The organism is Micromonospora sp. CA-248260 (assembly GCF_050942205.1).
Taxonomy (GTDB): domain Bacteria; phylum Actinomycetota; class Actinomycetes; order Mycobacteriales; family Micromonosporaceae; genus Micromonospora; species Micromonospora antibiotica.
On record NZ_CP192021.1, the window covers coordinates 3657501 to 3772247 of the forward strand.

Below are 114747 nucleotides of genomic sequence, written 5' to 3' on the forward strand. Positions count from 1 at the left end.
CAGATCCAGCAGGAGATCCAGGCGGCCCGGACCCAGAGCCAGCAGGAGCTGGCGCAGTGGCAGGCCACCGTGGAGCGGGAGGTCGGCGAGCGACGCGCCGCCGTCGAGCAGGAACTGGGCGAGCAGCGGGCGGCGGCGGAGCGGGAGCTGACCAACCAGCACAGCGCCGCCGAGCAGCAGATCGCCGCGCTGATCGCCGAGGCGCAGCAGTACGCCACGGAGGTCCGGCAGCGGGCCGACGAGCAGGCCAGCAGCCACCAGGAGCAACTGACCACGGTGCAGCGGGAGATCGCCGAGCGGCAGAAGGCCCTCACCGAGGTACAAGGTGAGCTGGACACGGCCCGTGCGCAATTGGCTGAGATCCAGCAGGAGGGCGACACCGTCGAGCGGGAGTTGGTGCGTACCCGACAGCTGTTGGAGGAGGTCCGACGCGACCTGACCACGGAGAACCGACGGTTGGACGAGGCCCGGCAGGCCGCCGAGAGTGTGGAGCGGCACGCCAAGGACGTGCGGGCCCGGGTGCAGCGGGAGGCCAAGCGGGTCGCCGACCTGGCTGCCGCCGCCGTGATGGCGGCTGCCGCCGGGGGCGGTGAGACCGCCGAGTATCCGACGGTGGCGGCCCGGCCGGCTGCGGAGCCAGCTGCCGACGCAGCGGTCAGCGAGCCGCCGGCCGACCGGGTGCCGACCAACGTCTGAGAGGTGGCGGGCGACCCGGGATGACATCGCTGGGCTCCGGTGGTGTCCCGCAGGCAGCCATGGCCCTGGAACTGCCCGGTGGCGGGCCGCCCGGGGCGAAATCACTGGGCTCCGGGCCGGTCGGGACGTAGCCTGACGGCCCGTCACCACGTCCCCCGATCGAGGTGTTTTCCGTGCCCGTGCTCCGCGTGCCGACCGTCCGCTCCCCGCGCCCGTTGCCGCACCCCTGGAGTCACCGACATGGACCTCGATCGTAGTTTCGTCATCCGCGAAGGCGACCTTCGCATCCTCAACCCGTTCGACGACGACAAGCTCGCCGCCCTGGGCCGGGCGATCCGGCTCCGCCCCGACGACACCCTGCTCGACCTGTGCAGCGGCAAGGGTGAACTGCTGTGCACCTGGTCCCGTACACACGGGGTCCGGGGCACCGGTGTCGACCTCAGCACCGTGTTCACGGCCGCCGCCCGGCGCCGTGCGGTCGAACTCGCCGTGGCCGACCGGGTCCGTTTCGTGCACGACGACGCCGCCGGGTACGTCCATCCCGAGAAGGTGGACGTGGCCGCCTGCGTCGGTGCCACCTGGATCGGTGGGGGCGTCGTCGGCACCATCGACATCCTGGCCAGGGCGCTGCGGCCCGGTGGGATGCTGCTGGTCGGGGAGCCGTACTGGCGGCGGGAACCGCCGGACCAGGAGACCGTCGCCGCGTGTCACGCCACCGCCCGGGACGACTTCGACGACCTGCCCGGGTTGATTCGCCGGGTCCAGGCGCACGGGTGGGACGTGGTCGAGATGGTCCTCGCCGACCAGGACAGCTGGGACCGGTACGCCGCGGCGCACTGGCTCACCCTGCGCCGCTGGCTGGACGCCCATCCGGACGACGACCTCGCCGAGGGGTTCCGGCAGGAGTTGACCGAGGACCCGGTCCGGCACGTGCGGTACCGGCGGGAGTACCTGGGGTGGGGAGTCTTCGCCCTGCTGCGGCGGTGACCACGGCGGTGGCGGCCCGACGTCGAGCGTCGGGCCGCGACCGGTGCCGCGGTGACCGGTCAGCCGGCGGTGATATCGGCCAGGATCTGCTGCTGGAAGGCGCGGGCTTCGGCGGCGGTCGGCGGTGGGCCGCCGTCGCGGGCGCGGACACAGCGGCGTAGCAGCTCCGGTTCGCGGCCGAGGGCGATCACCCGGTGGCCGGCGGCGGCCTTCGACAGCCAGGCGCCGTCACGGATCCGGACCAGGGCGCGGCAGGCGGCCAGGACCGCGTCCTCGACGCCGGGGGTGGGGCCGTCGCCGGGCGGGGCGGGCCGGGCCAGCCACCACCGCAGCGCCGCCACCAGCAACTGTCGCAGGTCACCCGGAGCCAGCTCGGCGAAGACCTCACCGGCTGGCGGCCCGGCCAACGGCAACCCCCGCTGGTGCAGGATGCTGCGGTCCAGGCCGTACCAGAAGTGGCCGTCGGCGGCGGGCCGGTCGGCCGGCGTGAAGGTGACCCGCGACGACATCCGCGCCCCGGTGTTGAGTTCCACCTCGAAACCGGGCTCCGGGGTGCCCGAGGCGGCCACCTCCCGCGAGTAGGTCACCAGTTCCAGGCCGCGCGCCGGGCAGGGCAGCGTCTCGTGCCGCAGCCGGTCCACCAGGGCCTGGCTGGTCCGTCGGGGCAGGGGGCCCCGGCAGACCAGCGCCACGTCGACGTCGCTGCGGCCGGGCCGGTAGGCGCCCAGCGCCACCGAACCGGCCGCGTAGGCACCGACCAGCTCCGGCCCGAGCACGTCCCGCGCACTGGTGACCAGGTCGGCGAGGTAGCGGCGTACGGCGGGATCCATGGTGGTCATCCTGCCCACTGCCGGGGGGCCGGCGGCGGCGGAGTCGGTCGGCGGGCACCCCTGGCGCGGATGCCGTCGGTGGGACAGACTTGAGGCCCGACACCGAGGACGGGGGCATGGGCGGTTCCACACAGGACGATGCGGCGGCGGAATTCGTGCGGGAACTGGCCCACTGGCGACGCCAGCGGGGATTGTCCAAGAAGGAGCTGGCCGAGCGCACCGGCTTCGACCCGTCGTACGTCAGTCACATCGAGAACGGGCGGCACCAGCCCACCGAGGAGTTCGCCCGTCGGGTCGAGCTGGTGCTGGACAGCGGCAACCGGATCTGGCAGCAGTACGTCGCCTTCGCCGACGCCCGGGGGTCGGGGGGACGCCGCTCGGCACTCGGCCCGACCGCGGTGCCGCCGCCGGCCGGCTCGCACCTGGTGATCGAGGACGAGCAGGCCATGCTCTCCCTGGTGGACGGGGTGTACGAGTGCCGGTTCCGCCGGGTGCTGCACAGCGTGGGCACCGAGCCGATCACCCGGCACACCGTGCAGATCGACATCGACCGGTTCCCCGAGGATCCGGCCCGGTCCGCTCTTTTCCACAGCCACCACCCGCTCACCATCGACGAGGTGGCTTTCCGGGCGACCATCGGCACCGAGCAGGCCGAACCGATGCGGTGGCGGGTGAGTCGCAGCCGGGACGCCTTTCTCAAGATCGTGTTGTTGCTGGACGGTGGGGGCACCCCGATGCCGCTCTATCCCGGGCAGCGCACCGTCGTCGACTACGCCTACCGGGTGCCGGCGTGGAAGTTCGGTGACTGGTTGCAGCGTGACATCCGGCTGCCCACCCGCAACCTGGTGATCCGGCTCGACTTTCCGGTCGAGACCGGCCCGACGGTCTGGGGCTCCGAGACCTCGTTCACCTCGGAGTCGACCGTCGAGGTGCACCCGGACCGCCGGGAGGGGCAGGGGCGGGTCGCGTACCGGTGGGTGGTGTCCCGGCCCCGGCTGCGCGCGCAGTACCGGGTCGACTGGCGTTACGCCGACCCGCGTGCCGCGCTGGTCGACGCGCCGACGGATATCCGACCGTTGGCCTGCTGAGCACCGCCGCCGGGGCGCCCCGGCGGCGCGGGCGGGCGGAGGCCGCCCGCAAGGCCGGCCCGTCCTGGCCGACAGGTGTCGCTTCCGACAGATCCGGCCTGTTGTCGGGCTCGGCATAGCGGTGCGGCGGGCTCGACCGTTAGGCTCGAAGGCTGAGCGGAGCCGACGGAAACCATCGTAGCTGCTCGATGCAAATCGCGAGTAACGGCTGGTAGTGGCACTGGAAGGCAGGCTGCAGTGACCCGAGAAGGTGAGCCTGGGCCGCGATACGCCCACCGTGCGGACAACAAGCGGGTGGCGTACGAGGAGTCCGGTGCTCCCGACGGGTTCCCCGTCTTCCTGATGCACGGCACACCCGGCAGCCGGCGGGGGCCGAAGCCCCGGGGCATCGTGCTCTATCGGATGGGGATCCGGTTGATCGCCTACGACCGCCCCGGATACGGCGACTCCGACCGGTTCGAGGGTCGGGACGTGGCCGACGCCGCGCGGGACGTGGAAGCCATCGCCGACCAGCTCCGGCTCGGCCGGTTCGCGGTGGCCGGCCGCTCCGGGGGCGGGCCGCACGCGCTGGCCTGTGCCGCCGACGAGCGCCTACGCGGCCGGGTGAGCCGGGTGGCGGTGCTGGTCAGTTTCGCGCCGTCGGAGGCCATCGGGCTGGACTGGTTCGACGGCATGAACCGCGACAACCAGCGCGGCTTCGGTGACGGTCGGCACGACACCGAGATCGTGGTCGAGGAGATCCGCCAGCGCGCCGCCCGGGCCGCCGAGGACCCCCGGTTCCTGCTGCGGGAGCTGATGACCCAGATGGGGCCACCGGACCGCCGGGCGATCAACGACGCGGCACTGCGCGGGATCATCTTCGACACCTACCAGGAGGCGTTGCGGGCCGGCCCGTACGGCTGGATCGACGACGTGCTGGCGCTGCGCCGCGACTGGAAGTTCGACCTCGACGCGATCGACACCACGGTCACCCCGGTACGCCTGTGGCACGGCGAGGAGGACACCTTCGCGCCGGCCAGCCACGGCCGGTGGCTGGCCGCCCGGATCCCCGGGGCCGAGATCGAGGTGCAGCCCGGCGCGGCCCACTTCGACGCCATGCAGCAGCTCCCGCGCATGCTGCGCTGGCTCGTCGACGGGCAGGCCCCGACGGGCACCGACGTGCTCATCGGGGCCCGACCCGGTCAGTAGGGGTGCGGGTCGAGGACCCGACGCACGTACCGTCCGGCGCGCAGCACCACCACACTCGGGTGTTCCTGCCCGATCCGGTCGGCGAGCCGGTCGGCCAGTCGCATCCGTCCGATGCTGACCGTCCCGCCGGTAGCCGCCTGTCGGGCCGTCTCCAGGTTGCCCAGGCTGCGCAGGGTGTCCGGGTGGTCGACGCCCAACGCCGCCGTCAACCGGTCCACCACCGCCTGCAACCGGGCGAAGCCCTCCTCGTCCTGGCCGGTGAGGATGGCGAAGACGGCGAGGTTGTTGTCCGCGCCCATGCTGAACGGATGCTCGGGCCCCAGCACCTCCCGTAGCCCGTCCGCCGCGGACACGGTGAGCGCGTACGCCTCGTCCTGCTCACCGATGTCCCACAGCGCCACCCCCCGGTTCAGTTCACACACCAGCGTGTAGGGGTGCCGCGCCCCGAACACCTCAGCGAGCGTCTGCTGCACCTCCTCCAGCTCCGCGCGGGCCTGCGCCCCGTCCCCCTCGAGCATCAGGTTGGCCGTCCGGCTCAACCGGCTGAGCAGGGTGTCCGGGTTGGTCGCCCCCAGGGTGGCCCGCAGCCGCGTGTAGGCGTCGTCGAGCAGCCGGCCGGCTTCGGCGATCCGGCCGGTGCTGCGCAGCGACGTGGCGAGGTTGGCCTGGCTGATCAGCAGCTCCCGGAACTGGTCGCCGAACAGCCGCCGGTAGCCCTCGATCACGTCCTGCAGCAGGGTCACCGAACCCTGGTAGTCGCCGGTCTCCCGCAGGTCGCGCGCGTAGTTGCCAGCTGAGAGCAGGGTGCGTGGGTGGTCGGGGCCGAGCACCACCCGCAGCCGACGGTAGGTGGCCTCGTCGAGGTCCAGGGCCCGGGTGAAGTCGCCGGCCAACCGGTGGGAGGCGGCCAGGTTGTTGGCCGCGTTGAGGGTCCGCCGGTGGTCCTCGCCGAACACCTCCACGCAGGCCCCGTGGGTACGCAGGTCGCGCTCCAGGGCCGGCCGGTAACGGCCGAGGGCCCGAAGGTCCGCCGCGTACCCCCCGGCGGTCATCAGGGTGTAGGGGTGGCTCTGGCCGATCAGCTCCTCCTGCTGGTGCAGGGTGTCCTCGTCGAGCGCCAGGGCCTGCTCGAAGCGGCCGAGGCTGCGCAGCAGGTTGGCCCGGTTGAAGCGCAGGTTGAGCAGTTGCACGCGCAGCGCCCGGTGCGCGCCGGTATCCGGGGAGAGCCCATCGAGCATCGTCGTCCAGGTCGTGTCCACCTCCCGGGCGTACTGCGCGCCCTGCGCGAAACCGCCGTTGAGGAAGATGTACCGGACCCGGTCGATGACCAACTGCCGGACGGTGTCGTCGTGACAGGAGACCGCGTCCGAGCCGTCCAGGTGCGGCCACAGGTGCCGGTACCGGACCTGGAAGACCGGGTCGTCCACCTCACCCGAGGGGCGGGAACCGGCGAGGATGCGGTGCACGTCGTGTTTGACCTCGGCCAGTTCCCGCTCGGACATCCGGGCCCGCAGCGCCGCCTGGAGCAGTCGGTGGATCTGCACCCGCTGGGCGTGCAGGTCCACCTTGATCAGGGCGAGCCGGTTGATCCGTTGGACCAGCGCCGCGGCGATGTCGCGTTCCGAGACCCGGTCGGTGACCTGCGCGGCGACCGACGGGTCGTGCGGGGCGATGACCTTCGCCACCTGGTCGCTGAAGAGCAGGTCGAGGGCGATGTCGGGGGCCAGCACCGAACCGAGTTGCAGCAGCCGGTAGGCGCCCGGGGACTGCTCCCGCAGGCCCTCCAACGACCGGCCCCACACGTCGCTGTCCGGGCCGGTACGCGCCAGGCCCGCCAGGTAGGTGGCGACCGAGTCGGGGCTCTCCGCGAGCCATGCCCCGGCCAGCGCCACCAGGATCGGGACGTCCTCCACCGCCTCGGCGACCTGCTGCGCCTCGGCGGCCGTCATGCCGCGACGGCCGGTACGACCGATCAGGTGGTTGACGCTCTCGCCCCGTTGGAAGGCTTCCACGTCGACCGCCCGCGCCAGGTCGCCCCAGTCCGGGTTACGGGTGGTCACCAGCACGTGCCCCTCGCCCTGGGGGAGGAAGTCCTTGACGTGGTCGTACTGGTCGACGTTGTCGAAGACGACCAGCCAGCGCAGCGGCGGCTCGTCGGCACCCCGGCCGCCGCCGTGGCTGAGCCAGTCCCGGACCGCCCGGGTGTTGTCCGGCACGTGCTGCAGGTCCGGCAGGTTGAGCCGCCGCCCCAGGTCGGCGAAGCGGACGTCGATGAACTGCGCCGGGTCCGCGTCCACCCACCACACGACGTCGTACGCGCCGTGGAAGCGGTAGGCGTACTCGGTGGCGACCTGGGTCTTGCCGATGCCCGCGCCACCGCGCAGCGCCACCGGGACGCGTTCGCGCGCCGCCGTCTTCAGCTCCTCCCTCAGGGCCAGCAGCAGGCCCTCCCGGCCGGTGAAGCGGACGTTGCGCGCCGGGGCGTAGAAGACCATCGGCTCGACGGCCGGGTAGCGGGTCGCCGGCACCGGCCGGTTCCGCCCGTCGACGGACCGCCCGACCAGTTCCCACACCTGCTCGGCGGCGGCCGAGACGCCGCGCTCGTGCACGGTGGCCCAGCTTCCCGGCGGGGTGTCCACCGACGGGGTGGTGTCGTCCAGATGCAACGCGAGCACGGGAGAACCCGCCTGCCGGGCGGCCCCGCCGAACGCCCGGCGGGCGGCGAGGTAGGACCGGGAGACCAGGTGCAGCTCACGCGAGGGCGTGCCGGCCGGCACCGACGCCGGGACACCCAGCGGGGTGGCCAACACCCGCAGGTCGACCGCGTGCAACGTGGACTGCACCCACTCCGCCCACGCCTGGTCCTCCGGCACGTACCGCAGCACGATCAACTCGTCGACGATCACCGGTTTGCGTTCGAAACGCTGGATCGTCTGCCGGCGCAGCCCGTCGTCCATCCGGGGCAGCCCGGTGACCGCACCACCGGTGATGTGCCGGGTCAACGCCTCGTACGCCGACAGCAGGCCCCGGCTGCCCGGCACGTCGCCGAAGGTCGCCAGGGTCTCCTCGTACGCGTAGTAGGCCCGGTAGGGCACCTCGACGGAGAGCCAGTAGTCCTGCCGTTCCAGGTCGGTCATGCCGCTGGGCAACCCGACGAACCGCTGCATGGCCAGCGCCCGGCCGGCGTCGGTCTTGGTCTTCTCCCCCTCGTCGACGCGCATCGGCACCGGCAGCACCCGGCGGGCCCGTCGCCCCTCGTAGCTGCGGACCCGGGCGGCGACCGTGGCGGCGCCGTCGATGCCCTGGTCGCTGAGGGTGAAGCAGTCGACCAGCAGGTCCGGCAGGTGGATGGTGCAGATCTCGGCGACGTCGCTGATGCCGGTGCGGCTGTCGATCAGGGCGTAGTCGTAGTGCCGCTTCATGTCCGCGCGCAGCGCGTCGAAGAACTGCGCCCCGCCGAGCCGGTTGTAGAAGTTCTCCCAGTTGAGTCCGGTGACGCTGGTCGCGTAGTCGGGGTTGTGCCGGCCGGCGAGCAGCAGGTCCAGGGTGCCGCCGCCGGGGAACTCCCAGCCCACCGAGAAGGCGTACTTGTGGACCCGGGCGTACTGCCGGTGCCAGTCGCCGGGGCGGGTGTCGACGCCCTCCTGCCGGCGGCGGGCGTTCTCCCACTCGTACTCCAGGATCAGGTCCATCACCCCGCCGGTGGAGGCGACCTGCTCCGGGTCGAGGAACGGTGCGAAGAACCGGTGCAGGCCGGGGGATTCCAGGTCCCAGTCGGCGACGAGCACCCGGTGGCCGTTCGCGGCGAGGATCCAGGCGGTGTTCGCCAACGCCATCGTGCGCCCGGTGCCGCCCTTGTACGAGTAGAAGGTGACGACCTGGCCGTCGTGGGGTGGAGTCATCGTCATGCCTTCCCTCGCCGTACGTCGAACGGTCCGGTCGCCCCCAGGGTCGGCTTCGGGTCGTGCGGGCCCTGCGGCGGATCGACCGGACCGTGCCGGAGGAACTGTTTACGCGCCTCGGTGACCAGCAGCGGGGCGCAGCGCTCAAACTCGTCGATGGTGCGCACCGGCAGCACCCAGGGGAACCGGGCGTCCTGCAAACTACCGGCGATCGCCTCGGGCGTCGGCTCGCCACGCGCGTGGTCGGCGGCGATGACGAGCGGGACCGCCCACCGCGGCAACCCGTCGAGTGCGGACCGGGCGGCGGCCACCCCGACGCCGGCGTCGACCAGCACCACCGCCGGGCTGCTGGCGGCCCGGTCCCGGGCCTCGGCCAGCTCGACGACCCGGGTGGGCAGGCCCAGCCGTTCCGCGGTCGCGGCCACGTAGTCGGCGACGGCCAGTTGGTGCTGGTCGCCGTAGGGCCGCCAGCGCGCCCGGTCGGCGGTGAGGGTGGTGACCACGAGCGCGGCGCCCGGCCCGTCGGGGACCGGGCTGCTGGTCAGCGTCGTCGCCCGGGACGGGGCCAGCGGCTCGTTCTCGGTCACCGTGACGATCCGGTCGGCCAACGCACCGAGCAGGGTGCGGTACTGGGTGCGGTAGGCGCTCAGCTTGCACAGCGCCCGCAGCCCGTTGTCGGCGTAGTCGGCGCGGTCGCCGGGGTCGCCCACCAGGTCCAACGCCTGGACGGTCTCGGGGCGGTCCCCCCAGGACGGCAGCGGCATCCAGAGCACCGGCAGCACGTGCCGCTCGGCCCGGCCGGCCGCCAGCCGGACCAGCCGGCTGCGGAAGGAGTCGCGTTCACCGAGCGCCCAGGCGTTGCGGAAGTAGTTCGGTGAGTAGAGGGGCACGAAGACGTGGGCGAGGCTCAACGCGTTGGTCAGCGTCCGCCTCAGGTCGACGCCGGGGCTGACCTGGCCGTCGAAGAATCCCGCGTCGAGCGGGCCGAGCCGGGTGGCGCGTTCCCGCACCGCGTCGGCGAGTTGGTGGAAGAACTGGCTGACCCAGTAGTCGGTGTCCGGCCGGGCGGCGTCGGACAGCGGGACGGAGTGCGCATAGCTGAGGAAGAAGTAGGTCTCCTGCCCGACGACGCCCGCCGGGGAGGAGGGGTCAGGCCAGGTCATGCCCGTCCTCCTCGAACTGGTCGGGCAGCTGCCGCAGGTCGGTCGGCACCGCCGCCTCGACCCAGTGCGTGCGGTACGCGCGGGCGACCCGCTGGGCCAGTCGCCAGACCACCGCGTCGTAGGCGTCCTTGCCGTTGCTGCCGAGGCTGAGCAGTCCGTAGATGCCCTCCTCGTGATATTGCGGGGCGATGTCCGAGGGTAACCGGGTGGGGGTGAACATCTGCCGCTGCGACACGGGTGGGGGCATCCGCCGACGTTCCACCACCGACCAGTTGACGGGGATGACCGGGGTCTCCCCCGCCGACGGTTCGGCGTCCGGGCGGGGTACGACCCGCCGCCGGGTGAAGGCGTTCCACTCCCGGGCGCACCACGCGCTGCGCAGGTACTGCGGTGAGATCAGCGGGATGAACACCTGGCAGTGCCCGGCGGCGAAGGCCAGGTCGTCGGTCCACAGCTGTCCCCCGTCGAGCATCCGGTCCATGAAACCCGCCGTTCGTCCGGGGCCCAGGCCGAGCAGCTCGACGACGTGGTCGGAGAGGTCGACGAAGAGCTGGAAGACCTTCTGGTTGGTGTCCCGTGGGGGTGCCGCCACCCGGTTGCCGGTACGGGCGTAGCTGAGGAAGAACACGGGGGCGCTCTCGTCCTCCCGGAACTGTTCCTCCGCCACCTACCGCTCCCGCCCGGCGCCGCCACTCCCGACCGACCACAGTATCGATCGCCGCCAACTCCGCGCTGTCCCGTTCCTGCCGGTCGGGGTCCGGCGGCGTCGGCGACGGGCATCCGGGCCGGGGTCGGCCGGCACCCGGGACGGTCCGTGGCCGGCGCACCGGGTCGCGACGCTGCACACCACGACGATCCCCGCCGGCCGCTCCGGCGGGGGTCACCGCCAGTCGTCCAGGGTGGCACGCATCCGCTGGACGAAGCGCTGGCCGTCGGCGGTGAGGCTGCCCAGGTCGAGCAGCGCGTCGACCGTGCCGTCGGTCCATTCCCGGTAGCGCCGGTGGTGCGCCACCGCCTCGGCCCCGGGGCGGTGCCGCCACACGTCGGCGACGGCGAGGTGGGCGTAGACGCCGTGCAACGCGCCCTCCACCGGGCGCGGGTCGTCGCGCCAGGGCACCCGCAGCCGCCGGGCGTCGGCGGGGTCGAACAGGTCGCAGACGTCGAGGATCGCGTCGAGCTTGAGGTGCTGCACCTCGTGGACGAGCAGCACCGCCAGTGCGGCGGCGTCGACCGTCGGGGTGACGGCGACCGCGCCGAACGCGGACCGGGCGGCGGCGCTGCGGGACCGGCCGGACGGGTCGGGTCGCAGCGGCACCACGGCGCGCAGCAGGGCACGGACGCCGGTGGCGTAGCCGACGGCCTCGGCGTCGAGGCGGTGCACCGCCTGCCGGACCTGCGTCGTCCACCGGTCGGCGACCGCCGGGGTGAGCCGGGCCGCCACCGACAGGTCGAAGCAGTCCCGGTACGGGTCGGTGTCCTCCAGGAGGATGGTCCCGTCGCCGGTGTACGCCGTCCGGGTCGGCTGCCACCGGTCCGGGTTCGGCCCCCGCAGTGGGCGGACCCGGATCCGACGCCGGCCGGCCCGCAGCTCGACCGATCCGGCGCAGATGGCGACGGCGATGGTGTCGACGGGGGTGTCCACGACGAGCGTGCCGAGCGTCGGCAGGTGCACCGTGCCGGCCCGTACCGGCAGCACGAGGTCGGTGTCGACGCCGGCACGGACCGCTGCTGCGGCGGCGACGGCGGCGAGGTGGGGCAGCTCACCGGTCTCCCCGGCCCGGCACCGCTGGGCCCACCGCCGCACGAAGGGGTGGGTCAGCACGGTCTGGACGGCGTCGGGCGCGGCCACGTCCAGGTCCACCAGGAGCCGCCACCCGGCTGCCGCGACCGGGTCGGCGGTGGCGGCGGGGCTGAGCGCGACCGTCAGGGCGCGGGCGATGCCGTGGTGCACGGCGGCGAGCTGACCCATCGACTCCGCACCGCCCCGCCCGGAGCCGAGGTCGTCCAGGACGGCGGACGGCAGCGCGTCGGCCGACCGGTCCGGCACCGGGCCGGCGGGCGTCGTGGTCGCGCGGACCAGCGCGGCCAGGTCGGCACAGTAGACGGACGGGTTGTCGAAGCCGCTGCCGGAGCGGTACCGGTGGGCGAAGAGGCCACCGCCGCACCGGCGTACCAACGGGCAGGACCGGCAGGTGGCGCAGAGGCCGGCCAGGCCGGTCTGCCGCACCGCGATGCCGGGATGGGCGGCCGCCTCGTCGACCGGGTGGCGGAACACGTCCAGGCCGGTGGCGGCCGCGCCGTGGAAGGCGGACTTGAGCGAGTCGACCTGTTCGAAGGTGCCGTCGGTCTCCACCACCACCAGATCGGCCGGGGCGAGCCCGACGGCCTCGGTGCTGGTGCTGCCCCCGGCGGCGGTGGCCAGCAGGGACTCCAGCAACCGGATCGGCACCGGTCGCCCGTCGGCCAGCCAACGCCGGTGGATCGTCAGCAGCCAGTCCGCGTAGGGGGTGGCCGCGCCGTCGGGGCGGGTGGGCGGCCGGTCCCAGTTGGCGTGCGGCAGCAGGAAGTCGATCCGGGGTGGTTGCTCGGCGAGCAGCGCCTGGTAGACCCGGAGCGGATCGTTGGCCAGGTCGACGGTGCACAGCAGGCCGGCGTAGGCGCTGCGGTAGTCGGGGCGGCGCAGCAGGGCCAGCCCCCGGCGCACCTGGTCGTAACTGCTCGCACCCGTGGCGTAGCGGCGGTGCCGGTCGTTGGCCGAACGGTCGCCGTCCAGGGAGACGCCGACCCGGATCTCGTGGGCGACGAGGACGTCGGCGATCTCGGGGGTGAGCAGCACCCCGTTGGACTGCATCCGCAGGTCGAGCCGGGCCACCGGGGTGATGGTCCGGCGCAGGGTGTCGGCGGTGGCGGCGAGCCGGGCCGCGCCGGCGAGTAGCGGCTCTCCGCCGTGCAGGACCACCCGTACGGTGCCGAGCCGGTGGTCGGCGGCGTGTTCGGCGATCCGCCGCGCGGTGGCCTCGACCGTGTCGGGCGTCATCAACCGGGGCTGACGACGCCACGACTGGTCGGGGTGTTCGTAGACGTAGCAGTGGTCACAGGACAGGTCGCATCGGCTGGTCAGCTTGAGGACGTACTGGCTGAGCGGGGCGACCGGAGGCACGGGCGGGTCGACCAGGTCAGACCGTCGAGCCGAAGGAGGCGACGTCGACCCGGGTCGGGTGGGCCGCCCGGCGGTCGTCGATGCGGGCCACGGCGACGGCCCGGTCGACCGGGATCTGGCCGAGTGGCGTACGCCGCACGTCGCTCATCGGCGCCGGGAACGGATCGGGCAGGCGTTGGGTGCGGTCCACGTGGGGCCCCATTTCGTGTCGGGAGTGGACGGAGGTCCGTCCACGTCGACGGCCAATCACAGATATCGATGATGCTATCCGCCACAGCGCGTCATGTCACTGCTGCGCAGCGCCATCTTCCTCGATCATCTTGGCCATCCAGGCGGCGTTGGACTGGGCGATGATCCGCTCGGCCTCGGCCACGAGCGCGTCGTCGTCGGTCCAGCCCAGGCCGGCCGCGCGGGTCGTCCGCAACCGGGTCAACTGGTCGGCTGTCCGGGCGTACTCCAGGTGCTGCTGCTCGAAACGCTGGGCCGCCCCGTAGCCGACCAGCGCCGTGGTGACCACCGCGGCCACCCCCACCCAGGCGGTCAGGCCCCACCCGTCACCCAGCACCCCGGCGGCGGCGGAGAGCAGTGCGGCCAGCACGGTCAGCCCGGTCGCGGCCCGGCCGATGCGCGCGGCGGACCGGCCGGCCCGCCGGGCGGCCGGCAGGTAGTAGCCCTCGACCTGCCGCTGCACCCGTTCGACGAGGTAGCTCGGCACGTCGGAGACGGGCGGTAGCGGACGCCGCCTGGCCGCGACGTCGAGGGTGTGCCCGACCAGGTCGCCGCCGTCGGCCAGGAGCAGGTCGTGGCGGCGCAGCAGGACGGCGTCGGCATCGGCGTCGGCGTACGGGGCGACGCGGGCGAGGTAGCGGTGCAGTTCCGCCTTCATCGCCTCGGAGGTCGCGCGGAACCGGGTCCAGGCCGCCACCGCGTCCCGGGAGGCCGCGCGGCCGGCCACCGGCACCAGCAGCAGCGACGTGGCGGCGACGAGTGCCAGCACCCGCCCGGCGGTGGGCGCGGGCTCGGCCAGTCGGGCCGCCGCGGTGCCGGCGACGGCGGCGGTGACGGTGAACGCGGCGACCAGCCGTCGTCCCCTGGTGATCCGTCGCTTGGCCCGTTGGGCGGCCTGCGACCAGATGCCCTGTCCCCGCCACACCTCGGCGGCGGCGAGAGTTCCGTCGATGTCCGGCACGCCCCGAATGGTAGGTGACCCGCGCATCCGACTCGTGCCCGCTGGGCCGAGCACGACGGACATGACGACGTTGTCGTACTGCTGGTCGACCGGGTGTATGCGCATCGGCCGCGCGTTCCGGCGAAAACGATCAACTGGGGCGGCCGACCGGACAGGATCCGGAGAGGACGACCTGTTCAGGGCGGGGTGCATGACGGTCGTTCATCGAGCGGCAACAGTCGTACCGACGACAGTGTCCGATGGTTGCCCCGGTCAACCCATTGATATGGGTGCCTACCCGTGTGATCGTGCCTCCAGTGGTCGCCAACCCCCGGCGACCTGCGACGGACAGTCACCCCCACCGGGCCGCCGGCAGCCCGGAGACCGCCCGACGCAACCACGCCTCAGCGCAGCATCGGCGCGCGACCCCACCGGGTCTCGCAGCGCCGCCCGAGAACAGGAGCACCCCCCTTGAAGCTCTCACCCCGCCTCGTCGCGCTCTCCGGCGCGGTCGCGGCCGGCCTGATCGCCGCGGGCACCACCGCAGCGGTACAGGCCGCGCCCTCCCACCCCGCCCCCGACCCCGCCCAGGCCCGCGCCGCCGCCGTCGGCGCAGCCGGCTCGCTGGTCGCCAGCCGCCCCGGTTACCTGCACGCCAGCGCCGACGACGCGTTCGTGCAGCGGCCGGTCATCTCCTCCGAGGGCATGCAGTACGTGCCGTACGAACGCACCTACCGGGGCCTGCCCGTGGTCGGCGGCGACTTCGTCCTGGCGACCACCGCCACCGGGGAGGTCACCTACGCCTCCGTCGCCCAGCAGCAGAGCATCGGCGACCTGTCGACCACACCGAAGCTCACCACCACGGCGGCCGAGCGGATCGCCCGCGCCCAACTGCGCAAGGTCACCGGTGTCGAGGGCACCACGCTGGTCGTGCACACCCTCGGCGCCCGGCCCGCGCTGGCCTGGGAGACCACCGTCACCGGCACCGGCACGGACGGCCCCAGCCGGCTGACCGTCGACGTGGACGCCGTCACCGGCGCGGTGCTGGGCACCCAGGAACACGTCGTCCGGGGCACCGGCACCGGGGCGTGGAACGGCCCGGTCACCCTGACCACCACCCAGTCCGGCAGCACCTACTCGCTGAAGGACCCGGGCACCACCAACCTGAGCTGCCAGGACGCCGCGAACAACACCACCTTCTCCGGCCCGGACGACGTCTGGGGCAACGGCACCGGCACCAGCAAGGAGACCGGCTGCGTCGACGCGCTGTTCTCGGCGCAGACCGAGCACAAGATGCTGTCGCAGTGGCTGGGGCGCAACGGCGCGAACGGCAGCGGCGGCGCGTGGCCCATCCGGGTCGGCCTCAACGACCAGAACGCCTACTACGACGGCAGCCAGGTGCAGATCGGCAAGAACACCGCCGGGCAGTGGATCGGCTCGCTCGACGTGGTGGCCCACGAGATCGGCCACGGCATCGACGACACCACCCCCGGCGGCATCTCCCGGGGCAACACCCAGGAGTTCGTCGCCGACACCTTCGGCGCGGCCACCGAGTGGTTCGCCAACGAGCCGGCCAGCTACGACGCGCCGGACTTCCTCGTCGGCGAGAAGATCAACCTGGTCGGCAGCGGGCCGATCCGCAACATGTACAACCCGTCCGCGCTCGGCGACGCCAACTGCTACTCCAGCAGCATCCCGAGCCAGGAGGTGCACGCGGCGGCCGGTCCGGGCAACCACTGGTTCTACCTGCTGGCCATGGGCAGCAACCCGACCAACGGGCAGCCGACCAGCCCGACCTGCAACAGCAGCACGGTGACCGGTCTGGGCATCCAGAAGGCCATCAAGATCATGTACAACGCGATGCTGCTCAAGACGACCACCTCGTCGTACCTGAAGTACCGCACCTGGACGTTGCAGGCCGCCAAGACCCTCTACCCGGGCAGCTGCACCGAGTTCAACACGGTCAAGGCCGCCTGGGACGCGGTGAGCGTGCCCGCCCAGTCCGCCGACCCGACCTGCACCGGCGGCACCCCGACGCCCACCCCGACGGCGACCTCCACCCCGACGCCGACCCCGACCTCGGGCGGCTGCTCGGGCCAGAAACTGACCAACCCCGGCTTCGAGTCCGGCGGCACCGGCTGGACCGCCACCTCGGGCGTGATCACCTCGTCGGCCAGCCAGGCCGCGCACGGTGGCTCGTACAAGGCGTGGCTCAACGGGTACGGCTCGACCCACACCGACACCGTCACCCAGTCGGTGAGCATCCCGGCCGGTTGCCGGGCCACCCTGTCCTTCTGGCTGCACATCGACACGGCCGAGTCGGGCAGCACGGCGTACGACAAGCTGACCGTCAAGGCCGGCAGCACCACCCTGGCGACGTACTCCAACGTCAACGCCGCCAGCGGCTACGTGCAGCGCAGCTTCGACGTGTCGGCGTCGGCCGGCAGCACCGTCACCATCTCGTTCAGCGGGGTGGAGGACAGCAGCCTCCAGACGTCCTTCGTGGTGGACGACACCGCGCTCACCCTGAGCTGACCCCACACTGCCGGCAGCGGCCGGTCGTCGCACCCGCGACGGCCGGCCGTCGGCGTGTCGGCCCCCACCCGGCAGTCCGCGACGTGTCTGCCCGGTCGCGGCGACACCTGCGGCGGCCCACGATCCGGCTCGCTGATCTCCGATCGCCTCGTTCGCCCGACCCCGCCCGACCCCGCCCGGCCCGGCACGGCGAACCGCTCTCCGGCCTCCGGGGCGGAGCCCACCGAGTTCGAGCTGGCCGCCGCCGTCACGGCCGCCTGCCACAGCCGGCCGCACATGCGACGATAGGACGGCATCGCACTTGGCTTCTACTAGTGATACGACCGCCTTCCGCCGGTAACTGCGAGTGGCTAGGGTGACCGGGTGAGCGTGTTTCGGATCAGTGAGGCCGCCGAGCTGCTCGGCGTCAGCGCCGACACCGTGCGGCGCTGGGTCGACGCCGGCCGGCTCCCCGCCCACCGGGACGCCCACGGGCACCGGCTCGTCGACGGCGTGGAGCTGGCCGCCTTCGTCCGCACCCAGTCCGCCGGCCCGGACGAGGGGGCCGAGTTCTCCTCGGCCCGCAACCGGCTGCGCGGGATCGTCACCGCCGTCGTCCGGGACACCGTGATGGCCCAGGTCGACATCCAGGCCGGGCCGTTCCGGATCGTCTCGCTGATGAGCCGCGAGGCGGTCGACGAGCTGGGACTCCAGGTCGGCTCGGTGGCCGTCGCGGTGATCAAGTCGACCACCGTCGTGGTGGAGCGACCCGCGCCCACCGGTCCGGCCAGGGGAAGGATCCAGCCGTGACCCACCCCGCCGCCGGCCCGGCCCCCCGCCACGCCACCGACGGCACCGCCACCGCCGGCCCTGCCAACGCCGGTCCCGCCGACGGCACTGCCGGGACCGGCCCGGCCGTTTGCTTGCACCGGCTCGGCGGCGGCGCGGTCGGCCGGCGGGTCCGCGCCGTCGTCGGCCTGCTCGCCACGGCCACCCTCGCCCTGGCCGGATGTGGCGTGGACCGCACCGGTCCGGCTGACGACGGCGGCCCGACCGGCACGGTGACCGTCTTCGCCGCCGCGTCGCTGACCGAGTCGTTCACCGCCCTCGGCCGACGGTTCGAGGCGGACCACCCGGGCAGCACGGTCACCTTCAACTTCGCCGGCAGCTCCGCGCTGGCCACCCAGATCACCCAGGGTGCGCCCGCCGACGTCTTCGCCTCCGCCGCCCCGAGGAACATGGCCACCGTCACCGACGCCGGCCACGCCGCCGGCACCCCCACCGTCTTCGCCCGTAACCAGCTGGTCATCGCCGTACCCGAGGGCAACCCGCAGCGGCTCGCCGGGCTGGCCGACCTCACCCGGCCCGGGCTGAAGGTCGCCCTCTGCGCCACCCAGGTGCCATGCGGGGCGGCGGCGACCACCGCCCTGGACCGGGCCGGCGTCCGGGTCACCCCGGTCACCCTCGAACAGGACGTCAAGGGCGCGCTGGCCAAGGTGAAGCTCGGCGAGGTCGACGCCGCCCTGGTCTACCGCACCGACGCCCGCGCGGCCGACCGGGAGATCGACGGTATCGATTTCCCCGAGGCCACGCGGGCCGTCAACGACTACCCGATCGTGGTGCTGGCCGACGCGCCGAACCCGACGGCCGCCCGCGCCTTCGTCGCGCTGGTCCGTTCCGCGGCCGGCCGGACGGTCCTCACCGACGCCGGGTTCCAGCCCCCGTCGGGCCCGTGACCGCCCCCGCCCGCCGACGCGGCACCGGTCAACGGGTGCCGGTCGCGCTGCTCGTACCAGCTGCGCTCGGGTTGCTGTTCCTGGTGCTGCCGCTGGGCGGCCTGCTGCTGCGCACCCCGTGGACGTCGCTGGGACCGCGCCTCACCGCGCCCGGCGTGCTCACCGCGCTGCGGTTGTCCGTCCAGTGCGCCACCCTCGCCACGCTGCTCTGCCTCGCGCTGGGCGTACCCCTGGCCTGGTTGTTGGCCCGGGTCGAGTTCCCCGGGCGGCGGTGGGTCCGGGCGCTGGTCACCGTGCCGCTGGTGCTGCCGCCGGTGGTCGGCGGGGTGGCCCTCCTGCTGGTCTTCGGCCGGCGTGGACCGGTCGGCGGCTGGATCGACACCACCTTCGGCGTCACCCTGCCGTTCACCACCACCGGTGTGGTGCTCGCCGAGGCGTTCGTGGCGATGCCGTTCCTGATCATCGCGGTGGAGGGGGCGCTGCGCGGCGCCGACCACCGCTACGAGGAGGCCGCCGCCACCCTCGGCGCGGGCCGGTGGACCACCTTCACCCGGGTCACCCTGCCGTTGGTCGCCCCCGGCGTCGCCGCCGGGGCGGTGCTGTGCTGGGCCCGCGCGCTCGGCGAGTTCGGCGCGACCATCACCTTCGCCGGCAACTATCCGGGCCGCACCCAGACCATGCCGCTCGCGGTCTATCTGGCCCTGGAGACCGACGTGGAAGCCGCCGTCGTGCTCAGCCTGGTGCTGCTGACCGTCTCGGTGCTGATCCTCGCCGGGCTGCGCGACCGCTGGATCACCGGCCCGTGACCGGCCCGCTGCTGGACGGGCACCTGGTCGTCGACCGGGCCGACTTCCGGCTGGACGTCCGGCTGCGCGTCGCCGCCGGTGAGGTGGTCGCGCTGCTCGGCCCGAACGGCGCCGGCAAGACCACCGCGCTGCGTACCCTCGCCGGGTTGCACCCGCTCAGCGCCGGGTGGCTGCGCCTGGACGGGATGGAACTGGACCGCCCGGACGCGCGGCGGTTCGTGCGGCCCGAGCATCGACCGGTCGGCGTGGTGTTCCAGGACTACCTGCTCTTCCCGCACCTGACCGCCCGGGACAACGTCGCCTTCGGTCCCCGCCGGCAGGGGCTGCCCCGGCGGGCCGCCCGGGAGCGGGCCACCGACTGGCTGGACCGGGTCGGCCTGGCCGCGCACGCCGGACGCCGACCCCGGCAGCTCTCCGGCGGGCAGGCCCAGCGGGTCGCCCTGGCCCGGGCGCTCGCCGTGCAACCGACCCTGCTGCTGCTCGACGAGCCGCTGGCCGCGCTCGACGCGCGCACCCGGCTGGACACCCGGGCCCACCTGCACCGCCACCTCACCGACCACGCCGGGGCGGCCGTGCTGGTCACCCACGATCCACTGGACGCGCTGGCACTGGCCGACCGGCTGGTCATCGTCGAGGACGGCCGGGTGGTCCAGGAGGGCGACGCCGGCACGGTCACCACCCGGCCGCGCACCGACTACGTGGCCCGGCTGGTCGGGCTCAACCTGCACCGGGGCCGGGCCGAGGGCCGGCTCGTCCACCTCGCCGACGGGTGCGCCGTGCCGACCACCGACCGGCTCGACGGCGACGCCTTCGTGGTCTTCCCGCCCACCGCCGTCACCCTGCACCCGGAGCGGCCCGAGGGCGACGCCCCGCACACCTGGCCGGCCACCGTCGCCGGGGTGCACCGGCACGGGGACCACCTGCGGGTGCAGCTCACCGGGACGGTCAGCACCGTCGCCGACGTCACCCCGGTCGTCGCCGCCGGGCTGCGGCTGCTCCCCGGGCAGCAGGTCTGGGCGAGCGTCCAGACCGCCGCGACGCGCGTCTACCCGGTCTGAGCGCCATCCCGGTCGGCGACCGTGCCCCTCTCCCGCCGGGGCGTGCGACAGCGGGCCGGCACGGCGACGGGCGGTGCCCGGGAGAAGACCGGGCTTCGGCTTCTCGGGCGACATGCCGACTCCTGTCCACCGACGGATCTCGTACTAGGGTGACGGCAGGTGTGCCGGGAAGACTGGTCGGCGTGCGGTAGCCCATGCCCGAAACACCTTCGAGGAGTCGCCGTGCGCGCCAAGGACCTGGCGGTGCCGTTTCCCACGATCACCCTCGACGCCCCGGTGCTGGAGGCTGCCCGGCTGCTCGCCGGGCACAACCTACCCGGGCTGATCGTCGTCGACGCCGCCGGTCGTCCCGTCGCGGTGCTGCCCGGCACCCAGGTGCTGCGTCTGGTCATCCCCGGCTACTGCCGGGAGGATCCGACGCTGGCCCGGATGATCGACGAGCCGTCGGCGGATGTCTTCCTGCGTGGGGCGGAGGGTCGTTCCGTGGCTGAGCTGCTGCCCCATGAGCAGCCCGGACCGCCCGTGGTCGAACCGCAGGCCACCGTCCTGGAGGTCGCTGCGGTGATGGCCCAGAAACGCAGCCCACTGGTCGCGGTCGCGGCCCGGGGCGCGGCGGTGACGGGCGGCATCACCCTGGACGCCCTGCTCGACCGGATGCTGGGTACGGCGTGAGCGGCCTGGCCTGGACGGCGGTGGCCGTCTTCACCGTCGCGTACATGCTGATCGCCACCGAGAAGATCCACCGGGTGGCCGCCGCCCTCGGCGGCGCGGCGGTGATGTTCCTGATCGGGGCAACCGACACCGAACACGCCTTCTTCTCCGAGCGGTCCGGCATCGACTGGAACGTCATCTTCCTGCTCATCGGCATGATGCTCATCGTCGCGGTGCTCAAACGCACCGGTGCTTTCGAGTACGTCGCCGTGTGGGCGGCCAAGCGCGCCCAGGGGCGACCGTTTCGGGTGATGGTGATCCTGGTGCTGATCACCGCCGTCGCCTCGGCGGCCCTGGACAACGTCACCACCGTGCTGCTCATCGCCCCGGTGACTTTCCTGGTGTGTGAACGCCTGGACGTGCCGGCGGTGCCGTTCCTCATCGCCGAGGCGATGGCATCGAACATCGGCGGCACCTCCACCCTGGTCGGCGACCCGCCGAACATCATCATCGGCAGCCGGGGCGGGCTGAGCTACAACGACTTCCTGATCCACCTCGCCCCGCTGGTGGTGCTGCTGCTGGTGGTCTTCCTGGGCCTGTGCCGGGTGCTGTTCCGGCGGGCTTTCCGCTACGACCCGACCCGTGCCGCGCAGATCGCCTCGCTGCGGGAGAAGGACGCGATCCGGGACCCTCGCCTGCTCATCCTCGGGCTGGCGGTACTCGGCGCGGTGACCGCCGCATTCGTCCTGCACACCACCATGCACCTCGAACCAGCGGTGGTCGCCCTGCTCGGCGGGCTGCTGCTGCTCGCGTTGTCCCGCCTCGACGCCGGGGAGGTCAGCCGGGACGTGGAGTGGCCCACCCTGGTCTTCTTCGCCGGCCTGTTCATCATGGTCGGCGCGCTGGTCAACACCGGGGTGGTCGAGCAGATCTCCCGGGCCGCGATCGACGCCACCGCCGACCGGCTGCTGCCCGCCACGATGGTGCTGCTGTGGGGATCGGCCGCGTTGTCGGCGATCGTCGACAACATCCCCTACGTCGCCACCATGAGCCCGGTCGTCGCCGACATGGTCAACGCCAACGGCGACACCGCCCAGTCCCGGGTGCTCTGGTGGGCGTTGGCCCTCGGTGCCGACCTGGGTGGCAACGCCACCGCCGTCGGCGCCTCCGCCAACGTCGTGGTGCTGGGACTGGCCGAACGCGCCGGGCAGCGGATCACCTTCTGGCAGTTCACCCGGTACGGGCTGATCGTGACCCTGGTCACGGTGGGGCTGGCCGTGCCGTACCTGTGGCTGCGTTACTTCGTGCTGGCCTGAGCGTCGTCGGTGTCGCCGGTCCGGTCGGGCCCGTCTCCCGGTCCCGGCCGGGAGACGGGCGCGGGGCGGGCGGCCCGCCGCCACCGGTGCACCACCCCGTGCCACGCCGGTGCCTCCCGGGCCTCGTCGAAGGCGCGCGCCACCACCACGTCGGTGGAGGAGTGCGCCAGGATCGAGATGACGATGGTCAGCGCGACCAGGTGGAACACCTCGTCACCGGCGGCGATACCGGACTCCAGGACCAGCAGTCCGTAGACGACCGAGGCGAACCCCTTGGGCCCGAACCACATCGCGGCGGCCTGCTCGCGCAGGCTCAGCCCCGAGCGCAGGAAGGAGATCCACAACGCGAGCGGGCGGGCCACCACGATCGCCAGCACCGCGAAGAGCCAGCCGGCCCACGAGATCTCGCCGAGGAACTCCACCGAGATCAACGCGCCGAACACCAGCAGCGCGGCCAGCTTCAGCAACTCGGCGACGTTCTCCCCGAAGTGCTCGAACGCGGCCCGTTCCCGGGGCCCGAACGTGGCCACCGTGATGCCGGCGGCGAAAGCGGCCAGGAACAGGTTGCCGTGGGTGGCCTTGCCCAGCGCCAGCACGAGCAGACCGATGGCGACCCCGTTGAGCGGCGCGTACGCCGCCGAAGCGGCGAACCACCGGGTCCGCTCCAACGCGATCGCCGCCAGCGGCACCAGCACCCCGATCAGCAACCCCACCGCCAACTCGGTGCCCAACTCCCCCAGGTGCAGGTCGTCCGAGCCGGCCGCGACCGCGAGCAGCACCACCACGAACGGCAGCGCCAGGCCGTCGTTGACACCGGACTCGACGTTGAGCAGGTGCCGCAGCCGGGACGGTACCTTGTCGTTGCCGACCAGCGCGGCGGCGAACACCGGGTCGGTGGGGGCCAGGATCGCGCCGATCAGCAACGCCTCCGGCCAGTCCAGCCCGGCCACGTAGTGCGCCAGCACCGCCGTCACCAGCAGGGTCAGTGGCAGGCCCCAGCCCAGCGCGCGGCCCGGCAGCCGCCAGGCCGCGCGCAGGTCGGCCCAGCCGACCCGCATCCCGTCGGTGAACAGCACCGCGAACAACGCCAGCTCGGCCAGTTGCGCCACGATCGGCGAGTCGGCCCGTAGGTGCAGCACCCCGCCGGTGTTCTCACCGAGCAGGAACCCGGCGACCAGGAACAGCGCCGCGGTGGACAGGATCGTCCGGTGGGCCAACGCGGAAACCAGCACTGCGGCGAGCAGGACGGCGGCGAAGCAGAGCAGCAGCACGGCGAGACCTTCCAGGGGCACGGACCAGCACGGTGCCGACCAGACTTCCCGGCGCTCCTCGGATCGCCGTGATCATAGCGACCGGGTGGGGGCACCGCTGCGATGGCCGGGTCACCGCCCGGTGGGCCGCTCCGACTCCGGTTCGAAGACGTCCGGTACGCCGTCGCGGTCCAGGTCGATGCTCTCCGCGTCGTGCACCCGCCGGTAGACGCGTCCCCGGGCGCGCAGGATGACGCTGGCCAGCAGCGCAGACAGCAGTGAGCCGGCGAGTACGGCGATCTTGGCGTGGTCGTCCCGCTCACTGCCGAGGCCGAAGGCGAGTTCCCCGATCAGCAGCGAGACGGTGAAACCGATCCCGCCGAGCAGTGCGAGACCGAGCACGTCGAGCCAGTTGAGGCCCTCGTCGAGGTCGGCGCGGGTGAACCGGGACACCAGCCAGGTCGCGATCAGGATGCCGACCGGCTTGCCGATGATCAGGCCGACGACGATGCCGATCGCGACCCGGTCGGTCAACGCGGTGGCCAGGCCGGCGAGGCCGCCGACGGTGACGCCAGCGGAGAGGAACGCGAAGATCGGAACGGCGATCCCGGCGGAGATGGGCCGGACCCGGTGCTCGAAGTGTTCGGCCAGGCCGGGGCCGGCGTCCGGGCCACCGGCCGCCGCGCTGCGGACCACCGGGACGGTGAAGGCGAGCATGACGCCGGCCACCGTGGCGTGCACGCCCGACTCGTGCACCAGCACCCAGGTGAGGGCCGCCAGGGGCAGCAGCAGCCACCAGGACCGGACGCGGCGCTGCACCAGGAACGCGAAGGCGGCGAGCGGCAGCAGCGCGCCCAGCAGCGGGCCGACGGAAAGGTCCGAGGTGTAGAAGACCGCGATGATCATGATGGCGAGCAGGTCGTCGACCACCGCCAGGGTGAGCAGGAAGGTCCGCAGCGCCGACGGCAGGAACCGGCCCACCACGGCGAGCACCGCCAGGGCGAAGGCGATGTCGGTGGCGGTCGGAATGGCCCAGCCCCGGCCGGCGTCGGTACCCGCGCCGGCGGCGATCACGTAGTAGAGGACGGCGGGCACGACCACCCCGCCGACGGCCGCCGCCACCGGCACCGCAGCCCGGCGGGGATCCCGCAGGTCACCGGCGACGAACTCGCGCTTGAGTTCCAGACCGGCCACGAAGAAGAAAACGGCCAGCAGACCGTCGGCGGCCCAGGTGGCGAGGCTGAGATCCAGGTGCAGCGCCGCCGGGCCGACGGTGAGGTCCCGTAGCGCCTGGTACTGCTCCGACCAGGGAGTGTTGGACCAGACGAGGGCGATCAACGCCCCGACGAGCAGGAGTGCCCCGCCGACGGTCTCCTTGCGGAGAATGGTGGAGATGCGGCTGGTCTCGCCCCACGAGCGGCGGGCGAACAGGCTGGTACGGCGCCGGTCGGCGTCGGTCACGGAAACTCCTCGTCGGCAGGGGTCGCGTCATCCATCGCCGACCAGACTTCCCGGCACACCAGGACCCAGCCTATCCGCCGACGCGGCGAGCACATCGACGTTCGCGACCTGGGCACGAGGCCCGGACGCGGCCAGCACCCGCGGCGGCCCGCACAAGCTCCCGCGCGCCGGGGAATTCCCGTACCGCTTCCCCGACCGGGTGGCCCGGTCACCCGGTCGGAGGGGCGCTCGGCACGGTCCGACGAGACGCGGTGCGCTGGTCCCGGCCGGGCACCTCCCGGCCGGGACCGTGCCGGATCAGAGGGTACGGGCCAACCGGTCGGCGAGCAGCCGGGCGAACCGGGCCGGGTCGGCCAGGTCGCCCCCCTCGGCGAGCAGCGCCGTGCCGTAGACCAACTCGGCGGTCTCGGTCAGCCCCGACGTGTCGTCGCCCCGCTGGTGGGCGACGCGCAGGGCGCTGACCAGCGGGTGGGTCGGGTTGAGCTCGAGGATGCGCTTGACCGGGGGCAACTCCTGCCCCATCGCCCGGTACATCTTCTCCAGGGTCGGGGTGATGTCGTGGGCGTCGCCGACGATGCACGCCGGCGAGGTGGTCAGCCGGGACGAGAGCCGAACCTCCTTGACCGTGTCGGCGAGCGCCCCGCCGAGGAAGGTGAGCAGCTCGGCGTACTCCTTGTTCTGCTGTTCCCGGGCGACCTCGGTGTCCTTGCGTTCCTCCTCGGTCTCCAGGTCGACCTCGCCCTTGGCGATGGAGCGCAGCGGCTTGCCGTCGAACTGGCCGACCCGCTCCACCCACACCTCGTCGACCGGGTCGGTGAGCAGCAGCACCTCGAAGCCCTTGGCCCGGAACGCCTCCAGGTGCGGCGAGTTCTCCAGCATGGTGCGGCTCTCGCCGGTGGCGTAGTAGATCTCGCCCTGGCCGTCCTTCATCCGCGCCACGTACTCGCCCAGGGTGGTGGGGTCGCTGTCGTGGTGGGTGGAGGCCACCGAGACCAGCTCCAGGATCGTCTCGGTGTTGTCCGCGTCCTCCAGCAGGCCCTCCTTGACCACCCGGCCGAACTCACCCCAGAAGGTGGCGAAACGCTCCGGGTTGCCGGTGCGCATGTCCTTGACCGTGGCGAGCACCTTGCGGACCAGCCGGCGACGGACGATCTGGATCTGCCGGTCCTGCTGGAGGATCTCCCGGGAGATGTTGAGCGACAGATCGTGCGCGTCCACCACGCCCTTGACGAAGCGCAGGTAGTTCGGCATCAGCGCGGCGCAGTCGTCCATCACGAAGACCCGCTTGACGTAGAGCTGCACCCCGCGCCGGCCGTCGGCCTGGTACAGGTCGTACGGTGCGTGCGCGGGCAGGAACAGCAGCGCCTCGTACTCGAAGGTGCCCTCCCCCCGCATGTGGATGGTCTCCAGCGGGTCGGTCCAGTCGTGGCTGACGTGCCGGTAGAAGTCCCGGTACTCCTCCTCGGCGACCTCGTCGCGCGGACGCGCCCAGAGCGCCTTGCGGGAGTTGAGGGTCTCCTCGGTGGGTTCGCCGCCGTCGACGCCCGGCACGGTGGTGCGGATCGGCCAGGCGATGAAGTCCGAGTACCGCTTGACGATCTGCCGGACCGTGGCGAGATCGGCGTAGTCGTGCAGGTTGTCCTCGTCGTCGGCGGGCTTGAGGTGCACGGTGACCGAGGTGCCCTGCGGGGCGTCGTCGACCGTCTCCACCACGTACGTGCCCTCGCCGCTGGACTCCCACCGGGTGCCCTCGGTCTGCCCGGCCCGCCGGGTGAGCAGGGTGACCCGGTCGGCGACCATGAACGTCGAGTAGAACCCGACGCCGAACTGGCCGATCAGCTCGTTGCCCGCGTTGTCCTTGGACTCCTTGAGCTTGCGCAGCAACTCGGCGGTGCCGGAACGGGCGATGGTGCCGATCAGCGACACGACATCCTCGCGGGACATCCCGACGCCGTTGTCCCGGACGGTCAGGGTCCGGGCGTCCGGGTCGATCACCAGCTCGATGTGCAGGTCGGTGGTGTCCACGTCGAGGTCGGAGTCGACAAGCGACTCCAGCCGGAGCTTGTCCAACGCGTCGGAGGCGTTGGAGATCAACTCGCGCAGGAAGATGTCCTTGTGCGAATAGATGGAGTGCACCATCAGTTGCAACAGCTGGCGTGTCTCCGCCTGGAATTCCAGCGTCTCGGTCCGACTGCTCACACCAACCTCCTCGTACGGTGGGCCAGATCCGCGCAACAGGATACGAGGTATCGTGGCGGCCCGGTCACGCCCGGTCGTCGTCCCGACGAACGAGCAGGCTGGCCTGCGGGGTGCGTTCCATGGCACCGGCGAACTCCTGCGGCGCCCGGCACATCCGGGCCTGCTCCGGCAGTCCGGCGGCGCTCAGCAGCGCGGCCACGTGGTCCGGGCGGCGGCGACGGAAGGCCAGCGCCACCGGGTGGCCCCACGCCTCGGTGTAGCGGACCGTCTCGTCGCCGACCTGGAAGGCGAGCAGGGCGTGCCCACCGGGGGCGAGGACCCGGCGGAATTCGGCGAACACCCGGGGCAGCCACTCGTCGGGCACGTGGATGACGCTGTACCAGGCGACCAGCCCGGCCAGCACCCCGTCGGCGACCGGCAGGTCCAGCATGGACCCCTCGACGAAGGTCAGGTCGGGGTGGGCGAGCCGGGCCTGCGCCAGCATGCCCGGGGACAGATCGAGCCCGGTGACGGCCAACCCGAGGTCGCGCAGGTGACCGGTGATCCGGCCAGGGCCGCAGCCGACCTCCAGCACCGGGCCGCCCCCGCCGGTCAGCACGGTCTCGGCGAACGCGGCGAGCATGGCCCGTTCGAGCGGCCGGGCGGCCAACTCACCACGGTTGCGGGTGGTGTACTCGGCGGCCATCGTGTCGTAGGAGGCGCGGGTCTCGGCGAGGAAGTCGGTCACGGCCGCGGACCCTACCGCCGGGCGGCTGCGCCGGGGGCTGCGCCACACCGCCCCTCGACGTCGGCCCCGGGCGGCCCCCGCCCGCGACGTCGCCCCGGGGGGTCAGCGGGTGGTCGTCGGGCGGGTGACGTCGTGTACGTGGTGCACCACGTCGTGCAGGAAGTAGACGGCGAAGCGGCGCACGGTGAACACCGAGCCGTTGCTGCGCCGGCCCGGCCGGTCCCACTGCACGGGCGTGACGGCGTCGAAGGCGGCGGCGGTCGACTCGGCCTGCGCGGCGAGTTCCCCGGCCACCCGGGCCGGTGACTGGTGGAAGTAGTCGTCCTCGACGGCGGTGGCGTCCTGGTCCCAGTTGGGGAAGACCGGATCGTCCTCGTCGAGCATCAGCGCCAGCCGACCCCGGAAGATCCGGCAGGTGTCCCGCACGTGGCAGGCGTACTCCACCGGCGACCAGACGGTCGGCGCGGGCCGCCGGGTCGCGTCGGGCCGGGACAGCACGTCCCGCCAGACCGGGACGGTGGCGCGCAGCCGGCCCCCGGTGGCGTCGGCCCGCTGCGGCACGAAGCCGCACTCGGCGCAGCCGTCGTCGATGACGCCGGTCCAGTCCCGGTCCTCCGGTGTGATCGCCGCCCATTCCGACATGCGGCGATCCTGCCACGCGGGGGCCGGGCCGCAACCGACGGTAGGGTGTACGCCGCTGGCAGATCCGAGCGGAGGTGGTCGTCGTGTCGCGGGACGCGGAGCGCAAGCTCATCGCCGCCAACAAGAAGGCCCGCCACGACTACACCGTGCTGAAGACCTACGAGGCGGGCATCGTGCTGGCCGGCACCGAGGTCAAGTCGCTGCGCGAGGGGCGGGTGTCGCTGGTCGACGCGTTCGCCCAGGAGAGCGACGGCGAACTGCTGCTGCACGGCCTGCACATCGCCGAGTACGGCTACGGCACCTGGACCAACCACCAGCCCCGGCGGACCCGCAAGCTGCTGCTGCGTCGGGTGGAGATCGACCGGATCCTGGAGAAGCTGCGCGACGGCGGGGTGACCCTGGTGCCCCTGTCGATGTACTTCAGCAACGGCTGGGCCAAGGTGGAGATCGCGCTCGCCCGGGGCCGCCGCTCGTACGACAAGCGCCAGGTCCTCGCCGAACGCGACGCCAACCGGGAGATCGCCCGGGAGCTGGGTCGTCGGCTCAAGGGTCGCCGCCCGGCTGGCGGGGGCCGCCGGCAGGGCTGACCTTCTCCCGGAGTGCCCTGCGGGCTCAGCCGGGGGCGCGGTCGTCGGCTGCGGCGGTGTCGGCGGTGCCCGGGGCACCGGCCAGCACGATCGCGGCGGCCACCGTGGTCAGGGTGGCCAGGACCGCCCAGGGCAGCCAACCGGGCCGGACCCCGTCACCGAGCAGCAGCACCCCGGCGACCGACGGGACGACGATCTCGACCGCCCAGAGTACGGCGGTGACCGGCCCGACCGACCCGTGCCGCAGCGCGTGCGCGTAGAGGATCGTCCCGGCCACCCCGGAGACGACGAGTCCCCAGCTGACCGGCTCCCGCAGCAGATCCCAGGCCGCCGCGCCGGGGTGGCCCAGCGGGTCGGGGGGCGGGGTGAGCGCCCGCGCGCACAGCGCGGTGATCCCCCAGGCGAGGCCGGCCAGGGTGGCGGCGACGACCGGTCGGGCCACCCGCAGGGCGGCGGCCCCGGCGGCGGCGGTCAGCACCGCCGTACCGGCCAGGCCGACCCGGAGCGCCGTCGACGCGGTGACCGGCGGTTCGGGGCCGGCGGCCAGCGAGATGACGGTCAGGGCGGCGACGGTGAGCAGGATCGCCGCGGTGTCGCGGCGGCGCAGTCGCGCGCCGAGCACGATCCGGGCGATGACCACGGTGACGGCGAGGGAGCCGGCGGTCACCGACTGGACCGCGTACACGGGCAGTTTCTGGAGGGCGACCAGGGAGGCGAGCCAGGCCAGCGTGTCGCAGGCCAGGCCGGCGAGGTAGAGCGGGTGCCCGAGGGCACGCAGGGTGCTGGCGCCGCGCCGCGCCCCGACGGCCTGGAGGACCGAGCCGACGCCGTAGGCGAATGCCGCGCCGAGCGCGAAGGTCAGCGCGAGCCCGGACGTCACCGCCCGCTCCCGGCCCGGTCGGATCCGGCCGCCACCGCCGATCCGCTCATCGACACCGCCTCCGGCTCGCGGGCCGGCCGGTCCCCCGGCCGATGCTCCCGTCGGATTGTCCCCGCCCCGCGTGCGGTCCGCAGCGCGTCGACCGGCGGCCCACTGGACCAGCTATACAAGAACTCTTGTACTTCATGTCTTGTTCTTTTACCGTGGCGGCATGACGGAGGAACACCCCCGGCACCTGACCGACCCCCGGGCGATGCGGGCGCTGGCCCACCCGACCCGGTTGCGGCTGCTCGGCGAGCTGCGCGTGCGGGGTCCGCAGAGCGTCGGCATGCTCAGCGACGCCATCGACGAGGCGGTCGGTTCGGTCAGTTACCACCTGGGCAAGCTGGCCGAGCACGGCTTCGTCGAGGAGGCCCCCGAGCACGCCCGCGACCGCCGCGAACGCTGGTGGCGGGCGACGCACACCCGGACCTCCTGGGAGCCGGTCGAGCTGCTCGCCGACCCGGAACGCCGGGCCGCCTCCGACCTGCTCCGCCGCGCGGTCCTCGACCGGTACACCGAACGGCTCGGCCACTACCTCGACGTCGAGGCGACCCTCGACCCGCAGTGGGTACGCGGCACCGCCAGCAGCGACTCATGGCTGCACCTGACCAGCGACGAGCTGATCGAGCTGCGGGCCGACCTGGAGGCGCTGGCCGCCCGCTGGCAGGCCCGCAGCGACCCGGCCCGGCCGGGAGCCGAGACCGTGTCGCTGATGTACCACGCCTTCCGGGACCAGCGGTGACGCCGCGCCACCGTGGGCCGTTGGTCGGCCTGCTGGTCGGTCACACGGTCTCGCTCACCGGCAACATGCTCACCCTGATCGCGCTGCCGCTCTACGTGCTCGCCGAGACCGGCTCGCCCGCCGCCACCGGCCTCACCGGTGCGGTCGCCGCCGTGCCGGTGGTGCTCGGCGGGGCGCTCGGCGGGGTGCTGGTGGACCGGATCGGCTACCGCCGGGCCAGCGTCCTGGCCGACGTGGTGTCAGGGCTGACGGTCGCCGCCGTGCCGCTGCTCGACGCCACCGTCGGCCTGCCGTTCTGGGCGCTGCTCGGGCTGGTCTTCGCCAGCGGCCTGCTCGACACCCCCGGGCAGACCGCCCGCAACGCCCTGCTGCCCGAGGCGGCCACCGCCGCCGGGGTGCCGCTGGAACGGGCCGTCGGCTGGTACGAGGCCAGCGAGCGGGGCGCCCGGCTGATCGGCGCCCCGATTGCCGGCCTGCTCGTCGCCACCCTCGGTGCGCTCCCCGTGCTGGCCCTGGACGCCGTCACCTTCGCGGTCTCCGCGCTGGTCGTGACGGTGCTGGTGCCCCGGTCGCTGCGTCCGGCCACGCCGACCGATCCGGCCGGCGGCGGCTACTGGCGGGAATTCGCCGCCGGGGTGCGGTTCCTGAGCCGGGAGCCGCTGCTGCGCGCGGTGGTGCTGCTGGTGCTGGTGACCAACTTCTTCGACGCGACCAAGAGCAACGTGCTGCTGCCGGTGGTGGCCGACCGGGAACTCGGCGGGCCCACCGCGTTCGGCCTGCTGGTCGGCGCGATGGGTGGCGGCGCGCTGGCCGGGTCGCTGCTGTTCAGCGGGGTCGGCCACCGGCTGCCCCGCCGGGCCACCCTCGTCACCGCGTTCGCCCTGGCCGGTGCGCCGCCCTTCTGGGCGCTGGCCGCCGCGCCGCCGCTGCCCTGGATCGTCGCGGTCTTCGCCCTGTCCGGCTTCGCCGCCGGTGCGATCAACCCGCTGCTCGGCGCGGTGGAGCTGGAACGGGTGCCGGCCCACCTGCGCGCCCGGGTCTTCGGGGTGATCGGGGCCGGCTGCTGGGCCGGCATCCCGCTGGGCGCGCTCGCCGCCGGGGTGGCCGTCGACGGCTTCGGCACCACGCCCGTCCTGCTCACCGTGGGCGGCTGCTACCTGCTGGTGGTGCTCACCCCACTGCTGGGCGGCCCCTGGCGCACGATGGACCACCCGACCACCCCCACCCGCCCAACACGAGCCCCCACACCGGTCAACTGAACCCCACCCACCCAGGCCCCGTGCCCCTTCCCGTTCTCGGTGATCAAGAGGTTTGCGTCAGCTTCGATCTTCAGATTGACGCAAACCTCTTGATCACTTGACGCAAACTTCTTGATCACCGGGGTGGGGTGGGGCGAGCGGGGCGGGAAGTGGAGTCGGGTGGGCATGACGCGTCTACCGGCGGGCGTGCCGGTCGTGGCACGGGTCGGGAGCGGCCCGGGCGTCGGGGTTGACGCGGTGGCCTTGGGTGTCGGGTGTGCCCGGGTCAGTCGCGGCGCAGGTCGGCCTGGGCGGCGCGGAGCCGGTCGACGGCGGGGTCGGTGCCGGGTGGGACGTGCCGGTCCAGCTCGGCCCAGACCTCGGCGAGGGCGTCGGTCATGGCCCGCAGCTCGGCGGCGTGCCGGCGGGCGCCCTGCCGGTGTGACTCCTCCAGCCGGCGGGCCCAACCCGCGGTCACCGTCCCCAGGCGTTCGTCGTCGGCGCGGGCCTGGGCGGCGCTGCGGGCGGCGGAGGCCGGCACGATCGCGGCGACCGGCCGGGGGTCGCCGTCGCGGGTGACCAGGGTGACCGTGTCGGTCAGCTCGGCCATCGCGATCAGCTGGGTCAGCCGGGTACGCAGCTCGCGCAGCGGCACGGATCGGGGTTGACCACTGTGGTGGGACAGCGCGGGGGCAGCCATGTCCCCATGGTCCGACCGGGGTATGACATTTATCGCCATGACGGTCCGGGTGGGGTGGACCAGGCGTCCACCCCACCCGGGTCGGTCAGCTCACCTGCAACGTCACGTCGTCGATGACGAAGCTGGTCTGCAACGAGGAGTCCTCGGTGCCGGTGAACTTCAGGGTCACCGTCTGGCCGGCGTACGCGCCGAGGTCGAACGAGCGCAGCGTGTAGCCGCTGGCCTTGTTGAGGTTGGAGTACGTCGCCAGCGTGGTGCTGCCGACCTGCACCACCAGCTTGTCGTACGCGACGGTGGTGGTCCGCTCGGCGGTGTCGATGTGCAGGTAGAAGGCGAGGGCGTAGGAGGAGCAGCCGGCCGGCACGGTCACCGACTGGGACAGGGTGTCGGTGCTGGTGCTGCCGTTGCCGTTGAGCCATGCCTTGTAGGAGCCGGTGCGGGCCGGCTGGCTGGACGAGTTGGTGATGACGCCGGAGGTGGCCGTCCACGGCGTGGTGCCGGACTCGAAGCTGCCGTTGCCGACGACCTGCCCGCCGGTGCAGCTACCGGTGCCGGTGACGGTGACGGTGTAGCTGGCCGTGCGGGTGGCCGAGCCGGTGCCGGTCACGGTGAGGGTGAAGCTGCCGAGGCTGGCGCTCGACGAGGCGCTGACCGTCATGGTGGCCGAGCCGCCGGAGGTGACCGACGACGGGCTGAACGAGACGCTCACGCCGCTGGGTGCACCGGAGGCCGACAGGGCGACGGTCTGGGCGCTGCCGCTGGTGGTGGCGGTGCTGACCGTGGCGGTGGTGGAGCCGCCCCGGGTGACGCCACCCGAGGTCGGGCTGACCGCGACGGAGAAGTCGTTGGTCGGGGTGCCGCCGCCGACCGCGAGGTCCCAGATGGCGTACGCGACGCCGTCGGCGCTGCGGTTGAGCCCGGTGGCGTTGATGTTGCTGGTGGTGTCGCAGGACGAGTGGTAGCACGGGTCGTACGCGGCGTTGGCGGTGCCGCCCCACTTGCTGGCCTGGGCGCTGGTCTTGCGGGCGCTGGCCCCCATCGCGTAGCCCGAGGTGGGGATGCCGGCCTGCTGGAACGAGTAGTCGTCGGAGCGGCCCTGGCCCTCGGTGTTCTCCTCCGGCGACAACCCGAGGGAGTCCCAGTACGCCTTGAGCGGCGCGGCGGTGGTGGAGGTGACCCGGTTGATGAAATAGCCGCCGTTGGTCGAGGCGACCATGTCGAAGTTGTAGTACCCCTTGATGTAGCCCTTCTGGGCGGTGGTCAGGGAGTTGACATAGAACTTGGAGCCCTGCAGGCCCTGCTCCTCGCCGTTCCACCAGGCGAACCGGACCCGCTTGCTCATGGTCGGGTTCTGCTGGGCGAGCACCAGGGCGTTCTCCAGCAGCACCGACGAGCCGGAGCCGTTGTCGTTGATGCCCGGTCCGGCGGCGACGCCGTCGAGGTGCGCGCCGAACATGACCACGTCGGTGGTCGGGCCCTGCGGCCACTCGGCGATCACGTTGTTGCCCTGGTAGGTGCAGCTGGTGCAGGTCTGCTCGGTGACCGTGTAGCCGGCGGCCTGGAGCTTGGACTTCACGTAGGCGACCGAGGCGGTGTAGCCGGCCGAGCCGGCCCGCCGGTTGCCGCCGTTGCTGGTGGCGATGCTCTGGAACTGGGCCAGGTGCGCCTGGACGTTGGCGACCTGGACGTCCGGCGCGGCGAGCGCGGCGACGGCCGGCGCGGCGGTGGCCGGCCGGGCGGTCGGGGCGGCCGTGGCCGGTGGCGCGGCCAGGGCGAGCGTCACCGCGGTGACGGCGGCGATCGCCAGGGTTCTGCGCTTCATGCGTGCTCCTCATGGGGGTCGGCGGGGCATCCGCCCGGGCGTCACCGTCCCGTCTGTCGGATGTGACCGGGGGTGGACGGGCGACCCGCGATCCGGGGGTGGGATCGCGGCGGAAACGCCGGGGAAGCAAACACTGACATGTATCAATCTGCGGGTCAATCCGTCGGACGGTGTCACATTCGCGGGCGACACCGCGGGGGTCACCGGGAGCCGGCCACGACCACGTCGGCGCTGGGTGTAGACAACGCGCGTATACGCGGTGTGTATAGTCGCCGGCATGTCCATCGGCCAGACCTTCCTCGGCCTGCTGGAGGCGACCCCCCGGCACGGTTACGACATCAAACGGCGCTACGACGAACACTTCGGCCACTCCCGCCCGGTCGCCTACGGCCAGGTCTACGCGACCCTGTCCCGGCTGTTGCGCGGCGGCCTGGTCGAGGTGGAGGCGGTCGAGCCCGGCGAGGGCCCCGACCGCAAGCGGTACGCCATCACCGAGGCCGGCGTCGCCGACGTGGCGCAGTGGCTGGCCCGCCCGGAACAGCCCGAGCCCTATCTGCAGAGCATCCTCTACACCAAGGTGGTGCTCGCCCTGCTCACCGGCCGCGAGGCCGCCGAACTACTCGACGTGCAGCGCGCCGAGCACCTGCGGCTGATGCGGGAGCTGACCCGGCGCAAGCGCGGCGGCGATCTCGCCGAACAGTTGATCTGTGATCACGCGCTCTTCCACCTGGAGGCCGACTTGCGCTGGCTGGAACTGACCACCGCCCGCCTCGACGACCTGGCCGCGCGGGTGCGCGCATGAGCGCCCCGCTGCTGGTCGCCGAGGGCCTGCACCGCAGCTTCGGCGAGACGGCCGCACTGGTCGACGCCGGGCTGCGCATCGACGAGGGCGAGGTGGTCGCGGTGCTCGGGTCGTCCGGCTCCGGCAAGTCCACCCTGCTGCACTGCCTGGCCGGGATCGTCCGCCCCGACCGGGGCCGGGTCGTCTTCGACGGCCAGGACCTGGTGACGATGAGTGACGCCCGGCGCAGCGCCCTGCGCCGGGCGGCCTTCGGGTTCGTCTTCCAGTTCGGCCAGCTGGTGCCCGAGCTGACCTGCCTGGAGAACGTCGCGCTGCCGCTGCGGCTGGCCCGGGTCCCCCGGCGTGCGGCCGAGCAGCGGGCCGGGCAGTGGCTGGAACGGCTGGAGGTCACCGACGTGGCCGGCAAGCGCCCCGGCGAGGTCTCCGGCGGCCAGGGGCAACGCGTCGCCGTGGCCCGCGCGCTGGTCACCCGCCCCCGGGTGATCTTCGCCGACGAGCCGACCGGAGCGCTGGACTCACTCAACGGCGAACGGGTCATGCGGCTGCTCACCGAGGCCGCCCGGGACAGCGGGGCGGCGGTGGTCCTGGTCACCCACGAGGCACGGGTGGCCGCGTACTCCGACCGGGAGATCGTGGTGCGCGACGGGCGGACCCGCAACCTGGAGGTGGCGGCGTGACCGGTCGGGGCGCGCTCGCGGACCTGGCGATGGGTGCCCGGATGGCCGTCACCGGCGGCCGGGAGGGTTGGACCCGGGCGCTGCTCACCGCCGTCGGCGTCGGCATCGGGGTGGCCATGCTGCTGCTGGCCACCGCCGTGCCCGGGGCGCTCGACGCCCGGCAGGCGCGCGGCGACGCCCGCGACGACCTGCGGTTCGGCGAACAGATCGCGGCCGGTCCCGGCACCCTGCTGGTGCACGCGCTGGACACCGAGTTCCGGGGCCGGCCGGTGCGGGGCCGACTGCTGCGGCCGGAGGGACCGGCCGCCCCCGTCCCGCCGGGGCTGACCGCCCTGCCCGCCCCCGGGGAGGTGGTCGTCTCCCCCGCCCTGCGCCGGCTGCTCGACTCCCCCGACGGCCCGCTGTTCACCCCCCGGCTGGGCGGCGCGCGGGTCACCGGGGCCATCGCCGACGAGGGCCTCGCCGGCCCCAACGAACTGGCCTACTACCAGGGCGACGACCGGCTGTCCGACACGTCCGGGGCGACCCGGCTGGACAGGTTCGGCGGCGGGTTGCCCGGCGAGGGTCTCGGCCCGGTGCTGATGCTGCTGGTGGCGGTCATCTTCGTGGTGCTGCTGCTGCCCATCGCGGTGTTCCTCGGCTCCGCCGTGCGCTACGGCGGTGAGCGACGCGACCGGCGGCTCGCCGCGCTGCGCCTGGTCGGCGCGGACACCACCATGGTGCGGCGGATCGCCGCCGGGGAGGCCGCCGCCGGTGCCCTGCTCGGGGTCGTCGTCGGCATCGGGTTCCTGCTCGCCGGTCGCCAACTGGTCCCGCTGGTCACCCTCTACGACATCAGTGTGTACGCCGACGACATCCAGCCCCCCACCGCGCTGCTGCTGGCCGTCGTGCTGGCCGTGCCGGCGCTGGCCGTGCTGGTGGCGATGCTGGCGTTGCGCGCGGTCGTGGTCGAGCCGCTCGGAGTGGCCCGGCGTAGCACCCCGGTCCGCCGTCGGCTCTGGTGGCGGCTGCTGCTGCCCGCCGTCGGCCTGGCCATGCTCCTGCCCGTGGCCGGTCTGCGCGAGGGCGACGGCGGGGTCACCCGGTGGGTGGTGCCGGCCGGCGCGGTGCTGCTGCTGATCGGCACGGTCACCGTGCTGCCCTGGCTGACCGACCTGCTGGTACGACGACTGCGCGGTGGTCCGGTGTCCTGGCAGCTGGCGGTCCGCCGGGTGCAGCTGGACAGCGCCACCTCCGCCCGGCTGGTCAACGGCATCGCCGTGGCCGTCGCCGGCACGATCGGTCTGCAGATGCTCTTCGCCGGGATCGCCGGGGACTTCACCACCGCCAGCGGGCAGGACACCTCCCGGGCGCAGGTGCAGGTGCAGTTCCTGGACCAGCCGGACCTGGCCCGGGTCCTGCGGCAGCTCGGCGGGGCCGACGGGGTTACCGCTGCGACCGGCACCCTCGTCTCCGTGGCCACCATCGGCTCGCCGGACGGCCCACCGGTGGAGATCCGGGTCGGCGACTGCGCCGCGCTGGCCGAGTTCGCCCGTCTCGACCGGTGCGCGGACGGGGACACCTTCCTGGCGTCCGATCCGAACGACCCGACGGTCATCCCCGCCGACGCGATGCTGGTCGTCCGCGACAACTCCCGGTGGCGGCTGCCCACGGCGGCCCGTGCCGCGCAGGCCCGGCCCGACCCGGCCGGCTGGATGCAGAACGGTGTCCTGCTCACCCCCGCAGCCGCCGCCACTCGGACCCTCGGTCCGCTGCATTCGACCGTCTACCTCAAGCTCGACCCCGCCAAGCCGGACGCGGTCGAACACGTCCGCAACGCCGTCGCCGCGATCGACCTGGCCACCCCCGTGTCCGTGTTGTCCTCGACCATCGAGTCACCCCGGTTCGCCGACATCCGGCGCGGCCTGGCCATCGGCACGGTCGTCACCCTGCTGCTGATCGCCACCAGCATGCTGGTCGGCACGCTGGAGCAGCTGCGGGAACGCCGCCGGCTGCTGGCCATGCTGGTGGCGGTGGGCACCCGACGCAGCACCCTCGGCTGGTCGGTGCTGTGGCAGACCGCCCTGCCGGTCGGGGTCGGGCTGGTGCTGGCGGTCGGGTTCGGGCTCGGCCTCGGCGCGGCCCTGCTGCGGATGGTGCAGGCCCCCGTCACGGTCGCCTGGCCGGTGGTGGGCTTCGCCGTCGGTCTCGGCGCGCTGGCCGTCCTGGCGATCAGCGGGCTGAGCATGCCGCTGCTGTGGCGGCTCACCCGCGCCGACGGGCTGCGCACCGAGTGACCGACCGGTCCGGGTCGGCGACGTCGCCGACCCGGACCGGATCAGGGCGGTCAGCCGGCGTACGGGGTGGCGACGTCGAGGACCCAGGTGACGCCGAACCGGTCGGTGAGCATGCCGAAACCGGGGGCCCACGGCGACGGGCCGTACTCCTCGATCAGGTCGGCGCCCTCGGCGAGCCGGTGCCAGAGCGCGCCGACCTCGTCGGCGTCGTCCCCCCGGACGGCGACGAAGAACCGCTCTCCGGTCAGCGTCGTGCCGTTCTTGCGGGTGGTGGTGGTCGGCGCGGCTGCGGCGGGGGCGCCGGCGGGCACGTCGTAGGCCATGATGGCGAAGCCGTTGTCGGCGGTGACCTGGCCGAAGACGACCCTGTCGGCGTCCGGCAGGTCCTTCGGCATCCCCAGGTCGCCGTAGCTGACGACGGTGCTGCGGCCACCGAAGACGGCCTGGTAGAACTCCAGCGCCGCACGGGCGTCACCCCGGAAGTTGAGGTGCGTGGTGGCGGAGATGGCCATGGTCGACTCCTTGCTGATGGTGCTCGACGCCCGGAAGTGGGCTGGTCAGGAGCAAGATTTGCAGCAGTAGGTGACAGTTTGTGGCACCTACTGCGGGCAGAATCGGACCCATGCCGACCACGTCCGCCCGACTGCTCGCCCTGCTGTCGCTGTTGCAGACCCGCCGGGACTGGTCCGGCACCGTGCTTGCCGAACGCCTCGGCATCAGCCTGCGCACCGTGCGCCGCGACGTCGACCGGCTGCGGGAACTGGGCTACCCCGTCGCCGCCGCCAAGGGCCCCGACGGTGGTTACCGGCTCGACGCCGGCACCGAACTGCCCCCGCTGCTGTTCGACGACGAACAGGCCGTTGCCCTCACCGTCGCGCTCCAGGTCGCGGCGACCGGCGCGGACGACGCACTGGCGGACGCCGCCGCGCGGGCGCTGCAGACCGTACGACAGGTGCTGCCGACCCGGCTGCGGCAGCGGGTCGGGGCGCTCAGCGTGACCGCCGTCGCACGACCCGCCACCACGCCGACCCCGCCGGTCGACGGCGGGGTGCTGCTGGCGCTCAGTGCCGCCGTGCAGACCCGCGAGATCCTGCGCTTCGACTACGGGCCCGACAGCACCGAGCGCCCGGCCCGGCACGCCGAACCGCACCACGTCGTCACCTGGGACGGCCGGTGGTACCTCGTCGCCTGGGACCTCGACCGGGCCGACTGGCGGACCTTCCGCATCGACCGGATCACCCCGCGCCCACCCCACGGGCCGCGCTTCACCCCCCGACCGCTGCCCGGCGGGGACGTCGCCACCTATCTCACCGGGGTCTTCCGGGGGTCGGCCGGCGGGTCGGCGGACTGGCCCTGCCGGGGCACCGTGCTGCTCGACCTGCCCGCGGCGACCGTCGCCCGGTACACCCGCGACGGTCTCGTCGAGGAGGTCACCCCCGACCGGTGCCGGCTCACCCTCGGGTCGTGGTCCTGGGTGAGCCTCGCCGCCGCCGTCGCCCGCTACGACGCCGAGATCACCGTCGTCGGCCCGCCGCCGCTCACCGACGCGTTCGCGCTGCTGGCCGGCCGGTTCACCCGTACCGCCACCGGTGGTGTCGCCGCCGGGAAGTCAGCGGGTTCCGCCGCCGGGACGCGGTCAGGCCAGCAGGGGGAGCGCGGCGAAGGTGTGGTCCCGCCACAGCAGCCGTGACGTCTCCTCCGGGTACGCCACGACCGTCGGCCGCTCGTCGAAGATCCGGGTACGGCGACCGGCGTCGTACGGCGGCCAACCGGGGTCGCCGGTCGCGGCGAACGCCGTCCACGCCCTGCGGAACTGCCTGGACAGCTCGTACGCCGCCGGCGGAGGCGGATCACCGATCAGCATCGCGGGCTGCCCGCTGGTCAGGTTGCCGAAGACCAGCGGCACGTCCAGGCCGTGACAGGCACCGAGGGCGCCGCCCAGGCCCGACGCCGGCCAGGTCAGCTCGTAGAGGTGGGCCCGGCCGCCACCGGCGACCTGCGCCTCGGCCAGGTGCAGGCTCGGCATCCGGAACAGCCAGTCCGCGTTGACCAGCTCGTACAGCTGCTCGTCGGTCGCGGCCGGGAACGCCTCCCGGTAGCGGCGGGCACCGTCCGGGCCCGGGGCCAGCATCCGCAGCGCGGTCCCGGTCTGCTCGGGCGTGACCTGGCCGAGCACGCCGTCGAGCAGGCTGAACAGGCGGTGCTCGTCGCGGGTGTGCCCGACGAGCAGGTCGACGTCGCGGGCGGCACCGTCGGCCAGCGCCCGCCACGGGGTCGCCGGCAGCACGTCACCGTCGACGACCGGCGCGAACGGGATCGGCCGGTGGGTGATCTGACCCCACCGTTCCCGCCACCTGACGATCCCGGCCGAGATCGCCTCGCCCACCGCCGGCAGCCGGTCCGCAGCCACCGTCGACAGGTCGGCCAGGGTCGGTCGTACCCCCAGCTCGGCGGCGCAGGCGGCGGTGACGTCGGCGGCCAGCTCGGGCGAGAGGAACGTCCCCGGGACGCTCTGCGCGACCGCCCGCCGCAACAGCCCGGCGGCGCGCGGCATGGCCAGCAGCGCGGCGACCGAACCGCCGCCGGCCGACTGCCCGAAGACCGTCACCCGTCCCGGGTCGCCACCGAAGGCGCGGATGTTGTCCCGCACCCACTCCAGGGCCGCCACCTGGTCGAGCAGCCCCCGGTTGGCCGGGACCCCGTCGAGCTGCCCGAAACCCTCGAAACCGAGGCGGTAGTTGAGCGTCACCACCACGGTCCCGCCGCCGGCCAGGTGCCCGCCGTCGTACTCCGGGAGGCCGGAACAGCCGACGAGGTAACCGCCACCGGGAATCCACACCAGGACCGGCAACCCCGCCGCCGGGTCCGGCTCCGGCGTCCACACGTTGAGCGTCAGCCAGTCGTCGCCGGTGCCCTGCGGGGACGTCCCGAACGCGTCGGGCTGCGGAGGCGGCGGACCGAAGGCGAGCGCCGGGCGTACGCCCTCCCAGCGGGATACCGGTTGCGGCGCGGCGAACCGGTGGGCACCGACGGGCGGCTCGGCGTACCGGATGCCCCGGAACACCGCGCGGCCCGCCTCCCGGCAGCCGCGCAGCACACCGGCCACGGTACGGACCTCCGGCTCGGACTCCGACGGCATGCTGGCCCCTCCCCCGCTCCCGGTCGGCCGCAGCATCCCAGCGCCCGCCGACCACCGGCAAACCATTTAGGGCCTTCGAACGAGGTCGGTCACCAGGCCTGTCGGCGGGAGCCTCCACTGCGCTCGTGACGCGGGAGCCACCGGTGTCCGGTCAGGCCTCGATCCTGGCGTCAGGGGTCAGGTCGTCGAGGAGCCGGGCGACGTACTGGCGGATCTCGTCGCGGACCTCGCGGACGACGGACAGCGGCTGGCCGGCGGGGTCAGTGAGTTTCCAGTCCTCGTAGCGTTTGCCGGGGAAGACGGGACAGGCGTCGCCGCAGCCCATCGTGATGATCACGTCGCTGGCCTCGGCGGTGTCCCAGTCGAGGATCTTCGGCTCTTCGGCGGTGATGTCGATGCCGACCTCACGCATGGCGTCGACCGCGACGGGGTTGACGTGTTCGGCGGGTTCGGAGCCGGCGGAGCGGACCTCGACGGTGTTCCCGGCGAGGTGGCGCAGCCAGCCGGCGGCCATCTGGGAGCGGCCGGCGTTGTGGACGCAGACGAACAGCACCGATGGCGTGGTGGGCCGGGCGGGGGTGCTCATGGGTGGTGGACCTCTTCCGGTGCTGACGTGGCTAGGTGATGGTGGGGCTGCGGCGTTCGATGAGGATGACGTCGCGCCATCGGTCGTGGTGGCGGCCGAGGCGTTCGCGTACGCCGATGGTGCGGAAGCCGCAGGCGTGGTGCAGGGCGAGGCTGGCGGTGTTCTCGGGGAAGACCCCGGACTGGATGGTCCAGATGCCGGCCTGTTCGGTGGAGTCGATGAGTCGGTGGAGCAGGAGCCGGCCGACGCCTCGTCCTCGGGCGTCGGGGTGGACGTAGACGGAGTGCTCGACGACCCCGGCGTACACGCACCGGTCGGACACCGGGGTGCACGCGACCCAGCCGAGTACGCGGTCGGCAGCCGGGTGGTCGACGGCGACCCAGCGGTGTTCGGGCAGGCGGGTGGCGGTGAACCGGGCCCAGGTGGGTGGTTCGGTCTCGAAGGTGGCGTCGCCGGTGGCGATCCCGTGCCGGTAGATGTCGAGCACCGCCGAGGCGTGCTCGTCGGTCATCGGCACGAGATCGGGGCGGGGCGGTCGGACGCCGGTCATGAGGCGGCCCGTTCCGGCTGCGCCGGTGACAGCTCGACCGCCACGCCGTCCGGCTGTCGAACCGTCGGATACCACCAGGTGGTCGCGGCGACCGCGATCCCGACGGCGGCGAGCTGCGCGGCGACGAACCCGGCCGCCGAGGTGGGGGCGATGCCGGCGAAGGTGTCGGTGAACATGCGGCCGATCGTGACGGCCGGGTTGGCGAACGAGGTGGAGGCGGTGAACCAGTAGGCGCCACCGATCCACGCCCCGACCGCCGCCGGAGCGACCGCGTTCCGGCGGGCACGGGTGAGGGCGGCGATCAGCAGGAGGAGCCCGGCGGTCGCGACGACCTCGGCCAGCCACAGTCCGCCCCCGTCCCGCTGACGGGTGGAGATCGTGACGGCGGGCAACCCGAACATCAGGTGTGCCAGCACCGTGCCGCCGATCGCACCGAGCACCTGCGCCACGACGTACGCGCCGAGATCACGGGTCGACAGACCCGCTCCCGTACGGCGGGCCTGCCACCAGTCGGCGAGCGACACGACGGGGTTGAGGTGGGCACCGGACACCGGGCCGAAGATGAGGATCAGCGCGCCGAGGGCGAACGCGGTGGCGATGCTGTTCTCCAGCAGTTGCAGCCCCACATCGCCCGGCGACAGGCGGGTGGCGGCGATCCCGGAGCCGACCACGGCGGTGACGAGCAGGCCGGTGCCGACCAGTTCCGCCGACGCCCGACGCAGCACGGCGTGCGGCGGGTCGGGCGTCACCGGGTCGGCCCGGTCGACGCAACGGCAGCCGAGACGTCCAGGAGCTGGGACAGGACGGCGAGGCGGGCCGGGACGATCCAGTAGTAGACCCAGGTGCCCCGGCGCTGGCAGTCGATCAGCCCGGCCTCGCGCAGCACCTTCAGGTGGTGGGAGATCGTCGGGCCGGTCAGGGTGAACGCGTCGGTCAGCTCGCACACGCACACCTCGCCGCCGGCCCGCGCGGCGATCAGGGACAGCAGCCGCAGCCGTACCGGATCACCGAGGGCCTTGAAGCCGCGTGCCAGACCGGCGGCGGCGTCTTCCGTCAGGGCCTCGGTGACCATCGGCGCGCAGCAGGCCGACGGGTCGGCGAGGACCGGCAGTTGTTGTCTCGACACCCGTCTAGTTTGACAAGCATCAAACCAGAGTGCAATCCTCTGCCTAGATAGTTATCTAAACAACCGGAGGTGTGGGATGTCCCGCGTCCAGCTCGCCCTGCGCGTCTCCGACCTGGAAGGGTCGATCGCGTTCTACTCGAAGCTGTTCGGCACCGAGCCGGCCAAGCGGCGGCCCGGCTACGCCAACTTCGCCATCGAGGAGCCGCCGCTGAAGCTGGTCCTACTCGAAGGCACCCCGGACCAGGCCACCGCGATCGACCACCTCGGGGTCGAGGTGTTCGACGGCGCGCAGGTCACCGCCGCCACCGACCGACTCACCGAGGCCGGGCTGATCACCCTGACCGAGAACGACACCTCCTGCTGCTATGCCCTCCAGGACAAGGTCTGGGTTCGCGGCCCCGGCGACGAGCGCTGGGAGGTGTACGTGGTCAAGGGCGACTCCGACCAGTACGGCACCTCCGCGCAAACCCCGCCCGCAGCCGACGACGAAAGCACGTGTTGCGAGACCACGTCCCGCAGCTGACGCCTGGGGGCTACACCGGGGGCGGGGTGAGCCAGCCGAGGGGTTGACCGCTGAGGGCGGCGTCGGCCAGGCGGTGCGCGCCGGCGGTCCTCAGTGCCACGCGTGAGCTGTCGATCCAGCGTTGGACGTCGCCGATGCCCTGGTGGCGGTATTCGACCGCCTGAACGAGGCATTCCAGCTTGTCGGCGTCGCGGGCGACGATGGCCTCAGGTGTCTCGCCCGCTTCGTACTCGGCGACGGCGGCGTTGACGAGGTCCGCGACGGCCGGCGGGCAGGCAGCGACCTGGTCGGCGGTGACCGTGGCGTTGGGTGCGGCGGCGAGATAGCGCCTGGCGATGTGCGGGATGTCGGTGATCCGGGTTTCCTGGGTGTCGTGCAGGACGCACAGCATCGACACCCGGGCCGGGTCGGCACCTTCCATGGCGGCGAGCATCATCCCGATCAGCGCGGTCCGGAACGAGTGGTCAGCAATGGATTCGGGGTCTTTGACGCCGGCGAACCACCAACCGGTGCGGGCAGCGCGCTTGAGTACGCCGGCCTCGAAAATGAAGCGCATGACTCCGGCCGCGTCGTGGTCGTCGTTCATCTGCCTGCCCCTGTGCCGGTGACTCCGTCTTCTCGCAGGCTGTAGACGATAGAGGTTGGTTCTTCGGCTGCTTGCACAGTTCCTCTTGATCGATCCGGATCATTCGTTCGGGATGCGAAGGTCGATCCGTGGGGTCAGCGCCCACGTTCGGGCCGAGTGGCCCAAGCCGCAGCGGCGGCGCAAAGCATGAGGCAGACGAACAGGCAACTTAGCGCGCCACACAGCAACATGACCCCAGCCCCGATGCCCTCCATGGGCATCAGCGTAAGCACTCAGCCAGCCGTGCTCGCAGCGTGCCCCATGCAGCGGTCAACGCCAATCAGGTGCGGCGCACTCGACGGGCCGAATAGATCATCTCGACTTAGGGTGATGTCCGTGGACGGACCCCAACGGAACATCCGGAAGTTGCAGGCGAGGGGGACTCGGCGCGCGGCATGTCGGGGTACCGTCCGACGATGTGGCGGCCGGTTCGGTTGCCTGGGCCTCGTGATCTTGGAGTGGCGCTATGGCCTCGTCCGTCGATCCGCGCTTCGGCGCAGCTCTGCGTGAGTTTCGGCAGCGGCGAGGGTTGTCACTTCGCCTCCTGGGACAGCTTGCTCATCGGAGCAAGAGTCATCTGCACGAGTTGGAGGCGGCGCTCAAGGCTCCGACGGTCGACACTGCGCGTCACCTCGACCGGCTCCTCGAAGCGGGAGGTGTGCTTGCTCGGTTGGCGGATGCGCCAGTCGACCACGCGGCCGAGGCCGGTGAACTGCGAGCGAGGGTTGCCGCCAGCGATGTCAGCGCGGACGTGCTCGATCGGATAGAGCAGGGCGTCGACGATCTGGCCAGTTCCTATCCGACGATGGCCCCGGCGGATCTCCTGCCGTTGGTGCGGAGGCATCTTTCGTACGTAGGGCGGCTGCTGGACGGACGGGTGACGCTCGCGCAGCAGCGGCGGTTGCTGGTTGCCGGTGGCTGGCTGGCGGTGCTACGAGCGACGGTTCACATCGATCTGCGGCAGCGGACTGCTGCGGTCGCTCACCTGCGAGCTGCTCGTGATCTTGCCGAACATGCCGAGCATGGCGAGATCCAGGCGTGGTGTCTCGAAACCCGGGCCTGGGACGTGTTGACCCAAGGTGACTACCGGGCAGCACTCGATCTCTCCCGACAAGCGCAGCGAGTCGCTCCGAAGGGGAGTTCCGCCCGCATTCAGGCGACTGCTCAGGAGGCCCGCGCGTGGGCGCGGATCGGGGACGTCGGTGCGACCCGGCGAGCGTTGGACCGGGTGGAGCGGCTGACGGCGAATCTGCCCGTTCCAGAGCGGGCCGAGCACCACTATCGCTACGACCCGGCCAAGGCCGCCGCCTACACGGCCACGACTTTGGCGTGGGCGGGTGACCCCGGTGCCGAGCAGGTGGCACGGGCGGTGCTGACCGAGTTGGACCCGGACGGCGACGGTGGAGCACGGCCCCGCCGGTCCGCGTCGGCCCGCCTCGACCTCGGTCTCGCCCTGGTCGCCGCCGGTCAGCCGGACGAGGCGGTTGCCCTGGGGGCGCAGGCGGTGACGTCCGGACGGGTGGTGCCCTCGAACTGGTGGCGGGCTGCGGAGTTGTTGGCCAAGGTGGAGCAGTCGGGAGCACCAGAGGCAGCGACACTGCGTGACGCGTGCATGGAGTACGCACCTGGGCGGTAGCCAGCAGCGGACAGGACACTCGGTTAGCGGACGTTCACCCTCTGGATCGGTGGCCTGCCTGGCGTGACGCTGGACCTCAGTGAAGCCGGGCGCGGAACGAGGCACGTCAGCAGGTGCCCCCGTGCTCTGAGGACGGGGGGCCAGCCACATGACGGTGACCAGCGGCGCGGAGCAGGCGATCCTCGCGGTCCAGCTTCGCGGGCTCGACGGTTTGTGTGTCGGTTGTCGAGTGTGGTTGGCGCGGCTGTCGGTGTACCCGTGTTGGCAGGTGGACTGGGTGACCAGCCGGCAGGGCCGGGTACGCGTCGCTCTGTTCCCTGGCGGTGTGCGGTGACCAGCCACGGCCCGGTGCTGCCGATCTGGAGCTGCGGCGGATGCGACCGGCCCTGGCCGTGTCAGACCCGCCGGCAGGAACTGCGTGCCGAGTACGCCGACGCGCCGGTGTCGCTGGCCCTCTACCTCGGGGCCTCCTTCGTCCAAGCGGCCGAGGACATGCCCTGGGCACCTGCCGGCCCCCTGCACGGCCGCTTCATCGGCTGGACCAGGCAGCCGCGAGAAGTACAGCAGCGACGTGCCGCAACCGTGCCAGCCGAAGCCGACTGGTAGTAGCGCCACCGGGCCGCACGACCTCGGACGACACCCGACCCGACCGGCCTGCCGACAGTTCACACCCGGGATCGACCCCACGGAGGAACAGCCCGATGCAGCAGGAGTCTGTCGTAAACCCCTGGTCCCATCACCACACCCGGGCAGGCAGTCCCGCCGCCGGGGCCGGAAAGCGGGGGCGCTCGTGATCTCCAACGTCCTGTCGATGGTGTTCGGGGGGTTGGTGCCGGGCTTCCTGCTCGGGTTGCTCGCGTTCCGGGTCAAGTCCCGGTGGTGTCCCCGCTGCGGCGAGTCCACCCACACCATGCCGGTGCCGGGGCACGACCGGTGACCGGCCCCGGCCGGCAGCGCACGGGCAGCGAGCCGCCGATCGGACGGAGGATGGCCGAGTTACGGGCCCGCCGGGGCATGAGCCAGCAGGTCTTCGCCGACCGGATCGGCAAGTCGAAGAGCTGGGTCGACAAGGTCGAACGGGGGGTGCGTACCCTCGATCGGCTCTCCGTCATCGAGACGGTGGCCGGAGCGCTCGGCGTCGCGCCACAACTCCTGCTCACCGGTCGGCACCCGCCGGCACCGGTCACCGACGTCGGTGCCGCCGTGGAACGGATCCGGGCCGCCCTGGCCCGGCACGACGCTCCGGCGTCCGCCCCGGTCGGGGCGGCGGTGCGGCAGCTCGACGACCAGGCGGGCTACGCGTGGACGGCGTACCGCAACGGGCAGCACCCCCAGGTGTTGCGGATGCTGCCCGGCCTCCTCGTCGACAGCCGCCACGCCTGCCACGTCAGCCTGGTGGACCCGCCCGTGCTCGCTCTGCTGGTGCGGGTCTACCGGCTCACCGCCCAGACACTGGTCAAGCTCGGCGACGCACACCTGGCCTGGCTGGCCGCCGACCGCGCCATGATGGCCGCCACCCGCGGTGACCCGATGCGGATCGGGCTCGCGGCGGTGTCGCTCGCGCAGGCGCTCCGCGCGCTGCGGCGGGGCCGGCTTGCCACGAACGCCGCGCTCACCGCCGTACGCCAACTCGACCCGGCGGTGACGCACGGCCACCCGCCGGCGGCGGCCCTGACCGGGACGCTGCTCGTCGAGGCCGCCCTCGCCGCCGCCGGTCACGGCGACGCCGTCACCGCCCACGACCTGACCGAACGCGCCGCCCACCTCGCCGCCGACCACGAACGGTACGACCAGGACGGCGTGACGTTCGGCCCCACCAGCGTCGACCTCGCCCGTGCCCTGACCGCGACCCGCCTCGGCGACCACCATCGGGCCGTCGCCCTGCACCGCCGGGCCACCGACCAGGAGGGTTGGCGGCGGCTCCCCGCCGAACACCGCGCCGCCCACCTCATCGACATCACCCGGGCCCACCTCGACCTCGGTGACCACGACGCTGCCGGGCGGGCCCTGGTCACCGCCGACCACATCGCCCCCGCCGAAATCCGCGCCCGCCCAGCCGCCCGGGCCGCCCTGACCGCCGTGCTCCGCGCCGGCCCCACCCCGGCCGACGTCACCCGCCTCGCCGCCACCATCGGCTTGACCCGCCCCTGACCTGTGCACCTGGTGGCCGGACCAGCCATGGATCTCCTGTGGGGCAGCACAATGACGGCATGAATCTTGCCGTGGTCCGTGCGGATGTCGCCGTGATCGACGATCTGTTGCGGTACATCGCCGAGCGCCCGGTCGACCTCAACGATCCGAACTGGATGGCCGAGCTCCGGCAAGCGCCGCCGCCGCTGGAAGAAGCCGGGGTGGTGGCCGAGGCGTCCGCCGCGCTCGATGCGCTGTTGGAGGCGTACGAGACCGGCGCAGCGCCGGCCCGTGCGGAGGTCCGAGACATCTTTCGGGCCTACCCCTCCTTCCGCTGGGCCGCCCACCTACCGGTGGCGTGGAATTCGGTCGGAGAGTTCCGTCGACGACTCGTCCATGTCTCCGCGATGGATCAGGGTGCCGATCCGCGCGACGAGCTGATGGCGATCTGGTCGCTGTGCAACCGAGCCCGCGAGTGCGCCATCGACGTCGAACCGGTGCTGCGCGAGGTGGCGAACCTGTCATCCGACGCGGATCTCCACGGGTTCGGCTCGATGCAGATGCTGATCATGCGAGGGCTGGAGGTACACGACCTCGGCTAGAAATCGCGACAGGGAGCCTGGCGCGGTTGTTGCCCCGCTGTTACGTCACGGTGCGGGCGCTGTGGCACGGGTGGCGCACCGTCGACCTCGACCGGCCACCGTGGCCGGACACCGTCGACCGGGAGGACACCATGCGTACCACGAGGACCCTGATGGCGGTCACGGCCGTGCTGGCCGTGCTGCTCACCACCGTCGGTACGGCGACCGCCGCCGGCCGGCTCCGCGCCGGCGTCACCGCCGCGCCCTACTGCGGGATCACCTGGGGCAGCACCGGGAAGGCCGGGGGCGACCTGAACCCGGCCCCACTGCTGACCACCCGCACCGGCCAACAGGACTGCTACGACCGGCTGGTCTTCGAGTTCGACGGGAACGCCGACGGCTACTCGGTCGGCTACGGCGAGGTGTTCACCGAGGGGCAGGGGTTGGCGATGTCGCCGTACACGGCGGGCGGGGCGGTGCTGCGGGTGCAGCTGCGGGAGCCGACCGTGGGCTACCCGTACCGGGCCGGCGACCACGTGGCGACGGTGCTCGGCTACCGCACCCTGCGCGACGTCGTCTACGGCGGCACCTTCGAGGGTTACAGCACCTTCGCCGTGGGCGTCCGGGCCCAGTTGCCGTTCCGGGTGCTGCTGCTCGCCGGCCCCGGCACGCACAGCCGGATCGTGCTGGACATCGCCCACCAGTGGCAGGAGTGACAGCCCGCCAGTGGCAGGAGTGAGCGCTCGTGGCAAGCGACCACCGGGCCGGGAGGCCGGCACCGACCGGCCCCCCGGCACCGACCGTTGCGCCGGGGCGGGACCGGCCGTCCCGGCACTACGCTGAGGACGTCATGGACGGCCGGGTGCTGCTGGTCGAGGACGATGCCTCCATCCGGGAGGTCACCGCCCTCGGGCTGCGTCGGGCCGGGTTCCGGGTGAGCACCGCCGTCGACGGTCGGGCCGCGCTGGCCGCCTGGCGGGCCCAACCCGTCGACCTGATCGTCCTGGACGTGATGCTGCCCGGCCTCGACGGCCTCCAGGTCTGCCGGGAGATCCGGCGCAGCAGCCAGGTGCCAATCCTGATGCTCACCGCGCGCGCCGACACCATCGACGTGGTGGTCGGCCTGGAGTGCGGGGCCGACGACTACCTGCGTAAACCCTTCGACCTGCCGGAGCTGGTGGCACGGGTCCGGGTGGCGCTGCGCCGGGGCGACGCCGGGCCCACCGAGCCCGTCCTGACGATAGGGCCGCTGGAGGTCGACCCGGGCCGGTTCGTGGCCCGCCGCGACGGTCGGGAGCTGACCCTCACCGCCACCGAGTTCCGACTGCTGCTGGAGCTGGCCCGCCGGCCCGGTCAGGTGTTCACCCGGGAACTGCTGCTGGACCGGGTCTGGCGGCACTCCCACCTCGGCGACTCCCGGCTGGTCGACGTCGCGGTGCAACGGCTGCGGGCCAAGGTCGACCACGACCCGGCCGCACCCCGGTTGGTCCGCACCGTACGCGGGGTCGGCTACAAGCTCGACCCGGCGTGACGGGAGGACACCGTGGCCGCCCGGGACGCCGTACCGCCGGGACGGTTGCGCCGCCGGCTGACCGTGGCGTTCCTGCTCGTCGCCGGGGTCTCCGCCGGGACGCTGGCCGGTGGGGCGTACCTGATGCTGCGGCAGGCCCGGTTGGACGCCTCCGTGCAGCGCGCCGCCGCCGACGCCCGCTACCAACTGGTGCTGGCCGGCCAGTTCACGCCGCTGACCGAGGCCCGCCGCGCCGAGCTGCTGGCCAGCTTCGAGGGCACCGGCCGGCACGTGCTGCTGGTGACCGACGACACCGTCGCCTCCGACCCGTCGTACGCCCCCTCCCCCGGCCCCGCGCTGCGGTCGGCCGTCGCCGCCGGTCAACTCGGCTACGAACGGATCGCCGCCGGTGACCATCGACAACTGCTCGTGGTGGGCGGGCGGATTCCCGGTACCACCGCCGAGTTGTACGCGATCACCGACGAGACCGAGGTCGTCGGGGAGCTGACCCAACTCCGTACCGCGTTGCTGGTCGGCTGGTTGACGGTGGTGACCGTCGCCGCGCTGGTCGGCCACACCCTGGCCCGGCGCACCCTGGAACCGGTGGGCCGGGCCAGCCGGGCTGCCCGGGCCCTCGCCGAGGGGATGCTCGCCACCCGGCTGCCGGTGCGGGGCCGCGACGAGTTCAGCGACTGGGCGGCGGCGTTCAACGACATGGCCCAGGCGCTCCAGGAGACCATCGCCGACCTGTCCCAGGCCCAGGCCCGGGAGCGGCAGTTCACCGCCGACGTGGCGCACGAGCTGCGTACCCCGGTCACCGCGCTGGTGGCGGCGGCCTCGCTGCTGGCCGACCAGCTCGACGAGCTGCCCGGGGACGCCCGGCGGGCCGCCGAGCTGCTGACCTCGGACGTGGTGCGGCTGCGGGCCCTGGTCGAGGAGCTGATGGAGATCTCCCGCCTGGATGCCGGCGGCGAGCCGTTGGCCGTCCGGTCGGTGGACGCGCTGGCCCTGCTGCGCCTCCTCGTCGACGGGCACGGCTGGGCCGGCCGGGTCCGCGTCGACGGGGTCGCCGCCACCGTGCGGACCGACCCGCGTCGGCTGCGACGGGTGCTGGCCAACCTGGTCGGCAACGCCGTCGCGCACGGCGAGGGCACGCTGCGCGCCAGCACCTCGACCAGCGGCGGGAAGCTGGTGTACGAGGTGTCCGACGAGGGGCCGGGCATCGACCCGGTGCACCTGCCGCACCTGTTCGACCGGTTCTACAAGGCCGACCCGGCCCGGTCGGGGCGGGGCAGCGGGCTGGGCCTGGCCATCGCCCGGGAGAACGCCCGGTTGCTGGGCGGGCAGCTCACCGTGACCAGCACCGTCGGCGTCGGCACGACGTTCCGGTTGACGCTGCCGCACCACGGGCCACCCGGCGACGGTGGCCCGTGAACCGCCGGGCGGTCGTCCTGTTCGTCGCGCTCGCGGTGCTGACCGGCAGCTGTGCCGACGCCCGGTCCGGCACCCTCGGGCCGGCCCCCACCGCCGTCGCACCGGCCCACACCGCCACGGCCCCCGGCACGGCCGCACCCCTGCCGTCGGCTCCGACCGGCCGGCCGACCGCTCCCGACGACACCGGGCCGGCACCGGTGCCCCCGGCCGGCCCCACCGGCGGGGAACCGACCGGGACCGTCACCGTCGAGCTGTGGTTCACCAGGGACGGGACGTTGACGCCGACCCGGCGGACCCGCCCGGCGACGCCCGCCACCTCCCGGCTGGCACTGGCCGAGTTGGCGACCGGTCCCACCGCCGAGGAGGCCGCCGTCGGCCTGCGCACCGGGGTTCCGGCCGGGGTGGCGGTCACCCGGATCGACGGCGGCACCGCGACCGTCGTCACGCCCACCGCCTTCGCCGCCGCCGACGCCCCGCTGCTGCGGCTGCGCCGCGCCCAGGTGGTCTGGACGCTTACCCAGTTCCCCACCGTCCGCCGGGTCGTCTTCACCGGTGCCGACGCCGTGGTGCTCACCCGGGCGGACCTGGCAGACCTGCTGCCGCCGATCGTGGTCACCGAGCCGACCGTCGGCCGGCGGGTCAGCTCACCGGTCACCGTCGCCGGCACCGCCGACGTGTACGAGGCGACAGTGACCGTGCGGATCCTCGACGCCGCCGGGCGGATCCTCGGCACCGGCTTCACCACGGCCGACTGCGGCACCGGTTGTCGCGGCGACTACCGGAGCACCGTCGGCTACCGACTGACCGAGGACGGCGTCGGCGCGGTCGAGGTCTACCAGGTGTCCCCGCGCGACGGGGTCCCGGAGCACGTGGTCCGGATCCCCGTCCGGCTCGCCGCCGCCTGAGTCACCGACGCCGGCACACCGGGCCCGCCCGGGGCTCCGCACCCAGGTTCTCCGGCCGGCCCCGCGCCGTCGGCGTCGTTGCCCCGAAAGTGCGACCGGCTCCAGATCCGGCTGTGGGTCACCGACCCCGTCGATAACGTGAGGCCGAGATCGGCTCGGGTTTCCCCACCTCGGGCAGGTTCCCACCGTCACGGAAGGCGCGTCATGCCCGGTTCCTCCTCGGCCAGGCCGGGCGCATCCGACGCCGGGGCGTCGACTGCGGCGCACCCGCGACGCTGGCTGGTGCTGGCGGTCATCGCCGTCGCCCAGCTGATGGTCGTCCTCGACGCCACCATCGTCAACATCGCCCTCCCGCAGGCCCAGGCCGAACTCGGCATCTCCGACGCCGACCGGCAGTGGGTCGTCACCGCCTACACCCTGACCTTCGGCGGGCTGCTGCTGCTCGGCGGCCGGATCGCCGACTTCTGGGGGCGTAAGCGCACCTTCGCCACCGGCATGGTGGGCTTTGCGCTCGCCTCCGCCATCGGTGGCCTGGCCACCACCGGCACCCTGCTCTTCGCCGCCCGTGCCCTCCAGGGCGTCTTCGGCGCGCTGCTCGCCCCCGCAGCGTTGGCGCTGCTCACGGTGATCTTCACCGAGACGACGGAGCGGGCCAAGGCGTTCGCCGTCTACGGCGCCATCTCCGGTGGCGGCGCGGCCGTGGGTCTGGTCCTCGGCGGGGTGCTCACCGAGTACGCCGACTGGCGCTGGTGCCTGCTGGTGAACATCCCGATCGCCGCCGTCGCCCTCGCCGCCACGATCCCGCTGGTGCCGGAGAGCCGGGCGCACGGCGACACCCGGTACGACGTCCCCGGCGCCATCGCGGTCACCGCCGGGCTGGTCAGCCTGGTCTACGGCTTCACCAAGGCCGCCGAGGACGGTTGGGACGCCCCCGCCACCATCGGTTTCATCGCCGTGGGGGTGGTCCTGCTGGCGATCTTCGTGGTGATCGAGAGACGCTCCCGCCACCCGCTGCTGCCGCTGCGCATCCTGCTCGACCGCAACCGGGGTGGCGCCTACCTCGCCTCCACCCTGATCGGCGCGGGCCTGTTCGGCGCGTTCCTCTTCCTGACCTTCTATTTCCAGGTGGTGCTGCGCTACACCCCGGTCGAGGCCGGCCTGGCGTCGCTGCCGGTCACCGGGGGCGTGCTGATCGCCGCCGGGGCGGCCAGCCAACTGCTGCCCCGCCTCGGCGCGAAGCCGCTGATGCTGGCCGGGGCCGCCCTCGCCGCCGGCGGCATGCTGCTGCTCACCCGGATCGACGTTGACACGTCCTTCGTCACCCACCTGCTGCCCGCGCAGGTGGTCATGGGCCTGGGCCTGGGCTTCACCTTCGTGCCCCTGTCCAGCCTGGCCCTCTTCGGCGTGCCGGAACACGACGCCGGGGCGGCCAGCGCCACCCTGAACGCCACCCAGCAGATCGGCGGGTCACTGGGCACCGCCCTGCTCAACACCATGTACACAAGCGCGGTCACCGCGTACCTGGCGACCCGGGTGCCGGACCCGGTCACCCAGGTCCGGGCGTTGGTGCACGGCTACACCGTCGCCTTCGCCTGGGGTGCCGGGCTGATCCTGCTGTCCGGGATCAGCACCCTGCTGCTGATCAGGGTACGCCGCCACGACCTGGGCTCCGGGGGCATGACGCACCTGGGCTGAGCCCTCGCAGACCGCGCAGCGCCGGCCCGTGCACCGCAGACCGTGCACCGCAGACCGTGCGGCGCGGACGGGCCCCGCAGACCGTGCCCCGACCAGGATTCGAACCTGGGCTCTCCGGTTTCGTAGACCGGCGCGCTGTCCGCTGCGCCACCGGGGCTCACGACCGACGCCCGGGGGCGTCGGCCGGTCTAACCCTTCACACACACCACCTGCTTGAGGTGGGCCACCACCTCGACCAGGTCGTCCTGCTGCGCCATCACCTCGGTGATGTCCTTGTACGCGCCGGGGATCTCGTCGACCACCCCGGTGTCCTTGCGGCACTCCACCCCGGCGGTCTGCACCGCCAGGTCGTCAACGGTGAACGTCCGCTTCGCCTGCCCCCGCGACATCCGCCGCCCGGCCCCGTGCGACGCCGAGCAGTACGCGTCCTCGTTCCCCCGCCCCCGCACGATGTACGACCCGGTGCCCATCGACCCCGGGATGATGCCCAGGTCCCCCCGGCCGGCCCGGATCGCCCCCTTGCGGGTCACCAGCACGTCCACCCCGTCGTAGTGCTCCTCGGCCACGTAGTTGTGGTGGCAGGAGATCGGCTCCCCGTAGCTGACCTGCGGGAACGTGTCCCGCACCACGCCGCAGAGCAGGGCCAGCATGACCGCCCGGTTGCGCCGCGCGTACTCCTGCGCCCACCACAGGTCCCGCCGGTAGGCGTCCATCTCCGGGGTGCCGGCGAGGAACACCGCCAGGTCCCGGTCGGGCAGGTCGGCGTTGTGCGGCAGGGCACGGGCCACCCCGATGTGCCGCTCGGCCAACTCCTTACCGATGTTGCGGGAACCGGAGTGCAGCATCAACCAGACCTGCCCGGCGTCCGGACCGTCCTGCTCGACGCAGACCTCGATGAAGTGGTTGCCCCCACCGAGGGTGCCGAGCTGGTGCCGGGCCCGGCTCTCCAGCTGCGCCACCTTCCGGTCCAGGGTCGAGAACCGGCCCCAGAAGTCGTCCCAGCCACGCTGCTCCAGGCCCCGGACCCGGCGCGGGTCGACCGGGTCGTCCCGCTTGGCGAAGCCGACCGGCACCACCGCCTCGATCGCGCTACGCAGCGGTGCCAGGTTGTCGGGCAGGTCGGCGGCGGTGAGCGAGGTCCGGACCGCGCTCATCCCGCAGCCGATGTCCACGCCGACGGCGGCCGGCGAGACGGCCTGCCGCATCGCGATCACCGAGCCGACGGTGGCGCCCTTGCCGTAGTGCACGTCGGGCATCACGGCGACGCCCTGCACCCAGGGCAGCGCGCCGATGTTGCGCAACTGCTGCGCCGCCTGCGGCTCGATGCCGTACGGGTCGGTCCAGACCCGTACCGGCGCCTTCGTGCCCGGCAGCGGGGTGAATGCCATGATCGTTCTCCTCGTTCCTGGGAGCAGGGGGACAGGATTCGCACCTGCGACCGTCGGGTGTGGAATCCGGTGCGCTACCCGTTGAGCTACACCCCTCGGCGGGTGTCGGGGATCGAAAAAGCCGCCCGTTCCCCTGGTGGGGTGGGCGGCTGCGCAGGTCGCGCTGGCGCTATCCGCGCCGCCACCCCGATCGCCACCGACAACCCCGGGCTCGTTCGCCGGCTGTCAACAGCACGCCGCCGCGCGGCTGGGACCGCGTGGTCTCGGTGCTGAGGTACGGCGACACGGTGTGCTCCCCGGTTGGTCGGTGTGGCGTCGACGTCGAACCTAGGCGCGCACCCACCCGGGCCGCAACAGATATCGGTAGCTGCCGGCTATCGGGGCTCGCACATCCTGGACAGGATGTCGAGCCAGACGCTGCCCACGATGGCGACCGGGTAGGCCGCCTCCCGGACCTGCCCGTCGGCGGTCTGCACGGAGAGTGGATGCGTCGACCGGCCCGCGCCCGGGGGTGTCGAGGTCGATCACGGCGTCCTCGGTGGGCATGGCGACAGCCTAGGGCCGACGGCGGCGACGTCGTGTCCGGCAGGGCCGGCACGCGGTACGGTCCATGGCCATGGCATTGATGCGGTGCGAGTTCGACTCCGAGGCCCTGGGCATGAGCACGTCGATGACGGTGATCCTGCCGCAACCCGACCCGGCACGGCCGACGCCCACGGGGCCGGCCGACGCGGGCCCGCCGGTGCTCTACCTGCTGCACGGGCTCAGCGACGACGACACCGCCTGGACCCGCCAAACCTCGATCGAACGTTACGTGGCCCCGCTGGGTCTGGCCGTGGTGATGCCCCAGGTCGGCCGCAGCTTCTACACCGACGAGACGCACGGCAACCGGTACTGGACGTTCCTCACCGAGGAACTGCCCGAGGTCTGCCGGTCGTTCTTCCGGCTCTCCGACCGCCGGGAGGACACCTTCGTCGCCGGGCTGTCGATGGGCGGCTACGGGGCGGTGAAGTGGGCGCTGCGGCAGCCGGAACGCTTCGCCGCCGCAGCCAGCCTGTCGGGGGCGCTCAACGTCGCCCACCGCCGCTACAGCCCCGACCGGCCGCTCGACCCGGACGTCTGGCACACCGTCTGGGGTGACGCCCCGACCGCCGGCCCCGACGACGACACCGTGGCGCTGGTCGGCCGGGCCGGACCCGACACTCCCCCGCTCTACGTCGCCTGCGGCACCGAGGACTTCCTCTACGACGACAACGAGCGCTTCGTCGCCGCCGCCCGGGACCGGGGCGTGCCGGTGACCGTGGACTTCTCCCCCGGCGACCACGACTGGCCGTACTGGGACGCCACGATCCGCGACGTGCTGGCCTGGCTGCCGCTGCGCACCCGGCCCCCCGTCAGCTGAGCCGACGGGCGCGGCACCACCGACGGCGGCACCGCCACCGGGCTGCACGGCGCAGCGGCGCCACGGTGGGCGGTCAGACTCCCACGCTGCCGTCGACCGCCTCCCGCAGCAGGTCGGCGTGGCCGTTGTGGCGGGCGTACTCGTGCATCATGTGCAGCATCACCAGCCGCAGCGACACGTCCTCACCCCAGCGTGCCTGGTGGCCGGTGACGTCGAGCGAGGACGCCGCCAACTCGATACGTCGGGAGTGCGCCACCTCCCGCTGCCACGCCGCGAACGCCTCCGCCCCGGTGGACCCGGTCGGGTCGTACGCCTGCTGGTAGTCGCCGGTGTCCGACCAGAGCAGCGGCACGTCCTGCGCGTCGATCACCCGCCGGAACCAGGCGCGCTCCACCTCGGCGAGATGCCGCAACAGGCCGAGCAGGGTCAGCTGCGACGACGGCACGGCCCGCTGGCGCAGTTCCTCGTCGGTCAGGCCCTCGCACTTCATGGCGAGGGTGGCCCGGTGGAAGTCGAGGAAGGCACGCAGCGTCTCCCGCTCCCCGGCGAGCAGCGGCGGGCCGATCCGTTCGGTGGTCATGTCGGGTCCTTCACGGGACGGGACCGCCCCGGGCGGGCGGCCGGGAGCCGTCGGGCAGCCTAGCGGCCGATGGCTGCCCGACCCGCCGAAGTTCGTGCCGACCGGACGTGCGGGTGCTGGTCACCCGGCCGGCGTGGTGACGCGGCGGGCGCGGATCACACCGTCGGGTGGTGCCGGTGGTGGGCGTCCCGGCGACGTCCGTCCCGGGCCGGCGACCGGGCCGCTCAGCGGGGCAGGGACGCCCGGGCCACCGGGAAGTCGAAGTAGGTGTCGGGGTAGGGCTCGTCGGCGTACCGGTAGTGCCACCACTCCCGGTCGTAGTTGACGAAACCCTCCTGCGTCATCAGGCGTTCCAGCAGCTGCCGGTGGGTCCGGGCGGCCCCGGTGACCCGGGCGTCGGCGGTGTGCGCCAGCGGGTCGAAACAGTCGAAACCGGTGCCCATGTCGAGGCTGCCGTCGGCGAACCGTCGGTCGGCCGGGTCGGTGCAGGCCACCAGCGGCTGGCCCGGGGCGTACGAGGCGCGGGGCGGGGCCGGGCGGGGCTCCAGGGTCAGGTCGAGGGTGCTGCCCCGGCTGTGCGCGGTGGGGGCGCCGAGGTAGCCGTCGGCGAACAGCTTCGACTTGGCCACCCGGGGATAGAACTCCGCCTTCGTCTGCTGCGCTGCGGGGTCCTTCGCCCAGCGGACGAACTCGTCGGCGGCGCGCTGCGGCCGGTAGCAGTCGTACACCCGCAGGCTCAGCCGTTGGGCGCGGGCGGCGTCCTGCACCCGGCGCAACGCCTCGGCGGCGGTACGGGTGAGCAGGCACAACGGCTCGTCGTAGCCGTCCACCGGGCGGCCGACGAAGTTGTGCGGGCCGGCGTAGCGGATGTCCACGACGATGCTCGGGTCGACCTCGGACAGCAACACCACGTCGGTGGGGGCACGTGGTCCGGTCGGGGTGGGCGTCGCGGCGTCCGCCTGCGGTGCGGGCTGCGGTGGCCGGTCGCAGCCCACCGCCACGAGCAGCACCGTGACGACCAGCAACCGGGCCAGCACCCACCGGGGGTGCTCCGCCCCGCGTCTCACCGCCGTCGGCGGACGTCGTGGGGTCGGTGGCGCAGGGCGAGCAGCAGCCCGGCGAGCCCGGCCACGACGGCGGCCAGGGAGACCGCGACCAGCGGACGTGACCAGGGGTGACCGGACGGGTCGAGCCGGCCCGGACCACCGGCGGCGGCCAGCGGGGGCGGGGGGACGGCGGTCCCGGACGGGCCCGCCGTCAGCTCACCCGGGTTGACCAGTCGACCCACGGCCGCACCCCGGGGCACCCCGAACCCCCAGTCCAGCAGGGCCGCCCCCTGCTCCCAGCCCCGTTTGTCGACGACCTCCGCGCCGAGCAGGGTGACCACCAGCCGCCGTCCGCCCCGCTCGGCGGCCCCGACGTAGGTGTGCCGGGCCAGGTCGGTGTAGCCGGTCTTGCCGCCCAACGCCCCCGGGTAGCGGTAGAGCAGCTGGTTGTCGTTCTGGATCGGGAAGGCCTTCTCGCCCAACGCCGGCTGGGCCGGGATCATCGCCTCCCGCGTGGTGTCGTAGCGGCGGAAGGTGGTGTCGGCGAAGCAGGCGCGGGCGATCAGCGCCAGGTCGTACGCGCTGGTGAACTGGCCCGGCCCGTCCAACCCGGACGGGGTCACCGCGTGGGTCTGCAACGCGCCGAGCTGCCGGGCGTGCGCGTTCATCGCCCGCAGCCCACCGGGCAGCCCGTCGGGGCCACCGCCGAGGCGGGCCAGCGCGTTGGCCGCCTCGTTTCCGGACTTGAGCAGCAGGCCCAACCAGAGGGTCTCGATCCGGTACCGGCCACCCTCGGCGAAGCCCACGGCGGAGCTGCCGGGCTCGATGTCGAGGTCGCCGGGGGTGAGGGTGACCACCTGCCGGGGGTCGAGGGTCGGCAGCACGGTGGCGGCCAGCAGCAGCTTCTGCACGCTCGCCGGGGTGCCGTGTTCGTGCGGGCCGCAGCCGCCGAGCACGTCGCCGCTGTCCAGGTCGGCGACCAGCCAGGAGGTGGCCGGTACGGCGGGCGGCCTGGGTGTCCCGGCCGGCCGGACCTGGCCCGTGGTGGCCAGGGCGGGGCCGCCGACCGCCCGGTCGGCGGCCTCCGTGTGGGGCGGGACCGGTCGGGGCGGCCGGGACACCGCCGGCACCGGCGCACACGGACCGGTGGTCACCGCCCCGGCGGCGTCCGCCACACCGGCGGGTGCGACGACCGGCGACAGCAGCACGACGGCGATGACGGCGGCGGTACGTCCCCGAACTCTCACGCTGACGAAGGTAGTGACACCCGCCCCGCCGGTCCGGTGATCCGGCGAATCCCACCCGGTGGGGCGGCCGGGTCGCTAGCATGCGCCGGTCGACGGGGTGGCGCCGCCGGTCGGACCCGGGTCGGGGCCGATGGGCCGTGGCAGCTGCCAGCAGCCGGACGGCGGCGGGAGGTGTCGACGACGGTGGATGGGGGTAGCGGAGGGTAGGCACCGGTGAAGGAGGAGACCATGACCGATCCCCGTTACGCCCCGATCGGCCTCGCGGTCGGTAACGACCTGGTCGACGTCGACGACGTCGACACCCGTCCCGTGGTGGGTGCGGACGACGCCCGCGCCGACGCCGCCCGCGCCGGCGCGGAGGTGGACCTGTCCGACGGCACCCGGGACGGCGACGGCGTGCCGGTCGGTACGGCCGACGCGGACGCCGACCGGACCCGGGCGGCAGGCGAGCAGGGCTGACCGTCGGGCGGGGGTGGTCGCCCGCCCCCGCCCGGCAGGTGCGCCGGCCCGTCGGGCTGAGCCCGCACCGGCCGGCTCACCGGCGACCCGGGGTGCCCGCACCGGAGGGTGCGGTGGCCCGGGCCGCCGGGGCCGGACTGCTCAGTGGCCTCGGATCGCGCGGTGGATCTGCACCGGCAGGGCCGGGGCACCGTCCACCGGCGCGGGGTCCTCCGGGGTGGGCGCGATGCCACCGGCGGCGATCTTGTCCAGGGTCTTCAGCCCGGCCACGTCGATGGTGCCGAAGACGGTGTAGTTGGGGCGCAGCGCCGAGTCCGACTGGACCAGGAAGAACTGGCTGCCGTTGGTGTCCGGCCCGGCGTTGGCCATCGCGAGCGTGCCCCGGGCGTAGAGCCGGCGCACGCCGGTCGGGTCGGTCGGCGCGGGCGGCAGGTCGGTGGGCAGTTCGTCGCGGTAGCGGTAGCCCGGCCCGCCCTCACCCGTGCCGGACGGGTCACCGCACTGGAGCACCTTGAGCGTCGGGTAGGCGGTCAACCGGTGACAGGGCGTCCAGTCGTAGAACCGGTGCCGCGCCAGGTGCAGGAAGCTCTGCACCGTGCACGGGGCCTGCTCCCGGTCCAGGGTCAGGCCGATCGGTCCGTGGCTGGTGCGCAGGGTGACCCGGACCGTGCCCTCGTCCGGCGTCCGGCGCGGGTCCCGCGGCAGCGGCACCGGCCGGGCCGGTGGTTCGTCGGGCGTGGAGGTGTACGCGCACGGCCCCTTCGTGGTCCGGGCGGCGCTCGGCCCGTCGGCGGGCGCGGCGACGGCGGCGGTGCCACCGGCGACGACCAGTGCCGCCGAGGCCAGCGCCACCCCGGCGAGGCGGGTCAGCCGGCCGGCCGGACGCGACCCGGCGGCGAACGGTCGGGGTTCACTCGACACTGTGGTCCTCCTGGACTCGTGGTACCGGAGAGGCGGGCGGTACCGCAACGACCGGAGTCTATGGAGGGCCGGCCCGGTTGTCGACGCTGATCGACACCGGGCGGGGCGGCACCGCCGGTCCCCCGGGCGGGCCGCCGCGGGTCTCCGCGCGCCGCAGCCGGCAGTGCCGGCGGTCAGTCCCAGGCGACGCGTCGGCGGACCCGGCGACGGGTCCGCCGACGACCGACAGCGAACAGGACGGCCAACACCCCGACCAGGGCCGCCGCACCGCCGATCACCGCCGTGCCGAGCCAGTGCGGTGCGCCCACCGCCGCACCGGCGGGACCCGGGGCGGCGGCCACCGGGGCGGACGGCGACACCGACGCGCGGGGGGTGGTCACCTCCCCCGGCTCGACCAGCCGCCCGACCGAGGCGTCCCGGGGCAGGCTGAAGCCCCAGTCGAGCAGCCGCGCCCCCTGCTCCCAGCCACGCACCGGGCGGGCCTCCGCACCGAGCAGGGTCACCACCAGCCGACGCCCACCGCGTTGCGCGGCTCCGACGTAGGTGTGCCGGGCCAGATCCGTGAAGCCGGTCTTCCCGCCCAACGCCCCCGGGTACCGGTAGATCAACTGGTTCTCGTTCTGGATCTGGAAGCCGGGCTTGCGCAGTGCGGGTTGGGCCGGGATCTGGGTCCGCTCGGTCAGCGCGTACCGGCGGAAGGTGGGGTCGGCGAAACAGACCCGGGCGATCAGCGCCAGGTCGTACGCGCTGGTGAACTGGCCCGGCCCGTCCAACCCGGACGGGGTCACCGCCCGGGTCTGCCACGCGCCGAGCCGACGGGCCTCGGCGTTCATCTCGCGGACCCCGGCGGCGGAGCTGCCCGCGCCCAGCCGGGCCAGCAGGTTGGCCGCGTCGTTGCCGGACTGCAGCAGCAGGCCGAGCCAGGCGGTCTCGACCGAGTAGCGGCCACCGTCGAGCAGGCCGACGGCGGAGCTGCCGGGCTCGATGTCCAGGTCGGCGCGGGTCACCGTGACCACCTGTTTCGGGTTCAGCTTCGGCAGCATGGTGGCGGCGAGGAGCAGCTTCTGCACGCTGGCCGGGGTGGCGTACGCGTGTGGGCCGCAGCCGCCGAGGACCGCTCCGGTGTCCAGGTCGGCGACCAGCCACGACGTCGCGGTGACCGGCGGTGGCGCGGGCGTGCCCGGGGGAACGGTCAACCCTGGGGTGGCCAACGACTCTCCGCCCACCGTCTGCTGCTCGGGCACCGCCGGCGGCGGCGCGGGCCGGGGAGGCCGGGTGACCTTCGGCGTCGGCAGCTTCGGGCACGGCACGACGGTCGCGCGGGCCGAGCCGGCGCGGCCCGCGACGCCCGCGTGCGCGGGGACCGGCAGTGCCACGGTGAGGAGTACGGCCGCGACGGCGGCGGCCAGGACCCGGGCTCTCATGGTCAGGCACCCTACCGAGGCGGGGCGTCGCTCTCCCAGGGGGCGCGACCGGCCCGACGGGAGCGGGTCGCCTCACTGTCGATGACAACAGCATTACTCCACGTTACCGAAATTGCTGCCGCAGGGCACGGGCGGGATCGCTCCCATGCGCTCTGAGCTGCGGTTTTACCGACGACCACGGAGTGCGACCGGAAGCTCACCGAAATTCTTGAACGATCTCCGAGTGGTCCCCGTATCCATCGCCGCAAGGACGGACCGGGGCGCTGCCGAGTACGAGGCGGCGGACGACGGCCCACCTTCACCCCAGCCACCGTCGGACCGACCGGACGCGACACCCGTCGACGGTCCGCCGGAGATCAGAGGAGAGGTACATGGCCAGGCCAATGCGGAAGAATTCCGTTCTCAAGCTCGGCGGAGTGGGCGCCCTGGCGGTGCTGCTCCTGGGTGGCGGCCTGCAGCTCGCCTCCGCAGCCGAGAACACCGGCAGCAGCGCCGCGCAGACCGTGAACTGCCCCACCGTACGGGACAAGCTGCCGGCGGTCCCGGCGGCGGCCGCCGCCGGGGTGGAGCGGGAACTGGCCAACCTGGACGAGGAGATCGCCCGGCAGAACGAGCGGCTGGCCAAGCAGGCCGCCGACCCCCAGGGCGGCGCGAACTTCATCAACAACGCCATCCTCGGCCCGCTGAAGAGCAAGCGCGTCGCGGTGCTGGACCGCATCGAGATCAACTTCAACCGGGTCGGTGCGCAGCGGCCCAATCTGGACAGCCTGGCCACCTGCGGGTTGAACGCCCCGGGCGTCGCCAGTGTGCTGAACAGCTCCGTCAAGGCCGGCAACGCCGCCACCGGCGGGAACAACACCACTGCCGCCGCCCAGACGGTGAACTGCCCGACGCCGCAGATCCCCGCCGTCCCCGCCCAGGCCGCCGCGAACGTCCAGGCCGAACTGGCCAACCTCGACAAGCAGATCGGCGAAGCCAACGCCCGCCTCGCCCAGCAGGCCGCCAACCCCCAGGGCGGCGCCAACTTCATCAACAACGCCATCCTCGGCCCGCTGAAGGACAAGCGCCAAGCCGCCCTCGACCGCATCGAGATCGCCTTCAACCGCGTCGGCGCACAACGCCCCAACCTCGACAACTTCGCCGCCTGCGGCCTCAACGGCGCGGGTGCCGGGAACGCGGGCGCGGGCAACAACGGTGCCGGGAACAACGGCGCGGGCAACAACGGTGCCGGCAACAACGGCGCGGGCAACAACGGCGCCGGCAACGCGGGGAACGCCCGGACGGTGAACTGCCCGACGCCGCAGATCCCCGCCGTCCCCGCCCAGGCCGCCGCGAACGTCCAGGCCGAACTGGCCAACCTCGACAAGCAGATCGGCGAAGCCAACGCCCGCCTCGCCCAGCAGGCCGCCAACCCCCAGGGCGGCGCCAACTTCATCAACAACGCCATCCTCGGCCCGCTGAAGGACAAGCGCCAAGCCGCCCTCGACCGCATCGAGATCGCCTTCAACCGCGTCGGCGCACAACGCCCCAACCTCGACAACTTCGCCGCCTGCGGCCTCAACTGACCGGTCACTCACGGACGGCCCGGCGGATCATCCGCCGGGCCGTCCGGCTGTGCGCACCCACCCCGGCACACCCGACGTCCCACCCGGCTCAGCACGCCCCGCCGTGGTCAGCGCTCCCCCATCCAGCTCAGTGCGTCCCGACCGACCCGGTACGCCTCGGCCGACTCCAGCGCGCCTCGGTCGGCTCAGTGCGTCCCGGCCGGGCCGGTTTCGGCGAGGTAGTCGGCCAACGCGGCGGAGCCTCGCAGCCGACGCACGCTGCGGACGTGCAGGTCCTGCTCCCGCCGGGCGAGTTCGGCCCGCACCCGGTCCGGTCGGCCGGTGCTGCGCAACTCGTCGAGGACCGCGGTGATGATGTCGAACGGGTACCCGCCCCGACGCAGCAGCGCCACCACCTGCGCCGCCCGCCACTCGGCCACGTCGTACACCCGGTAGCCGGTGCCCCGCTGCCGGTGCGGGCGGAGCAGGCCGCGCTGCTCCCACAGGCGCAGCTGCGAGGTCCGCACCCCGACCTGGGCGGCCACCACACCGATCCGGGCGTCCCGGCGGGGCACAGCCGCCGACGGACTGTCCAGCACCGTCTCGAAGGCGCCCAGCACCCGGGCGATCTCGGCCCGTTCGCGGTCCAGCTCGGCGTGCCCGGCGTCGAGCGCGGCGAGCGCCGCCGGCAGCTCACCCCGGTGCACGGCGGCCAACACCTCCCGGGTACGCGCCCAGCCGTGCCCCTCGGCCATCCGCCGGGCCACGGCCAGCGCCCGGACGTGGCGTTCGGTGAACATCCGGTAGCCGCTCGGGGTGCGGTCGGCCGGTGGTAGCAGTCCGTCGGCCAGATAGTTGCGCACCTGCTGGGTGGAGATCCCGGCACTGGCCGCGACGTCGACCAACCGCCACCGTCGCTCCCCCATCCGGCCCCTCCGCTCGCCCCCGTCCAGCCTAGTGGTTGCCATGTGGTTTGAGACTTTCCACCCACCTGCACCCGGTCGGCTCGGCGTGCTCCGACAGAAGTCTCAACAGGAGCATGAATGAGAAAATCGAAGGTATGGAGCAATCAGCACGGTCCACCGCCGACCACCACGACATGATCGAGGTACGGGGCGCCCGGGAGAACAACCTCACCGGCGTCTCCGTCGACATACCCAAGCGACGACTCACGGTCTTCACCGGGGTCTCCGGGTCGGGGAAGTCCTCCCTGGTGTTCGGCACCGTCGCCGCCGAGTCCCGCCGCCTGATCAACGAGACCTACAGCGCCTTCCTCCAGTCGTTCATGCCGAACCTGTCCCGCCCCGACGTCGACTCGCTGCGGAACCTGACCCCGGCGATCGTGGTCGACCAGGAACGGATGGGGGCGAACTCCCGCTCCACCGTGGGCACCGCGACCGACGCGTACGCGCTGCTGCGGATCCTGTTCAGCCGGCTCGGCGAGCCACACGTCGGCGGGGCCGGGGCGTTCAGTTTCAACCTCGCCGAGGGCATGTGCCCCACCTGTGAGGGGCTGGGCCGGGTCTCCGACCTCGACGTGTCGGCCATGGTGGACGTGGAACGCTCGCTCAACGACGGGGCGATCCTGGTGCCGAACTTCGCCGTCGACTCCTGGTACTGGCAGACCATCGTCGGGTCCGGCCTGTTCGACCCGGACGTCAAGCTCCAGGACTTCACCGCGCAGCAGTGGGCGGACTTCCTGCACAAGCCGGCCACCAAGATCAAGGTCGGGACCAACAGCTGGACGTACGAGGGGCTGGTGGTGAAGGTCCGCCGGCTCTACCTGGCCAAGGACCGGGAGTCCATGCAGCCGCACATCCGCGCCTTCGTGGACCGGGCGGTCGCCTTCGCCACCTGCGCCGCCTGCGGCGGTGCCCGGCTCAACGCGGCGGCCCTGTCGTCGAGGATCGCCGGGCACAACATCGCCGAGTGCGCGGCCCAGCAGATCAGCGACCTGGCGGAGTTCGTCGGCGGGATCGACGCCCCGTCGGTGGCGCCGCTGGTGGCCGACCTGCGCGACACCCTGGACTCGCTGGTGGAGATCGGCCTCGGCTACCTCAGCCTGGACCGGGAGTCCGGCACCCTCTCCGGCGGCGAGGCGCAGCGGGTGAAGATGGTCCGCCACCTCGGGTCCAGTCTCTCCGACGTGACGTACGTGTTCGACGAGCCGACGGTGGGGCTGCACCCGCACGACATCAACCGGATGAACGACCTGCTGTTGCGGCTACGCGACAAGGGCAACACGGTGCTGGTCGTGGAACACAAGCCGGAGACCATCGCGATCGCCGACCACGTGGTCGACCTCGGCCCGGGAGCCGGCGCGGCGGGCGGTCGGATCTGCTACACCGGGGACGTGACCGGGCTACGGCGCTCCGGCACGCTGACCGGCCGGCACCTCGACCACCGGGTCACCCTGCGGACCGCCGTCCGCACACCCACCGGTCACCTGCCGATCCGGGGCGCCGACCTGCACAACCTGCGCGACGTCGACGTGGACCTGCCGCTGGGGGTGCTGACCGTGGTCACCGGCGTAGCCGGCTCGGGCAAGAGTTCACTGATCCACGGCTCGTTGCCCCGTCGGGACGGGGTCGTGGTGGTCGACCAGTCCGCCATCCGGGGCTCCCGACGCAGCAACCCGGCGACCTGGACCGGCCTGCTCGACCCGATCCGCACCGCGTTCGCCCGCGCCAACGGGGTGAAGGCCGCGCTGTTCAGCGCCAACTCCGAGGGCGCCTGCCCGACCTGCAAGGGAATCGGACTGGTCTACACCGACCTGGCCACGATGGCTGCCGTCGCCACCGTGTGCGAGGCGTGCGAGGGGCGGCGCTACACCCCCGAGGTGCTGAGATACACGCTGCGCGGCCGCAACATCAGCGAGGTGCTCGGCATGTCGGTCACCGAGGCCCGGGAGTTCTTCCCGTCCGGCCCGGCCAGGGTGGTGCTGGACCGACTGGCCGAGGTCGGGCTGGGCTACCTGACCCTGGGGCAACCGCTGACCACCCTCTCCGGTGGGGAACGCCAGCGGCTCAAGCTCGCCGTGCACATGGCCGAGAAGGCCGCCACCTACGTGCTGGACGAGCCGACCACCGGTCTGCACCTGGCCGACGTGGACCAACTCCTGGCCCTGTTGGACCGGCTGGTCGACGCGGGCAACACGGTGGTCGTCATCGAGCACCACCAGGCGGTGATGGCGCACGCCGACTGGATCATCGACCTGGGTCCCGGTGCCGGACACGACGGCGGCCGGATCGTCTTCACCGGCACCCCCGCCGACCTGGTCGCGCACGGTGACACCCTGACCGCCAGCCACCTGCGGGAGTACGTCGCACCCCGGTGACCCCGGATCACCGCCAGCCCGTGGCCGACGCCCACGGACGCCCCTGACCGGCGGGCCGCGAGCACGGGACGCGGTGCGGTCAGCGGCCGGGAAGTCGCCGCAACCAGGCCCGCTGCCAGGGGGTCTCCACGGCTTTCGGGTGGTAGTGGTCGCGGACCCAACCCACCGCCTGTCGGGCCGGCAGTCCGTCGAGGATCGCCAGGGCGGCGAGGGCGGTGCCGGTCCGGCCGATCCCGCCCCGGCAGGCCACCTCCACCCGGGCACCGCCCTGCGCGCGCCGCAACGCCTCGCGCAGGGCGTCCAGGGCGTCCGCGCGGTCGACGGGCAGCCAGAAGTCGGGCCACCGGATGCGCCGGTACGGCCAGGCCGGGGCCGGGCCGGGCGCCAGGATCAGGGCGAAGTCGGCGGGTGACACCGCGTCGGCCACCCGCCGCCCGCGCACGGTCGCGCCGCTGGGCAGGGTGACCACGCCGGTCGAACTGGACCAGTCCACACCGCGATTCTGCCCGGTACGCACACAGCGCGCCGCCCCCGACCCGGGTGGGTCGGGGGCGGCGCGTGTCGATGTGCGGGTCGCCTCTCGGCGCGTGGCGCAACGCGGCTCCAGCCGAACGGAACTCCGCGACGGCATTTCAGGTGAGGCCCGGGGACACCGAACACACCGACACCCTCCACAACGCGGGACCCCACCTCCCCCTTCCCCACCCTCCAGTGACCCCCGTCACTCTCATGTGGCCGCCCCGCTACGACGCCGCACAGCCACGGCACCGGGCTGGCCGAGGTCGCCACCCGCCGCCGGCCACGACAGCAGTGCCGAGAACGAGGGTCTCCATGCACGAAGGAACCTTGCGTGGAGAGTTGTGGTGCCTGGGGCAGCGACAACTCTCCACGATCTTCGGCCGCTTCCGTCGGCCTCCCGGTCCGCCGGCATGACCACGTGCCGGCATGACGGCACGCCGGGCTGTCGGTGGGCGTGGTGTTGGCCGGCACCCCGGGCGGGGTGCCGGCCATCGTGGTCGTGCGGGTTTGCTGCGGGTCAGCTGTTCCAGTGGTGGGCGACGAGGTCGGCGGCCTGGGTTTCCCACTGGGCGTAGTGGTCGGGGTACGCCGACACCTGGACGGTCTGGGCGGCCTTGGTCAGGGGCATGTCGTGCCAGCCGTCGACCTGCTTGAGGCCCTTGAGGAACGCCAGGGTGGCGTACTCGGGGTCGGTGATCTGCTCCACCGTGCCCCAGCCGGAGGACGGGCGTTGCTGGAACAGGCCCTGGGAGTCGTGGTCGTTGCGGTCGCCGAGGTGGCCGAGGTTTTCCAGCTTCGACTCCTGTAGGGCGGTGGCGATGGAGACCACGGCGGCGCGTTCGTCCATGCCGGCCTTCTTCGTGGCGGCGATGATGGCCTTGGCGTTGCCGGTCTGCTCGTCGTTCAGGTCGATGCGGGACTGGTCGCCCTGGACGCCGTGGGGGATCAGCTTGGTCTTGTCCACGGCGGGCTTGTCGGCCTGCACGGTGGTGGCGGCGGGGTGGGTGTCGGTGGCGGCGTGGGCGTGGGTGGCGGGGCCGGCGAGGATGCCGCCGGTGAAGGCGAGGCCGGCGATGCCGAGGGCGGTCTTACGCAGGATGGTGGTGTTCATGGGGGTAGCTCCTTCGGGGTTGACGCCCGGGGACCGACCGGGGGGTCGGTGTGCCTGCCCGGGGGGCAGGCGTAGCGGGCGTGGGCACCACGTCGGGGCGCTCAGGTGGGGGGAGTTCGGGGGTCCCGGCCGGGGAGGTGGGCCGCTCGTGCCGGGGTCAGGTGTAACGACCGGGGTGCCGGGGCCATTCCCGCACGGATGCGGGGGGCGGGCCGGTCGGGGGTGTTGCTGCGGTCGTCCGTGGGGGGTGTAACGACCGTCGGTGCCCGCTCATTCCGCCGGGGGGGCGTCGGCCGGGCCGCCGGGGGGTGCTGCTGCGGTCGTACGCAGGGTGTAACGCCTGCGGGCCGGCCCGGATTCCGGCCCGGGGGTGCCGGCGGTCACCGTGGCGGAGAGCCGATGCAGACAAGGCGGACAATCGGCGCGTGCCCGCGACACCACACCACCCATCGGGGCCCGGAGGCGTCACGGGGTGATCCGCGACTCGACCTTCGCGGCGCAGGCGGTCACCACCGAACGGGCGTCCAGGCCCAGGCTCTCGATGGCGACCAGGGCGGTGAAGACCACGTCGGCGAGTTCGGCGGCCACCTCCGCGTGAGTGTGCGTGACTCCCTTGCGCGGGTTCTGGCCCAACGCCCCGATCCACGCCTCGGCCGCCTCACCTGCCTCCTCGGTGAGTTTGAGGATCCGGCAGGTCAGCTCCGTCTGGTCGGTGCCGTTCGCGGCGTCCAGCCAGGCGCGTGCGGACCGGGCCGCGTTCCAGATCGACTCGTCCATCCCGCCAGTGAACCGGACGGGGATGACGATCCGCGTCCGGGGGCGGTCGACACGCCCGACGTCGGTGGGCGGCGGCGGGCCACCCCGGCCGCCCGACGGCACACGCCCCGACGTCGGTGGGTGGCGGCGGGGCCACACCTGCCGCCCGACGGCAGGTGCCCGTCGGACCATGGGTCCGACGGGCACCTGTGCGTACCGGTGCGATCCGGGTCAGCGGGTCATACCGAACCGCTGGCGACGCCGCCAGCCGAACGCGGTGAGCATCAGCACCACACCGGCGCCGACCAGCCCGCCGCCGACCTTCAGGGGCGTGCTCAGGTTGTCACCGGTGACCGGCAGGTGCGGGTGCGGCTTCTTCTTCGGCAGCACGGTGATCGTCGTGCTGGCCGTACGGCCCGACGTACGCCCGGTCGCGGTGAAGGTGAGCCGACCCACGTCGCTCGGCCGGTAGCTCACGGTGAAGTTGCCATTCGCGTCGGTCTGCGCCGTGAAGTGCCGCGGCGCGGGCTGCGGCTGCGAATAGTCGACCTTCACCATCGCGACGGTGGTGCCGTCGCTGCGCCGGGCCGGCGCCTGCCCCGGAACGGCCGCGGCGAGGGGCGCCACGGTGACGTCGATGTCGACGATCTCGTTCGGCCCGAAGCCGGTGCCGGTGAGCACCACGGTCTCGCCGAGGAAGATGGTCGTCGGGTTGGCCGTCAGCGAGGGCGTGGTGGGCGGATAGTCCGGTGGCGGCTGCGGGGTGCTGGTGGTGGCGGGTGGCTGCGGCTGAGCAGCCCCCGCGGCGGTCGGCACGGCCACGATGGCCAGACCGACCGTCAGCGCCATGAGAATGCGGGATAGCCGCATGATGGTCTCCTCCTACTGTTTGCAGCTAGGTGCGGGAACTACTTGGGTGGTCCATGGGGTGGCGGTCGGTGTGTGCCAGAGTTCGGGGGTGCCGGTGGTGTTCCTGCCGGTGAGCAGGTCCACGTCGAGGGTCCGGGTGGTGCCGGGGGCGACGTCGACGGTGGCGATGACCACCTGCCGGCGACGCTCGATCCCACTGCCCAGCGGGGTCGGTTTTCCGTCGACCCGGGCGCTGAGCACCGTGCCGCCCGCCGGGCTGTAGATGGAGATCAGGGTCCGGGCCGTGTACGGGTCGCCGGCCATGCCGAGGCCGAGCACCGACTTGGCGAGACCCGAGTCGGGGGCCGACGAGTGCAGGGTGAAGCGCAGCTTGAGCTGCCGCCGCCCCTCGTCGGCGCAGTCACCGGCGGTGAGGGTCGCCGTCGGCCGCAGGTAGTAGCCGAGCTTCGCGCCACTGCCGTCGTTGAGGAAGACCCCGACGGTCGGGGCGGCCTCCTGTTCGGGGAGGGTACCGGCGAGCCGGGTGTCGGCGAACGTCCGCTGTTCCGTGGATCGGGCACTCCAGAACAGTATCCGTCTTTCCGTGATGGAGCGGTCTAAAGCCGACAAAAGCACTCTTGGGTTGACCTTCTTCGTGAGGAAGGCGTCGAACACGGCGGACGCCGACGCGGCGAAGAAGGCATCCTGGCCGTTGTCGTCCCGCCCCTGGTAGGCGTCGCTGAGCAGGGTGCGCACCACCTGACTGCTGACCAGGGTCGCGTCGCCCGGCACCTGCACCGGCCCGGTGGCCTGGAGCAGGTAGGACAGCATCACCGGGTCGACGGTCAGGACCCCGTCGACGGCCACCCCGCTGTGCCGCCGGTACATCTCCCGGTAGAGCTTCGCCGCGGCAGGGAAGTTCGGGCTCAGGTTGACGTCCGCCGGATAGATGCCCGGCAGGTCGGTGTAGAGCCGGCGTACCTCGTCGTCCACCCGCAGCGCGGGGGTGAACCGGCCGAACTGGGCGCTGGTGCCCTGCTCGCGCATCCGGATCCGCCCGTCGTCGGCGTGGATCACCGCGTACGCGCCGAACATCCCGCCGGTGGCGCGCAGTTCGGCGAGATTCTGCGACAGCAGCAGGTAACTGCGGGGCCCGTCCGCGCCGAGCAGGGCGGGCAGCACCCGGGCGCCCCGATCGGCCGCACCGGTCAGTCCGGCCAGCCGGTCGATCTCCGTACGCAGCTCCGCCAACGCGGTGCCGAGCTGACTGACCAGATCCTCGGCGCGCACCGCGTCGAGGCCGGCCCGGGACCTGCGGACGGCGGCGTCCGCCGCGCTCAGGTCCGCCGAGGCGGCCCGCAGCCGGGCCAGGTCCAGCCGCCCCCCGGACGGCACCAACGTGGTCAGGTCGGTACGCAGCAACGCCGGGAAAGCCTGCCGGGCCAGGTCGTCGATGGCCACCGCGATGGTCCGTACGGCCGCCACGTCGTCGCCGGCGTAGGGGACGTGCCGGGCGAGCCACCACCCGGGGTCACCGGTGGCGGTCCGGGCCGCACCGGCCTGCTCCTGCAACGCCGCCAGCGTGCGCTGGGCGCGGTCGAGGTCGCCGCCGAGCACCTGGGTGCTCAGCTCCCGGGCGAGCCCGGCCGCGTTGACCAGGTGGGCGCGTGCCTGCCAGCCACGGAAGCCCACCCACCCGGCCGCGCCGAACAGCACCGACCCGACGACCAGGGCGACCAACATGGCCCGCCGGACCCGCCGCCGGGTCCGCCGTCGCAGTCTTCGTCGGCCGCTGCGCGACCCACCGTTCTCCGCCACGCCGTGCTCCACTCTCGCCTGGGGCGATATGACCATCAGTGGGTTTTCTAGCATGATTGGCGATGTTCTGATGCTTGTACGGGCTTTTTACTAGTTGGTGGACCGGGCCCGGCCGATCGTCAGCGGCGGACCGCGATCTCCCGAAGCAACGCCTCGATCCGGTCCACCCCGGCCCGCAACGACATCTCCCGCAGATAGGTCTCCCGCCCCCGCCGGCCCATCTCGACCCGGGCCGGCGCGGGGATGGTGGTGGCCAGCCAGAACCGGTCGGCCAACGCGGCCCAGTCCTCGGGTGGGCAGGAGAGCCCGGCGCGGGCCCGCTCCACCAGGGCCGCGGTGTCCCCACCGGCCGAGGCCACCATCGGGGCGGCGCAGGCCAGCGCGGACTGCACCTTGCTCGGCACCGTCCCGCTCAGCTCGGGAAGGTCGCGCAGGGTCACCAGCTGGTAGTCGGCGGCGGCGTACAGCTCGGGCATGTCCAGCGGAGACCGCCGCTCGAGGAAGCGCACGTTGTCGGCGCCCAACTCGGTGGCGAGCCCCCGGACCCGCCGTTCCTGCGCCCCGGAGCCCACCAGCACCAGGTCCATCCGGTCGTCGAGCGCCGCCGCCGCCCGTACCGCGGTCTCCAGGCCCTGGCGTACGCCGATCGTGCCGGCGTGCATGACCACGCAGCGGGCGTCCCGGCGAACCAGCGCCTGGGCGTCGCGGCCCGGTCGCACCGGCTGGAAGATCCGTTCGTCGGTCCAGTTGAGCACCGTGCGCACCCGCGCCTCGGCCACCCCGTCGGCGACCACCAGCTCCCGCATGGACGGGGCGGTGACCGCCACCGCGTCGGCCTCCCGCAGCACCCGGCGCATGGTGGTGGCGATCCGGCCGGGCCGGGCCTGCGCGGCCTGCCCCGGGGCGACCTCCCCGGTCCACAGGTCCTGCACGTGCAGGACGGTGGGCACCCGGCCGAGCAGCCGCAGCAACCCGGCGGTGGCGAAGGTGGTCGCGGGAAACTGGAAGACGTACAGCACGTCGACGTCGGCCAGGTACCGCCGGCCCGCCAACGCGGCGCTGCCGGCGAAGGAGAGATAGCCGGCCATCCGGGCGACGGGCGAGGCGTCCCCGCCGGCATAGCGGGGCACCCGACGCACGGTCAACCGCTCGCTGCGGGTCACGTGCCGAAAGCGTTGCCGCCAGCCCGGATAGACCTGGCCGCCGGGATAGTCCGGAAAGCCGGTCAGCACCCGCACCTCGTGTCCGCGCCGGGCCAGCTCCTCGGCGAGGCTGCCGGGGATGAAGGCCGGTTCCGGCGGGAAGTGGTACGACAGGATCCCGACCTTCATCGTCGCGCTCCCCCGCCCGTACCGCCGCCGGCCGACCGGCGCACGCGGTCGGCCGGCGCCGGGGGCGGCGGCGAACCGCCGCCCCCGACCCGGGGCATCCCCGCGCTGCCGGACCCGGAGCAGCACTCATCGCGGCAGCCGGGTGAGTTCCTGCGTCCGGTCGCCGACGGGGGGCAGCCCCTGATCGCCGCGCTGGGCGGCGGTGGCCCGATCGGCCGGGACCGACGCCCCGGTCGCGGTGGCGATCCGGTACGCCTCGTACTGGTAGGCGTCCGCCCGGGCCACCTTGGCCATGTTGAGCACGCAGCCGAGCAGCCGCACCGACACGGAGTGCAGGGAGCGGGCCGCCGCGGCGGCCTGGGCGCGCGAGGTACGCCCCTGCTGGGTGACCAGCAACGCGCCGTCGGCCTGCACGGCCACCACCACGCCGTCGGTGACGGCCAGCAGCGGTGCGGTGTCGATCACCACGATGTCCGCCGACTCGCGCAGGGCGAGCAGCAGGTCCGCCATCGCCTTCGAGCCCAGCAGTTCGCTGGGGTTCGGGGGGGTCGAGCCGCTGGGCAGCACCAGCAGCGACTTGTCGCCCCAACGCTGCACCACGTCGCCCACCTGGACGTCGCCGACGAGCACGTCGGTGAGGCCCACGCCGCCGTCGACCCCGAGATAGTCGGCGACCTTCGGGCGACGCAGGTCGGCGTCGACCAGCAGCACCCGCCAACCCGCCTCGGCCAACGCGATCGCCAGGTTGCAGGACAGGGTGGTCTTGCCCTCCCCCTGCAACGCGCTGGTCACCGCGATCACCCGGGCGGGCTCGTGCACGTCCACGAAGCGCAGGTTGGTCCGCAGTTTCCGGACCGCCTCCGCGCGGGCCGAGGTCGCCGCGTCCCCGACGATCAGCGGTGCCGCCTTGGCGCCCTGGTCGAAGGGGATGTCGCCGAGCAGGGGGCTACCGGTGGCCCGCTGCAACCCGGCGGCGTCGCGCAGCCGCACGTCGACCATGCCGCGCAGCACCGCGAGCGCCACGCCGAGCAGGAGCCCGACCAGGACACCGAGGGCGAGATTGCGGTTGGGCTGCGGGGAGACCGGGCTGGCGCTGACCCGGGGGCCACCCACCACCTCGATCCGGGTGGGACCGGCCTTGCCGTCCGAGGTGGTCTCGATCTTCTTGACCAGCTCGACGAACTTCGCCGACAGGGCCTCGGTGACCTTCATGGCCCGGGCCTGGTCGGTGTCGGTGACGGTGGCACGCAGCAGCACGGTGCCCGGCTCGGTCGAGGTGGCGACCCGCCGCTGGACGTCGTCGGCGGTCAGGCCGAGGGCGGTCTCAGCGACCATGGCCTGCGCCAGGCGGTCACTGCGCAGCAGGTCGGCGTAGGACTTCACGCGTTGCTGGAGGAACAGCTCGCCCTGGTAGGCGTTGCTGACGCCCTGGTTGGGGGCGGTGACGAAGAAGGTCACCGAGGCCACGTACCGGGGCGCCGTACGGACGGTGACCAGCGCCGCCGAGCCGACCGTGAGCATCAGGGTGACCAGGACGATCCACCAGTGTCGGCGGACCAGGCGCAGGCAGGTGCGGACGTCCATCACGCCCTCCGTTCCGGCGGAACGGTCAGCTGGTGAAAAAGCACGAAGTCTCCCTAGGTTCCCATAACAGCGTGAGAGTATCTAAACCCTGCATGTAGTCCGTTAGACGGCAAAAGCAACGTATACGATGCAAACCTCTTAGCAGTGCCGAATCCTCGCAATAGCGAAACAAACCGCAGAGGACGCCAATGAACCACGTAGACCCCCTGCCCGACGACGCCCCCATCCAGCGGCGCGATTGGGTGACCCGACGCGCGAAGGCCCTGTCATTGCTAACGCTCGACACCGCTTCCTGGTGCGCGGGCTTTCTGCTCGCCTCCTGGGCGCGCTACGAGTTCGGCATCACGCCCCGGCAGTGCGCGCTCGCCCTCGGGGCCGCCGGCGTGTGCGCGGTCATCCACGCCGCCCTCGAACAGGTACGGTTCACCGCCCGGGGCCGGCACCCGGTCGGCAGCGTCGGCGAGGCCCGTGACCTGGGTGGCACCGTGGTGCTGGCCGCCGCCGTGGCCCTGGCCGCGCTGCTGCCGATGACGGACCGACCGGTCCCCGCCAGCGTGCCGGTCCTCGGTGCCGCCGTGGCGCTGCTGATGATGGGGGCCGGCCGGGTCACCTACCGGTGGCGACGCGACCGGGACGCCCGGCCGGCCCGCTCCGCCGACCGGACCCTCATCTACGGTGTCGACGCCGCCAGCGAACGCCTGGTCCGGGTGCTGCTCGGCGACCCGGCCAGCGGATACCTGCCGGTGGGACTGCTCGACGACGACCCCGACAAACAGGGGCTGCGGGTGGCCGGGCTGCGGGTGCTCGGTGGTCGGGACCGGCTCACCCAGGCGGTCCGGGACACCCGGGCCAGCACCGTGATCTTCTCGATCAACGGCTCGGACGCGGCGTTGATGCGCGACGTGCGCAGCCGCACCCTGCAGGCCGGTGCCGCGTTCAAGGTGCTCCCGCCGGTACGGGAACTGCTCGACCGCCCGGTCACCGCCGACGCCGTACGCGACCTGCAACTCACCGACCTGCTCGGCCGGGCCCAACGGGTCGCCGAACTGACCGTGGAACGCAACGGTCTCGCCGGACGCCGGGTCCTGGTCACCGGGGCCGGAGGGTCGATCGGCTCGGAGCTGTGCCGGCAGATCGCCCGCTGCGACCCCGGTGAGCTGATGATGCTGGACCGGGACGAGTCCGCGTTGCACGCCCTGCAGATGTCCCTGCACGGCCGGGCGCTGCTGGACGGGCCGGAGCTGATCCTCGCCGACATCCGCGACGATGACGGCATCGCCCGGATCATCGCCGACCGGCGGCCCGACATCGTCTTCCACGCCGCCGCACTCAAGCACCTCACGCTGCTGCAACGGCACCCCGGCGAGGCGGTCAAGACCAACGTCCAGGGCACCCTCAACGTGCTGGAGGCATGCCGGGACGTCGCCGAGTTCGTGAACATCTCCACCGACAAGGCGGCCAACCCGATCAGCGTGCTGGGCTACTCCAAGCGGATCACCGAGCGGCTGATGGCGCACTACGCCGACCGGTACGGCGCGAAGTTCCTCAGCGTCCGCTTCGGCAACGTACTCAGCAGCCGGGGCTCGGTACTCACCGCCTTCCAGGCCCAGGTCCGAGCCGGGCTCCCGATCACCGTGACCCACCCGGACGTGACCCGGTACTTCATGACCATGCAGGAGGCGGTGCACCTGGTGCTCCAGGCCGCCGTCCTGGGCCGGGGCGGCGAGGCGCTGGTGCTGGACATGGGCGAGCCGGTACGCATCGCCGAGGTGGCCCAACGGCTGGCCGCCGAGGCGTCCCCGCCGCCCGAGATCGTCTACACCGGTCTGCGCCCCGGGGAGAAACTGCACGAGGACCTGTTCGGCGTCGACGAGATCGACAGCCGACCGCTGCACCCGCTCATCTCCCACGTCCGGGTGCCCGCGCTGGCCCCCGAGGAACTGGCCGGGCTCGACCCGTACGGCGACCCCGACGAGATGGTCAAACGGCTGGCGGCGTGCTGCGACGACAACCTCGCCCGGCTCGGCGACACCACCCGGCTCTCCGCGCTGCCGTCCCCCCGCTGAGCCCACCGTCCGCCCGGTGCCGTCCCCAGCCGGGGACCACCGGGCGGACGGTCGTGACGGTCAACGACCGCGGTGCGCCGTACGGTCCCGCCCGTCCGGTTCGGTCTCCTCCAACGCTTCGGCGACCGCCTCGGTCAGGTCGTCGCCCGGCACCGCGACCGCCTCCGCCCGGTCCTGCTCGTCGGGGCGACCGCCCGGCTGGGGCTGGGGGGCGGTGGCCCCGCCCGCGAAGCCGTACTCGTTGGGCTCGTCGTGCCGGCTCATAGGGGAATCCTTCCCGTCACCTTCGGTTCGTGCCGTGCCACCCCCGGTGGGGGTGGCACGGCTTACCCGTCCCGACGGGTCGGTAGTCCGCCAGCGGGTGGAAGTCAGCCAGCGGGCGGTGGCCCGCCCGGGGGACCCGGGCCGCCAGAGGGCTGGTGGTCGGCGGGGGCCGGCGTGCCCAGGCCGGCCCAGAGCACCCGGCGCAGCACGATGACCGCCACCGTCGTCGCCAACGCCGGCCAGCTCCGCCCACCCGGCAGCCGGAGCAGACCCGCAGCTACCAGCAGTTCGAGCAGCACCCCCAGGGCGGTCCGCCAGGACCGCACCGTCAGCAGCACCACACCACCGACACCCAGGGCGAGGGCGCTCACCACGGCGGCGAGCGGGGCGGCGAGACCGCTCATCCGGGCGACCCGCCACCTGCGGCCCCGGTCGGCGTCGGCTGCGGGTCGGGGTGCGGTCGACCACCCGCGTCGGCGCCCACCTGCCGCTGCTCCTGGGCGATCTCCCGGCGCAGCACGACGTTCAACGCGGTCCGGATGGTGGCGATCGCGGCCAGCTGACCGAGCTGGGCGAAGGTCGGCGACACCGCGGTACGCAGGATGTCCGCCGCCAACTGGAACTCCAGGCCGAGGGTGAGGAACCGGCCGAGGGAGAGCCGGATCGGGGTGAACACGGCGGCGCTGCGGTGTCGCAGCCCCTCGACCACGAACCGCAGCGCCGCCCAGAGCGCGCCGACGACGATGACCGTCGCACCGAAGGTCTCCACCACGCCCACCACGACCGTGTCGCCGTGGCGCAGCAACTCGTCCACCCTCACCGGGTGGCGTTACCCGCCCCCGGACCGGCTAGTCGGAGGACCCGGCCAGCCGCACGGTCAGGACAGCTCCCGCACCGCCTCCAGGATCAACCACAGGCCGCAGATGGCGAAGAGCACCGCCGCGCCGTACCGGATGGTCTTCTCCGGCAGGTGCCGACCGAGCAACCGGCCGACCAGGATGGCCAGGGCGTCGGCGGCCACCATGCCGAGGGTCGAGCCGAGCCAGGTGCCGAACCAGCCGTACTTGGTGGCCAGGGTGATGGTGGCCAGCATCGTCTTGTCGCCCAACTCGGCCAGGAAGAAGGCGACACCGACGGCGAAGACGGCGGACTTGCCGGTCTTCTCCGCCTTGCGTTTCTCCTCCTCGGTGAGCTTGTCCCCGCGCAGCGTCCAGACCCCGAAGCCGAGGAACGCCAGGCCGGCGACCAGCGAGATCCACCCGGTGGGCAGCGCGGCGTTCAGGCCGACCCCGATGGCCACCGAGGCCAGGTGCACGATCGCGGTGGCGACGGTGATGCCGATCAGCACCGGGACCGTCTTGAAGCGGGTGGCGAACGTGAGCGCCATGAGCTGGGACTTGTCCCCCAGCTCGGCGACGAAGATGACGCCGAAGCTGACCACCAGCGCGACGAGGAAACCGTCCATGAGAACCTTCCCGATCAGGCCGGGAGGAGGTGTGGGGCGCCCTCGACCCGGCTGTGACAGCCTGAGTCGAAGGTCTCGCCCGCCCCACCGTGAGGTGGGGCCGCGTGGCCGGGTGCGGAACGCACCAGTGTGTCGACCACGACATTGGGGGCTACTCCCCTTCGCGTACACCAGCCTAGCCGAGCGGCCCGGCCGACGGGACGTCGGGTGCACATCGTCACCCGGACGCCCCGCCGGCCGACGGGCCGGGGCGGGTCAGGCCGGCGGGGCCGACGTCACCCCGAACGGCCGGGGCGGGTCAGGCCGGCGGGGCCGACGTCACCCCGAACGGCCGGGGCGGGTCAGGCCACCTGGGCCGGCTCACCCCGAACGGCCGGGGCGGGTCACGCCGCCTGGGCCAACGTCACCCCGAACAGGCTGTCCGGGTCGGTCCAGAACCGGGTGGGCAGGAAACCGGCCGCCGTCAGCTCGGCGGCGACCCCCGCCGGCCGGAACTTCGCCGACACCTCGGTGCGCATCTCCTCGTCGGCGGCGAAGTCGACCGTCAGATCGAGCGCCCCGATCCGTACCCGCATCGGGTGCCGGGCCCGCAGCCGCATCTCGATCCACTCCTGCGTGGGGTCCCAGTGGGCGACGTGGGCGAACGCGTCCGGATCGAAGTCGGCGGCCAACTCCCGGTTGATCACCCGGAGCACGTTGCGGTTGAACTCGGCGGTGACCCCGGCCGCGTCGTCGTAGGCGGGCACGATCACCGCCGGGTCCTTCACCAGGTCGGTGCCGATCAGCAGGTGGTCGCCCGGCTCCAGGGCCGCCCGCATGGCGGCCAGGAAGCCGACCCGCTCGGCCGGCAGCAGGTTGCCGATGGTGCCGCCCAGGAAGGCCACCAGCCGTCGGCCACCGGTCGGCAACCGGTCCAGCTGCCGGGTGAAGTCACCGACGATGCCGCGGACCCGCAACGCCGGATAGTCGGTGGCGATCTGCGCGGTGGACTGCCGCAGCGCGCTCACCGACACGTCCAGCGGCACGAAGGTGCCCAGCCCGCCGTGCCGGGTGAACGCGTCCAGCAGCAGCCGCGTCTTCTCCGACGAACCGGAGCCCAGCTCGATCAACGTCTTCGCCCCGGTCGACGCCGCGATGTCGGCCGCCCGCTCGGCGAGCACCGCCCGTTCCGCCCGGGTCGGGTAGTACTCCGGCAGCCGGGTGATCTCCTCGAACAACTCGCTGCCCCGGGCGTCGTAGAACCACTTCGGTGGCAGCCACTTCGGGTCGGCCGCGAGCCCGGTCCGCACATCGGACCGCAGCGCCCGGTCGAGGTCCCGCTCCTCCAGGTAGATCTCCAGCGGTTCCGCGCTCATGTCGTCCTCTCCTGCACCGAAAACGTCCTGTTCCGTCGGGTCACTCCAGCTCGCCGACGTGCACCCCGTCCGGTCCCGCCCGGACCCACCGCCGGTCGGGCACCTCCCGCCAGCCGGGCGCGTCGTCCACCGGCTCGGAGGCCAGCAGCGCCGTGCCGTCGTCGGCGCGCACCGACAACGCGTGCCCCCACACGCTCGCCACCACCGACACGCCGTCGGTGAGCAGCAGGTTCAGCCGTGATCCCGGGGCTGCGGCGGCCACCTCCCGGACGGTCGCGGTGACCCCCTCGGCCAGCGACGCGCCGGCCCGCAACCGGTGCCGGACCAGCGCCCACAGCAGCGCCGAGTCGGTCGGCGCGTCGAGGGTGAGCAGATCCCGCACCGGCAGTCCCCCGGCCAGTTCGACGACCGAGTCCGGCCAGCCGCGCACCACCCCGTTGTGGCTGAACAGCCAGCGCCCCTCGGCGAAGGGCGCGGCAGCGCTCTCCTGCACCGGCATGCCGACCGTGGCGGAGCGCACCGCCGCCAGCACCGCGCCGGAGGTGGTCACCCCGGCCAGCTCGGGCAGGGTCGGGTCGGACCAGATCGGGCCGGCCCGGCGGTACCGCACCGGATCCCCGCCGCGACCGTCGTCCCCGCCCGGCCGGCCGGTGCCGGGATACCAGCCGACACCGAAGCCGTCGACGTTGACCGTGCCGCCGCCACGCATGTCCCGGGGGGCCCAGGACTGCCGCACCAGCGAGTGCGGCGGGTCGTACAGCAGCGACCGCAGGGTCACCGGGGGACCGAGGTACGCCAGGTGCCGGCACATCAGGCGACACCGCCGGTCACCCGTGGGCCTCCTCGGGCCGGGCGTCACGGGCGCAGCGGAAGCCGCTGAAGATCTGCCGCCGGATCGGGTGGTCCCAGTTGCGGAAGGTGCCCCGGCAGGCCGCCCGGTCGGTGCCGAACGAGCCGCCACGCAGCACCCGGTAGTCGCCGCCGAAGAACACCTCCGAGTACTCCCGGTAGGGGAAGACGGCGAAGCCGGGGTGACCGTGGAAGGGGCTGGCCGTCCACTCCCAGACGTCGCCGATCAGCTGGTGCACACCGAGCGGCGAGGCGCCCGCCGGGTAGGCCCCGACCGGTGCCGGCCACAGGTGCCGTTGCCCCAGGTTGGCGTGCTCGGCGGTCGGCTCGTCGTCGCCCCACGGCCAGCGCCGGGACCGGCCGGTCGACGGGTCCCACCGGGCCGCCTTCTCCCACTCCGCCTCGGTGGGCAGCCGCTTGCCGGCCCAGCGGGCGTACGCCTGCGCCTCGTGCCAGCAGACGTGCACCACCGGCTCGTCGTCACGGACCGGCGCCCACCTGCCGAACCGCTGGTAGGCCCAGCCGTCGCCGTCGCGTCGCCAGTGCATCGGCGCGGTCAGGCCGGCCTCGGTGCGGTGCCGCCAGCCGGCCGCGCTCCACCAGCGCGGGTCGTCGTACCCGCCGTCGGCGAGAAACTCCCGGTACGCCCCGTTGGTCACCGGCGTGGCGTCGATGACGTACGCGGGCAGCTCGACGGTGTGGGCGGGGCGTTCGTTGTCCAGCGCCCACGGATCGGTGGAGGTGCCCATGGTGAACGGTCCCGCCGGCACCAGCACCTCGGCGGCGACCCGTGCCCGTGGCTCGGGGGGCGGGGGCGCGTCGAGCACCGGTGGGCCGGAACGCAGCTGGTGGGTGGCGAGCATGGTCTCGTCGTGCTGCTGCTCGTGCTGCACGATCATGCCGAAGACGAACCCGTCGGCGACCAGCGCCCGGTCGGTGAACCGGATCCCGTCGAGCAGGTCGTGGACCTTGTCGCGGACGGTCGCCACGTAGGCCCGCGCCTCGGCCGGTGGCAGCAGCGGCAACGCGGGCCGGTCCTTGCGGGGCTGCTTGAAGGCGTCGTACAGGTCGTCGATGTCCTGCCGCACCGGCTCCCGCCCGCCGACGTCGCGCACGAGCCAGAGTTCCTCCTGGTTGCCCACGTGGGCGAGGTCCCAGACCAGGGGTGACATCAGCGTCGAGTGCTGACGGACCAGGTCGTCGTCGTCGACGGCGGCGGTGAGCGCGTCGGTGCGGGCCCGGGTCCGGGCGAGCTCGGCGGCGATCCGGCTGCGCAGCGACTCGGTCCCCGTGCCCGGTTCTTCGGTGGTGGTCACCGGTCCCCCTTCTGTGCGGCGACGATCCGTCGACGGATCCCGCGGTCGATCTCGTGCTGGGTCTCGGTCGGCAGGTCCAGCGCCGGCAGCGTCTGCCGGGCCAGGTCGAGCAGGGCCGCGGCGGCCGTGGCCAGGGCCGGGTCGGCAAGTCCGTGCCGTGCGGCGGGGTGCCAGCGGTCGGCCACCGGTGCGGCGATCGTCCGAGCCGCCCGGACCGTGTGGTCGTCGTGCAGCAGCGCGGTCAGCACGGCCAGCGGGAGGGTCCAGTCCCGGCCGGGCTGGGCGTCGAGGTAGCGGACCTCCAGGTAGCCACGCGGGCGGACCGGCGGGAAGAGCGTGCTGACGTGGTAGTCCAGGTCGTCGGTGGTCGGTGGGCGCGGCAGCGCCCCGGCGATCCAGTCGGCGAAGGTGATCCCCGGTGGTGGTGTCCAGTCCGGGCCGTCGTGGCGCAGGCAGAGCAGCGGCGCGGCCAGCACGTAGTCGATCCAGGCGGCCACCGGGTCCTGGTCGGGCTGCTGGGCCGACCAGACGGGACCGGTGCGGGCCGGGTCGATGTCCAGCCAGGCGGCCATCCGGGCGGACGCCCAGCCGGTGGGTCGGCCGGCGTGCCGGTCGGCGGTGGCGAAGGCCGCCACCAGTGCCGGCCCCACCGCGTGTACCGCCGCCCAGCGGTCGGCCAGTCCGGCGGGTTCACCGATGTCGAGGCAGACCTGGAGGCCGGCGGTGCTGTACATCATGGTCTGCCCGGCCGGACCACGGCGGTCGAAGACGCAGCGCATGGCGCGGTAGCGCGGGGTGTCGACCACCGGGCTCGGGGCCCGCCACGGATCGATGCCGGTCCGCCCGAGCACCAGCCCGGCACGGGCGAGCAGCGCGTCGAGTTCGTCGATGTCTGCCTGGGTGGCCGAGACCAGCGCGGCGACCGAGGATCGCGGCGCGGTGGACACCTCCACCTGCCCACCCGGCTCGACGGTCACGGTGCTGCCGTGCCGCAGGGGGTGGGCGGGGCTGGTGTCGTCCAGGGTGGGTGGGCTGTGTGGCCCGAGTGCCGCTCGTAGCCTCGCCCGGTTCAACGGTCGGGCGGGGTCGGCGGCGTCGTGGACGGTCCATTCCAGTTCGACGCCGGTGAGGGTGGGTGGCCCGGTCTTGAAGCAGATCCGGGCGAGGTGGCCGGCGGCACCGGCGATCTCGCCGAGCACGCTCGTGTGGTCCAGCTCCGGCGATGTCACCACGAGACGGCCCCTCTCCGACGCTGGGATCCGGCCGCGCCGACCGGTCGGGAACGGCCGTGGCGGCCGACCCTGTCGTGCCTCCATCCTCTTTCTCCCGGACCGATCTCGCAGACCGGACGGGAAGAAATTTTTGTGAAGCCTTTTCGACTAATTTTTACGGCCGGGGCCTCCGCCGGGACCGGCGGAGGGTGCCCCCGGTGGGCGTCCCGGGACGAGTTGGCGGCAGTACGCCTCCACCCGGTCCGCCCCGCCTGCGGCGGCCACCACCTCGGCGAAGCCGGGCTTGGTCAACGCCTTCTCCCGCTGCTCGGGCGACTTGGCCAGGTAGGCCCGGCACTGCCCGGTCACCTTGGCGGTCCCGGCCGGACCTCCGGGGCCGGGGACCGTCCCGGGGGCGGAGGGGGCACCGCCCGGGCCCGAGGGGGGACGTCGCGTCGGGTCCTGCCGGACCGGGCCGGACCGCTGCGGGGTGGGCCGTGCCGACCCGGCGGCGGTGGGGGTGGCGGTGGTGGACGACGGAGCCGGGCCGGGCACCCGCTCGGCGGGCCCGTCCCGGGTGACGGCGGCGAAGGCCACCCCGGCGGTGGCGGTGGCGGCCAGCGCGGCGATCCACGTCACCACGCCGGTGGTCAACCGGCGGCCCCGGCGGGCGACCACGGCGGGGGCGGGAACCCCGGCGGCCCGCGCGGCCCGGAAGGCCACGACCGCCGCCTGCTCGCCGGCGAGTTCACCGGGCCGGGCCGGGGCGGCGGCAGCGGCCAGCAACCGGGCGAGCGGCTCGGCGGTGGCCGGCGGGGCGTCGACACCGGCCTGGTCGAGCAGCCGCTCGGCCTCGGCCCGGTCCACCGTCCGGCCGGCTCGGGCCGACCGGCCGACGTTCATCCAGTCTCCCCTCATGTCAGCCGTCCGCCGGCTCGGCCCGGGACACCTGGGGCGTCGGGCGGGGGCGGGGCGGGGCGACCCGCTCGCCGTCGGACGGCTCGGGTTCATCGCCACGGTCCAGCAACGCGGCCAGCCGGCGCAACCCCCGGTGGGCGGCCGTACGGACCGCACCCGGTCGCCGGCCGAGCACCCGCCCGGCGGTCTCGGCGTCGAGCCCGATCACCGCCCGCAGCAGCACCGCCTCCGCCTCCCGGGGTGGCAGGGTGGCGATCAGCGCCAGCGCGGACTCCGTCCCGATCGTCTCGCCGGCCCGCTCGGCGGTGTCGGCGTCCCCGGCGAGGTCGTTGAGTTCCTGCACCGGCACCGGCAGGGACGGGCGGCGACGTTGACGGCGCAGGTGGTCCATGGCCCGGTTCCGGGCGATGGTCACCGCCCAGGCACGGAACTCGCCGCCGGTGAACCGGGACAGGTCCCGGGAGATCTGCAACCAGGTCTCGGAGGCCACGTCCTCGGCGTCGGGGCCGACGAGCGCGGTGAGGTAGCGCAGCAGACCCGGCTGGAGGCTGCGGTAGAGGATGCGGAACGCCTCCTCGTCACCGGCCTGCGCCGCGACGACCGCTTCGGTCAGGTCACCGGTCACGGCCGCGTCGTTCCCAGCGGACGACCCGGGCCGGTGGCGGGCGGACGCGTGCCGCAGCCCCGGCCAGCCCAGCGGACCACCTCGCGCACCTTCAGCCCCCCGCTGACCCGATCGCACCTCACGCCGGATGACTTCTCTGCCACCGCCGCGCGGGGTACGGCGTCGGTCTGCGCGCGGTACCGGCGCCGGGACGGGCCAGAGTGGGCAACATTAGGAGCCGGAGGCGGCGGAGGCAAGCGGACATCGGGCCGGAAAGGGTGAGATAGATCAACTCCCTGGTGGCGCGTCGCCGTGCCCGCATCGCCGCCGGGACACCTGGCTCTCGACACCCCGGGTCATCCCATCGGGCGGACGACGTCGACGACCCGTCACCGGTGACCTTGGGTGGGGTGCCGGTCACCGCCGGTCAGGGGTGACCTCCATTGGGCCGCCCCCCGAAATCCCGGAAGGGATATCGCCGTCTGCCGGACGGGAGGACCCTGGGTACGGTATGGGGGTGTTGTCATCCGAGGTCGTGCTCAGCGGTCGCTACCGCCTGGACGAACGTGTCGCCACCGGCGGCATGGGCGATGTCTGGCGTGCCACCGACCTGGTTCTCGGTCGCCAGGTCGCGGTGAAGGTGCTGCTGCCGGCGCTCGTCTCGGACCCCGATTTCATCGCCCGGTTCCGCTCCGAGGCGCGGATCATGGCCGCGCTGCGCAACCCCGGCATCGTCCAGGTCTTCGACTGCGGTGAGGACCGGCTCGCCGACGGCACCCGGGCCGACTACCTCGTCATGGAGTTCGTCGAGGGCGAGCCGCTGTCGCGCCGGATCGAGTCGGCCGGTCACCTGGACGTGACCGAGACGATGTCGGTCGTGGCCCAGGTCGCCCAGGCCCTGCACGCCGCGCACGCCGGGGGGATCGTGCACCGCGACGTCAAGCCGAGCAACCTGCTGGTGCAGGAGGACGGCACGGTGGTGCTGGTCGACTTCGGCGTCGCCCGCTCCACCAATGTGACCAGTATCACCAGCACGAACGCGGTGCCGGGCACCGCCCTCTACATGGCACCCGAACAGGCGTCCGGTCGGCCGGTCTCGGCCGCCACCGACATCTACGCCCTGGGCGCGGTGGCCCACTGCTGCCTGACCGGGCAGCCGCCGTTCACCGGGGACAACCCGCTCCAGGTGGCCGTACGCCATCTGGACGACGAGCCGCCGGAGCTGCCGGCGGACATCCCGGCTCCGGTGCGGGCCCTGGTGGCCCGGGCGTTGGAGAAGGACCCCGCGGACCGCTTCGCCACCGGTGCCGAGATGGCCGCCGCCGCCCGCGCCGCGAGTGGCGACGGCACCGCGACCGCCATGACCGCCCTGGTGACACCGCCGCTGCGCGACCCGTCCGGGGCGAACACCCCCCGCCCCGTCGGGGCGCAGACGCCCAGGACGGTGGTCGGGGCGGGGTCGGGACGAACCCGTCGGGGCTCGCTGGTCGGCGCGTTGGCCGCGGTACTGGTCGCGTTGACCGCGCTCGGTGCCGCCCTGGGTGCCGCGAAGTCGCTCGACAACGGCGTGCCGAACATCCGCAGCACCGGTCCGGCGGTGGCGCCCACCGAGCAGAGCGAGCTCCCGGCGGTCGTCGAGCAGACCGGCCCCCAGGAGACGGAGCGGCCGAACCGGCCGGGCAACCAGACTGCGAAGCCGTCGCCGTCGGCCTCGGTCAGTCCGACGCCGCTGCCGAACGGCTCGTCGCAGTCGCTGCCCACCAAGTCCGCACCACCCAGCGCGCCGGCGACGACGCCCCCTGTCGGACCCACCGCGACGGAGTCGTCGCTCCCGCCGGGGCCCACCGCGCCGGAACCGACGGCCGCCACGACCGACCCGGGCAGCGGCGGTGGTGGCGGCGGGGACGGCGATAGCCCCGCGTCGAACACCAACTGAACGATCCTCTCGTTTGGGCAGGAACGCTCCCAGAGCCCCCAGGAACACCAAAACGGGCGTAGATCGCCATATCGCCATCTAGGCTCCGTGCAAGGACACGCTTGCAGGGAGCCCAGGTGAACGCAGAGAAACTCGTCGTCATCGGCCAGGGATACGTCGGACTGCCGCTGGCCATGCGCGCCGTCGAAGCCGGACTGGACGTGGTCGGGTTGGACGTCGACGCCGACCGGGTCAAGCGGCTCGCCTCCGGCGAATCCTTCGTCGAGGACATCGGGGCAGACCGGCTCGGCCGCGCCCTCGCCAGCGGCCGGTACCGGCCGAGCACCGAGTACCCGGACGCCGAGGGTTTCGACATCTGCGTGATCACCGTACCCACCCCGTTGCGCGACGGGGCCCCCGACCTGAGCTACGTCGAGCAGGCCGGCACCGCCGTCGGCCCGTACGTCCGGCCCGGCTGCACGGTGGTACTGGAGTCGACCACCTACCCGGGGACCACCGAGGACCTGCTCCGGCCGTTGCTGGAGGCGGCGAGCGGGCTGCGCAGCCCGGGTGACTTCCACCTCGGCTACAGCCCCGAACGGATCGACCCGGGCAACCCCACCTGGCGGCTGGAGAACACCCCGAAGGTGGTGTCCGGGGTGGACGCGGCGTCGCTGGCGCGGGTGGACGGCTTCTACCGGCGGTTGGTCGAACGGACGGTGCCGGTGGACTCCACCCGGGTCGCCGAGCTGACCAAACTGATCGAGAACACCTTCCGCCAGGTCAACATCGCGCTGATCAACGAACTGGCGATGGCCTCCCACCAACTGGGCATCGACGCCTGGCAGGCCATCGAGGCCGCGTCGTCCAAACCGTTCGGGTTCATGCCGTTCCGCCCCGGCCCAGGGGTCGGCGGGCACTGCCTGCCGATCGACCCGTGCTACCTGTCCTGGCAGGTCAAGCGCACCCTGGGCCGACCGTTCCGGTTCATCGAGCTGGCCGACGACATCAACCACCAGATGCCCGAGCACGTGGCCCAGCGGGTGATGGCCGGGTTGAACCGGATCGGCCGGCCGGTCAACGGGGCCCGGTTGCTGCTGCTCGGGCTGGCGTACAAGAAGAACACCGGGGACATGCGCGACTCGCCGGCGGTGGACGTGGCCCGGCGGTTGCAGGCGCTCGGCGCGGACGTACGCGCGGTCGAGCCGTACGCGGAGCCGCAGCACATCCCGGGCGGGGTGCTGGTCGTGGAGCTGACCGCGCGGGAGATCGCCGCAGCCGACGCGGTGGTCCTGGTGACCGACCACGACAGCTTCGACTACGACCTGGTCACCCGGCACGCCCGGTACGTCTTCGACACCCGGGACCGGTGCCGGGGTGACATGGTGGAACGCCTCTGACCGCTGCCCCGGGACGCGCGACGCCCCCGCCCGGGGCGCAGCGGCCCGCCGGCCGGCGACGACGCCGGGGCCGGCGGGCGACTACGGGGTCACTCCGCGCCGAGCGCCTCCACCACCGGACGGGCCAGGGCACGGCGGGCCGGCAGCACCGAGGCGGCCAGCGCGGCGAGCACGGCCACGGCCAGGATCAGCCCGAGCCGCCCCCAGGGCAGCACCAGCGTGAAGCCGCCACCCAGCCGGGCCACGAAGGCCACCGTCCCGGCGCTGACCGCGATGCCCAGCGCGGTGCCGAGCAACGCACCGACCAGGGCGGTCAGCACCGCCTCGACGGCCAGCAGCAGGCGCATCCGTCCCCGGGACAGCCCCACGGCACGCAGCACGGCGTTTTCCCGGCTCCGCTCCACCACCGACAGGCTGAGCGTGTTCGCCACGCCGACCAGGGCGATCACCACGGCCAGGCCGAGCAGCGCGGTGACGAAGGCGAGCAGCATGTCCACCGTGCCGGTGAGCGTCTTCTTGTAGGCGGCCTGGTCCAGCAGGTTCACCGTCGGGTACCGGGCGACCACCGCCCCGATGGCGGCGCGGGCCCGCTCGGCGGACACCCCGTCGGCCGGCTCGACCTCGGCCAGCTGGCCGCGTTCGTCGGGGTAGAGCGCGGTGAAGTCGGCGTCGGCCAGGTCGACCACGTGCCCGGCGGGCACCCCCTGCGACGTCGGGCCGTCGGCGGTGACCACGGCGGCCACCCGGAACGGACGCCCGGCGACGGTGACCGTCGACCCCACCCGCCAGCCCCGGGCGGCGGCCAGCTCCCGGTGCACCAGCACCGTCCCCGGCCCCAGGTCCGCGACGTCCCCGGCGTCGACCGCGTCGAGGGTACGCCGAGCCAGCGCCGGGTGCGCCGACCGCAGCTCGACGCCGTCGACGACCCGGTTACGGTGCTCGTGCACCACCCCCACCTCGGGTCGGGCGGCCAGTTCCCCGGCGAGCGGGGCGGGCAGCCCGACACCGACGCCGGTGACCACGAAGTCGACACCGATGCGAGCGTCGACCGCCCGCTCGACGCCCACCTTGACGCTGCCGGCGCCGACCACGAACGCCGAGACCAGGCCGATGCCGATCACCAGGGCGGTGGCGGTCGCCGACACCCGGCGCGGGTTGCGGGCCGCGTTGGCCACGGCGAGCGCGGCGGTGGCCCCGAACACCGGTCGCAACGGCCGGCCGAGCAACCGGACCAGCACCGGCACCAGCAGCGGACCGAACATGACTATCCCGAAGAAGGACAGCACCCCACCCACGGCGACCAGGGCGATCTGCCCGACGGCGGCGGCCCCGGCCAACGCGGCGATGCCGGCGACGCCGACCAGCGCGCCGAGGGTCAGCCGGGCCCGCCCGGCGCCCCGGGCCGGCTGCCCGGCGGCGTCGGTGAGGGCGGCCATCGGCGGCACCCGGGTGCCCTGCCAGGCGGGCAGCAGTGCGGACCCGACGGTGACCAGGGTGCCGAGCAGCAGGCTGAGCCCGACCGTCCGGGCGGTCACCGTCAGACCGGCGACGGACAGCGGCAGGTCGAGCCGGGGGGTCAGGGCCGCCGCCCCGGCGGCCAGCCCGACACCGAGCGCCACCCCGAGGGCCGAGCCGGCCAGCCCGAGCACCGCCGCCTCCAGCACGGCGGCCCGGAAGACCTGCCCCCGGCGGGCCCCCACCAGCCGCAGCAGCGCGGTCCGCCGGGTCCGCTGGGCGAGCACGATGGCGAAGGTGTTGGCGATGACGAACCCGGCCACCACCACCGCCACCCCGGCGAAGACGAGCAGCACCAGGCGGAACTGGTCCAGGTCACGCACCCCGTCCTCGACGGCCTCGTCGAGGATGCGCTGCCGCGACTTCACCATGGCGTCCCCACCGACCACCGCGGCCACCCGGCCGGCCAGGGCTGCCCCCGCCGTTTCCGGCGCGGCGGCCACCATGATCCGGTCGTAGCCCGGCCGCCCGCTGACGGCCAGCGCGTCCGCGCCGACCAACCCGACGAACGGGCCGCCGACGTCGCGTGTGGTTCCGGCCACGTCGACGGTGCCGACCAGGGTGTACGGGCGGGCCGGGCCGGTCGCGCCGCCGACGCCGACCGGGCCACCGAGCGTGAACCCCTGCGCGGCGACCGTGGGCGCGTCGAGGACCACCTCGCCGGGCCGGTCGGGCAGCCGTCCGGCGATCACGTCGTAGGAGCGCAACGCGGGCCCGGTGGGGATCGCGGCGAGCAACCCGACGCCGAGCACCGGCCGGCCGTCGACGCCGACCACCCCGACGAGGGCGGTCAGCTCCCCGGCGGCCTCGGCCACCCCGTCGACCGTGCGCACCCGGTCGACCAGGGACGGCGGAAGGGTGGTCCGGTCGGCGTAGACGCCCAGGTCGGTGTGCCGGTCGAAGGCACCGGCCCGCTCGTACGCCCCGGCCTGCATGCCGTCGGTGAGCATCAGCGTGCCGGCGACGAACGCGACCCCGAGCACGATCGCCACCGAGGAGAGCAGCAGGCGCAGGGCGTCGGCGCGCAGCGTACGCAGGGTCAGCCGCCACATCCCGGTCACCGCCGGTCCCGGCCGACGGCCCGGCGCGGCACGGCCCCGGACTCCACGGGCGGACGGCGGGCGGTGGACCCCACGGGCGGGCGGCAGCCGGTGGGGCGACGGCCGGCGACGGTGGGTGGGTGGGGCGCGGGGTGGGCGACGGTGGGCACGGACATGGGCACTCCCGGTCGGCGTGGTGCGGTCCCCTCCGACGCTAGGCAGCGGCCCGCCGCCCGGCGTCCACCCGCCCGCTCGGGCCGACTCCGCCACAGGTCGCCCCGAACCGGGACACCCGTACGCCCCAGGTCGTACCCGGGCTCAGCCGCCCGGGGTGACCAGGCCGCTCTCGTAGGCCAGGACCACCACCTGGACCCGGTCGCGGAGCTGGAGCTTGGCCAGGATCCGGCCGACGTGGGTCTTCACCGTCGCCTCGGCGACGTGCACCCGGGCGGCGATCTCGGCGTTGGCCAGGCCCTGCGCGACCAGCAGCAGGATCTCCCGCTCCCGGTCGGTGAGCTGGGCCAGGCGCGGGTCCTCGGTGGGGGCGGGGCCGAGCCGGTCGGCGAACCGGTCGAGCAGCCGGCGGGTGATCGACGGGGCGACCACCGAGTCGCCCTCGGCGACCACCCGGATGGCCGCCAGCAACTCCTCCGGTGGCACGTTCTTGAGCAGGAACCCGCTGGCCCCGGCGCGCAGCGCGGCGAACGCGTCCGCTTCGGTGTCGAAGGTGGTCAGCACCAGCACCCGGGGCCGGCCGTCGGCGGAGGCGGCACAGATGCGGCGGGTCGCCTCCACCCCGTCCATGGTCGGCATCCGCAGGTCCATCACCACCACGTCGGCCTGGACCCCGGCCAGCACCCGCAACGCGTCCGCCCCGTCGATCGCCTCGCCGACGACCGTCAGGTCAGGCTGGGAGTCCAGCACCATCCGGAAGCCGGCCCGCACCAGCGCCTGGTCGTCCACGATCACCACTCGTACCGTCATGCCGCGATCACCTCCGGGTCCGGGGTCGACGGTAGCGGCAGCCGTACCTCGACCTGCCACCCGCCACCGGTACGGGGTCCGGCGGTGAGCCGGCCGTCGTACACGCCGACCCGCTCGCGCATCCCGACCAGGCCGTGGCCGCCGGAGGGCGCCGGCCGGGTCGGCGGGCGTCCGCGCCCGTCGTCGCTCACCCGGACCACCAGCCCGTCGTCGACGCCCAGCGCGACCGTGGCGTGCGCGCCGACCCCGGCGTGCTTGAGGGCGTTGGTGAGGGCCTCCTGCACCACCCGGTAGACGGTGAGGTCGAGCCCGGGTGGCAGGGTGGCCGGCACCTCCCTGGCAAGGTACTCGACCCGCAGACCGGCGTCGCGGAACCGGCCCACCAGTGCGGGCAGCTCGGCGACGGTGGCGCGGCGGCGTTCCGGTTCGGTGCTCGGGGTGACCGCGCCCGGGCCGGTGGTCGGCTCCGGTGGGCTGGGCTCGCGCAGCACGTCGACCAGCCGCCGCATCTCCTCCAGTGCCTGCCGGCCGGTGTCGGCGACCACCTTCACCGCCTGCCGGGCGGTCTCCGGCTCCCGGTCGAACAGCAGGCGGGCCCCGTCGGCCTGCACGATCATCACCGCCATGCTGTGGGCCACCACGTCGTGCAGCTCGCGGGCGATCCGGGCCCGTTCGCCGACCACCGCCGCGCGGGCCTCGGCCTCCCGCTCGCGTTCCAGCGTGGCGGCCCGTTCCTCCAGGCTGAGCACGTAGAGGCGGCGGGTGCGGACGTTCAACGCGGCCAGCCACACCCCGCCGGTGATCAGCCCGAAGTAGATCGCGGGGGCCCACCAGGCGACGTTGGTCTGGGCCTGCGAGGCGGCCAGCAGCACCCCGACGGCGGCGACGGCACCGGCCAGCATGCCGTCGCGCAGCCGGTCGGCGTACTTGACCACGCTGTAGAGGGCGATCAGCACGGCGACGTCGTAGGCCAGCGGACCCCAGCCGGCGACCACCTGGATCAACGCCAGCCCGGCGACGAGCACCGCGACCAGCGACGGGTGGCCGCGCCGGAACAGCAGGGCCACCGCCATGGACAGGCCGACCAGCGCGGACGGCCAGCCACCGGGCTGGGCCGACAGGCCGGGTTGGGCTGCCGCCGTGACCAGGGTGAAGAGCACCACCAGCGCGCTGACGCAGACGTCGAAGGCGACGCCGCGCAGCGGGCGACCGAAGAGGGTACGGCTCACGGTGACCGAGCGTAGTGCCCCGTTCGGGGTCGATGCGGGCCCTGGCCCGGCCGGGGCTCAGAGCAGCTCGCGTAGCCGGGTCATCTCCACGGTCTGCTCGGTCGCCACGGCGGTGGCGAACTCGTTGAGTTGCTGGTCGGCGCCGGCGGAGAGCAACTGGGTGGCCATCGTCACCGCGCCCTCGTGGTGGGCGGTCATCAGGCGCACGAAGAGCCGGTCGAAGGCGACGCCCCGGGCGTCGGTGAGCTGCCGGATCGCCTCGGGGCTCTGCATGCCCGGCATCCGGCCGTGCTCGTGGCCGGGTTCCTCGGCGGCCAGGCCACGGGCGTCGAGCCAGCCGCGCAGCAGCCCGACCTCGGGTGCCTGGGCACCCCGGATCCGCGCGGCGATCGCCTTGACCTGGGCGCTGGCGGCGCGGTCGGGGGCCAGCGCGGCCAACTGGAGGGCCTGCTGGTGGTGCGGGATCATCATCCGCACGAACCAGACGTCGAGGGTGTTGTACCGGGGCGTGCCGGGCTCGCGGACCTCCTGTGCGGGCCGGGTCACGGCGGGTTCGCCCGGCCGGCCGGGCACGATCACCGCCGGAGCGTCCGTCGGGAGGGTCGGCGTCGGGGTGGCCGTGCGGCCCTGGGCCGCCGGGGACGGCCGGTCGTCGGGGCGCAGGGCCACCCCGACCGACACCAGGACGGCGGCGGCGACTGTGACGGCGAGCAGGACGCGTCCACGTGGGCCGGTCATGCGACTCCCCCTCCGGTCGAGGTCGACGCGATCGTATCCATTCATCACCGCGGATTGATGTGGCGCGAATCACATCAACTGTCATCACTGGCCGGTAAGGTGTCAGGCACGCATCGTCCCCTTTCGAAGGGTTCCGCCGATGATCAGGTTCCCCCTGCCCCGACCACGGCAGTTGAAGATCGTCAGCGTGGTCGCCGCCGGCCTGCTGGTGGCGAGCGTCGCCACCAGCCCGGCAGGCAACGCCGCACCGGCCACCGCGACGGAGAGCGGGACGCCGGCGGCCCCCGGCCTCGACGTCGACGAGATCTCCAGTAGCCCCAACCTGCGCCAGGTCGCCAACCTGCCCAAGCAGGCGCCGTTCGACACCACCAGCGCGCTCGGCACTGACATGGCCTTCCAGGGCCGGTACGCCTTCGTCGGCAACTACAACGGCTTCGTCGTCTACGACATCGGCCGCCCCAGCGCGCCGAAGATCGTGTCGCAGGTGCTCTGCCCCGGCTCGCAGAACGACATCTCGGTCTACGGCGACCTGCTCTTCCTCTCCACCGACTCGTCCCGCACCGACGACTCGTGCGCCAGCGCGAGCCAACCGGCGACGGTGAAGGAGTCCTGGGAGGGCATCAAGGTCTTCGACATCAGCGACAAGGCCAACCCGCGCTACGTCAAGTCGGTGGAGACCGCCTGCGGCTCACACACCCACACCCTCGTCCCCGGCAAGGACCGCAGGGCCGTCTACCTGTACGTGTCGTCGTACAGCCCCCGGGCCGACTTCCCCGACTGCCAGCCGCCGCACGACTCGATTTCCATCGTGAAGGTCCCGGTGCACAAGCCCACCGAGGCGTCGGTGGTGGCCACCCCGAACCTCTTCCCCGACGGCGGCTACGAGGGCATCCCCGGGCAGACCTCGGCCACCACCGGCTGCCACGACATCACCGCCTACCCGGCCAAGGACCTGGCCGCCGGGGCGTGCATGGGCGACGGCGTCCTGCTCGACATCCGCGACCGGGAGGCACCCCGGGTGATCAACCGGGTGCGGGACACGACGAACTTCGCGTTCTGGCACTCGGCGACGTTCAACAACGCCGGGACCAAGGTGGTGTTCACCGACGAACTCGGCGGCGGCGGCGCGGCCACCTGCAACGAGATCGTCGGCCCTAACCGGGGCGCGGACGCCGTCTACGACATCACCGGTCGGGGCGACGCCCGCACCATGGTCTTCCGCAGCTACTACAAGATCCCCCGCACCAACGCCGACACCGAGAACTGCGTGGCCCACAACGGCTCGCTGATCCCCGTACTCGGCAAGGACATCATGGTGCAGGCGTGGTACCAGGGCGGGGTCTCGGTCTGGGACTTCACCGACTCGACCCGGCCGAAGGAGATCGGCTTCTGGGAGCGCGGGCCGCTGTCGGACACCCAGCTCACCACCGGCGGCGCCTGGTCGACCTACTACTACAACGGGCACATCTACTCCAGCGACATCCAGAAAGGGCTGGACGTGCTCAAGCTCAACGACTGGCGCACCTGGACGGCCGACCTGGTCCGGATGCCCGAGCTGAACGTGCAGACCCAGGCCGGCTACCTGAGCTGGTAGCCCGACCAACCGACGACGAACGGCCCGGCCCGCTGGGGCCGGGCCGTTCGTGGTGCAGGGACGCCGTGCGTACAGGGACGCGCGGGTGGCGGGGTCAGCGGATCGGCAACTGGTAACGGCGTTCCGTGCCACCGCCGGCCACGGTGACCAGCCGGACCTCACCGTCACGCAGCCCGTACGTCACCGACCAGCGGGTGTGCCCCTGCCGGACCTGGTCCAGCAGGCGCAGCGCCGCCGTCGGGTCGACCCGGCCGTCGGCCGCGTCCAGCGCCGCCGCGAGGACGCCGTAGCGGCGGTCGCGGCGACGCTGCTGCTCGGGTACGTCGACCACCGGCACGTTGGTCAGCGCCTGCCACCGCCCCTGCCCCCGCTGCACCCGCATCGTCCCGTCGACGAACTCGACCACCGCCGACCGGCCGCCCGCGTCGGCGAGCAGGTAGTGCAGTGGGGGCCCGCCGTCGAAGTCGAGGTTGTGCCGGCCGAACAGCGCCACCGCCTCGTCCACCGTGGCCGCCCGGTCCAGCACCAACCGCAGGATGCGCACCGACCCGACGGTGGGCCGGCCCGGCACCGGCTTCGCGGTGGCATTGTCGTCGGCGGCCAGCCCGACGGCCAGCCCCCGCTCGTTCATCCCGTCGAAGGGCAGCAACGGCGCGTCGAGCAGCCGGCGGTCCCCGGTCGGGTCCGGGCCCACCCCCAGGTAGGACAGGTCGACCAGGGAGACCGAGGCGTAGCCCTCGGGTGGGTCGGTGCGCAGCACCATCGCCGGGTTGGCGTCCCAGTCGAAGTTGCGGGCGAACAACGGCCGGGCCGGGTCACCGGAGGCGGCGAACAACGAGCAGCCGAACGGGCCGGTGTCCGGCCGGGCGTCGGTGCCCACCGTCGGGTCGTAGCCACCGACGTAGGTCATCTCGTAGAGCGGCAGGTCGTCGACCTTGCGCAGGCTGTCCAGCGTACGCCGGGCCTGCTCCGGGTCCTGCCGGGAGGCGACCGGCGGGCTCGCGGACGCCGATGCCGAGGCGGTCCGGTCCGATTCGGTCGGAGTGGCCCGATCCGTCGGGGTGGCCTGGGCACAGCCGGTGGCGACGAGCGACAGGGCCAGTCCGGCCCCCAGCAGCATCCTGCGCATATCTCCTGAACGCTAGGGCAGCCGTGCCGGGATGTCCACCGTGGCGGGAACCGCGCACGTCGATGTCGGGCCCGCCGGTACGGGGTCGTCGGGCGGGCAGTTGCGGCCAACCGGCGTCGGAGCAGGGCCGGCTGTGCGAGGATCGTGCGCCGTGACACCTGCCGGCGGGACACCGCCCGTACCGACCCGACGGCACCGCCGTCCGAGGCTGCACCCGCTGGACCGGGTGGCGATCGGGCTGGCCCTGCTGGGCCTCGGCGCGGTGGCCACCGGGCTGCTGCCCCGGGCCGACGCCGCGGCGACCCTGCACCGCATCCTGCCACTGCTGCTCTTCCTCGGCGCGGTGGTGGTGCTCGCCGAGCTGACCGCCGTCGCCGGGGTGTTCGACGTGCTGGCCACCCGGCTGGCGATCGCCGCGCGGGGCAGCTTCGCCGGCCTGTTCCTGCTCTGCGTCGGGTTCGCCTCGCTCACCACCATCGCCCTCAACCTGGACACCACCGCGGTCCTGCTCACCCCCGTGATGATCGTGCTGGCCCGCCGGCTGGGCACCGCCCCGGGGCCGCTGGCGATGACCACGGTCTGGTTGGCCAACACCGCCAGCCTGCTGTTGCCGGTGTCGAACCTGACCAACCTGCTCGCCGCCGACCGGATCGCGCTGACCCCGGCGGCGTACGCGGCCCGGATGGCGTTGCCGCAGGTCGCGGCGATCGGGGTGACCATGGCGGGGTTGTGGCTGTGGTACTGGCGGCGGGGGCGGCGCGACGCCGACCGGTTCACCCCTCCCCCACCGCACCGGCCGGCGGACCGGCTGCTGTTCGGCACGGCGGTCGCCGGCTGTCTGCTGCTCGTCGCCGGCATCCTGGCCGGGGTGGAGATCGGGGTGGCCGCCGCCGTCGCCGCCGGGCTGGTGGTGGTCGGCTTCGCGGTCCGGTCCCGGCGGACCCTGCGCCCGGCGCTGCTGCCCTGGCGGCTGCTGGTCTTCGTGACCGGCCTGTTCCTGGTGGTGCAGACCCTCGGCCGGCACGGGCTGGACGACCTGGTCTCCGTGCTGCTCGGGGACGCCGGGGGCACGGTGGGGGCGCTGCGCGCCGGGGGCACCGGGGCGTTACTGGCCAACCTGGTCAACAACCTGCCCGCCTACCTGGCCGGTGAGGCGGTGCTCCCACCCGGTGACGGGACCCGGCTGCTGGCGCTGTTGATCGGCACCAACGTCGGCCCGCTGGCGGTGCCGTGGGCGTCGCTGGCGACCCTGCTGTGGTTCGAGCGTTGCCGCGCCGCCGGGGTGACCGTGCCGCTGGGCCGGTTCGTGGCGACCAGCGCGGTGGTCGCGGTGCTCGGCACCGTCGCCGCGGTGCTCGCCCTGCTGGTCGTCGGCTGACCCGGCGGCGGTGTCCCGCCCGCGTGGGCACGGTCGGCGTTCAGATCCCCATCTCGGCCTCGTACGCCGAGCGCAGCCGGGCGCGGGCGGCGGGGGCCAGGCAGACGTGCCAGGCGGGACCCTCGTCGATGACGTTCAGCTCACCGGCGGCCTGCCGGGCCAGCAGGATCTCGGCCAGCACGTCCCGCGCGCCGAACCGGGCGTACCAGGCCAGTTCCAGGTCCACCGCCCAGCCGAGGCAGTGGCCGCTGGGCAGCATGGCCGGCTGGCCGAGCCGGCGCAGCCGGTACCGGTGTTCGGCGCTGTGGGCCAGGTTGGTCACCCACAGCGGCGGGGTGCCGGGCGGGGCGGACCGGGCGAACTCCCGGGCCAGGTCGTTGAGGAGCGCGACGACCTCGCGGCGGGTCCGGCGCAACGGCACACCGGCGGTGGGCGGGGCGGTCTCCGGCAGCAGCCGGCCCCGGACGGCGCGCACCCCCCGGCCCAGGACGCTTCCCGGTTGTTCCCGGTAGCGGAAGCCGAGCAGACCACGACGGCGCAGCCATTCCAGGTCGATCAGGTCGGGGTGCGTGTCGACCTGCTCGTCGGTCGCCAGGGCCGTCGTGTCCCGCCACCACATCAGGTCGATGCGGGACAGCAGGTAGATCCGGACCAGGGCGGTCAGGTCGGGGCCCGGGGCGGGCCGGTCGGGCTGGTGGCGGGCCAACTCCAGCAGCAGGGTCTCCCGGGCGCCCAGCACCCCCTGCCCGGTGGCGTCGAGCACGTCGGCGATCGCCGGCTCGCGCAGCCGCTGGTCGAGCAGCACCTGACGGGCGGCGGTGCCGGCGGTCCCCGCGAGCGCGCCGACCTCGACCAGCAGCTCGGCGACCGCCTGCCGGTAGGCGTCGAGGTCGGGGGCGGCCGGCCGCACGGGACGGGTCGGGGCGGGCGTCCGCCGGGCCGGGGCGGGCGGGGTGACGCCGGGTTGGGGGCCGGGGCTTCGGCTGGGCACGCGCATGGTCGGTCCTCTCCCGGTGCGACACGGTGCGGATGAACCTGAGGGCACCGTAACCGTGGTGAACCGGTGGAGACCGAGCATTCCTCCCACAGCCCCCGAAGGGCGACACACGGCCGGCGGCGTCGCCCGGTCCCGCACCGGCCGGGGCCCGTACGGGACCGTGACCGGACCGCCCGTCGACGTGCGACGGGCGGCCCGGTGCGGGCGCGGGTCAGCGCAGGGTGCAGGCCGTCCCGTTCACCGCGAACCCGGTCGGGGTCGCGTTGGTGCCGCTGTAGGTGGCGTTGAAGCCGAGGTTGACCGAGCCGTTCGGCGCGACCGCGCCGTTGTAGCTCTCGTTGGTCACCGTGACCTCGCTGCCGCTCTGGCTGAACCGGCCCGACCAGCCCTGGCTGATCTGCTGGTTACCGGTGAACCGGAACGTCAACCGCCACGACGACCAGGCCGCCGCGCTGGTGTTGGCCAACGTGACGCTGCCGGTGAAGCCGGTGCTCCAGCTGTTCGCCGAGTAGGTCACCGCGCACCCGCCGGCCGGCGGCGGCGTGGTGGTCGGCGGCGGGGGCGTGGTGGTCGGCGGCGGGGGCGTGGTGGTCGGCGGGGGCGGCGTGGTGGTCGGCGGCGGCGTCACCGTGGGGGTCGGCGTCGGGTCCGGGCCGGTGCCGCTGCCGGCCTGCTCGGCCGCCCAGTGCACCAGCCAGGCCAGCGCCGCGTTCCAGTTGATCGCCACCTCGTTGACCGAGTACGCGCCGATGTCGTCGATGAAGCACTTCTGCGGCTTGCAGCCACCGAGCTGGGCCTGCACGACCGGGTCCTGCAACTCGCTGTTCGGGCCGCCGGAGAGCGAGCCGGGCGGCGCGGTGGGCAGCGAGCCGTCGTTCTGGTTGGCCCAGAACCGGTGGTGCAGGTTGCGCACCGGCTTGTCCCCGTACCCGGCCACGTAGGACTGGTTGAGCGGGTTGCGGCCGAGCAGGTAGTCGTAGGCGGTGAAGGCGCCGTTGCGGTACCGCGTCGTGCGGGTCAGGTCGTAGGCCAGGGCGAGCACGTTGGCGTTGTTGGCGACCGCGCCGTTGGAACCCCAGTAGTACGTGCCGTTGCCGCTGCCCGGGGCCGGGTAGCCCTGGTTGGCGATCTGGGCGAGCATCCGGTCGGCGAAACCGACGATCGCCGACCGGATCGCGCTCACGTCGCCGCTGGCCAGGCCGGTCGGCACCAGCACGAGGGTGGTGTCACCCAGCCCGGCCGTCCAGCTCCAGTCGTACGCGCCCCGGGTGAAGCCCGCTCCCCGGGCGTGCGGGGAGCTGCTCAGGTCGTTGCGGTAGCCCGTCGAGCCGGTGGTGGCGTACAGCTCGGCAGCCGCCCAGTAGAACTCGTCGGTGACGGTGTTGTCCTCGTACGCGCCGCCGCCGGTGTTGTCGGTGGCGGGGGCGAGCCGGTTCGGGTTGGCCTTCGCCGCGGCGTACGCCTTCTCGGCGGCGGCCAGGGCCCGGGAGGCGAAGGAGGCGTCGAACGGCTTCCACAGCCGGGACGCCTGGGCCGCCACCGCCGCCATGTTGAGGGTGGCGGCGGTGCTCACCGGGGAGAGCAGCCGGGGCTCGCTGTCCAGCTCCGGACGGGTGGGCAGCGCGGTCCAGTTCTGGTCGTGGATCTTGTGGTGCACCATGCCGGCGTTGGTCCGGCCGTCCGGCACCTGCATCTTGAGCAGGAACTCCAACTCCCAGCGGGCCTCGTCGAGCACGTCCGGCACCCCGTTGGACCGCTCGGGGATGGCCAGCGTGCCGTCGGCGACGGCGGACTTGTCGGCCCCGTTCACGTACAGCGTGCGCTCGTAGATGTTCTGCAGCTGCCAGGTGGACAGGCCGCCGTTGACCACGTACTTGCCCTGGTCACCGGCGTCGTACCAGCCACCGCGCACGTCCAGGGTGTAACCGCAGGAGGTGCGGCACGGCACGTTGTTGTCCCCCCGGTTGGGGGCGACGTTGACGTGCCCGGCCGGGCGGGCGTAGCGGGAACCGACGTACTGGGCGTCGATCGGGGTGCCGCTGCGCTGGTGGTAGAAGAACGCCAGCGAGTCACCGCGCAGCCGGCGCACCGGGTCGGCCGAGATGTCGAAGGGGTAGCTGTTGCTCCCGCCCACCGACAGCACGTAGCCGGTGCCCGGGGTGTCGTAGGCCGAGAAGTCCGCGATGTGCACCGGGTCGCCGGAGAGCGCGTCGGTGCCCCGTACCGTGGTCTGCCCGGAGGCGACCGTGGCGCCGCCGGCGTTGCGCAGCGTCCAGCCGAGCGGGGAGTTCGCGGAGTTCACGACGGTGGCCTGCTTGGGCAGCCCCGGCACGTAGGCGACCTGGTTGACCTTGACCGGTGAGCCGGGGTCGGGGGCGGCGGAGGCGAGCTGCGGCACAGCCGCGAGCCCGCCGAGGGCGAGCAGGGCGGCAGCCGCGAGCGCGACCGGACGCCGTCGGACATGGTGGGGCATGGGGCCTCTTCCGGTGGGGATGGCAGTGACACCCGACCGGACCGGCGCAGCAGTGACCCGCCGGGCGGTCGGATGGACCGTCGACGGGAGCGCTCCGCCCACCATAGACCACCGTCAGTCCGCCGGGAAGTCACCGCCCAACGGCCGGACGGTCCGGGTGTCGCCGTCGTAGCTGCGTGCCGCCACGAACCGGCCCTCCGGCCGGTCACCGCCGACCACCGCGCGGGCCCGCCGCCGGTCGTGGTCGCGGAAGCGCAGCGCGAGGCTCAGGTGCGGCACCCAGTTCCCCGGGGCGTGCCAGGGCCGCTGCCCGTCCGCGCCGTCCAGTGCCGCCCAGACGGCCCCGTGCAGGGCGGTCAGCTCCGCCGTGGGCCGGACCAACCAGACCAGCGGCGCGCTGCCGTCGAGCACCGCCACCCGTTCCAGCCGGACCGGCAGGGGCAGCGCGGCATCGAAGAGACCGGCGAGCCGGTCGACCGCGCCGGGCGGGAACGCCTCGACGGCGGCCAGCGTCAGGTGCGGCCGGTTCGTCGGGTGGCCGTGCCGGGCCAGGCTGGGCAGCCCCGCCCCGGCCAGCCTGTCCCACGCGGTGCGGACCGTCTCCTCCAGCACCGGGCAGCAGAGCAGTTCCACCGTACGCACGCCCGTCAGGCTAGCCGGCGGGCGGGCGCGGCTGTGCCGGTCGGCACGGTGGGGCCGGTCGGCGCGACGGCCCGACGGGGATGATGGAAAACTTTGTCCCATGAGTTCCGCACCTACACCGACCGACCTCTCCGCGCCCGACGACTCCGACGGCGTACCCGCCTTCGTCGATCTCGGGCTGCGCGCCGAGCTGTTGGGCGCGCTCGCCGCGCTCGGCTACGAGGAGCCCACCCCCATCCAGCGCGAGGCGATCCCGCTGCTGCTGGCGGGACGGGACCTGCTCGGGCAGGCGGCGACCGGTACGGGCAAGACCGCCGCGTTCGCCCTGCCCCTGTTGCAGCGGATGCCGGACGACCGCTCCGGCGGTGACCCGGTGTCGCTGGTGCTGGTGCCCACCCGGGAACTGGCCGTGCAGGTCTCCGAGGCGTTCCACCGGTACGGCAAGGACCTCGGGGCCCGGGTGCTGCCGATCTACGGCGGCCAGCCGATCGGCCGTCAACTGCGCGCCCTGGACCTGGGCGTGGACGTGGTGGTGGCGACCCCCGGCCGGGCGCTGGACCACATCGCCCGGGGCACCCTGCGGTTGGGCGCGCTGGCCACGGTGGTGCTGGACGAGGCCGACGAGATGCTCGACATGGGCTTCGCCGAGGACATCGAGGCGATCCTGGAGCACGCGCCCGCGCAGCGCCAGACGGTGCTCTTCTCGGCCACCATGCCGGCCCGGATCGACGGCCTGGCCCGCAAGCACCTGACCGACCCGGAGCGGATCCAGATCGGGCGGGAGCAGCCGGTCGCCGGGGAGGCGCCCCGGGTCCGGCAGAGCGCGTACATCGTCACCCGGGCGCACAAGCCCGCGGTGCTGGGCCGGGTGCTGGACGTGGAGTCGCCGACGGCGGCGATCGTGTTCTGCCGCAGCCGGGAGGAGGTGGACCGGCTCACCGAGACGATGAACGGGCGCGGCTACCGGGCCGAGGCGCTGCACGGCGGGATGAGCCAGGAGCAGCGGGACCGGGTGATGGGGCGGCTGCGCGCCGGCACCGCCGACCTGCTGGTGGCCACCGACGTGGCGGCCCGTGGGCTGGACGTCGAGCAGCTCACCCACGTGGTCAACTACGACGTGCCGTCGGCCCCGGAGTCGTACGTGCACCGGATCGGCCGGGTGGGCCGGGCCGGTCGGGAGGGGGTGGCGATCACCCTCGCCGAGCCCCGGGAACACCGGATGCTCAAGACCATCGAGCGGGTCACCGGCCAGCGGATCACCATCGACAAGATCCCGACGGTGGCCGACCTGCGGACCCGCCGGCTGGCGTTGACCCAGGCGGCGCTGCGGGAGAGCCTGCTGGAGGACGACCTGGACCCGTTCCGGGTGATCGTCGAGTCACTGTCGGACGAGTTCGACCTGATGGAGGTGGCGCTGGCAGCCGTCAAGCTGGCCCACGAGGCGGCCCTGCCCGGCTCCGACGACGACGAGGAGATCCCGCAGGTGGCGGTCCGTCCGCCTCGGGAGTCCCGGCCCGGGTTCGACAGCCGGGGCGGGGACCGGCGCGGTGGCGGCCGGCCCCGCACGGGCGGCACCGCGCAGGTCTTCATCGGCCTGGGCCGCCGCGCCGGGGTCCGCCCGCAGGACCTGGTCGGTGCGATCACCGGCGAGACCCGGGTGAGTGGCCGCGACATCGGCTCGATCGAGATCGCCGACCGGTTCTCCCTGGTGGAGGTGCCGCAGGGCGTCGCCGACGAGGTGATCGCGGGGCTGCGCAACAGCACCATCAAGGGCCGTAAGGCGACCGTACGGCGCGACCGTGGCGGCGAGGGGCACTGACCCGACACGCGACACCGGCCCGCACCCCAGGACGGGGGCGCGGGCCGGTCGCGTTCGTCAGAGCGGGTACGGCCCGAAGCGGCCCCAGGCGACGATCGCCGCCAGGATCAGCAGCACCACGGTCATCGCGGTGCCGGGGTGCTCCTTGGCGCGGGCGTGCACCACGATCGCGCCGATCATCACGATCACCAGCCCGACGGCGGCCAGCGGGGTGAGCACGGTGGCGATGCCGGTGAGGCCGGGCAGGACCAGTCCCAGCGCGGCCAGCACCTCGACCGCGCCGAGCGCCTTGACCTGGGTGGGCGGGACGTTCTCCACCCAGCCCATCCGGTCGCGCAACTTCTCCTTGGGCTGGGTCAGCTTGGTCAGCCCCGCGCCGGCGAAGAGCGCGGCGAGCAGGATCTGCAGGATCCACAGGAACAGGTTCATCGGCGGTCGCCTCCGGGGGGTGCCACCGTGGTGGCGGATGCGGTAACGGGGATGGTCAGGCTACGGCCCTGACGGCCCCCGACGCCCGGTGGGACGCCGAGGGCCGTGGAAGCGGTCGGGCGAGGCCGGTCAGGCGGCCCCGACCGGCCGGCCGCCGAGCGTCTCCGCGTCGATCTCGGCCGGGCGCAACGCCAGGGCGAGCACGTCGGCCACGTCGGCCAGGGTGTGCACGGTCAACGCCTCGCGTACCTCGGTGGGCAGGTCGTCGAGGTCCGGCTCGTTGCGGGCCGGGATGATCACCTCGGTCAGGCCGGCCCGGTGCGCGGCGAGCAGCTTCTGCTTCACCCCGCCGATGGGCAGCACCCGCCCGGACAGCGTCACCTCGCCGGTCATCCCGAACTCGGGCCGTACCGGCCGGCCGGTCACCAGGGACGCCAGCGCGGTGACCATGGTGATGCCGGCGCTCGGGCCGTCCTTGGGCACCGCGCCCGCCGGCACGTGCAGGTGGATCCGGCGTCCGGCCAGGACGTTCGGGTCGAGGCCGTAGCGCCGCCCGTTGGCGCGCAGGTAGGACAGCGCGATGTGGGCGGACTCCTTCATCACGTCGCCGAGTTGCCCGGTGAGGGTCAACCCGGGCTCACCGTCCATGCTGGTGGCCTCGATGAAGAGCACGTCACCGCCGGCGCCGGTGACGGCCAGGCCGGTGGCCACGCCGGGTACCGCCGTGCGCTCCGCCGACTCCGGGGTGAACTTCGGCCGGCCCAGGTAGCTGGCCAGGGTGTCGGTGTCCACCCGGACCGGGGTCGGGTCGGTCGTCAGGGTCACGGCGACCTTGCGCAGGATCTTCGCCAGGGCCCGTTCGAGCTGCCGGACGCCGGCCTCCCGGGTGTACTCGCCGGCGATCAGCGCCAGCACCTCGTCGGTGACGGTCACCTCGTCGGCGGTCAGGCCGGCCCGCTGGAGCTGCCGGGGCAGCAGGTGGTCGCGGGCGATGGCGACCTTCTCGTCCTCGGTGTAGCCGTCCAGGGTGACCAGTTCCATCCGGTCCAGCAGCGGGCCGGGGATGGCCTCCACCACGTTGGCGGTGGCCAGGAAGAGCACGTCGGACAGGTCGAGGTCGACTTCGAGGTAGTGGTCGCGGAAGGTGTGGTTCTGGGCCGGGTCGAGCACCTCCAGCAGGGCGGCGGCCGGGTCACCGGCGTACCCGGCGGCGAGCTTGTCGACCTCGTCGAGGAGCACCACCGGGTTCATCGAGCCGGCCTCGCGCAGCGCGCGGACGATCCGGCCGGGCAGCGCGCCGACGTAGGTGCGCCGGTGCCCACGGATCTCGGCCTCGTCGCGGACGCCGCCGAGGGAGACCCGGACGAAGTTGCGGCCCAGCGCGCGGGCCACCGACTCGCCGAGGCTGGTCTTGCCGACTCCGGGCGGGCCGGCGAGGGCGAGCACCGCGCCGGAGCCGCGCCCGCCTACCACGCCGAGGTTGCGCTCGGCACGGCGGTTGCGCACCGCCAGGTATTCCAGGATGCGGTCCTTGACGTCGGCCAGGCCGGCGTGGTCGGCGTCGAGCACCGCCCGCGCCGTCGCCAGGTCGGTGTTGTCCTCGGTACGGGTGCTCCACGGCATCTCCAGCACCGTGTCCAGCCAGGTGCGGATCCACCCCGCCTCGGGTGAGGCGTCGCTGGCCCGTTCCAACTTGCCGACCTCACGCAGCGCCGCCTCGCGGACCTTGTCCGGCAGGTCGGCGGTCTCCACCCGGGAGCGGTAGTCGGCGGAGCCGTCCGGCTCGTCCTCGCCCAGTTCCTTGCGGATCGCGGCGAGCTGCTGGCGGAGCAGGAACTCCCGCTGGGACTTCTCCAGCCCCTCCCGGACGTCACTGGTGATCTGTTCGGTGACCTCCTGTTCGGCCAGGTGGTCCTTCACCCAGCCGACGAGCAGCTCCAGCCGGGCGGTGACGTCCTGAGCGGCGAGCAGTTCGGTCTTCTGCGCCAGGCTGAGCCACGGCGCGTAGCCGGCCGCGTCGGCCAGCTCGGACAGGTCGGTCATCCGTTCCATCGCGTCGATGACCTGCCAGGCGCCCCGCTGCTGGAGGACCGAGGTCATCAGGGCGCGGTACTCGCGGGCCAGGTCGCGGGCGCGGCCGGCGGGGGCGGGTTCGTCGAGTCGGGTGGCCTCCACCCAGAGGGCGGCGCCGGGTCCGGGGACGCCGGAGCCGATCCGGGCACGGGCCAGGCCACGCACCACGGCGGCGGGTTCGCCGTCGGGGAGGCGGCCCACCTTCTCGATGGTGGCGATCGTGCCGACGGGGCCGTACTCGCCGTCGATGCGGGGTACGGCGAGCAGGGTGTTGTCGCCGCCGGCCCGGGCGGCGTCGACGGCGGCCTGGGTGGTCGGGTCGAGGGTCACCGGGATGACCATGCCGGGGAGCAGGACGACGTCGGTCAGGGGAAGTACCGCGAGGGTTGCCATCGGACACCTGCCATCACTTGAGGTTGAGCGTGTCTCACTCAAGTCACAAACCGTGCCCCGTGTTCCGGGATGTGACCCAGGACACATCCCGCCCGCACCTCCACCCTCGGCCAGCATTGGCCAGACCCGGATTTCCCAGGATTGACCCGACCCGTCAAATGAAAGAGAGGCGTATTGTTGCGGATTTGCCGTCAGATACGTCAAACTCTTAGCACACCCCGCTCAACACAGGGAGTAATGGCGATGGCAAGGAAAGTAATCACCGTTCTGACCGACGACCTCGACGGCGGAAAGGCCGATCGGACCGTCGAGTTCAGCCTGGACGGGGCGGCGTACACCATCGATCTCTCCGACGAGAACGCGGGGGTGCTGCGCAAGACGCTCGACGCGTACATCACCGCTGGCCGCCGAATGGGGCGGGGCGCGGTCGAGACCGGTCGGCCGGCTCGCCGCCCCGCTCGCGCCGGAGTCTCGGGAATGGACCGCGAGCAGAACCGCGCCATCCGGGAATGGGCGACCAAGAACGGCCACGAGATTTCCGAGCGTGGCCGCATCCCGGTCTCGGTCGTGGAGGCGTGGAAGAGCCGCTGAGGGCGGTCAGGTCACGAACGGACGCGCCGGGGTCACGCTGAGATAACAGCGGCGACCCCGGCGCTTTTCGCCGTGTCCACAATTTCCACCCGCTGCGCCGTCACCGAAAACCCTTGCCGGCCCGCCCGGCCCTGGCCGCCCGGAACGCCCCGCACCGCGGGCCGCCCGGAACACACCGCACCGCGGGCCGTGGAATGCGTCGCTTCGCTGGCCGCCCGGAACGCGGGGCCTCCGGAACAGGATCGCCACCCGCCGGCCGCACCGGGCCTCAGCGTCGGCCTCCGGAGAAGTGGACCCACCCGAAAGGCCACGGGCCGCCCCGGGGAGTTCCCCGGGGCGGCCCGTGGCCTTTGTCGTCTGTCCGGTCAGTTGACCCGGATGCGCACCACGTCGAAGGCGGGGGTCTGGTTGGCCCGCTCCATCATCGGAACCCGGTGCGAACCGTCACCGGCCCAGACCGCGCACTGCGCCGTACCCGACTGCGGCAGGCCCGGGATCTGGATGGTCACGTCGTCGGACTGGTTGCCGCCCTTGCCGTCCTCGGTGGCCACGAAGAACGCCGGGACGTCCTGCGGGTTCGACGGGGCCTGGTTGGTGTTCTGCAGCATCCGGCAGGCGGTGTGGAAGTGACCACGGGTGAGGCCCTGACCGTTGAGCACCGAGCTCTCCAGGTAGTAGCCACCCTGCCCGGCCGCCAGGAACCGGTCACGGACCAGGTTGCGGGTGGAGACCTTCAGGCTGAAGGCCTGGTTGCGCTGCACCTGGTTGGGGAACTGCGTGATCAGCAGCGACGGGTTGTTGGCCGCCGCGCCGACCTCGCCGAACGCGGTGCTGACGCAGCGGTTGCCGTTCTGGAAGCCGTCGTGCGGCTGCAACCGGCTGTTGGCGCAGTCCTTGGCGAGCACGCCCAGGGCGTTGCCGTTGTTGCCGTTCTGGCCGCCGTTGTTGTTGCCGCCGTTCTGGCCGCCGTTGTTGCCGTTGTTGCCGCCGTTGTTGTTCTGGCCGCCGTTGTTGCCGTTCTGGCCGCCGTTGTTGTTGCCACCGTTCTGGCCGCCGTTGTTGGCGGCGGCGGCGACCTGGCAGCCGGCGAGCTGCTCCAGGCCCTGCGGGCGCTGGGCGAACCGGCCGATCGCGGTGGCGATCCGGTTGAGGGCGGACCGCCGCTTGTCGGCCAGCGGGCCGAGGATCGCGTTGTCGATGAACGCCTTGCCGTTGCGCCCCTCGGCCGCCAGCCGCTTGTTGGCGTCGTCGATCTGGGTCTTCAGCAGGGCGAGTTCCTTGTCCACCTCGGCCTTGGCCTGGGCCGGGATCTGCGGCAACCGGGGGGTGACCTCCGGGCAGGCCACCGTCGAGGCCAGCGTGGTCACCGGCGCGTTGCCGGCCTTGACGGCCTGGCACTCGGCGACGGACATCTGGCCGTCACCCCAGTGGTTGCGGACCCACCGGCCGTTCTGCCAGGTCTGGGTGGTGCTGCCCCGCCCGCTCGGCGAGGTGGCGCCGGGGCTCGGTGCGACACAGGCCGACGAGACGTTGCGGGCCTGCTGCCTCGGCTTGTCCCCGGCCGATGAGATCTGGGTGACGGCGGCGATGCCGCCGAAGACGACGAGCGCACCGACCGCCGCCAGCAGCCGCTTGCTCCGCGCGTTACCGGACGACCGGCGTGCCCCTGTGGACCTGCGCATCGAATTGCTCTCCTTCTCGATCCGGTACCTGACTCGTGTCCCCGACGAGGAGACGACCTTCGGGTCGGTCTCCCCCACCGGGGTCACTGCGACGTTCCGGTCGCACGTCGATGGCCGACGATGCCTTTCCGCACCGTCCGCCGCGTCGGGTGGCGCGGCTGGGAAGATCCTGTCCATTCCCGCTTAGGTACGGGCCGGCCCGGACGAAGGTTCAAAGCGGATCGAGGAATCCGGGACCATTTTTCGGCCGGGCCGGATTGTCACCACACGTCGCCGGAAAATGACGGCGGGTCGTTCCCGGAGGGGTCAGTCCCCGCAGAGGTGATCGAAGGCGAACGGCGTGGCCAACTCGTCGCGCCGGTCCCGCAGCACGCAGATCTGCCGGCGCAGCTCGTCCCGGTCGAGCAGGGCCGATTCGTCGGTCACAGCCACCGCCGGCCGGTCACCCACCGGCAACCGGTCGCCCACCGCCACCGCCGCGAGGTCCTCGGCCAGTCGGGCGGGGTCCACCCCGCAGTGCCACCGCGCCTCGGACACGGTGACCCGCTCCACCAGGCAGCGGCCGGTCCGCACCTCGACCCAGCTCCACCCCTCGGCCGTCCCGTCGCGCCACCGCACGTGCAGCCCGCGCACGATCGGATCACTGAGCCGCCGCGACACGTACGCCTCGACGGCCGCCGCCCGGGACAGCGCGCCGAGGTCGTTCACCGCTCCGGTGCGCCCGTCGGGCAACCGGCCGACGATGTCCCGGTAACCGACCGGGTTGTCGTCCGGGTCGTCGCCACCGGCACCGGCGGCGTAGGCGCGGGCGTCGATGACGTACGTGATGATCCGTCGGCCGTGGTCGGCGGCCCGCAGCGTCGGCGAGCCGATCCGCAGCACCGGCAGGCCCACGGCGGCGCAGACCGCCGAGACCATCCGCTCGGTCCGCTGCCCCGCCGAGCCGGCCGGCGCGGTCGGGCCGACGGTCAGGGCGAACAGCGGCACGCCGGTGTCGGCCGCGCAGACGACGTGGTCGAACTCCGCGCGCAACGCCGAACTCCACTGGTGCCCGGTGACCCCGGCCGGCCGCCGCGACACCAGGTCGCCGAGCCGACGGGCGGGGTACACCGCCTGGCCGGCCCGGACGAACAGCGGCGCGGCCCCGGCCGGAACCGGCCGCAGCCGGGCCCCGTCGTCGGTGGCGGTACGCGTCATCGTCGGGTCGGTCCGTCCGTGGCAGGAGAGGTGACCGGCCGAGTCTAGGACGTCGACCCCCGTGCCCGCCTCGTCGGTGCGGCCGGTGGACCCGGCACCGAGCGGTCGATCCGGGCGGTGGGCCGGCACTGGGCCGTCGAAGCGGACGATGAGCCCGGCATCCGGGCCGTCGATGCGGGCGGCGGGTCCCGCACCAGGCGGTTGGTGTGCCCCGACCGGGATCTCTACGCTCACGGGGTGCTGCACGACGGACCGGCCCCGGAACTGTTGACCAAGCGGAGTCTCGTCACGGTCTCCCACGCCATCGAGCGGTCGGCGCTGGCCACCGCCGAGGACGGCCCGCTGGTGGTGATCGCCCTGTTCCAGCGGATGCCGTACTTCCAGCGGGAACGGGCCCGCTACACACGCATCGCCGCGGGTGCGGCGGTCACCGTGGTCGGACTGGTCGGGCAGACACCGCCGGAGCTGCCCGACGGGGCGTACCCGGTGGCGCTGGAGGAGACCGAGGAGCTGGCCCGGGAGTGGAGCGTGGTGGCCCTGACCCCCCGCTTCGGGGCCAGCCTGGTGGCCCGGGACCGGCGGGAGGTGGTGGCCGCCGACACGCTGGAGGAGGGCCGGCTCTTCGCCGGCCGCTGGGGGTTCCGCCGGGACGAGGCGCTGCACGAGGTGATCCGGCTGCGGGCGCACCTCGGCGACCGGCTCCCCCCGGCCGCGCTGACCGCTATCGATCAGGTGCTGCGCCGGGTCAGGGACCTGCCGGCGACCCCCGGTGAGAGCCGGGCGGAGGCGGCGTTGCGGCTGATGGCCGAGCGCGTCGACCGGGCCCCCCGTGGCGGGCCGGGACGATCCGCCGAACCGGTCGCGGGACCACCGGGCCTGGTGGACGAGCCGACCCTGCGCCGCTGGACCGGAATGGACGGGGTGACCGCCGCCGGCACCCTGCCGGTGGCCCTGATCGGGGTCCGGATCGGTGACCCGGCCCGCGCCGCCGAACGCTTCGGACGCCGCAGCACCGCCCGCGAGGCGCAGGCCGTGATCGCCGCGCTGACCGCCCCACTGCGCCCGCTCGACCGGGCGATCCGCCTCGCCCCCGACGAGTACCTGCTGGTCCTGCCCGCGTTGAGCCGGGAGGAGGCGCTGGCGGTGGCCGGTCAGGTGCACACCTCGGTCGCCGGGCTGGCCCGGTCGTACCCGTTCGTGTCCTTCGCGGTGCACACGGCGGTCACCGTGACCGACCGGCGGCCGATGCCGGTGGCCGAGGTCCGGCACGCCGTCGAGTGGGCGGCCCGGGAGGGCGTACCGATGGCTACGGTGTCCCGGGAGACCGTCGCGAGCGCCGCCCACTGAGCGCGGCAGGGGACACGATGCGGGTCGTCTCGCTGGTGCCGTCGCTGACCGAGGCGGTGGCGGTGACAGTGCCGGAACTGCTGGTAGGGGCGACCGACTGGTGTGTGCACCCGTCGGGTCTGGACGTGGCCCGGGTCGGCGGCAGCAAGTACCCCGACCTGGATCGGGTCCGGGCGCTGCGGCCGGACCTGGTGCTGCTCAACGTGGAGGAGAACCGGCGGGCCGACGCCGACGCGCTCAGCGCGGCCGGGGTGCCGGTGCTGGTCACCTACCCGCGTACCGTGCCGCAGGCCCTGGACGAGTTGGCCGGGGTGCTCGCCGCGCTGGGGGTGACCGGGGAGCCGGGCTGGCTGACCGACGCCCGCCGGGCCTGGGCCGCACCCGCCGTCGGGGCCGGGGCACGCCGGGCCGTGGTGCCGGTGTGGCGACGGCCGTGGGTGGTGCTCGGCGGGGACACCTTCGCCGGGGACGTACTGCGCCGGCTCGGCGTGGTCAACCTCTACGACGATGACCCCGAGCGCTATCCGCGCCCCGACCTCGACGCGCTGCGGGCCCGCCGGCCCGACCTGGTGGTCCTGCCCGACGAGCCCTACGCGTTCACCGCCGACGACGGGCCGGACGCCTTCCCCGGCATCGACTGCGCGCTGGTGTCCGGCCGGCACCTCACCTGGTACGGCCCGTCGCTGGCCGAGGCGCCCGCCCTGCTCACCGCCCAACTCGCCACCCCGGTCTGACCATCCGTCCCGGGCGGGTGCTCGGGTGACGGTCAGGCCACCGGGGTGATCCCCCGCTCCACCAGGCCGGCGTCGTCGACGTCGTACCCGATGGTGCTGGTGACCTGGACCACGCCGCTGACCTGGCCGGCGAGTTTCTCCGCCAGCTCGGCGTCGGTCCGCCGGTCCAGCCGGCCGTCCAACCGCACCGCGCCGTCGCGGACCTGTACGGTGACCAGCCCGTCCCGCACGGCCAGCACCCGCCGCAGCACCTCCTGCACCACGTCCTCGCGGATCTCGGCGTCGGTGCGCAGGTGCACCCGCAGCAGGTCGCCGCGGGTGACGATGCCGACCAGCCGGCCCAGGTCGTCGAGGACCGGTAGCCGCTTGACCGCCTCCCGGTCCATCAGCCGGGCCGCCGCCGGCAGCGACGCCCCGGGGTGGGTGGTGACGGCCGGCGCGGTCATCAGCTCCTTCGCCAGCAGCGCCTCGGCCTTCTCCCGGGACACCCGACGACGTCGCCCGGCGAAGACCCGCCGTTCCTCCTGCACCCCGGAGTGCTCCACCTTGTGCAGCAGGTCCGCCTCGGACACCACCCCCAGCACCCGCCGGAAGCCGTCCACCACCGGCACCGCGCTGATGCCGCGCCGGATCAGCACGTCGACGATCGCCCGGTAGGGGGTCTCCTCCCCCACCGTGGCGACCTCCCGGGTCATCACGTCGTCCACCTGCCATGTCCTCATCACGACCTCCTCGGGCTCTCCCGGCCGACGTTAGGGCCGGCCCGACCGGTCGGGGCAGAGGCGGACGGACCGGTACCGCGGAGGCCGAAGGTCCCGTCGGGAGGCCCGTGGCAGGGGACTTAGGTCCCGCCCCGGCACGTACCGGTCGGCCCTGCCGGGACGGCCGCGAACGGCGTGGAATGTAACTGCCACCGGGAAGTGCGGTGCCAGGCAGAGAAGGGACGTGGGAACCATGACCGCGACGATCGAGCGGAACACCACCGCAGGGACCGCACCTGTGGCCGGAACCGAGACCACCCGGCAGCGCGCCGCCCGCTACGTCTGGGCCGGGACCCGGATCGCCCTCGGCTGGATCTTCCTCTGGGCCTTCCTGGACAAGCTGTTCGGCCTCGGCCACGAGACCGCGACGAAGAACGCCTGGATCAACGGCGGCAGCCCGACCAAGGGTTTCCTGGCCTTCGGTGCGAAGGGTCCGTTCCAGGGGCTCTACCAGGACATCGCCGGTGCGGCCTGGGCCGACTGGCTGTTCATGATCGGCCTGGCCGGCATCGGGGTGGCCCTGCTGCTGGGCATCGGGATGCGGGTCGCCGCGATCGCCGGTGGCCTGCTCATGG

The 114747-nt window shown here is 73.4% G+C and carries 101 protein-coding genes, 1 tRNA gene and 1 pseudogene (2 of these 103 running past the window's edge); 43 read left to right on the forward strand and 60 right to left on the reverse strand.

Going from position 1 to position 114747, the window contains the following annotated elements:
- Both ACQP2H_RS16135 and ACQP2H_RS16140 read left to right on the forward strand, forming a co-directional pair.
- Positions 1 to 696: the 3' portion of a DivIVA domain-containing protein gene (locus ACQP2H_RS16135; protein ID WP_219462199.1), read on the forward strand. 654 nt of this gene lie to the left of the window's left edge; only the last 696 of its 1350 coding nucleotides appear in the window; its start codon lies off the left edge, out of view; its stop codon occupies positions 694 to 696.
- A gap of 240 nt (positions 697 to 936) precedes the next feature.
- Entirely contained in the window at positions 937 to 1683 is a 747-nt protein-coding gene (locus tag ACQP2H_RS16140) for an SAM-dependent methyltransferase (protein WP_219462201.1), read from the forward strand.
- 59 nt (positions 1684 to 1742) lie between these two features.
- Here ACQP2H_RS16140 and ACQP2H_RS16145 read toward each other — a convergent pair whose 3' ends face one another.
- Entirely contained in the window at positions 1743 to 2522 is a 780-nt protein-coding gene (locus ACQP2H_RS16145; RefSeq protein ID WP_357536618.1) for a nucleotidyltransferase domain-containing protein, read from the reverse strand.
- Positions 2523 to 2629: 107 nt separating this feature from the next.
- Here ACQP2H_RS16145 and ACQP2H_RS16150 point away from each other — a divergent pair, with 107 nt between their 5' ends.
- A complete protein-coding gene (locus ACQP2H_RS16150; protein WP_219462206.1) occupies positions 2630 to 3601 on the forward strand; it encodes a helix-turn-helix domain-containing protein in 972 nt (323 codons plus the stop codon).
- Positions 3602 to 3838: 237 nt separating this feature from the next.
- Entirely contained in the window at positions 3839 to 4789 is a 951-nt protein-coding gene (locus tag ACQP2H_RS16155; protein WP_219462208.1) for an alpha/beta fold hydrolase, read from the forward strand.
- Here ACQP2H_RS16155 and fxsT read toward each other — a convergent pair.
- The 6 genes from fxsT to ACQP2H_RS16185 form a co-directional block, all read right to left on the reverse strand.
- Positions 4783 to 8691 carry an FxSxx-COOH system tetratricopeptide repeat protein gene (gene fxsT, locus ACQP2H_RS16160; protein WP_219462210.1) on the reverse strand — a complete coding sequence of 1303 codons (3909 nt, stop codon included), beginning with the start codon at positions 8689 to 8691 and terminating at the stop codon, positions 4783 to 4785. The two genes, ACQP2H_RS16155 and fxsT, sit on opposite strands and share 7 nt — an antisense overlap.
- 2 nt (positions 8692 to 8693) lie before the next feature.
- Positions 8694 to 9854 carry a TIR-like protein FxsC gene (locus ACQP2H_RS16165; RefSeq protein ID WP_219462212.1) on the reverse strand — a complete coding sequence of 387 codons (1161 nt, stop codon included), beginning with the start codon at positions 9852 to 9854 and terminating at the stop codon, positions 8694 to 8696.
- On the reverse strand, positions 9841 to 10521 hold the full coding sequence (locus tag ACQP2H_RS16170; protein WP_208570628.1) for a TIR-like protein FxsC: 681 nt from the start codon (positions 10519 to 10521) through the stop codon (positions 9841 to 9843). Before ACQP2H_RS16170 ends, ACQP2H_RS16165 begins: the two co-directional genes overlap by 14 nt.
- A 213-nt stretch (positions 10522 to 10734) precedes the next feature.
- Positions 10735 to 13014, reverse strand: a complete 2280-nt coding sequence (locus ACQP2H_RS16175; RefSeq protein ID WP_357536622.1) for an FxsB family cyclophane-forming radical SAM/SPASM peptide maturase — start codon at positions 13012 to 13014, stop codon at positions 10735 to 10737.
- A 16-nt stretch (positions 13015 to 13030) separates the two neighbouring features.
- Positions 13031 to 13204, reverse strand: coding sequence for a hypothetical protein (locus tag ACQP2H_RS16180; RefSeq protein WP_219462215.1), 174 nt, complete (start codon positions 13202 to 13204; stop codon positions 13031 to 13033).
- Between the two features lie 96 nt (positions 13205 to 13300).
- A complete protein-coding gene (locus ACQP2H_RS16185; protein WP_308290752.1) occupies positions 13301 to 14203 on the reverse strand; it encodes a DUF4231 domain-containing protein in 903 nt (300 codons plus the stop codon).
- A gap of 450 nt (positions 14204 to 14653) precedes the next feature.
- On the opposite strand from ACQP2H_RS16185, the gene ACQP2H_RS16190 reads away from it, so the two are divergent.
- From ACQP2H_RS16190 to ACQP2H_RS16220, 7 genes are all read left to right on the forward strand, one after another.
- Positions 14654 to 16717 (forward strand): M4 family metallopeptidase, encoded by a 2064-nt coding sequence (locus ACQP2H_RS16190; protein WP_357536626.1) that lies wholly within the window; start codon positions 14654 to 14656, stop codon positions 16715 to 16717.
- A gap of 363 nt (positions 16718 to 17080) precedes the next feature.
- Entirely contained in the window at positions 17081 to 17506 is a 426-nt protein-coding gene (locus ACQP2H_RS16195; RefSeq protein WP_219462217.1) for a TOBE domain-containing protein, read from the forward strand.
- A gap of 167 nt (positions 17507 to 17673) precedes the next feature.
- Positions 17674 to 18432: a molybdate ABC transporter substrate-binding protein gene (gene modA, locus ACQP2H_RS16200; RefSeq protein ID WP_255598174.1), complete on the forward strand. Its 759-nt coding sequence runs from the start codon at positions 17674 to 17676 to the stop codon at positions 18430 to 18432.
- Positions 18429 to 19238: a molybdate ABC transporter permease subunit gene (gene modB, locus ACQP2H_RS16205; protein ID WP_363823519.1), complete on the forward strand. Its 810-nt coding sequence runs from the start codon at positions 18429 to 18431 to the stop codon at positions 19236 to 19238. The genes modA and modB overlap by 4 nt, the downstream gene beginning before the upstream one ends.
- The gene (locus tag ACQP2H_RS16210; RefSeq protein ID WP_363823522.1) at positions 19235 to 20296 is read left to right on the forward strand and encodes an ABC transporter ATP-binding protein; all 1062 of its coding nucleotides are present in this window, start codon (positions 19235 to 19237) and stop codon (positions 20294 to 20296) included. The genes modB and ACQP2H_RS16210 overlap by 4 nt, the downstream gene beginning before the upstream one ends.
- 222 nt (positions 20297 to 20518) lie before the next feature.
- The gene (locus ACQP2H_RS16215; RefSeq protein ID WP_219462230.1) at positions 20519 to 20968 is read left to right on the forward strand and encodes a CBS domain-containing protein; all 450 of its coding nucleotides are present in this window, start codon (positions 20519 to 20521) and stop codon (positions 20966 to 20968) included.
- The gene (locus tag ACQP2H_RS16220; protein ID WP_433227912.1) at positions 20965 to 22263 is read left to right on the forward strand and encodes an SLC13 family permease; all 1299 of its coding nucleotides are present in this window, start codon (positions 20965 to 20967) and stop codon (positions 22261 to 22263) included. Before ACQP2H_RS16215 ends, ACQP2H_RS16220 begins: the two co-directional genes overlap by 4 nt.
- On the opposite strand, the gene ACQP2H_RS16225 is transcribed toward ACQP2H_RS16220, so the two are convergent.
- The 5 genes from ACQP2H_RS16225 to ACQP2H_RS16245 form a co-directional block, all read right to left on the reverse strand.
- On the reverse strand, positions 22245 to 23534 hold the full coding sequence (locus ACQP2H_RS16225) for a cation:proton antiporter (protein ID WP_433233551.1): 1290 nt from the start codon (positions 23532 to 23534) through the stop codon (positions 22245 to 22247). The genes ACQP2H_RS16220 and ACQP2H_RS16225 overlap by 19 nt on opposite strands.
- 111 nt (positions 23535 to 23645) lie before the next feature.
- Entirely contained in the window at positions 23646 to 24974 is a 1329-nt protein-coding gene (gene nhaA, locus ACQP2H_RS16230; protein ID WP_219462234.1) for a Na+/H+ antiporter NhaA, read from the reverse strand.
- Positions 24975 to 25271: 297 nt separating this feature from the next.
- Positions 25272 to 27113, reverse strand: a complete 1842-nt coding sequence (gene htpG, locus ACQP2H_RS16235; protein ID WP_433233553.1) for a molecular chaperone HtpG — start codon at positions 27111 to 27113, stop codon at positions 25272 to 25274.
- Positions 27114 to 27237: 124 nt separating this feature from the next.
- Positions 27238 to 27900 (reverse strand): class I SAM-dependent DNA methyltransferase, encoded by a 663-nt coding sequence (locus ACQP2H_RS16240; RefSeq protein ID WP_308290755.1) that lies wholly within the window; start codon positions 27898 to 27900, stop codon positions 27238 to 27240.
- Positions 27901 to 28002: 102 nt separating this feature from the next.
- The gene (locus ACQP2H_RS16245) at positions 28003 to 28542 is read right to left on the reverse strand and encodes a DinB family protein (RefSeq protein ID WP_219462239.1); all 540 of its coding nucleotides are present in this window, start codon (positions 28540 to 28542) and stop codon (positions 28003 to 28005) included.
- Positions 28543 to 28625: 83 nt separating this feature from the next.
- On the opposite strand from ACQP2H_RS16245, the gene smpB reads away from it, so the two are divergent.
- A complete protein-coding gene (gene smpB, locus ACQP2H_RS16250; RefSeq protein ID WP_433227914.1) occupies positions 28626 to 29129 on the forward strand; it encodes an SsrA-binding protein SmpB in 504 nt (167 codons plus the stop codon).
- Positions 29130 to 29154: 25 nt separating this feature from the next.
- On the opposite strand, the gene ACQP2H_RS16255 is transcribed toward smpB, so the two are convergent.
- Positions 29155 to 30009, reverse strand: coding sequence for a hypothetical protein (locus tag ACQP2H_RS16255; RefSeq protein WP_219462248.1), 855 nt, complete (start codon positions 30007 to 30009; stop codon positions 29155 to 29157).
- Positions 30010 to 30220: 211 nt separating this feature from the next.
- On the opposite strand from ACQP2H_RS16255, the gene ACQP2H_RS16260 reads away from it, so the two are divergent.
- Positions 30221 to 30793 (forward strand): winged helix-turn-helix domain-containing protein, encoded by a 573-nt coding sequence (locus ACQP2H_RS16260; RefSeq protein WP_219462249.1) that lies wholly within the window; start codon positions 30221 to 30223, stop codon positions 30791 to 30793.
- On the forward strand, positions 30790 to 32052 hold the full coding sequence (locus ACQP2H_RS16265) for an MFS transporter (protein WP_308290757.1): 1263 nt from the start codon (positions 30790 to 30792) through the stop codon (positions 32050 to 32052). The genes ACQP2H_RS16260 and ACQP2H_RS16265 overlap by 4 nt, the downstream gene beginning before the upstream one ends.
- A gap of 265 nt (positions 32053 to 32317) precedes the next feature.
- Here the strand turns inward: ACQP2H_RS16265 and ACQP2H_RS16270 are convergent, their stop codons facing one another.
- Positions 32318 to 32731: a type II toxin-antitoxin system Phd/YefM family antitoxin gene (locus tag ACQP2H_RS16270; protein ID WP_219462250.1), complete on the reverse strand. Its 414-nt coding sequence runs from the start codon at positions 32729 to 32731 to the stop codon at positions 32318 to 32320.
- Between the two features lie 85 nt (positions 32732 to 32816).
- The gene (locus ACQP2H_RS16275) at positions 32817 to 34553 is read right to left on the reverse strand and encodes a M28 family peptidase (RefSeq protein WP_219462251.1); all 1737 of its coding nucleotides are present in this window, start codon (positions 34551 to 34553) and stop codon (positions 32817 to 32819) included.
- A gap of 277 nt (positions 34554 to 34830) precedes the next feature.
- Between ACQP2H_RS16275 and ACQP2H_RS16280 the strand changes: the two genes are divergently transcribed.
- From ACQP2H_RS16280 to ACQP2H_RS16290, 3 genes are read left to right on the forward strand one after another with little or no spacing between them, the layout of a single operon-like run.
- On the forward strand, positions 34831 to 35355 hold the full coding sequence (locus ACQP2H_RS16280) for a PadR family transcriptional regulator (protein WP_208570643.1): 525 nt from the start codon (positions 34831 to 34833) through the stop codon (positions 35353 to 35355).
- Positions 35352 to 36032: an ABC transporter ATP-binding protein gene (locus ACQP2H_RS16285; protein WP_433227918.1), complete on the forward strand. Its 681-nt coding sequence runs from the start codon at positions 35352 to 35354 to the stop codon at positions 36030 to 36032. The genes ACQP2H_RS16280 and ACQP2H_RS16285 overlap by 4 nt, the downstream gene beginning before the upstream one ends.
- Positions 36029 to 38308, forward strand: coding sequence for an FtsX-like permease family protein (locus ACQP2H_RS16290; protein WP_433227920.1), 2280 nt, complete (start codon positions 36029 to 36031; stop codon positions 38306 to 38308). Before ACQP2H_RS16285 ends, ACQP2H_RS16290 begins: the two co-directional genes overlap by 4 nt.
- 50 nt (positions 38309 to 38358) lie before the next feature.
- On the opposite strand, the gene ACQP2H_RS16295 is transcribed toward ACQP2H_RS16290, so the two are convergent.
- Positions 38359 to 38820: a VOC family protein gene (locus ACQP2H_RS16295; protein ID WP_219462260.1), complete on the reverse strand. Its 462-nt coding sequence runs from the start codon at positions 38818 to 38820 to the stop codon at positions 38359 to 38361.
- Positions 38821 to 38930: 110 nt separating this feature from the next.
- Between ACQP2H_RS16295 and ACQP2H_RS16300 the strand changes: the two genes are divergently transcribed.
- A complete protein-coding gene (locus ACQP2H_RS16300; RefSeq protein WP_433227923.1) occupies positions 38931 to 39998 on the forward strand; it encodes a helix-turn-helix transcriptional regulator in 1068 nt (355 codons plus the stop codon).
- On the opposite strand, the gene ACQP2H_RS16305 is transcribed toward ACQP2H_RS16300, so the two are convergent.
- The 5 genes and pseudogenes from ACQP2H_RS16305 to ACQP2H_RS16325 form a co-directional block, all read right to left on the reverse strand.
- A complete protein-coding gene (locus tag ACQP2H_RS16305) occupies positions 39945 to 41447 on the reverse strand; it encodes a carboxylesterase/lipase family protein (protein ID WP_433227925.1) in 1503 nt (500 codons plus the stop codon). The two genes, ACQP2H_RS16300 and ACQP2H_RS16305, sit on opposite strands and share 54 nt — an antisense overlap.
- Before the next feature lie 151 nt (positions 41448 to 41598).
- The gene (locus ACQP2H_RS16310; RefSeq protein ID WP_219462268.1) at positions 41599 to 42033 is read right to left on the reverse strand and encodes an arsenate reductase ArsC; all 435 of its coding nucleotides are present in this window, start codon (positions 42031 to 42033) and stop codon (positions 41599 to 41601) included.
- A 31-nt stretch (positions 42034 to 42064) separates the two neighbouring features.
- Positions 42065 to 42544: an N-acetyltransferase family protein gene (locus ACQP2H_RS16315; protein WP_433233555.1), complete on the reverse strand. Its 480-nt coding sequence runs from the start codon at positions 42542 to 42544 to the stop codon at positions 42065 to 42067.
- A 59-nt stretch (positions 42545 to 42603) separates the two neighbouring features.
- Positions 42604 to 43332 (reverse strand): annotated as a pseudogene (locus ACQP2H_RS16320) (aquaporin); the annotation flags it as partial.
- On the reverse strand, positions 43329 to 43709 hold the full coding sequence (locus ACQP2H_RS16325) for an ArsR/SmtB family transcription factor (protein ID WP_374197501.1): 381 nt from the start codon (positions 43707 to 43709) through the stop codon (positions 43329 to 43331). The gene ACQP2H_RS16325 and the pseudogene ACQP2H_RS16320, both read right to left, overlap by 4 nt.
- A gap of 76 nt (positions 43710 to 43785) precedes the next feature.
- Between ACQP2H_RS16325 and ACQP2H_RS16330 the strand changes: the two genes are divergently transcribed.
- Positions 43786 to 44232, forward strand: coding sequence for an ArsI/CadI family heavy metal resistance metalloenzyme (locus ACQP2H_RS16330; RefSeq protein WP_357536654.1), 447 nt, complete (start codon positions 43786 to 43788; stop codon positions 44230 to 44232).
- 10 nt (positions 44233 to 44242) lie between these two features.
- On the opposite strand, the gene ACQP2H_RS16335 is transcribed toward ACQP2H_RS16330, so the two are convergent.
- A complete protein-coding gene (locus ACQP2H_RS16335; protein WP_433227929.1) occupies positions 44243 to 44818 on the reverse strand; it encodes an HD domain-containing protein in 576 nt (191 codons plus the stop codon).
- A gap of 505 nt (positions 44819 to 45323) precedes the next feature.
- Between ACQP2H_RS16335 and ACQP2H_RS16340 the strand changes: the two genes are divergently transcribed.
- From ACQP2H_RS16340 to ACQP2H_RS16385, 10 genes are all read left to right on the forward strand, one after another.
- Positions 45324 to 46493: a helix-turn-helix domain-containing protein gene (locus ACQP2H_RS16340; protein WP_433227930.1), complete on the forward strand. Its 1170-nt coding sequence runs from the start codon at positions 45324 to 45326 to the stop codon at positions 46491 to 46493.
- A gap of 330 nt (positions 46494 to 46823) precedes the next feature.
- The gene (locus ACQP2H_RS16345) at positions 46824 to 47099 is read left to right on the forward strand and encodes a hypothetical protein (protein ID WP_363823548.1); all 276 of its coding nucleotides are present in this window, start codon (positions 46824 to 46826) and stop codon (positions 47097 to 47099) included.
- A gap of 184 nt (positions 47100 to 47283) precedes the next feature.
- Complete coding sequence (locus ACQP2H_RS16350) at positions 47284 to 47430, forward strand: hypothetical protein (protein WP_433227932.1); 147 nt, start codon at positions 47284 to 47286, stop codon at positions 47428 to 47430.
- Positions 47431 to 47480: 50 nt separating this feature from the next.
- The gene (locus ACQP2H_RS16355; protein ID WP_433227934.1) at positions 47481 to 48644 is read left to right on the forward strand and encodes a helix-turn-helix domain-containing protein; all 1164 of its coding nucleotides are present in this window, start codon (positions 47481 to 47483) and stop codon (positions 48642 to 48644) included.
- A gap of 59 nt (positions 48645 to 48703) precedes the next feature.
- Positions 48704 to 49225 carry a hypothetical protein gene (locus ACQP2H_RS16360; RefSeq protein WP_433227936.1) on the forward strand — a complete coding sequence of 174 codons (522 nt, stop codon included), beginning with the start codon at positions 48704 to 48706 and terminating at the stop codon, positions 49223 to 49225.
- A 26-nt stretch (positions 49226 to 49251) separates the two neighbouring features.
- A complete protein-coding gene (locus tag ACQP2H_RS16365; RefSeq protein ID WP_433227938.1) occupies positions 49252 to 49920 on the forward strand; it encodes an AMIN-like domain-containing (lipo)protein in 669 nt (222 codons plus the stop codon).
- Between the two features lie 134 nt (positions 49921 to 50054).
- Positions 50055 to 50735 (forward strand): response regulator transcription factor, encoded by a 681-nt coding sequence (locus tag ACQP2H_RS16370; RefSeq protein WP_363823559.1) that lies wholly within the window; start codon positions 50055 to 50057, stop codon positions 50733 to 50735.
- Between the two features lie 12 nt (positions 50736 to 50747).
- On the forward strand, positions 50748 to 52148 hold the full coding sequence (locus ACQP2H_RS16375) for an ATP-binding protein (protein ID WP_433227940.1): 1401 nt from the start codon (positions 50748 to 50750) through the stop codon (positions 52146 to 52148).
- Entirely contained in the window at positions 52145 to 53053 is a 909-nt protein-coding gene (locus ACQP2H_RS16380) for a Gmad2 immunoglobulin-like domain-containing protein (protein WP_363823564.1), read from the forward strand. The genes ACQP2H_RS16375 and ACQP2H_RS16380 overlap by 4 nt, the downstream gene beginning before the upstream one ends.
- Before the next feature lie 204 nt (positions 53054 to 53257).
- Positions 53258 to 54748 (forward strand): MFS transporter, encoded by a 1491-nt coding sequence (locus ACQP2H_RS16385; RefSeq protein WP_219462292.1) that lies wholly within the window; start codon positions 53258 to 53260, stop codon positions 54746 to 54748.
- Positions 54749 to 54832: 84 nt separating this feature from the next.
- On the opposite strand, the gene ACQP2H_RS16390 is transcribed toward ACQP2H_RS16385, so the two are convergent.
- Both ACQP2H_RS16390 and ACQP2H_RS16395 read right to left on the reverse strand, forming a co-directional pair.
- Positions 54833 to 54905 (reverse strand) — tRNA-Arg (locus ACQP2H_RS16390).
- A 31-nt stretch (positions 54906 to 54936) separates the two neighbouring features.
- Entirely contained in the window at positions 54937 to 56136 is a 1200-nt protein-coding gene (locus tag ACQP2H_RS16395; protein WP_219462295.1) for an RtcB family protein, read from the reverse strand.
- Between the two features lie 616 nt (positions 56137 to 56752).
- Here ACQP2H_RS16395 and ACQP2H_RS16400 point away from each other — a divergent pair.
- Positions 56753 to 57538, forward strand: a complete 786-nt coding sequence (locus ACQP2H_RS16400; protein ID WP_219462297.1) for an alpha/beta hydrolase — start codon at positions 56753 to 56755, stop codon at positions 57536 to 57538.
- A 73-nt stretch (positions 57539 to 57611) separates the two neighbouring features.
- Here ACQP2H_RS16400 and ACQP2H_RS16405 read toward each other — a convergent pair whose 3' ends face one another.
- The 3 genes from ACQP2H_RS16405 to ACQP2H_RS16415 form a co-directional block, all read right to left on the reverse strand.
- Positions 57612 to 58118, reverse strand: a complete 507-nt coding sequence (locus ACQP2H_RS16405) for a DinB family protein (RefSeq protein ID WP_219462299.1) — start codon at positions 58116 to 58118, stop codon at positions 57612 to 57614.
- Positions 58119 to 58342: 224 nt separating this feature from the next.
- Positions 58343 to 59185, reverse strand: coding sequence for a M15 family metallopeptidase (locus ACQP2H_RS16410; RefSeq protein ID WP_308290759.1), 843 nt, complete (start codon positions 59183 to 59185; stop codon positions 58343 to 58345).
- On the reverse strand, positions 59182 to 60411 hold the full coding sequence (locus ACQP2H_RS16415; RefSeq protein WP_433227944.1) for a D-alanyl-D-alanine carboxypeptidase family protein: 1230 nt from the start codon (positions 60409 to 60411) through the stop codon (positions 59182 to 59184). The genes ACQP2H_RS16410 and ACQP2H_RS16415 overlap by 4 nt, the downstream gene beginning before the upstream one ends.
- Before the next feature lie 228 nt (positions 60412 to 60639).
- On the opposite strand from ACQP2H_RS16415, the gene ACQP2H_RS16420 reads away from it, so the two are divergent.
- Positions 60640 to 60870, forward strand: coding sequence for a hypothetical protein (locus ACQP2H_RS16420; protein ID WP_219462300.1), 231 nt, complete (start codon positions 60640 to 60642; stop codon positions 60868 to 60870).
- 141 nt (positions 60871 to 61011) lie between these two features.
- Here the strand turns inward: ACQP2H_RS16420 and ACQP2H_RS16425 are convergent, their stop codons facing one another.
- Together ACQP2H_RS16425 and ACQP2H_RS16430 are read right to left on the reverse strand one after the other, a co-directional pair.
- The gene (locus ACQP2H_RS16425) at positions 61012 to 61791 is read right to left on the reverse strand and encodes a peptidylprolyl isomerase (RefSeq protein ID WP_308290761.1); all 780 of its coding nucleotides are present in this window, start codon (positions 61789 to 61791) and stop codon (positions 61012 to 61014) included.
- 173 nt (positions 61792 to 61964) lie between these two features.
- The gene (locus ACQP2H_RS16430; RefSeq protein ID WP_219462303.1) at positions 61965 to 63215 is read right to left on the reverse strand and encodes a D-alanyl-D-alanine carboxypeptidase family protein; all 1251 of its coding nucleotides are present in this window, start codon (positions 63213 to 63215) and stop codon (positions 61965 to 61967) included.
- Between the two features lie 371 nt (positions 63216 to 63586).
- On the opposite strand from ACQP2H_RS16430, the gene ACQP2H_RS16435 reads away from it, so the two are divergent.
- Complete coding sequence (locus tag ACQP2H_RS16435; RefSeq protein WP_219462305.1) at positions 63587 to 64780, forward strand: hypothetical protein; 1194 nt, start codon at positions 63587 to 63589, stop codon at positions 64778 to 64780.
- 185 nt (positions 64781 to 64965) lie between these two features.
- Here ACQP2H_RS16435 and ACQP2H_RS16440 read toward each other — a convergent pair whose 3' ends face one another.
- Entirely contained in the window at positions 64966 to 65685 is a 720-nt protein-coding gene (locus tag ACQP2H_RS16440) for a MerR family transcriptional regulator (RefSeq protein WP_433227948.1), read from the reverse strand.
- A gap of 134 nt (positions 65686 to 65819) precedes the next feature.
- Here ACQP2H_RS16440 and ACQP2H_RS16445 point away from each other — a divergent pair, with 134 nt between their 5' ends.
- Positions 65820 to 68096, forward strand: a complete 2277-nt coding sequence (locus ACQP2H_RS16445; RefSeq protein WP_363823570.1) for an excinuclease ABC subunit UvrA — start codon at positions 65820 to 65822, stop codon at positions 68094 to 68096.
- A 79-nt stretch (positions 68097 to 68175) separates the two neighbouring features.
- Here ACQP2H_RS16445 and ACQP2H_RS16450 read toward each other — a convergent pair whose 3' ends face one another.
- From ACQP2H_RS16450 to ACQP2H_RS16480, 7 genes are all read right to left on the reverse strand, one after another.
- Positions 68176 to 68589, reverse strand: coding sequence for a protein-tyrosine phosphatase family protein (locus ACQP2H_RS16450; protein ID WP_308290762.1), 414 nt, complete (start codon positions 68587 to 68589; stop codon positions 68176 to 68178).
- Positions 68590 to 69132: 543 nt separating this feature from the next.
- Positions 69133 to 69726: a hypothetical protein gene (locus ACQP2H_RS16455; RefSeq protein ID WP_219462312.1), complete on the reverse strand. Its 594-nt coding sequence runs from the start codon at positions 69724 to 69726 to the stop codon at positions 69133 to 69135.
- 465 nt (positions 69727 to 70191) lie between these two features.
- The gene (locus ACQP2H_RS16460) at positions 70192 to 70503 is read right to left on the reverse strand and encodes a MazG nucleotide pyrophosphohydrolase domain-containing protein (RefSeq protein ID WP_433227951.1); all 312 of its coding nucleotides are present in this window, start codon (positions 70501 to 70503) and stop codon (positions 70192 to 70194) included.
- Between the two features lie 210 nt (positions 70504 to 70713).
- Positions 70714 to 71352 (reverse strand): hypothetical protein, encoded by a 639-nt coding sequence (locus ACQP2H_RS16465; protein ID WP_219462317.1) that lies wholly within the window; start codon positions 71350 to 71352, stop codon positions 70714 to 70716.
- A gap of 12 nt (positions 71353 to 71364) precedes the next feature.
- On the reverse strand, positions 71365 to 73149 hold the full coding sequence (locus tag ACQP2H_RS16470; protein ID WP_433227953.1) for a DUF4012 domain-containing protein: 1785 nt from the start codon (positions 73147 to 73149) through the stop codon (positions 71365 to 71367).
- 119 nt (positions 73150 to 73268) lie between these two features.
- Positions 73269 to 74480 carry a glycosyltransferase family 4 protein gene (locus ACQP2H_RS16475; protein ID WP_208570726.1) on the reverse strand — a complete coding sequence of 404 codons (1212 nt, stop codon included), beginning with the start codon at positions 74478 to 74480 and terminating at the stop codon, positions 73269 to 73271.
- A 126-nt stretch (positions 74481 to 74606) separates the two neighbouring features.
- Positions 74607 to 76064, reverse strand: coding sequence for a polysaccharide biosynthesis tyrosine autokinase (locus ACQP2H_RS16480; protein WP_208570725.1), 1458 nt, complete (start codon positions 76062 to 76064; stop codon positions 74607 to 74609).
- A 188-nt stretch (positions 76065 to 76252) separates the two neighbouring features.
- Here ACQP2H_RS16480 and ACQP2H_RS16485 point away from each other — a divergent pair, with 188 nt between their 5' ends.
- Positions 76253 to 78130 carry a polysaccharide biosynthesis protein gene (locus tag ACQP2H_RS16485; RefSeq protein WP_433227956.1) on the forward strand — a complete coding sequence of 626 codons (1878 nt, stop codon included), beginning with the start codon at positions 76253 to 76255 and terminating at the stop codon, positions 78128 to 78130.
- Positions 78131 to 78190: 60 nt separating this feature from the next.
- Here the strand turns inward: ACQP2H_RS16485 and ACQP2H_RS16490 are convergent, their stop codons facing one another.
- From ACQP2H_RS16490 to ACQP2H_RS16535, 10 genes are all read right to left on the reverse strand, one after another.
- A complete protein-coding gene (locus ACQP2H_RS16490; protein WP_357536685.1) occupies positions 78191 to 78394 on the reverse strand; it encodes a hypothetical protein in 204 nt (67 codons plus the stop codon).
- 104 nt (positions 78395 to 78498) lie between these two features.
- The gene (locus tag ACQP2H_RS16495; RefSeq protein WP_357536687.1) at positions 78499 to 78798 is read right to left on the reverse strand and encodes a hypothetical protein; all 300 of its coding nucleotides are present in this window, start codon (positions 78796 to 78798) and stop codon (positions 78499 to 78501) included.
- Positions 78795 to 79214: a DUF1622 domain-containing protein gene (locus ACQP2H_RS16500; RefSeq protein WP_357536689.1), complete on the reverse strand. Its 420-nt coding sequence runs from the start codon at positions 79212 to 79214 to the stop codon at positions 78795 to 78797. The genes ACQP2H_RS16495 and ACQP2H_RS16500 overlap by 4 nt, the downstream gene beginning before the upstream one ends.
- 57 nt (positions 79215 to 79271) lie before the next feature.
- Entirely contained in the window at positions 79272 to 79859 is a 588-nt protein-coding gene (locus tag ACQP2H_RS16505) for a TMEM165/GDT1 family protein (protein WP_208570720.1), read from the reverse strand.
- A gap of 383 nt (positions 79860 to 80242) precedes the next feature.
- Positions 80243 to 81214, reverse strand: a complete 972-nt coding sequence (gene egtD / locus ACQP2H_RS16510) for an L-histidine N(alpha)-methyltransferase (RefSeq protein ID WP_357536691.1) — start codon at positions 81212 to 81214, stop codon at positions 80243 to 80245.
- 40 nt (positions 81215 to 81254) lie between these two features.
- A complete protein-coding gene (gene egtC / locus ACQP2H_RS16515) occupies positions 81255 to 82025 on the reverse strand; it encodes an ergothioneine biosynthesis protein EgtC (protein ID WP_357536693.1) in 771 nt (256 codons plus the stop codon).
- Between the two features lie 16 nt (positions 82026 to 82041).
- The gene (egtB, locus tag ACQP2H_RS16520; RefSeq protein ID WP_357536695.1) at positions 82042 to 83379 is read right to left on the reverse strand and encodes an ergothioneine biosynthesis protein EgtB; all 1338 of its coding nucleotides are present in this window, start codon (positions 83377 to 83379) and stop codon (positions 82042 to 82044) included.
- Positions 83376 to 84611, reverse strand: a complete 1236-nt coding sequence (egtA, locus tag ACQP2H_RS16525; RefSeq protein ID WP_357536697.1) for an ergothioneine biosynthesis glutamate--cysteine ligase EgtA — start codon at positions 84609 to 84611, stop codon at positions 83376 to 83378. Before egtA ends, egtB begins: the two co-directional genes overlap by 4 nt.
- Positions 84612 to 84758: 147 nt before the next feature.
- Positions 84759 to 85493 carry a hypothetical protein gene (locus ACQP2H_RS16530; protein ID WP_208570715.1) on the reverse strand — a complete coding sequence of 245 codons (735 nt, stop codon included), beginning with the start codon at positions 85491 to 85493 and terminating at the stop codon, positions 84759 to 84761.
- A 16-nt stretch (positions 85494 to 85509) separates the two neighbouring features.
- Positions 85510 to 86133 (reverse strand): RNA polymerase sigma factor, encoded by a 624-nt coding sequence (locus ACQP2H_RS16535; RefSeq protein WP_357536699.1) that lies wholly within the window; start codon positions 86131 to 86133, stop codon positions 85510 to 85512.
- 490 nt (positions 86134 to 86623) lie between these two features.
- Here ACQP2H_RS16535 and ACQP2H_RS16540 point away from each other — a divergent pair, with 490 nt between their 5' ends.
- Together ACQP2H_RS16540 and ACQP2H_RS16545 are read left to right on the forward strand one after the other, a co-directional pair.
- The gene (locus ACQP2H_RS16540; protein WP_433227961.1) at positions 86624 to 88048 is read left to right on the forward strand and encodes a protein kinase domain-containing protein; all 1425 of its coding nucleotides are present in this window, start codon (positions 86624 to 86626) and stop codon (positions 88046 to 88048) included.
- Between the two features lie 116 nt (positions 88049 to 88164).
- Positions 88165 to 89427 carry a nucleotide sugar dehydrogenase gene (locus ACQP2H_RS16545; RefSeq protein ID WP_219462351.1) on the forward strand — a complete coding sequence of 421 codons (1263 nt, stop codon included), beginning with the start codon at positions 88165 to 88167 and terminating at the stop codon, positions 89425 to 89427.
- An 89-nt stretch (positions 89428 to 89516) separates the two neighbouring features.
- On the opposite strand, the gene ACQP2H_RS16550 is transcribed toward ACQP2H_RS16545, so the two are convergent.
- The 4 genes from ACQP2H_RS16550 to ACQP2H_RS16565 all read right to left on the reverse strand — a co-directional run bounded on the left by ACQP2H_RS16550 (position 89517) and on the right by ACQP2H_RS16565 (position 94933).
- Positions 89517 to 91994, reverse strand: a complete 2478-nt coding sequence (locus tag ACQP2H_RS16550) for an ABC transporter permease (protein ID WP_433233557.1) — start codon at positions 91992 to 91994, stop codon at positions 89517 to 89519.
- A 306-nt stretch (positions 91995 to 92300) separates the two neighbouring features.
- Entirely contained in the window at positions 92301 to 92966 is a 666-nt protein-coding gene (locus ACQP2H_RS16555; protein ID WP_219462358.1) for a response regulator, read from the reverse strand.
- Positions 92963 to 94195 carry a sensor histidine kinase gene (locus tag ACQP2H_RS16560; protein WP_357536704.1) on the reverse strand — a complete coding sequence of 411 codons (1233 nt, stop codon included), beginning with the start codon at positions 94193 to 94195 and terminating at the stop codon, positions 92963 to 92965. The genes ACQP2H_RS16555 and ACQP2H_RS16560 overlap by 4 nt, the downstream gene beginning before the upstream one ends.
- A 57-nt stretch (positions 94196 to 94252) precedes the next feature.
- On the reverse strand, positions 94253 to 94933 hold the full coding sequence (locus tag ACQP2H_RS16565) for a DUF305 domain-containing protein (RefSeq protein WP_357536706.1): 681 nt from the start codon (positions 94931 to 94933) through the stop codon (positions 94253 to 94255).
- Positions 94934 to 95072: 139 nt separating this feature from the next.
- Here ACQP2H_RS16565 and ACQP2H_RS16570 point away from each other — a divergent pair, with 139 nt between their 5' ends.
- Complete coding sequence (locus ACQP2H_RS16570) at positions 95073 to 96527, forward strand: LVIVD repeat-containing protein (protein ID WP_433227964.1); 1455 nt, start codon at positions 95073 to 95075, stop codon at positions 96525 to 96527.
- Positions 96528 to 96621: 94 nt separating this feature from the next.
- Here ACQP2H_RS16570 and ACQP2H_RS16575 read toward each other — a convergent pair whose 3' ends face one another.
- A complete protein-coding gene (locus ACQP2H_RS16575) occupies positions 96622 to 97656 on the reverse strand; it encodes a linear amide C-N hydrolase (protein ID WP_357536710.1) in 1035 nt (344 codons plus the stop codon).
- 151 nt (positions 97657 to 97807) lie between these two features.
- Here ACQP2H_RS16575 and ACQP2H_RS16580 point away from each other — a divergent pair, with 151 nt between their 5' ends.
- Entirely contained in the window at positions 97808 to 99034 is a 1227-nt protein-coding gene (locus tag ACQP2H_RS16580; RefSeq protein WP_433227966.1) for an SLC13 family permease, read from the forward strand.
- Between the two features lie 40 nt (positions 99035 to 99074).
- Here the strand turns inward: ACQP2H_RS16580 and ACQP2H_RS16585 are convergent, their stop codons facing one another.
- From ACQP2H_RS16585 to ACQP2H_RS16595, 3 genes are all read right to left on the reverse strand, one after another.
- On the reverse strand, positions 99075 to 100031 hold the full coding sequence (locus ACQP2H_RS16585) for a hypothetical protein (RefSeq protein ID WP_357536713.1): 957 nt from the start codon (positions 100029 to 100031) through the stop codon (positions 99075 to 99077).
- 211 nt (positions 100032 to 100242) lie between these two features.
- On the reverse strand, positions 100243 to 102504 hold the full coding sequence (locus tag ACQP2H_RS16590) for a glycoside hydrolase family 9 protein (RefSeq protein WP_433227968.1): 2262 nt from the start codon (positions 102502 to 102504) through the stop codon (positions 100243 to 100245).
- 114 nt (positions 102505 to 102618) lie between these two features.
- Positions 102619 to 103146 (reverse strand): 2'-5' RNA ligase family protein, encoded by a 528-nt coding sequence (locus ACQP2H_RS16595; protein WP_219462372.1) that lies wholly within the window; start codon positions 103144 to 103146, stop codon positions 102619 to 102621.
- Positions 103147 to 103246: 100 nt separating this feature from the next.
- Between ACQP2H_RS16595 and ACQP2H_RS16600 the strand changes: the two genes are divergently transcribed.
- Positions 103247 to 104965: a DEAD/DEAH box helicase gene (locus tag ACQP2H_RS16600; protein WP_219462374.1), complete on the forward strand. Its 1719-nt coding sequence runs from the start codon at positions 103247 to 103249 to the stop codon at positions 104963 to 104965.
- A 57-nt stretch (positions 104966 to 105022) separates the two neighbouring features.
- On the opposite strand, the gene ACQP2H_RS16605 is transcribed toward ACQP2H_RS16600, so the two are convergent.
- Together ACQP2H_RS16605 and lon are read right to left on the reverse strand one after the other, a co-directional pair.
- Positions 105023 to 105394: a DoxX family protein gene (locus ACQP2H_RS16605; protein ID WP_208570701.1), complete on the reverse strand. Its 372-nt coding sequence runs from the start codon at positions 105392 to 105394 to the stop codon at positions 105023 to 105025.
- A 129-nt stretch (positions 105395 to 105523) separates the two neighbouring features.
- Positions 105524 to 107860 carry an endopeptidase La gene (gene lon / locus ACQP2H_RS16610; protein WP_363823851.1) on the reverse strand — a complete coding sequence of 779 codons (2337 nt, stop codon included), beginning with the start codon at positions 107858 to 107860 and terminating at the stop codon, positions 105524 to 105526.
- 243 nt (positions 107861 to 108103) lie between these two features.
- Here lon and ACQP2H_RS16615 point away from each other — a divergent pair, with 243 nt between their 5' ends.
- Positions 108104 to 108451 (forward strand): histone-like nucleoid-structuring protein Lsr2, encoded by a 348-nt coding sequence (locus ACQP2H_RS16615; protein WP_208570699.1) that lies wholly within the window; start codon positions 108104 to 108106, stop codon positions 108449 to 108451.
- A gap of 365 nt (positions 108452 to 108816) precedes the next feature.
- Here ACQP2H_RS16615 and ACQP2H_RS16620 read toward each other — a convergent pair whose 3' ends face one another.
- Both ACQP2H_RS16620 and ACQP2H_RS16625 read right to left on the reverse strand, forming a co-directional pair.
- Positions 108817 to 110133, reverse strand: a complete 1317-nt coding sequence (locus ACQP2H_RS16620; RefSeq protein ID WP_219462377.1) for a hypothetical protein — start codon at positions 110131 to 110133, stop codon at positions 108817 to 108819.
- Between the two features lie 306 nt (positions 110134 to 110439).
- The gene (locus ACQP2H_RS16625; protein ID WP_433227972.1) at positions 110440 to 111564 is read right to left on the reverse strand and encodes a hypothetical protein; all 1125 of its coding nucleotides are present in this window, start codon (positions 111562 to 111564) and stop codon (positions 110440 to 110442) included.
- Positions 111565 to 111567: 3 nt separating this feature from the next.
- Here ACQP2H_RS16625 and ACQP2H_RS16630 point away from each other — a divergent pair, with 3 nt between their 5' ends.
- The gene (locus ACQP2H_RS16630; RefSeq protein WP_357536723.1) at positions 111568 to 112677 is read left to right on the forward strand and encodes a DICT sensory domain-containing protein; all 1110 of its coding nucleotides are present in this window, start codon (positions 111568 to 111570) and stop codon (positions 112675 to 112677) included.
- A gap of 17 nt (positions 112678 to 112694) precedes the next feature.
- On the forward strand, positions 112695 to 113411 hold the full coding sequence (locus tag ACQP2H_RS16635) for a helical backbone metal receptor (protein ID WP_219462379.1): 717 nt from the start codon (positions 112695 to 112697) through the stop codon (positions 113409 to 113411).
- A 32-nt stretch (positions 113412 to 113443) separates the two neighbouring features.
- Here ACQP2H_RS16635 and ACQP2H_RS16640 read toward each other — a convergent pair whose 3' ends face one another.
- Complete coding sequence (locus ACQP2H_RS16640; RefSeq protein WP_219462383.1) at positions 113444 to 114133, reverse strand: CBS domain-containing protein; 690 nt, start codon at positions 114131 to 114133, stop codon at positions 113444 to 113446.
- A 223-nt stretch (positions 114134 to 114356) separates the two neighbouring features.
- Between ACQP2H_RS16640 and ACQP2H_RS16645 the strand changes: the two genes are divergently transcribed.
- Positions 114357 to 114747, forward strand: the 5' portion of a protein-coding gene (locus ACQP2H_RS16645) for a hypothetical protein (RefSeq protein WP_433227974.1). Its footprint extends 173 nt past the window's final position; 391 of the gene's 564 nt are visible here — the first part of the coding sequence; the start codon lies at positions 114357 to 114359; the stop codon falls past the right edge of the window.

Bases quoted from the DNA above. Each gene is read 5' to 3' on its own strand.
- ACQP2H_RS16140 (WP_219462201.1), top strand. From the start codon at position 937: ATGGACCTCGATCGTAGTTTCGTCATCCGCGAAGGCGACCTTCGCATC.
- ACQP2H_RS16145 (WP_357536618.1), bottom strand. From the start codon at position 2,522: ATGACCACCATGGATCCCGCCGTACGCCGCTACCTCGCCGACCTGGTC.
- ACQP2H_RS16150 (WP_219462206.1), top strand. From the start codon at position 2,630: ATGGGCGGTTCCACACAGGACGATGCGGCGGCGGAATTCGTGCGGGAA.
- fxsT (WP_219462210.1), bottom strand. From the start codon at position 8,691: ATGACTCCACCCCACGACGGCCAGGTCGTCACCTTCTACTCGTACAAG.
- ACQP2H_RS16165 (WP_219462212.1), bottom strand. From the start codon at position 9,854: ATGACCTGGCCTGACCCCTCCTCCCCGGCGGGCGTCGTCGGGCAGGAG.
- htpG (WP_433233553.1), bottom strand. From the start codon at position 27,113: ATGGTGCACTCCATCTATTCGCACAAGGACATCTTCCTGCGCGAGTTG.
- ACQP2H_RS16245 (WP_219462239.1), bottom strand. From the start codon at position 28,542: ATGTCGGAATGGGCGGCGATCACACCGGAGGACCGGGACTGGACCGGC.
- ACQP2H_RS16260 (WP_219462249.1), top strand. From the start codon at position 30,221: ATGACGGAGGAACACCCCCGGCACCTGACCGACCCCCGGGCGATGCGG.
- ACQP2H_RS16270 (WP_219462250.1), bottom strand. From the start codon at position 32,731: ATGGCTGCCCCCGCGCTGTCCCACCACAGTGGTCAACCCCGATCCGTG.
- ACQP2H_RS16275 (WP_219462251.1), bottom strand. From the start codon at position 34,553: ATGAAGCGCAGAACCCTGGCGATCGCCGCCGTCACCGCGGTGACGCTC.
- ACQP2H_RS16280 (WP_208570643.1), top strand. From the start codon at position 34,831: ATGTCCATCGGCCAGACCTTCCTCGGCCTGCTGGAGGCGACCCCCCGG.
- ACQP2H_RS16285 (WP_433227918.1), top strand. From the start codon at position 35,352: ATGAGCGCCCCGCTGCTGGTCGCCGAGGGCCTGCACCGCAGCTTCGGC.
- ACQP2H_RS16295 (WP_219462260.1), bottom strand. From the start codon at position 38,820: ATGGCCATCTCCGCCACCACGCACCTCAACTTCCGGGGTGACGCCCGT.
- ACQP2H_RS16300 (WP_433227923.1), top strand. From the start codon at position 38,931: ATGCCGACCACGTCCGCCCGACTGCTCGCCCTGCTGTCGCTGTTGCAG.
- ACQP2H_RS16305 (WP_433227925.1), bottom strand. From the start codon at position 41,447: ATGCCGTCGGAGTCCGAGCCGGAGGTCCGTACCGTGGCCGGTGTGCTG.
- ACQP2H_RS16310 (WP_219462268.1), bottom strand. From the start codon at position 42,033: ATGAGCACCCCCGCCCGGCCCACCACGCCATCGGTGCTGTTCGTCTGC.
- ACQP2H_RS16315 (WP_433233555.1), bottom strand. From the start codon at position 42,544: ATGACCGACGAGCACGCCTCGGCGGTGCTCGACATCTACCGGCACGGG.
- ACQP2H_RS16330 (WP_357536654.1), top strand. From the start codon at position 43,786: ATGTCCCGCGTCCAGCTCGCCCTGCGCGTCTCCGACCTGGAAGGGTCG.
- ACQP2H_RS16335 (WP_433227929.1), bottom strand. From the start codon at position 44,818: ATGAACGACGACCACGACGCGGCCGGAGTCATGCGCTTCATTTTCGAG.
- ACQP2H_RS16340 (WP_433227930.1), top strand. From the start codon at position 45,324: ATGGCCTCGTCCGTCGATCCGCGCTTCGGCGCAGCTCTGCGTGAGTTT.
- ACQP2H_RS16355 (WP_433227934.1), top strand. From the start codon at position 47,481: ATGGCCGAGTTACGGGCCCGCCGGGGCATGAGCCAGCAGGTCTTCGCC.
- ACQP2H_RS16360 (WP_433227936.1), top strand. From the start codon at position 48,704: ATGAATCTTGCCGTGGTCCGTGCGGATGTCGCCGTGATCGACGATCTG.
- ACQP2H_RS16370 (WP_363823559.1), top strand. From the start codon at position 50,055: ATGGACGGCCGGGTGCTGCTGGTCGAGGACGATGCCTCCATCCGGGAG.
- ACQP2H_RS16385 (WP_219462292.1), top strand. From the start codon at position 53,258: ATGCCCGGTTCCTCCTCGGCCAGGCCGGGCGCATCCGACGCCGGGGCG.
- ACQP2H_RS16395 (WP_219462295.1), bottom strand. From the start codon at position 56,136: ATGGCATTCACCCCGCTGCCGGGCACGAAGGCGCCGGTACGGGTCTGG.
- ACQP2H_RS16400 (WP_219462297.1), top strand. From the start codon at position 56,753: ATGGCATTGATGCGGTGCGAGTTCGACTCCGAGGCCCTGGGCATGAGC.
- ACQP2H_RS16405 (WP_219462299.1), bottom strand. From the start codon at position 58,118: ATGACCACCGAACGGATCGGCCCGCCGCTGCTCGCCGGGGAGCGGGAG.
- ACQP2H_RS16420 (WP_219462300.1), top strand. From the start codon at position 60,640: ATGACCGATCCCCGTTACGCCCCGATCGGCCTCGCGGTCGGTAACGAC.
- ACQP2H_RS16430 (WP_219462303.1), bottom strand. From the start codon at position 63,215: ATGAGAGCCCGGGTCCTGGCCGCCGCCGTCGCGGCCGTACTCCTCACC.
- ACQP2H_RS16435 (WP_219462305.1), top strand. From the start codon at position 63,587: ATGGCCAGGCCAATGCGGAAGAATTCCGTTCTCAAGCTCGGCGGAGTG.
- ACQP2H_RS16440 (WP_433227948.1), bottom strand. From the start codon at position 65,685: ATGGGGGAGCGACGGTGGCGGTTGGTCGACGTCGCGGCCAGTGCCGGG.
- ACQP2H_RS16445 (WP_363823570.1), top strand. From the start codon at position 65,820: ATGGAGCAATCAGCACGGTCCACCGCCGACCACCACGACATGATCGAG.
- ACQP2H_RS16455 (WP_219462312.1), bottom strand. From the start codon at position 69,726: ATGAACACCACCATCCTGCGTAAGACCGCCCTCGGCATCGCCGGCCTC.
- ACQP2H_RS16460 (WP_433227951.1), bottom strand. From the start codon at position 70,503: ATGGACGAGTCGATCTGGAACGCGGCCCGGTCCGCACGCGCCTGGCTG.
- ACQP2H_RS16465 (WP_219462317.1), bottom strand. From the start codon at position 71,352: ATGCGGCTATCCCGCATTCTCATGGCGCTGACGGTCGGTCTGGCCATC.
- ACQP2H_RS16475 (WP_208570726.1), bottom strand. From the start codon at position 74,480: ATGAAGGTCGGGATCCTGTCGTACCACTTCCCGCCGGAACCGGCCTTC.
- ACQP2H_RS16480 (WP_208570725.1), bottom strand. From the start codon at position 76,064: ATGGACGTCCGCACCTGCCTGCGCCTGGTCCGCCGACACTGGTGGATC.
- ACQP2H_RS16485 (WP_433227956.1), top strand. From the start codon at position 76,253: ATGAACCACGTAGACCCCCTGCCCGACGACGCCCCCATCCAGCGGCGC.
- ACQP2H_RS16490 (WP_357536685.1), bottom strand. From the start codon at position 78,394: ATGAGCCGGCACGACGAGCCCAACGAGTACGGCTTCGCGGGCGGGGCC.
- ACQP2H_RS16495 (WP_357536687.1), bottom strand. From the start codon at position 78,798: ATGAGCGGTCTCGCCGCCCCGCTCGCCGCCGTGGTGAGCGCCCTCGCC.
- ACQP2H_RS16505 (WP_208570720.1), bottom strand. From the start codon at position 79,859: ATGGACGGTTTCCTCGTCGCGCTGGTGGTCAGCTTCGGCGTCATCTTC.
- egtD (WP_357536691.1), bottom strand. From the start codon at position 81,214: ATGAGCGCGGAACCGCTGGAGATCTACCTGGAGGAGCGGGACCTCGAC.
- egtC (WP_357536693.1), bottom strand. From the start codon at position 82,025: ATGTGCCGGCACCTGGCGTACCTCGGTCCCCCGGTGACCCTGCGGTCG.
- ACQP2H_RS16530 (WP_208570715.1), bottom strand. From the start codon at position 85,493: ATGAACGTCGGCCGGTCGGCCCGAGCCGGCCGGACGGTGGACCGGGCC.
- ACQP2H_RS16540 (WP_433227961.1), top strand. From the start codon at position 86,624: ATGGGGGTGTTGTCATCCGAGGTCGTGCTCAGCGGTCGCTACCGCCTG.
- ACQP2H_RS16550 (WP_433233557.1), bottom strand. From the start codon at position 91,994: ATGTGGCGGCTGACCCTGCGTACGCTGCGCGCCGACGCCCTGCGCCTG.
- ACQP2H_RS16555 (WP_219462358.1), bottom strand. From the start codon at position 92,966: ATGACGGTACGAGTGGTGATCGTGGACGACCAGGCGCTGGTGCGGGCC.
- ACQP2H_RS16565 (WP_357536706.1), bottom strand. From the start codon at position 94,933: ATGACCGGCCCACGTGGACGCGTCCTGCTCGCCGTCACAGTCGCCGCC.
- ACQP2H_RS16570 (WP_433227964.1), top strand. From the start codon at position 95,073: ATGATCAGGTTCCCCCTGCCCCGACCACGGCAGTTGAAGATCGTCAGC.
- ACQP2H_RS16575 (WP_357536710.1), bottom strand. From the start codon at position 97,656: ATGCGCAGGATGCTGCTGGGGGCCGGACTGGCCCTGTCGCTCGTCGCC.
- ACQP2H_RS16585 (WP_357536713.1), bottom strand. From the start codon at position 100,031: ATGCGCGTGCCCAGCCGAAGCCCCGGCCCCCAACCCGGCGTCACCCCG.
- ACQP2H_RS16590 (WP_433227968.1), bottom strand. From the start codon at position 102,504: ATGCCCCACCATGTCCGACGGCGTCCGGTCGCGCTCGCGGCTGCCGCC.
- ACQP2H_RS16600 (WP_219462374.1), top strand. From the start codon at position 103,247: ATGAGTTCCGCACCTACACCGACCGACCTCTCCGCGCCCGACGACTCC.
- ACQP2H_RS16605 (WP_208570701.1), bottom strand. From the start codon at position 105,394: ATGAACCTGTTCCTGTGGATCCTGCAGATCCTGCTCGCCGCGCTCTTC.
- lon (WP_363823851.1), bottom strand. From the start codon at position 107,860: ATGGCAACCCTCGCGGTACTTCCCCTGACCGACGTCGTCCTGCTCCCC.
- ACQP2H_RS16615 (WP_208570699.1), top strand. From the start codon at position 108,104: ATGGCAAGGAAAGTAATCACCGTTCTGACCGACGACCTCGACGGCGGA.
- ACQP2H_RS16620 (WP_219462377.1), bottom strand. From the start codon at position 110,133: ATGCGCAGGTCCACAGGGGCACGCCGGTCGTCCGGTAACGCGCGGAGC.
- ACQP2H_RS16635 (WP_219462379.1), top strand. From the start codon at position 112,695: ATGCGGGTCGTCTCGCTGGTGCCGTCGCTGACCGAGGCGGTGGCGGTG.
- ACQP2H_RS16640 (WP_219462383.1), bottom strand. From the start codon at position 114,133: ATGAGGACATGGCAGGTGGACGACGTGATGACCCGGGAGGTCGCCACG.